This is a genomic window from Salipaludibacillus aurantiacus, assembly GCF_900111295.1.
In the GTDB taxonomy this organism is placed as follows: domain Bacteria; phylum Bacillota; class Bacilli; order Bacillales; family Salisediminibacteriaceae; genus Salipaludibacillus; species Salipaludibacillus aurantiacus.
The window spans coordinates 230414-344521 of sequence record NZ_FOGT01000004.1 but is presented as its reverse complement, the minus strand read 5'-3'; the positions used below and the strand labels follow the sequence as shown (position 1 = coordinate 344521).

The 114108-nt window shown below is 42.4% G+C and carries 117 protein-coding genes and 1 riboswitch (2 of these 118 only partly in view); of the genes, 37 read left to right on the top strand and 80 right to left on the bottom strand.

The window, feature by feature from the left end; genetic code table 11:
* Positions 1-81, bottom strand: partial view of a nucleotidyltransferase-like protein gene (locus BMW59_RS07090; protein ID WP_093049388.1) — the beginning only. It extends 798 nt beyond the left edge of the window; only the first 81 of its 879 coding nucleotides appear in the window; it begins with the start codon at positions 79-81; its stop codon lies beyond the left edge, outside the window.
* Positions 82-310: 229 nt separating this feature from the next.
* On the opposite strand from BMW59_RS07090, the gene BMW59_RS07085 reads away from it, so the two are divergent.
* The gene (locus tag BMW59_RS07085; protein ID WP_093049385.1) at positions 311-670 is read left to right on the top strand and encodes a YgzB family protein; all 360 of its coding nucleotides are present in this window, start codon (positions 311-313) and stop codon (positions 668-670) included.
* 95 nt (positions 671-765) lie between these two features.
* Here BMW59_RS07085 and perR read toward each other — a convergent pair whose 3' ends face one another.
* The 4 genes from perR to BMW59_RS07065 form a co-directional block, all read right to left on the bottom strand.
* Positions 766-1203 carry a peroxide-responsive transcriptional repressor PerR gene (gene perR, locus BMW59_RS07080; protein ID WP_093049382.1) on the bottom strand — a complete coding sequence of 146 codons (438 nt, stop codon included), beginning with the start codon at positions 1201-1203 and terminating at the stop codon, positions 766-768.
* A 203-nt stretch (positions 1204-1406) separates the two neighbouring features.
* On the bottom strand, positions 1407-1703 hold the full coding sequence (locus tag BMW59_RS07075) for a cyclic-di-AMP receptor (RefSeq protein ID WP_093049379.1): 297 nt from the start codon (positions 1701-1703) through the stop codon (positions 1407-1409).
* Between the two features lie 18 nt (positions 1704-1721).
* Complete coding sequence (locus tag BMW59_RS07070; RefSeq protein WP_093049376.1) at positions 1722-2672, bottom strand: D-2-hydroxyacid dehydrogenase; 951 nt, start codon at positions 2670-2672, stop codon at positions 1722-1724.
* Between the two features lie 207 nt (positions 2673-2879).
* Positions 2880-3320, bottom strand: a complete 441-nt coding sequence (locus tag BMW59_RS07065; protein WP_093049372.1) for a hypothetical protein — start codon at positions 3318-3320, stop codon at positions 2880-2882.
* A gap of 170 nt (positions 3321-3490) precedes the next feature.
* Between BMW59_RS07065 and BMW59_RS07060 the strand changes: the two genes are divergently transcribed.
* Genes BMW59_RS07060 through BMW59_RS07045 form a run of 4 tightly spaced genes read left to right on the top strand, consistent with a single transcriptional unit; the run spans position 3491 to position 6631 of the window.
* Complete coding sequence (locus BMW59_RS07060; protein ID WP_093049369.1) at positions 3491-4231, top strand: hypothetical protein; 741 nt, start codon at positions 3491-3493, stop codon at positions 4229-4231.
* Positions 4232-5014 carry a hypothetical protein gene (locus tag BMW59_RS07055; RefSeq protein ID WP_093049366.1) on the top strand — a complete coding sequence of 261 codons (783 nt, stop codon included), beginning with the start codon at positions 4232-4234 and terminating at the stop codon, positions 5012-5014.
* The gene (locus BMW59_RS07050; protein ID WP_143051207.1) at positions 5004-5822 is read left to right on the top strand and encodes a hypothetical protein; all 819 of its coding nucleotides are present in this window, start codon (positions 5004-5006) and stop codon (positions 5820-5822) included. The genes BMW59_RS07055 and BMW59_RS07050 overlap by 11 nt, the downstream gene beginning before the upstream one ends.
* 17 nt (positions 5823-5839) lie before the next feature.
* Positions 5840-6631 carry a hypothetical protein gene (locus BMW59_RS07045; protein ID WP_093049360.1) on the top strand — a complete coding sequence of 264 codons (792 nt, stop codon included), beginning with the start codon at positions 5840-5842 and terminating at the stop codon, positions 6629-6631.
* A 198-nt stretch (positions 6632-6829) separates the two neighbouring features.
* On the opposite strand, the gene bcp is transcribed toward BMW59_RS07045, so the two are convergent.
* A complete protein-coding gene (gene bcp, locus BMW59_RS07040; RefSeq protein ID WP_093049356.1) occupies positions 6830-7300 on the bottom strand; it encodes a thioredoxin-dependent thiol peroxidase in 471 nt (156 codons plus the stop codon).
* A 54-nt stretch (positions 7301-7354) separates the two neighbouring features.
* Positions 7355-7795 carry a potassium channel family protein gene (locus tag BMW59_RS07035; RefSeq protein ID WP_093049353.1) on the bottom strand — a complete coding sequence of 147 codons (441 nt, stop codon included), beginning with the start codon at positions 7793-7795 and terminating at the stop codon, positions 7355-7357.
* A 1096-nt stretch (positions 7796-8891) separates the two neighbouring features.
* Between BMW59_RS07035 and BMW59_RS07030 the strand changes: the two genes are divergently transcribed.
* The 3 genes from BMW59_RS07030 to BMW59_RS07020 all read left to right on the top strand — a co-directional run bounded on the left by BMW59_RS07030 (position 8892) and on the right by BMW59_RS07020 (position 16376).
* Positions 8892-10187 (top strand): glutamate-1-semialdehyde 2,1-aminomutase, encoded by a 1296-nt coding sequence (locus BMW59_RS07030; protein ID WP_093049350.1) that lies wholly within the window; start codon positions 8892-8894, stop codon positions 10185-10187.
* Between the two features lie 304 nt (positions 10188-10491).
* On the top strand, positions 10492-14991 hold the full coding sequence (locus BMW59_RS07025; protein WP_093049347.1) for a glutamate synthase-related protein: 4500 nt from the start codon (positions 10492-10494) through the stop codon (positions 14989-14991).
* Positions 14992-15293: 302 nt separating this feature from the next.
* On the top strand, positions 15294-16376 hold the full coding sequence (locus tag BMW59_RS07020; protein WP_093049344.1) for an FUSC family protein: 1083 nt from the start codon (positions 15294-15296) through the stop codon (positions 16374-16376).
* On the opposite strand, the gene BMW59_RS07015 is transcribed toward BMW59_RS07020, so the two are convergent.
* The 7 genes from BMW59_RS07015 to fabL form a co-directional block, all read right to left on the bottom strand.
* Entirely contained in the window at positions 16373-16639 is a 267-nt protein-coding gene (locus BMW59_RS07015) for a hypothetical protein (protein WP_093049341.1), read from the bottom strand. The genes BMW59_RS07020 and BMW59_RS07015 overlap by 4 nt on opposite strands.
* 36 nt (positions 16640-16675) lie before the next feature.
* Complete coding sequence (locus BMW59_RS07010; RefSeq protein ID WP_093049338.1) at positions 16676-16912, bottom strand: hypothetical protein; 237 nt, start codon at positions 16910-16912, stop codon at positions 16676-16678.
* A gap of 381 nt (positions 16913-17293) precedes the next feature.
* Complete coding sequence (locus BMW59_RS07005; protein WP_281244235.1) at positions 17294-19015, bottom strand: ABC transporter ATP-binding protein; 1722 nt, start codon at positions 19013-19015, stop codon at positions 17294-17296.
* Positions 19016-19190: 175 nt separating this feature from the next.
* Complete coding sequence (gene ntdP / locus BMW59_RS07000; protein WP_093049332.1) at positions 19191-19718, bottom strand: nucleoside tri-diphosphate phosphatase; 528 nt, start codon at positions 19716-19718, stop codon at positions 19191-19193.
* Positions 19719-19797: 79 nt separating this feature from the next.
* Positions 19798-20262 (bottom strand): DUF3939 domain-containing protein, encoded by a 465-nt coding sequence (locus BMW59_RS06995; RefSeq protein ID WP_093049329.1) that lies wholly within the window; start codon positions 20260-20262, stop codon positions 19798-19800.
* Positions 20263-20548: 286 nt separating this feature from the next.
* Positions 20549-20890 carry a gamma-type small acid-soluble spore protein gene (locus BMW59_RS06990; protein ID WP_093049326.1) on the bottom strand — a complete coding sequence of 114 codons (342 nt, stop codon included), beginning with the start codon at positions 20888-20890 and terminating at the stop codon, positions 20549-20551.
* Positions 20891-20960: 70 nt separating this feature from the next.
* Positions 20961-21722 (bottom strand): enoyl-[acyl-carrier-protein] reductase FabL, encoded by a 762-nt coding sequence (gene fabL, locus BMW59_RS06985; protein WP_093049323.1) that lies wholly within the window; start codon positions 21720-21722, stop codon positions 20961-20963.
* 111 nt (positions 21723-21833) lie between these two features.
* Here fabL and BMW59_RS06980 point away from each other — a divergent pair, with 111 nt between their 5' ends.
* Complete coding sequence (locus BMW59_RS06980; protein WP_093049320.1) at positions 21834-22058, top strand: cytosolic protein; 225 nt, start codon at positions 21834-21836, stop codon at positions 22056-22058.
* A gap of 4 nt (positions 22059-22062) precedes the next feature.
* Here BMW59_RS06980 and BMW59_RS06975 read toward each other — a convergent pair whose 3' ends face one another.
* From BMW59_RS06975 to mutY, 5 genes are all read right to left on the bottom strand, one after another.
* Complete coding sequence (locus tag BMW59_RS06975) at positions 22063-22593, bottom strand: chromate transporter (protein ID WP_093049317.1); 531 nt, start codon at positions 22591-22593, stop codon at positions 22063-22065.
* Complete coding sequence (locus tag BMW59_RS06970; protein ID WP_093049315.1) at positions 22590-23156, bottom strand: chromate transporter; 567 nt, start codon at positions 23154-23156, stop codon at positions 22590-22592. The genes BMW59_RS06975 and BMW59_RS06970 overlap by 4 nt, the downstream gene beginning before the upstream one ends.
* Positions 23157-23171: 15 nt before the next feature.
* Positions 23172-24785 (bottom strand): gamma-glutamyltransferase family protein, encoded by a 1614-nt coding sequence (locus BMW59_RS06965; RefSeq protein ID WP_093049312.1) that lies wholly within the window; start codon positions 24783-24785, stop codon positions 23172-23174.
* Positions 24786-25205: 420 nt separating this feature from the next.
* Positions 25206-25964, bottom strand: coding sequence for an SDR family NAD(P)-dependent oxidoreductase (locus BMW59_RS06960; protein WP_093049309.1), 759 nt, complete (start codon positions 25962-25964; stop codon positions 25206-25208).
* Complete coding sequence (gene mutY, locus BMW59_RS06955; protein ID WP_093049306.1) at positions 25961-27052, bottom strand: A/G-specific adenine glycosylase; 1092 nt, start codon at positions 27050-27052, stop codon at positions 25961-25963. Before mutY ends, BMW59_RS06960 begins: the two co-directional genes overlap by 4 nt.
* A gap of 126 nt (positions 27053-27178) precedes the next feature.
* Between mutY and BMW59_RS06950 the strand changes: the two genes are divergently transcribed.
* Positions 27179-28165 (top strand): metal-dependent hydrolase, encoded by a 987-nt coding sequence (locus tag BMW59_RS06950; protein ID WP_093049303.1) that lies wholly within the window; start codon positions 27179-27181, stop codon positions 28163-28165.
* Positions 28166-28224: 59 nt separating this feature from the next.
* On the opposite strand, the gene BMW59_RS06945 is transcribed toward BMW59_RS06950, so the two are convergent.
* On the bottom strand, positions 28225-28491 hold the full coding sequence (locus BMW59_RS06945) for a YfhJ family protein (protein WP_093049300.1): 267 nt from the start codon (positions 28489-28491) through the stop codon (positions 28225-28227).
* A 92-nt stretch (positions 28492-28583) separates the two neighbouring features.
* On the opposite strand from BMW59_RS06945, the gene sspK reads away from it, so the two are divergent.
* Both sspK and BMW59_RS06935 read left to right on the top strand, forming a co-directional pair.
* Positions 28584-28745, top strand: coding sequence for a small acid-soluble spore protein K (gene sspK / locus BMW59_RS06940; protein WP_093049297.1), 162 nt, complete (start codon positions 28584-28586; stop codon positions 28743-28745).
* Between the two features lie 26 nt (positions 28746-28771).
* Positions 28772-28933 (top strand): YpzG family protein, encoded by a 162-nt coding sequence (locus BMW59_RS06935; protein WP_093049293.1) that lies wholly within the window; start codon positions 28772-28774, stop codon positions 28931-28933.
* Between the two features lie 69 nt (positions 28934-29002).
* Here the strand turns inward: BMW59_RS06935 and BMW59_RS06930 are convergent, their stop codons facing one another.
* The 3 genes from BMW59_RS06930 to recX all read right to left on the bottom strand — a co-directional run bounded on the left by BMW59_RS06930 (position 29003) and on the right by recX (position 32130).
* A complete protein-coding gene (locus BMW59_RS06930; protein WP_093049290.1) occupies positions 29003-29320 on the bottom strand; it encodes a YfhH family protein in 318 nt (105 codons plus the stop codon).
* 176 nt (positions 29321-29496) lie between these two features.
* Positions 29497-31164, bottom strand: coding sequence for an L-lactate permease (locus BMW59_RS06925; RefSeq protein WP_093049287.1), 1668 nt, complete (start codon positions 31162-31164; stop codon positions 29497-29499).
* A 153-nt stretch (positions 31165-31317) separates the two neighbouring features.
* Complete coding sequence (recX, locus tag BMW59_RS06920) at positions 31318-32130, bottom strand: recombination regulator RecX (protein ID WP_093049284.1); 813 nt, start codon at positions 32128-32130, stop codon at positions 31318-31320.
* Between the two features lie 85 nt (positions 32131-32215).
* On the opposite strand from recX, the gene BMW59_RS06915 reads away from it, so the two are divergent.
* From BMW59_RS06915 to BMW59_RS06905, 5 genes are all read left to right on the top strand, one after another.
* The gene (locus BMW59_RS06915) at positions 32216-33121 is read left to right on the top strand and encodes a TIGR01777 family oxidoreductase (protein WP_093049281.1); all 906 of its coding nucleotides are present in this window, start codon (positions 32216-32218) and stop codon (positions 33119-33121) included.
* A gap of 67 nt (positions 33122-33188) precedes the next feature.
* Positions 33189-33317 carry a hypothetical protein gene (locus BMW59_RS22215; protein ID WP_281244233.1) on the top strand — a complete coding sequence of 43 codons (129 nt, stop codon included), beginning with the start codon at positions 33189-33191 and terminating at the stop codon, positions 33315-33317.
* A 44-nt stretch (positions 33318-33361) separates the two neighbouring features.
* Positions 33362-33517: a YfhD family protein gene (locus BMW59_RS21340; RefSeq protein WP_143051205.1), complete on the top strand. Its 156-nt coding sequence runs from the start codon at positions 33362-33364 to the stop codon at positions 33515-33517.
* A 149-nt stretch (positions 33518-33666) separates the two neighbouring features.
* Positions 33667-33873 (top strand): PLDc N-terminal domain-containing protein, encoded by a 207-nt coding sequence (locus BMW59_RS06910; protein WP_093049278.1) that lies wholly within the window; start codon positions 33667-33669, stop codon positions 33871-33873.
* Positions 33874-33960: 87 nt separating this feature from the next.
* Positions 33961-34842, top strand: a complete 882-nt coding sequence (locus BMW59_RS06905; protein ID WP_093049275.1) for a hypothetical protein — start codon at positions 33961-33963, stop codon at positions 34840-34842.
* A gap of 57 nt (positions 34843-34899) precedes the next feature.
* Here the strand turns inward: BMW59_RS06905 and treR are convergent, their stop codons facing one another.
* From treR to BMW59_RS22025, 4 genes are all read right to left on the bottom strand, one after another.
* The gene (treR, locus tag BMW59_RS06900) at positions 34900-35616 is read right to left on the bottom strand and encodes a trehalose operon repressor (RefSeq protein ID WP_093049271.1); all 717 of its coding nucleotides are present in this window, start codon (positions 35614-35616) and stop codon (positions 34900-34902) included.
* 22 nt (positions 35617-35638) lie between these two features.
* Complete coding sequence (gene treC, locus BMW59_RS06895; protein ID WP_281244232.1) at positions 35639-37333, bottom strand: alpha,alpha-phosphotrehalase; 1695 nt, start codon at positions 37331-37333, stop codon at positions 35639-35641.
* A gap of 319 nt (positions 37334-37652) precedes the next feature.
* Entirely contained in the window at positions 37653-38498 is an 846-nt protein-coding gene (locus tag BMW59_RS06890; RefSeq protein WP_093049267.1) for a FixH family protein, read from the bottom strand.
* A gap of 323 nt (positions 38499-38821) precedes the next feature.
* Positions 38822-38929, bottom strand: a complete 108-nt coding sequence (locus tag BMW59_RS22025; RefSeq protein WP_230896286.1) for a putative holin-like toxin — start codon at positions 38927-38929, stop codon at positions 38822-38824.
* A gap of 216 nt (positions 38930-39145) precedes the next feature.
* Between BMW59_RS22025 and BMW59_RS06885 the strand changes: the two genes are divergently transcribed.
* Positions 39146-39934 carry a hypothetical protein gene (locus BMW59_RS06885; RefSeq protein WP_093049264.1) on the top strand — a complete coding sequence of 263 codons (789 nt, stop codon included), beginning with the start codon at positions 39146-39148 and terminating at the stop codon, positions 39932-39934.
* 76 nt (positions 39935-40010) lie between these two features.
* Here BMW59_RS06885 and BMW59_RS06880 read toward each other — a convergent pair whose 3' ends face one another.
* Complete coding sequence (locus BMW59_RS06880; protein WP_093049261.1) at positions 40011-40817, bottom strand: alpha/beta fold hydrolase; 807 nt, start codon at positions 40815-40817, stop codon at positions 40011-40013.
* Between the two features lie 153 nt (positions 40818-40970).
* Here BMW59_RS06880 and BMW59_RS06875 point away from each other — a divergent pair, with 153 nt between their 5' ends.
* The 4 genes from BMW59_RS06875 to BMW59_RS06865 all read left to right on the top strand — a co-directional run bounded on the left by BMW59_RS06875 (position 40971) and on the right by BMW59_RS06865 (position 45866).
* A complete protein-coding gene (locus BMW59_RS06875; protein WP_093049258.1) occupies positions 40971-41738 on the top strand; it encodes a YqjF family protein in 768 nt (255 codons plus the stop codon).
* A gap of 209 nt (positions 41739-41947) precedes the next feature.
* Complete coding sequence (locus BMW59_RS21590) at positions 41948-42118, top strand: hypothetical protein (RefSeq protein WP_177174222.1); 171 nt, start codon at positions 41948-41950, stop codon at positions 42116-42118.
* 191 nt (positions 42119-42309) lie between these two features.
* Positions 42310-43824 (top strand): FAD-dependent oxidoreductase, encoded by a 1515-nt coding sequence (locus BMW59_RS06870; protein WP_245732979.1) that lies wholly within the window; start codon positions 42310-42312, stop codon positions 43822-43824.
* 596 nt (positions 43825-44420) lie between these two features.
* Complete coding sequence (locus tag BMW59_RS06865) at positions 44421-45866, top strand: DEAD/DEAH box helicase (protein ID WP_093049255.1); 1446 nt, start codon at positions 44421-44423, stop codon at positions 45864-45866.
* An 11-nt stretch (positions 45867-45877) separates the two neighbouring features.
* Here BMW59_RS06865 and BMW59_RS06860 read toward each other — a convergent pair whose 3' ends face one another.
* Positions 45878-47239 carry an MATE family efflux transporter gene (locus BMW59_RS06860; protein WP_093049252.1) on the bottom strand — a complete coding sequence of 454 codons (1362 nt, stop codon included), beginning with the start codon at positions 47237-47239 and terminating at the stop codon, positions 45878-45880.
* A gap of 375 nt (positions 47240-47614) precedes the next feature.
* On the opposite strand from BMW59_RS06860, the gene BMW59_RS06855 reads away from it, so the two are divergent.
* Entirely contained in the window at positions 47615-48037 is a 423-nt protein-coding gene (locus tag BMW59_RS06855; protein ID WP_093049249.1) for a CBS domain-containing protein, read from the top strand.
* A 283-nt stretch (positions 48038-48320) separates the two neighbouring features.
* On the opposite strand, the gene BMW59_RS06850 is transcribed toward BMW59_RS06855, so the two are convergent.
* From BMW59_RS06850 to BMW59_RS06825, 6 genes are all read right to left on the bottom strand, one after another.
* Entirely contained in the window at positions 48321-48497 is a 177-nt protein-coding gene (locus BMW59_RS06850) for a YjzC family protein (protein ID WP_093049246.1), read from the bottom strand.
* 85 nt (positions 48498-48582) lie between these two features.
* On the bottom strand, positions 48583-48972 hold the full coding sequence (locus BMW59_RS06845) for a glucose starvation-inducible protein B (RefSeq protein WP_281244231.1): 390 nt from the start codon (positions 48970-48972) through the stop codon (positions 48583-48585).
* A gap of 452 nt (positions 48973-49424) precedes the next feature.
* Positions 49425-50792 carry a TrkH family potassium uptake protein gene (locus BMW59_RS06840; protein WP_281244230.1) on the bottom strand — a complete coding sequence of 456 codons (1368 nt, stop codon included), beginning with the start codon at positions 50790-50792 and terminating at the stop codon, positions 49425-49427.
* Positions 50793-50839: 47 nt separating this feature from the next.
* A complete protein-coding gene (locus BMW59_RS06835) occupies positions 50840-51502 on the bottom strand; it encodes a potassium channel family protein (protein WP_093049239.1) in 663 nt (220 codons plus the stop codon).
* 60 nt (positions 51503-51562) lie between these two features.
* Positions 51563-51721, bottom strand: a riboswitch (cyclic di-AMP (ydaO/yuaA leader).
* Between the two features lie 170 nt (positions 51722-51891).
* Positions 51892-53304 carry a 23S rRNA (uracil(1939)-C(5))-methyltransferase RlmD gene (rlmD, locus tag BMW59_RS06830; RefSeq protein WP_093049236.1) on the bottom strand — a complete coding sequence of 471 codons (1413 nt, stop codon included), beginning with the start codon at positions 53302-53304 and terminating at the stop codon, positions 51892-51894.
* A 15-nt stretch (positions 53305-53319) separates the two neighbouring features.
* Positions 53320-54192, bottom strand: a complete 873-nt coding sequence (locus BMW59_RS06825) for a DNA-3-methyladenine glycosylase family protein (protein ID WP_093049233.1) — start codon at positions 54190-54192, stop codon at positions 53320-53322.
* Positions 54193-54320: 128 nt separating this feature from the next.
* Between BMW59_RS06825 and BMW59_RS06820 the strand changes: the two genes are divergently transcribed.
* Positions 54321-54686 carry a GAF domain-containing protein gene (locus tag BMW59_RS06820; protein WP_093049230.1) on the top strand — a complete coding sequence of 122 codons (366 nt, stop codon included), beginning with the start codon at positions 54321-54323 and terminating at the stop codon, positions 54684-54686.
* Positions 54687-54730: 44 nt separating this feature from the next.
* On the opposite strand, the gene pdaA is transcribed toward BMW59_RS06820, so the two are convergent.
* The 6 genes from pdaA to BMW59_RS06790 all read right to left on the bottom strand — a co-directional run bounded on the left by pdaA (position 54731) and on the right by BMW59_RS06790 (position 60796).
* Complete coding sequence (gene pdaA, locus BMW59_RS06815) at positions 54731-55525, bottom strand: delta-lactam-biosynthetic de-N-acetylase (RefSeq protein WP_093049227.1); 795 nt, start codon at positions 55523-55525, stop codon at positions 54731-54733.
* A gap of 240 nt (positions 55526-55765) precedes the next feature.
* On the bottom strand, positions 55766-56494 hold the full coding sequence (locus BMW59_RS06810; RefSeq protein ID WP_093049224.1) for a hypothetical protein: 729 nt from the start codon (positions 56492-56494) through the stop codon (positions 55766-55768).
* Between the two features lie 162 nt (positions 56495-56656).
* Positions 56657-58195: a fumarate hydratase gene (locus BMW59_RS06805; RefSeq protein WP_093049221.1), complete on the bottom strand. Its 1539-nt coding sequence runs from the start codon at positions 58193-58195 to the stop codon at positions 56657-56659.
* Between the two features lie 186 nt (positions 58196-58381).
* Entirely contained in the window at positions 58382-59023 is a 642-nt protein-coding gene (locus BMW59_RS06800) for a histidine phosphatase family protein (RefSeq protein ID WP_093049218.1), read from the bottom strand.
* A 458-nt stretch (positions 59024-59481) separates the two neighbouring features.
* Positions 59482-60387 (bottom strand): hypothetical protein, encoded by a 906-nt coding sequence (locus BMW59_RS06795; RefSeq protein ID WP_093049215.1) that lies wholly within the window; start codon positions 60385-60387, stop codon positions 59482-59484.
* 223 nt (positions 60388-60610) lie between these two features.
* The gene (locus tag BMW59_RS06790; protein ID WP_093049212.1) at positions 60611-60796 is read right to left on the bottom strand and encodes an SE1561 family protein; all 186 of its coding nucleotides are present in this window, start codon (positions 60794-60796) and stop codon (positions 60611-60613) included.
* Positions 60797-60990: 194 nt separating this feature from the next.
* Between BMW59_RS06790 and yfkAB the strand changes: the two genes are divergently transcribed.
* The gene (gene yfkAB / locus BMW59_RS06785; RefSeq protein ID WP_093049209.1) at positions 60991-62124 is read left to right on the top strand and encodes a radical SAM/CxCxxxxC motif protein YfkAB; all 1134 of its coding nucleotides are present in this window, start codon (positions 60991-60993) and stop codon (positions 62122-62124) included.
* A gap of 117 nt (positions 62125-62241) precedes the next feature.
* Here yfkAB and BMW59_RS06780 read toward each other — a convergent pair whose 3' ends face one another.
* From BMW59_RS06780 to BMW59_RS06710, 15 genes are all read right to left on the bottom strand, one after another.
* A complete protein-coding gene (locus BMW59_RS06780) occupies positions 62242-62733 on the bottom strand; it encodes a hypothetical protein (protein WP_143051204.1) in 492 nt (163 codons plus the stop codon).
* Between the two features lie 310 nt (positions 62734-63043).
* The gene (locus BMW59_RS06775) at positions 63044-63964 is read right to left on the bottom strand and encodes a C40 family peptidase (RefSeq protein WP_093049203.1); all 921 of its coding nucleotides are present in this window, start codon (positions 63962-63964) and stop codon (positions 63044-63046) included.
* Positions 63961-65058, bottom strand: coding sequence for a dipeptide epimerase (locus tag BMW59_RS06770; RefSeq protein WP_093049200.1), 1098 nt, complete (start codon positions 65056-65058; stop codon positions 63961-63963). Before BMW59_RS06770 ends, BMW59_RS06775 begins: the two co-directional genes overlap by 4 nt.
* Positions 65059-65076: 18 nt before the next feature.
* Entirely contained in the window at positions 65077-66051 is a 975-nt protein-coding gene (locus tag BMW59_RS06765) for an ABC transporter ATP-binding protein (RefSeq protein WP_093049197.1), read from the bottom strand.
* A 40-nt stretch (positions 66052-66091) separates the two neighbouring features.
* Positions 66092-66808, bottom strand: coding sequence for a gamma-glutamyl-gamma-aminobutyrate hydrolase family protein (locus BMW59_RS06760; RefSeq protein ID WP_093049194.1), 717 nt, complete (start codon positions 66806-66808; stop codon positions 66092-66094).
* Between the two features lie 36 nt (positions 66809-66844).
* A complete protein-coding gene (locus BMW59_RS06755) occupies positions 66845-67777 on the bottom strand; it encodes a S66 peptidase family protein (protein ID WP_093049451.1) in 933 nt (310 codons plus the stop codon).
* Between the two features lie 75 nt (positions 67778-67852).
* Positions 67853-69511, bottom strand: coding sequence for a peptide ABC transporter substrate-binding protein (locus BMW59_RS06750; RefSeq protein ID WP_245732978.1), 1659 nt, complete (start codon positions 69509-69511; stop codon positions 67853-67855).
* An 84-nt stretch (positions 69512-69595) separates the two neighbouring features.
* Complete coding sequence (locus tag BMW59_RS06745) at positions 69596-70588, bottom strand: ABC transporter ATP-binding protein (protein WP_093049191.1); 993 nt, start codon at positions 70586-70588, stop codon at positions 69596-69598.
* A gap of 3 nt (positions 70589-70591) precedes the next feature.
* On the bottom strand, positions 70592-71539 hold the full coding sequence (locus BMW59_RS06740) for an ABC transporter permease (RefSeq protein ID WP_093049189.1): 948 nt from the start codon (positions 71537-71539) through the stop codon (positions 70592-70594).
* A gap of 1 nt (position 71540) precedes the next feature.
* The gene (locus BMW59_RS06735) at positions 71541-72473 is read right to left on the bottom strand and encodes an ABC transporter permease (protein WP_093049186.1); all 933 of its coding nucleotides are present in this window, start codon (positions 72471-72473) and stop codon (positions 71541-71543) included.
* Positions 72474-72490: 17 nt separating this feature from the next.
* Positions 72491-73315: a M55 family metallopeptidase gene (locus BMW59_RS06730; protein ID WP_093049184.1), complete on the bottom strand. Its 825-nt coding sequence runs from the start codon at positions 73313-73315 to the stop codon at positions 72491-72493.
* Positions 73316-73748: 433 nt separating this feature from the next.
* Positions 73749-74564, bottom strand: a complete 816-nt coding sequence (locus BMW59_RS06725) for a YfkD famly protein (protein WP_425441257.1) — start codon at positions 74562-74564, stop codon at positions 73749-73751.
* 91 nt (positions 74565-74655) lie between these two features.
* Positions 74656-77340 (bottom strand): tetratricopeptide repeat protein, encoded by a 2685-nt coding sequence (locus BMW59_RS06720; protein WP_093049181.1) that lies wholly within the window; start codon positions 77338-77340, stop codon positions 74656-74658.
* 219 nt (positions 77341-77559) lie between these two features.
* A complete protein-coding gene (locus BMW59_RS06715) occupies positions 77560-78858 on the bottom strand; it encodes an MATE family efflux transporter (protein WP_093049442.1) in 1299 nt (432 codons plus the stop codon).
* A 153-nt stretch (positions 78859-79011) separates the two neighbouring features.
* Positions 79012-79392 carry an OsmC family protein gene (locus BMW59_RS06710; RefSeq protein WP_093049178.1) on the bottom strand — a complete coding sequence of 127 codons (381 nt, stop codon included), beginning with the start codon at positions 79390-79392 and terminating at the stop codon, positions 79012-79014.
* A 169-nt stretch (positions 79393-79561) separates the two neighbouring features.
* On the opposite strand from BMW59_RS06710, the gene BMW59_RS06705 reads away from it, so the two are divergent.
* Positions 79562-80779: an MFS transporter gene (locus BMW59_RS06705; protein WP_093049175.1), complete on the top strand. Its 1218-nt coding sequence runs from the start codon at positions 79562-79564 to the stop codon at positions 80777-80779.
* Positions 80780-80867: 88 nt separating this feature from the next.
* Here BMW59_RS06705 and BMW59_RS06700 read toward each other — a convergent pair whose 3' ends face one another.
* The 3 genes from BMW59_RS06700 to BMW59_RS06690 all read right to left on the bottom strand — a co-directional run bounded on the left by BMW59_RS06700 (position 80868) and on the right by BMW59_RS06690 (position 83447).
* Positions 80868-81662: a VLRF1 family aeRF1-type release factor gene (locus tag BMW59_RS06700; RefSeq protein ID WP_093049172.1), complete on the bottom strand. Its 795-nt coding sequence runs from the start codon at positions 81660-81662 to the stop codon at positions 80868-80870.
* A gap of 289 nt (positions 81663-81951) precedes the next feature.
* Positions 81952-82395, bottom strand: a complete 444-nt coding sequence (locus BMW59_RS06695; RefSeq protein ID WP_093049168.1) for a hypothetical protein — start codon at positions 82393-82395, stop codon at positions 81952-81954.
* Between the two features lie 80 nt (positions 82396-82475).
* Positions 82476-83447: an MBL fold metallo-hydrolase gene (locus tag BMW59_RS06690; protein WP_093049165.1), complete on the bottom strand. Its 972-nt coding sequence runs from the start codon at positions 83445-83447 to the stop codon at positions 82476-82478.
* Between the two features lie 348 nt (positions 83448-83795).
* On the opposite strand from BMW59_RS06690, the gene BMW59_RS06685 reads away from it, so the two are divergent.
* Positions 83796-83936, top strand: a complete 141-nt coding sequence (locus BMW59_RS06685; RefSeq protein ID WP_093049162.1) for an FbpB family small basic protein — start codon at positions 83796-83798, stop codon at positions 83934-83936.
* A gap of 166 nt (positions 83937-84102) precedes the next feature.
* On the opposite strand, the gene BMW59_RS06680 is transcribed toward BMW59_RS06685, so the two are convergent.
* Both BMW59_RS06680 and BMW59_RS06675 read right to left on the bottom strand, forming a co-directional pair.
* A complete protein-coding gene (locus tag BMW59_RS06680; RefSeq protein ID WP_093049159.1) occupies positions 84103-84432 on the bottom strand; it encodes an SCP2 sterol-binding domain-containing protein in 330 nt (109 codons plus the stop codon).
* 102 nt (positions 84433-84534) lie between these two features.
* On the bottom strand, positions 84535-85272 hold the full coding sequence (locus BMW59_RS06675) for a lysophospholipid acyltransferase family protein (RefSeq protein ID WP_093049156.1): 738 nt from the start codon (positions 85270-85272) through the stop codon (positions 84535-84537).
* A 264-nt stretch (positions 85273-85536) separates the two neighbouring features.
* Here BMW59_RS06675 and arsB point away from each other — a divergent pair, with 264 nt between their 5' ends.
* Positions 85537-86622: an ACR3 family arsenite efflux transporter gene (gene arsB, locus BMW59_RS06670; RefSeq protein ID WP_093049152.1), complete on the top strand. Its 1086-nt coding sequence runs from the start codon at positions 85537-85539 to the stop codon at positions 86620-86622.
* A 35-nt stretch (positions 86623-86657) separates the two neighbouring features.
* Positions 86658-87077: an arsenate reductase (thioredoxin) gene (gene arsC, locus BMW59_RS06665; protein ID WP_093049149.1), complete on the top strand. Its 420-nt coding sequence runs from the start codon at positions 86658-86660 to the stop codon at positions 87075-87077.
* Positions 87078-87173: 96 nt separating this feature from the next.
* Here the strand turns inward: arsC and arsA are convergent, their stop codons facing one another.
* Both arsA and BMW59_RS06655 read right to left on the bottom strand, forming a co-directional pair.
* Positions 87174-88940 (bottom strand): arsenical pump-driving ATPase, encoded by a 1767-nt coding sequence (gene arsA, locus BMW59_RS06660; RefSeq protein ID WP_093049146.1) that lies wholly within the window; start codon positions 88938-88940, stop codon positions 87174-87176.
* Between the two features lie 135 nt (positions 88941-89075).
* The gene (locus BMW59_RS06655; RefSeq protein WP_093049143.1) at positions 89076-90179 is read right to left on the bottom strand and encodes an NADH-quinone oxidoreductase subunit I; all 1104 of its coding nucleotides are present in this window, start codon (positions 90177-90179) and stop codon (positions 89076-89078) included.
* A 201-nt stretch (positions 90180-90380) separates the two neighbouring features.
* Here BMW59_RS06655 and BMW59_RS06650 point away from each other — a divergent pair, with 201 nt between their 5' ends.
* Complete coding sequence (locus BMW59_RS06650; RefSeq protein WP_093049140.1) at positions 90381-90653, top strand: acylphosphatase; 273 nt, start codon at positions 90381-90383, stop codon at positions 90651-90653.
* Positions 90654-91196: 543 nt separating this feature from the next.
* A complete protein-coding gene (locus BMW59_RS06645) occupies positions 91197-91706 on the top strand; it encodes a DoxX family protein (RefSeq protein ID WP_093049136.1) in 510 nt (169 codons plus the stop codon).
* Between the two features lie 54 nt (positions 91707-91760).
* Here the strand turns inward: BMW59_RS06645 and BMW59_RS06640 are convergent, their stop codons facing one another.
* Both BMW59_RS06640 and BMW59_RS06635 read right to left on the bottom strand, forming a co-directional pair.
* Positions 91761-93089 carry a lysine N(6)-hydroxylase/L-ornithine N(5)-oxygenase family protein gene (locus BMW59_RS06640; protein WP_093049133.1) on the bottom strand — a complete coding sequence of 443 codons (1329 nt, stop codon included), beginning with the start codon at positions 93087-93089 and terminating at the stop codon, positions 91761-91763.
* Positions 93090-93290: 201 nt separating this feature from the next.
* A complete protein-coding gene (locus BMW59_RS06635) occupies positions 93291-93539 on the bottom strand; it encodes a hypothetical protein (RefSeq protein ID WP_093049130.1) in 249 nt (82 codons plus the stop codon).
* 166 nt (positions 93540-93705) lie between these two features.
* On the opposite strand from BMW59_RS06635, the gene BMW59_RS06630 reads away from it, so the two are divergent.
* Both BMW59_RS06630 and BMW59_RS06625 read left to right on the top strand, forming a co-directional pair.
* Positions 93706-95121, top strand: a complete 1416-nt coding sequence (locus BMW59_RS06630; protein ID WP_093049127.1) for a cryptochrome/photolyase family protein — start codon at positions 93706-93708, stop codon at positions 95119-95121.
* Positions 95118-96338, top strand: a complete 1221-nt coding sequence (locus BMW59_RS06625; protein ID WP_093049124.1) for a GNAT family N-acetyltransferase — start codon at positions 95118-95120, stop codon at positions 96336-96338. Before BMW59_RS06630 ends, BMW59_RS06625 begins: the two co-directional genes overlap by 4 nt.
* Positions 96339-96428: 90 nt before the next feature.
* Here BMW59_RS06625 and BMW59_RS06620 read toward each other — a convergent pair whose 3' ends face one another.
* Both BMW59_RS06620 and BMW59_RS06615 read right to left on the bottom strand, forming a co-directional pair.
* Positions 96429-97802, bottom strand: coding sequence for an aldehyde dehydrogenase (locus BMW59_RS06620; RefSeq protein ID WP_093049121.1), 1374 nt, complete (start codon positions 97800-97802; stop codon positions 96429-96431).
* Positions 97803-97902: 100 nt separating this feature from the next.
* Positions 97903-98382, bottom strand: coding sequence for a site-2 protease family protein (locus BMW59_RS06615; RefSeq protein WP_093049118.1), 480 nt, complete (start codon positions 98380-98382; stop codon positions 97903-97905).
* A gap of 213 nt (positions 98383-98595) precedes the next feature.
* Here BMW59_RS06615 and BMW59_RS06610 point away from each other — a divergent pair, with 213 nt between their 5' ends.
* On the top strand, positions 98596-99204 hold the full coding sequence (locus tag BMW59_RS06610; RefSeq protein WP_093049115.1) for a small multi-drug export protein: 609 nt from the start codon (positions 98596-98598) through the stop codon (positions 99202-99204).
* 308 nt (positions 99205-99512) lie between these two features.
* Here BMW59_RS06610 and BMW59_RS06605 read toward each other — a convergent pair whose 3' ends face one another.
* Positions 99513-100619 carry an alanine racemase gene (locus tag BMW59_RS06605; protein WP_093049112.1) on the bottom strand — a complete coding sequence of 369 codons (1107 nt, stop codon included), beginning with the start codon at positions 100617-100619 and terminating at the stop codon, positions 99513-99515.
* Positions 100620-100727: 108 nt separating this feature from the next.
* Here BMW59_RS06605 and BMW59_RS06600 point away from each other — a divergent pair, with 108 nt between their 5' ends.
* The gene (locus tag BMW59_RS06600; RefSeq protein ID WP_093049109.1) at positions 100728-101702 is read left to right on the top strand and encodes a sensor domain-containing diguanylate cyclase; all 975 of its coding nucleotides are present in this window, start codon (positions 100728-100730) and stop codon (positions 101700-101702) included.
* Positions 101703-102087: 385 nt separating this feature from the next.
* Here the strand turns inward: BMW59_RS06600 and BMW59_RS06590 are convergent, their stop codons facing one another.
* The 3 genes from BMW59_RS06590 to BMW59_RS06580 all read right to left on the bottom strand — a co-directional run bounded on the left by BMW59_RS06590 (position 102088) and on the right by BMW59_RS06580 (position 104888).
* Positions 102088-102414, bottom strand: a complete 327-nt coding sequence (locus BMW59_RS06590; protein WP_093049103.1) for a nucleoside triphosphate pyrophosphohydrolase — start codon at positions 102412-102414, stop codon at positions 102088-102090.
* A 544-nt stretch (positions 102415-102958) separates the two neighbouring features.
* Positions 102959-103594, bottom strand: coding sequence for an MOSC domain-containing protein (locus BMW59_RS06585; RefSeq protein ID WP_093049100.1), 636 nt, complete (start codon positions 103592-103594; stop codon positions 102959-102961).
* 121 nt (positions 103595-103715) lie between these two features.
* Entirely contained in the window at positions 103716-104888 is a 1173-nt protein-coding gene (locus tag BMW59_RS06580) for an acyl-CoA dehydrogenase family protein (RefSeq protein ID WP_177174221.1), read from the bottom strand.
* A gap of 248 nt (positions 104889-105136) precedes the next feature.
* Between BMW59_RS06580 and mreBH the strand changes: the two genes are divergently transcribed.
* A complete protein-coding gene (gene mreBH / locus BMW59_RS06575) occupies positions 105137-106147 on the top strand; it encodes a rod-share determining protein MreBH (RefSeq protein ID WP_093049097.1) in 1011 nt (336 codons plus the stop codon).
* Between the two features lie 188 nt (positions 106148-106335).
* Here the strand turns inward: mreBH and BMW59_RS06570 are convergent, their stop codons facing one another.
* The 9 genes from BMW59_RS06570 to BMW59_RS06535 form a co-directional block, all read right to left on the bottom strand.
* Entirely contained in the window at positions 106336-106914 is a 579-nt protein-coding gene (locus tag BMW59_RS06570) for a class I SAM-dependent methyltransferase (protein ID WP_093049094.1), read from the bottom strand.
* A 13-nt stretch (positions 106915-106927) separates the two neighbouring features.
* The gene (locus BMW59_RS06565) at positions 106928-107500 is read right to left on the bottom strand and encodes a carbonic anhydrase (protein WP_093049091.1); all 573 of its coding nucleotides are present in this window, start codon (positions 107498-107500) and stop codon (positions 106928-106930) included.
* 4 nt (positions 107501-107504) lie between these two features.
* Positions 107505-109175, bottom strand: a complete 1671-nt coding sequence (locus BMW59_RS06560; protein WP_093049088.1) for a SulP family inorganic anion transporter — start codon at positions 109173-109175, stop codon at positions 107505-107507.
* A gap of 98 nt (positions 109176-109273) precedes the next feature.
* Positions 109274-109501, bottom strand: coding sequence for a sulfurtransferase TusA family protein (locus tag BMW59_RS06555; protein WP_093049085.1), 228 nt, complete (start codon positions 109499-109501; stop codon positions 109274-109276).
* A gap of 62 nt (positions 109502-109563) precedes the next feature.
* Positions 109564-110694, bottom strand: a complete 1131-nt coding sequence (locus tag BMW59_RS06550; protein WP_093049082.1) for an MBL fold metallo-hydrolase — start codon at positions 110692-110694, stop codon at positions 109564-109566.
* Between the two features lie 18 nt (positions 110695-110712).
* Positions 110713-111279 carry a sulfurtransferase TusA family protein gene (locus tag BMW59_RS06545; protein WP_093049079.1) on the bottom strand — a complete coding sequence of 189 codons (567 nt, stop codon included), beginning with the start codon at positions 111277-111279 and terminating at the stop codon, positions 110713-110715.
* A 436-nt stretch (positions 111280-111715) separates the two neighbouring features.
* Positions 111716-111853 carry a lmo0937 family membrane protein gene (locus tag BMW59_RS21335; RefSeq protein ID WP_143051203.1) on the bottom strand — a complete coding sequence of 46 codons (138 nt, stop codon included), beginning with the start codon at positions 111851-111853 and terminating at the stop codon, positions 111716-111718.
* A gap of 132 nt (positions 111854-111985) precedes the next feature.
* Positions 111986-112312: a thioredoxin family protein gene (locus BMW59_RS06540; RefSeq protein ID WP_093049076.1), complete on the bottom strand. Its 327-nt coding sequence runs from the start codon at positions 112310-112312 to the stop codon at positions 111986-111988.
* Positions 112313-112385: 73 nt separating this feature from the next.
* Positions 112386-113276: a diacylglycerol/lipid kinase family protein gene (locus tag BMW59_RS06535; protein ID WP_093049073.1), complete on the bottom strand. Its 891-nt coding sequence runs from the start codon at positions 113274-113276 to the stop codon at positions 112386-112388.
* A 421-nt stretch (positions 113277-113697) separates the two neighbouring features.
* Between BMW59_RS06535 and ytvI the strand changes: the two genes are divergently transcribed.
* Positions 113698-114108, top strand: partial view of a sporulation integral membrane protein YtvI gene (gene ytvI, locus BMW59_RS06530; RefSeq protein ID WP_093049070.1) — the beginning only. It continues 744 nt past the right edge of the window; the window shows 411 of its 1155 coding nt (coding positions 1-411); the start codon lies at positions 113698-113700; its stop codon lies beyond the right edge, outside the window.

Sequence of the window (114108 nt, the reverse complement as noted above, 5' to 3'; positions counted from 1 at the left end):
CCTTTTTTCTGTGAACAATATGCCTAACGTGTGTTTATCACTCGTGCGGTCCTGATATAATTGCCGTAATAGATCATCCATTCATTTAATCCTCCTCTTACCTCTTAAGTGGACTCATAGGAGTCACTGACCCACAAGGCCTTTCCGCTCAACCAACCCTTCTGTAAGCGGCAAACCTCTTTTCTTCTTTTCGACACCTTGCTTAAAATCCCTCTTTTATTATTAATAAACTTTCATTAAGTCATCGGTAATTGTTATCTATTCTCCGATTCACGATTGTGATATAATTTTTCCTCAGGAGGCGTTTAATATGGGTGTGAAATATTCTAATAAAATTAATAAAATCAGAACGTTTGCGCTGGTGCTGATATTTGCCGGGATCGTTATTATGTATTTAGGCTTATTCTTTCAAACGAGCCCAATTGCTATGACTTTATTTATGTTGCTGGGCTTTTTAGCAATCATCGCAAGTACAGTGATTTACTTCTGGATCGGAATGCTCTCTTCAAAGACAGTCCAGGTCCAATGCCCCGAATGCGGCAAATATACAAAAATGCTTGGCCGGGTCGATGCATGTATGTACTGCAATGAGCCGCTGACTCTGGACAAATCTCTCGAAGGCAAAGAATTTGATGAGAAATATAATCGTAAAAAAGGCAAAGGAGACTGAGTCCCTTTGCCTTTTAGTTTGGCATCCGTTTAGTAAAAAAATTCTTGAAAGCCCTCTAAAAAATAAAGCCGGAAGCTCAAAGCTCCAGGCTTAAATTAATGTTTCTTAATATTTTGGCAATCGGTACATGTGCCGTAGATCTCCATCCGGTGGTTAAATACATTAAATCCGGTTACATGCTCGGCAAGAGTTTCCACTTCATCCAGGCCTGGATAATGAAAGTCAACTATTTTACCGCACTCATCGCAAATCACATGGTAATGATCAGACGTATTACTGTCAAATCTGCTCGAAGAGTCCCCGTAAGTTAACTCCCTAACCAACCCGACTTCTTTAAACACACGAAGGTTGTTGTACACAGTCGCCACACTCATATTCGGAAACTTTCCTTCAAGTGCTTTGTAAATCTCATCCGCAGTCGGATGTGTACGGGCACTGAAAAGGAACTCCAAAATCGCATGACGTTGAGGTGTCATTCGAACTTTTGTATTTTTTAATGAATGCAAAGCCTCTTGAAGTCGTTGATTTTCCATTAATTTCACCTCTTCTGCTTGAAACTTACTGTCTGATTATTTCCTAGGATAATTATAAGCTATAAGTAAGCATTATTACTTTATAATATTTACAATCAGTATACCTAATACTCACAATTACTGTCAATAAAAACAACATATCTAATGTATTATGTTTAATTAATTGTCATACAAAATTCGCAACTTACCAAACCCTGTAAACTCTATTTTTGCTGAAAGAAAGGTAAGCTGTCTTTAACATCTATTAAAAATGACGTATACCGGCCAGCTGTTTCTTTAGACTTACCTTTTTTCTTTTCATATGCCAGGCAGATATCTTTCATAGTTTCCTGTAAATTTCTGATATCGTCTTCTGCTATTCCTATCAAAAAAGTCGTACTGCCCCGCTTCATAAAACCTCCGCTGCTGGCTAACTCTGTCATTCTGTAACTTTTACTTTTCAGACCTTCTTCCATTGCGTCGCGGTACCTGTTCTGAACTATGCAAATCATCAGTTTCATTATCTCGTCCCCTTCCGGCTAGTATCCTTTTTGCGGGTCAACCAGGTTGATATACTCGTTTTTAATTCCCCTGTACACTTTCAGGTTATGTTCGAAAATCTCCAGTGCCCGCGGCTGGTACTGAGGAGTAATAGCAGAGATATGCGGTGTTACCGTAATTCTTTTCTCACTCCAGAACGGATGGCCTTCAGGTAAAGGCTCTTCATTGAAAACATCGAGAACAGTGTGCTGAAATTCTTTTTCCTTTAAAGCCTTCAATAAATCTGTTTCATTAATTATGTTACCGCGCCCCATATTAATAAGGATGGCGTCCTCTTTCATCTGCTTAAATTCCTTTTCTGTAAATAACTGATCGGTTTCTTTTACTTTAGGAAGGACAGATACTATAAAATCGGCTTCTTTAAGAACAAGCGGTAATTGGTCAGACGTGACAATCCGGTCAACAGAATCCACTTGTTGTCCACTGCGGTTCAGGCCTATCACTGTCATATTGAATGCTTTCGCAAGCCGGGCTATTTCCCTCCCAATAGCCCCCGTCCCAAGTATTCCAAGTGTTTTGCCATGTAATTCGGTCAAACGGGGCGACCGGTCCCACGTGCCGGATTGTTCATTTTTTATAAGGGCTTTACTTTGTTTTGCGGTTTGAAGCATCATTGCTAACGCAAATTCCCCCATTGGAACTGCATGGATTCCTCTTGCACTGGTAACGGTAATCCCTCTCTTCCCGATCGCTTTCAATGGCATTTGATCAAGGCCGGCGGAAATAACCATAATCCATTTAAGGTTCCGAGCCGAGTCGATATGAGAGTCAGTTAAATCCTCCCCGTAAGTAATAAGTATGTCTGCTATTTTAAGATCTTCATTTGCTTCATTCATATGAGTATGAAAACGAAAATCGATGTCAGGATAAGTATGCTTTAAATGATGTCTCAGATCTCTGCGTATTTTAGCTGAAGTGACTACCATCATACGAGATTTTTCCTCCCCGCGTTCATTTATTACCTATTATATTAACACAGGCGATAAAGTGGGAACACTTCATGGCTCCTTGCAAATCGAAAAGACGGAGCTAAGCTCCGTCCCATTCTTGAGTCAGTCTGTAAGGAGGAACAGCCGACTTGCAATATAGTATTCAATACAGACAGTTATGATTAGATTTTTCCCCAGAAAACGGCATTAATTTATTAACACACGAAAATTAAAATGTTCTGTTTTTGTTTCCCCGCTCTCCCGCCAGTTCACGATAGCTGAAGCCTGGACGACGGTTCCTCCTTCTATCTGACCGCATGCCTCACATGCTTCTTCGTGCAGAAGGACACCATTAAAGTCTTCAAGTTCCAGGTCCTGATAAAAGAATCCGCCCACATCGGTTTCGGCAAAAAATTCAATGGCTGTGATTTCTTCACTAGTCATTTGCTCATTATTGGACTCAAACCTCAGTCCGGTTTCAGCACTGTCACTTCCTATATCATTTATAAAAAATGTCGCTGTCCAGTGACTTTCCGTTACTTCATCGCTTAATTCAGGCCGAAACGGTTCTTCGTAATCATCGCGCATGAAAAACATAACCCCTGCAACGATTAAACCAATTAAAATAAATGGCATTATCTGCTTCATTGCGTCCATCTCCCGTTCTTTTCGCTCATCCTTTTATAAGTTTACCAAAGGTTAATTGAAATTTGTTTTAATTTTTTTATATGAACGGTGTGATGGAATAATTAATGAAGAGGGCGATCCCCCCTTTCTCCCGCATACATGTTAAAATTTTACTAAGGAGGTGCAGTGAGGTGAAAATGTGGGTTTTGTTAGTAATTTTTATTTTATTGATGGGCTGCTCGCATGATGAGGAAGAAGTAGCGGATTTTTCCGGCCGTGTCACAGGTCCTCCCGATAAATATGATGTGCTCCTTGTTTTGAAGGAAGACACCCTCGGCGGTGAATCAGTTAAAAGCGATGTTAACAGGCACCTGCGGAGTGGTTATAAAGCGAACGCCTACAGGGTCCACCTCACTCCCTCGACAGAGATCAGTGATGCTGATGGCAGCACTATGACTGCCGGCGAAGTTGAGGAACTTCCGTATTTATTCCTTTCAAACCGGAAAGTCGCGATTCATACGAAGGAGCCTTGGGAAGAAGAATGGACTGGTCTGGATCGTTATTTACGGTACCAGCCACGTTTCCTCCCTGTTTATACAGCCGATAGAATCGAACTTTCCCCTTATACTTTGGACGATTTTATCACCTTTAATTCGCCTTTAAATGACTCAACCTTAAGTCTTTATACTTTTTATAAAAATGAAGAAGATTTAGCTTTTACCTCTGAGGCTAATGAAAAATTAAGAGAGCATTTAGGAGAAAGGGAGCGGATGACATGGGAAAGCTTTTACCTTCATTCCGGAAATCCGTTAGAAGAAGAGTTAGCGTTAGATCCAGTCACTCATTTAGTTCTCAGTCATGAAGGGAAAGAAATCATGTCAAATGACTGGCGGGAAGTCGCAGACTATTTAAAACACCGGGAGGATGAGTGAGTGATGAAAAAAACAGCGGTCGCCGGGGGGTTGCTTTTAATAGCCAGTCTGGCGGGATGCTCAGAAATGACTAATGAAGAAGAGTTTCAGGCTGATGTCAAAGGACAGGCCATCAACACTAATTTTCCGGATGGCTATTTCCACTTGTTTGTAAAAGATTCATTTTCTGACCATATCAGCTTCCAGAATATGAAAGAATTAGATAATGACTACGAAACAGAGATTTATTTAATTGCGCTGACTGAAAACACGGCTATCTATCATAGCAACTTTGAAAACCCCCAGTCTTATAAGAATCTGCCAGAAGATTCTTTGTACGTAGGCAATGAAATAGAAATTAATTTTGAAGAAGACTTTTCCCCTTCTATGCAAAAGAAAAGCACCGATTATGAGGACATATTCGCTCTGAATCCCGTCTATACTGCAAACGAAATTTTCATCCATAATATGACTCTGGCTGATGTTAAAAAGCTTCACAGCCCTGAAAAAGGAAAAGCAGCTATAACTGTGTTGGATAAAGAGCCCTATCCGGTCACATCAGAAGATCCGGTTATGAAGCAGATTAATGAGTTACGGGAAAAAAGAGAGTTAAATTTATCTGTAAGGGATTATTCCGTCAGCGGTATGTATCTTCATGAGTCATATTTTGATGTTGAAGAACTTGATTTCAGCCATGAACCCACTTACTTATTTACGACCGGTGACGGTGAAATAAAGACTACCGGTGACCAGGATGAAGCGGTAGAATGGCTTCGCGCTTTCGGCGAGAAAAATGATGGTTAACCCCCGGACAGTTTTTAAACCAGCTGCCGTTTTGCTTATATTGCTGTTAGCTGGAGGCTGTAACGGCGAAGAAGAAAATACGGAAGAATATTACGATATTCATGGAAGATACATGCACACATCTTCTATAGACGGGGCGTTCATGCTGTTTGCGGAAGACAACTTGTCAGGAAAGGTTTATAAATATATCCCAAGCCTTCCCTATGATCTTCCTGCAGACTATAAAGCAGAAGCTTACCGGATTCATATCAGTAAAGACACCATTTTTGCCGATGCTGAAACAGGTCAGGAAATGACTTATTCAGAAGTAACCTTTCCGTTCCACTGGCCAAACCAGAAAGTGTCTGTAAAAACAGCGGAAGAGTTTAAGCCCCGGATACAGGCATACGACCGGCATATATTCCATGAAACGAGGCTGCTGCCTGTTTATACAGCTGAAAAAATATTTTCCTATTCTTATACTAAGGCAGATTTCATTGACGTCCACTCCCCTTTAAATGAAGACCATTATATATTATTTTTATTTGACGACTCTTTTGACAGGGACTATTTAGGAATTTTAAACGAGTATGTCGCACATCATGAGGTGCGCCACGAGCTGTTTATAGATATCAGACACGGAAACCCCGGTTACTTTACTGACTTTTTAAACGTAAATGACCAGCCTGCCTACCTGATCCTTTCAAAGAAAGGGATGGAATTAAAAACCAGCCAGTGGAATGATATCCACGCTTTTTTTCAAAAACATACGGGCATGGGAATTCCCCGGGAAGGAGATATAGGCTGGCGCGAGCTATTAAACAACTGAAGGAGATCTGTTTAGTTATGAAACGGTTTATTTTAGTGCCATGGCTGTTAATGTTTTTAACTGCCGGCGCTTGCGGGGGAGTGGAAAATAATAACGAGAAAGTTCAAGTAATTGAAGGCCGGTATGCTTTCGGCAGCTACCCTGAGCTCGGCTTATTAATGTTTTTTGTGGAGGATACTTTTGCGGGAAAAGACTATACCTATTTGTACAATGAGCGGGATACAGACTTGAATGCCTATAAAACGGAAGCTTACCTGCTGAACGTAACAGATGAGACCCGATTTTTAGACGTTGCATCCGGCGAAGAAATCCATCCGGCAGAAGTCACCTATCCTTTCGAATACGCAAACCAGCGGATGAAAGTGGAAGTAGGAACTGAATTTGAGCGGAAGTGGACAGAGGCTTCCCGTCATATTTCTTTTCAACGCGCCCTTCTGCCAATTGTGGAAGCTGAAAAAATTTACATAGAACCTTACTCAAGCAGCGATTATATCAGTTTTATTAAACCGGAAGACAACCGCTTTATTTATTATGTAAAAGAGGAGTCGTATGACGAGGCTTATTGGCGCAGATTGATGCTCCTGTCAGAAAGCCTGCATAATGACAAAGACGTGTATTTAGATGTCCGCTATATGCCAAATGACCAGGTTATCGGTTATTTGGAGATAGACGAGCCTTTTGAATATGTCATTGTCTCTTCCGAAGGCGAATTAATGAGGAGTTCAGACAGAGAAACAGCTGAAACTTTTCTGGAAGCGGAACTGGGAGTGAAGTTTCCTGAAGAAGGCGCAGAAAATGACCAGTGGTGATTAGTTGAGGCGAAAGTATGTGACCGTCCCTACTCAAGCCGGAAATGGCTTTTTCAGCCGAAATGGTTTTTTTAATGTTCGGTCGTTTTTTTAAAAGCGGGGTAGATAAGGCGGGATGGACGGGAAGCAGGTCATGTAAGCATATAAAAAGCCGCCTGTCTTTGAACCAGGCGGCAGGCCGCTTCTAATCAGCTGTAATTATTGAGTGTTTTCGCGCAGGTATTCCAAAGCTTCTTCCACGTGCCCTTTCACCCGGACTTTTCGCCACTCATTCATTAATTTCCCATCTTTATCAATAACAAAAGTGGATCTCTCAATCCCCATATATTCTTTACCGAAGTTTTTCTTTAATTTCCATACACCAAACTCCTCAGCCAGCTCATTTTCCTCATCAGCGAGCAGTTCAAACGGAAGGTCATGCTTTTCAATAAATTTTTCGTGGCGCTTTACCGGGTCAGGACTAACTCCCAGAATCACGGCATCCAGTTCTTTAAAACTTTCATAATTGTCTCTGAAATCACATGCTTCGGTTGTACAGCCCGGCGTCATGTCTTTCGGATAAAAATAAAGAACCACATACTTCCCGCGGTAATCTGAAAGAGAAATTTCCTTCCCGCTGTTTGCTTTTAATGTTAGATCTGGTACCTGGTCTCCAATAGCAATGGTCATCATCCATCCTCCTTCATCGTTTGTCCTTATTATCATACCGGATTTTAATAAGAGCTACAAACGTTCCGGATATTTAGAGGGTCGTTCATCATGATGGAAAAATGTCGTGACCACAAAAGCCGCCGGCAGCAAATATCCGATCAGTGCCTGAATCATGGCGATCCACCGGCCGACTCCCTGGGGAATAATATCCCCATACCCTACTGTCAATAATGTCACCGCACTGAAATAAAGAACATCTTCAACTAAATGCAAAAATGAATCCGTGTGTAACCCATCGCTTTCTTTCAAAACGGGTACCCCGAGCAATTCGAGCGCTATATAAAGGACCCCAAAGCCCACCATCACATTTGCATAGACAAGAATAAGCACAATGAAATGCCGGATGGAAACCCGCCGGTGGCTAACTGGCTGTTTTTTAATAAGCAGATTCAGACTAATTCCTATTCCCATAAACGAAGCTGCAATAGCAGCAAGTATCAGGAGGCTCTCCATATCATCACCCCTGTTTGACTATATGAAAACAAAGAAGAAAATAGGACATGTTTGTACGGAGGGAGGTTCGAGGGGTTGGGATTGGGAGGGTGATTCGAGGTGGGTGCTAGTTGGGTGCTAGTTGGGTGCTAGTTGGGTGTTACTTGGGTGTTACTTGACTGCTACTCGTGCAGCACCTGCGTATCACCCACTCGCGTGCATACCAATTCTCTTCATTTCTTCCTAATACATTTGTTGGTGCTCCTGCGCCGCTTTAGCTTGCTCGTCACAGGTGTTAAGTGCTACATCCGTAGCACCTACCTCTCTGTTACTCTTTTTTAACTTCCTCATACTCCTGTTTCTTCTCGATACCTCCCTGATCCGTTTGTTGGTGCTACGCCGGTTGCACCTACCTCTCTGTTACTTTTTTCCAGCTTTCTTATACTCCCGTTTCCTCTTGATACCTTCCTGATCCGTTTGTTGGTGCTACGCCGGTTGCACCTACCTCTCTGTTACTCTTTTCCAACTTTCTTATACTCCCGTTTCCTCTTGATACCTTCCTGATCCGTTTGTTGGTGCTACGCCGGTTGCACCTACCTCTCTGTTACTCTTTTCCAACTTTCTTATACTCCCGTTTCCTCTTGATACCTTCCTGATCCGTTTGTTGGTGCTACACCCGTAGCACCTACCTCTCAGTTACTCTTTTTTAACTTTCTTATACTCCCGTTTCCTCTTGATACCTTCCTGATCCGTTTGTTGGTGCTACACCCGTAGCACCTACCTCTCAGTTACTCTTTTTTAACTTTCTTATACTCCCGTTTCCTCTTGATACCTTCCTGATCCGTTTGTTGGTGCTACACCCGTAGCACCAACCTCTCAGTTACTCTTTTTTAACTTTCTTATACTCCCGTTTCCTCTTGATACCTTCCTGATCCGTTTGTTGGTGCTACACCCGTAGCACCAACCTCTCAGTTACTCTTTTTAACTTTCTTATACTCCTGTTTCCTCTTGATTTCCACCTGATACATTTGTAGGTGCTACACCGGTAGCACCTACTTCTCTATTTCGTGTTACAATCACACGTGACATAACGAACATTTAGGGGAGGTACATAACTATGGCATTTGAAAGATCTGAACAGTTGTATCAAGAGGCTCAGGATGTCATTCTTGGCGGAGTTAACAGTCCGTCGCGGGCATATAAAGGTGTGGGTGGAGGCACACCTGTTTTTATGAAGAAAGCGAAGGGCGCATATTTTTGGGATGAAGACGGAAACCATTATATTGATTACCTGGCTGCCTACGGGCCGATCATCACCGGGCATGCCCATCCCCATATCACGAAGGCCATTCAGGAAGCGGCTGAAGACGGGGTTCTTTACGGCACGCCCACAGTTCATGAAAATACGTTTGCAGGAATGCTCAGAGAAGCTATTCCGTCTTTGGAGCGCGTAAGGTTTGTTAATTCGGGCACGGAAGCTGTCATGACTACGATTAGGGTGGCTAGAGCCTATACAGGGCGCGATAAGATTATTAAATTTGCCGGATGCTATCACGGCCATTCTGATCTGGTTCTTGTGGCAGCCGGATCAGGTCCGTCAACTACCGGCAATCCCGACTCTGCAGGGGTCACTGAAAGCATCGCGAAAGAAGTCATTACTGTTCCTTTTAACGATAGTGAGGCCTTTAAAGAAGCCTTGGATTATTGGGGAGACGATATAGCCGGCGTGCTGGTCGAACCGATTGTCGGAAACTTCGGGATTGTTGAGCCTAAGCCTGGTTTTCTTGAGGCGGTGAATGATCTTGCACATGAAGCCGGCGCGTTAGTGATCTATGATGAAGTAATCACCGCCTTCAGGTTCATGTATGGCGGAGCCCAGAACCTTTTAGGCGTCGAACCTGACCTTACCGCTCTCGGAAAAATAATCGGCGGGGGTCTTCCAATTGGAGCATACGGCGGAAAGCGGGCTATAATGGAAGAGGTTTCACCGCTCGGGCCTGCTTACCAGGCCGGCACGATGGCTGGGAATCCGGCTTCCATTAAAGCGGGAATCGCCTGTTTAGAAGTATTAAAGGAACCGAATGTTTATGAAAACTTGGACCAACTTGGCGAGCAATTGGAAGCAGGGATTAGAAATGCGGCGGATAAGCATAATATTCCTGTTACAGTCAACCGATTGAAAGGAGCTCTCACCATTTACTTTGATATTGACGAAGTTTCGAATTATGAAGATGCTGAAAACAGCAACGGCGAGATGTTCGCTTACTTCTTTAAAGAAATGTTAAAACGCGGCGTAAACCTTGCTCCATCAAAGTACGAAGCGTGGTTTCTGACAACAGCTCATACAAAAGAAGATGTTCGAAAAACATCAGAAATTGTCGACAAAGTATTTTCAAACTGGAATAATGCATAAATATACACTGTGTAAAAGAGTGGGATTTTATAATTCCGCTCTTTTTTCATGTACACCCTCTTGAAAACGCTTCCAAAAGCGTTTCCCTATATTTACCCCTACATTCCTACCTCTTAATAATTGAATAAATTATTCTTTATTTTGTATAATTAATTGATTTCATTTTAAAAAAGTGGTAAAGTAAGATATAATTCTGACAATTCTGAGATCCAGGCCTTTTGCTGTCTCAGCGTGTCAGATTATCTGTCAGAGGGCAGTTGATTTATTTTTACAGGAGGTGGAGGTCGACTTTTGACCGGCATTTATGAGGAAAGTATCCAAAAAAATCGAGCGCTTCCGCGGAGCGCTGCAAGAAGAGCACGACAGTTGCGGAATCGTATCATTTATCGAAAAAGAAAATATTCCGACTAAGAAAAACATCGACGACACGATTCAGGCACTTGTTAAAATGAATCACCGCGCAGGTTTTATTAATGAAGAAGGTGACGGTGTAGGCATTCATATCGACCTTCCGCGAGCTCTCTGGAAAAAGAAACTTGAGGAAGTCCAGGTGGATCCATCACTGGTTGACTCTCCTTCATTTGTTGTTGGCCATTTATTTATTGAAAAGACTAAGGACACAAGTAAATTTCAACAAGAAATGAAAGATCTTTTCAGAGCGAAAGGATTCAGCCTGATTTTTGAAAGTACAGATCAGACAGACCGTGAAGCACTTGGACCTATAGCTAAAAAAGCAGAGCCTCTGTTTTGGCAGGTCGCTTTAGTGGCGGAAAACATTGAAGACTCTAATACCCTCCGCTCCACTTTGTTTGACTTAACACTTGAATGCGAGAAAAACCTTGCTGTCCATGTTGCTTCTTTAAGCAGTGATAATGCCGTATATAAAGTAATGGGTGCAGGAGATGTGCTTCCTGAATACTATGCTGATCTTGCCGACCCGCTTGTTGCATCGGCAACCACTTTAGGGCACAACCGTTATTCTACGAATACGCTGTCTAATTTTTTCCGTGTCCAGCCATTCAGTGTGCTTGGCCATAACGGGGAAATTAATACGATTGCTAAACTCCGCGACGAAGCAAATATGGTGGGAGTGCCGCTTGTTGAAGGCGGAAGCGACTCTCAGGATTTAAACAGGGTTATAGATACGTTTACTTCCAGGCATAATCTCTCTTTATTTGAAACGATGGAAGTCATCTTTCCGCCGATTGTAAATGAAATTAAACATTATCCGGATCACCTGAAAGACCTTTACACTTATATCCGTGAAGCATGGGGCCATTTTGCACAGGGACCGGCAGGAATTATATCCCGTCACGGAAACGAAGCGGTTTTTAGTGTGGACTCTCTCGGCCTGCGTCCTGTCTGGATGCTCGAAACGGAAACGAGTTACATTTTTGCCTCAGAGCAAGGGCTTTTCACTTCAGACCAGTATATGTCTGAACCTAAACCTTTTGCTCCGGGTGAAAAAGTGGCTTTAAGCCGTAACGACCAGGGGACGATTGAGGTTTTATGGCATGATGAGCTTCAGGAAGAGGTTTACAGCAGGATGGCTGAAAAGCTGCCTGTGAAAAATGCCCGAAAGCGACTGGCCACAGAGTGGAATGAATCACCTGAAACTGTCCTTTTCCAGCAGAATGTTAAACCGACTGTTTATGCTGCTAACGGCTGGGACCGTGAACATATCCAGTTAATTGAGCAGATGGCTGAAAAAGGGGTAGAGCCGATCCGGTCACTCGGTCATGATGCTCCACTGGCTGCCATGCACCCGGGCCGTAAAAACGTCGCTGACTTTATTAAAGAAAGTGTAGCTGTTGTGACCAATCCGGCGATTGACAGAGACCGGGAAATGGAGCATTTCTCTACACGCGTTGTCATCGGCAGACGTCCGGGGCTTTTCCAGGAAGAAGATTTGAAGACAGTCACCCAGCTCGATTCTCCTATCGTAACAGAAGGAATCGCCGGGAAAGGCCTCCAAAAAGAGTTTAACCATCCTTCCTATGAAGGCATTCTCGAATACTATGAAACTAACAGTGAAGTTAAAAAGCTTCGCCTTGTCCGTTTTGAAGATGAAGAAGTTGACGAGGCATTAAAGCGTCTCACTGACGATGCCGCAGAAGCTATCGAGTCAGGGAAAACATTGATTGTGCTTGATGATTACGGCACCCACGAAGAGAACGCGTACTGGATCGATCCGCATTTAGCCGTCTCGGCAGTCGACCAGGGGCTGACCCTGAAAGAAATGCGGCGTGGCTGTTCATTAGTATTAAGATCCGGAAGTATCAGAACGCTTCATGATATAGCAGTTGTCTTCGGATTAGGCGCTGACCTTGTTAATCCATATATCATGTTTGCAACTGTCACTGAAGATAACGCTCAACCGGCTGTGAAGCTTTACAGTGCCTTAAATAAAGGCCTGGAAAAAATAATTTCGACTATCGGTATTCATGAGCTGCGCGGTTATGGCCGGCTGTTCTCGTCAATCGGCTTGAATGAAGAAATCGCTTCTCACTTAAATATCGTTAACTATCTGGCAAGTAAAGATGTCAGCTACAACTATACTCAAATGAAGGAAGACAGTCTTGCCCGTAAAGATGACTTCAATAGCGAAAAAGCAAGACCGGGAAAGACGTTCCATATCTTCCCGCGTATCTGGAAGTCTCTCGGTGACCTCGCTTCCGGGAAAATAGAGTATAAAGAATTCGGAGATAAAATAGCTGAGCAGGAAACTAAGAACCCGACTACTATCCGCCATTATACTGATTTAAAAACGGTGGATTCGGACGTAGAGCCAGACAAGGTTGATATCGGAGTAGCTAATCACGACCTGCCATTTATGATCAGTTCCATGTCTTTCGGATCTCAAAATGAAGTTGCTTTCAGGGCGTATGCGGAAGCAGCGGACCGTATGAATATGATCAGTTTCAACGGTGAAGGCGGCGAAATTAAAGATATGCTCGGCAAATATCCAAACACCCGCGGCCAGCAGATCGCTTCCGGGCGTTTCGGTGTCAACGTTGAGCTGTTGAATTCATCTAATTTGCTTGAAATTAAAATCGGACAGGGTGCCAAGCCGGGCGAAGGCGGACACCTTCCAGGTTCAAAAGTAACAGATAAAGTAGCAGCAGCACGAAATGCTACCACCGGTTCTGACTTGATCTCGCCATCTAACAACCATGATATTTACTCAATTGAAGATTTGGCGCAGATGATCACTGAAATTAAAACAGCAAACGACCAGGCTAAAGTAGCCGTAAAAGTCCCTATTGTACCTAACATCGGTACGATCGCTGTAGGTATTGCCAAAGCGGGCGCCGACTTTATTACTTTGAGCGGATTCGACGGCGGGACTGGAGCAGCCAGAGTTCATGCCCTTCAGCATGTTGGCCTTCCAGCGGAAATCGGTGTTAAAGCTGCTCACTTTGCCCTTCTTGAAGCAGGCCTTCGCCACAAAGTGGAAATCTGGGCAGACGGCGGTGTAAAAAGTGTACAGGACGCGATTAAACTAATGCTCTTAGGTGCCAACCGTATCGGATTTGGGACGCTTTCAATGATTGCAGTCGGCTGTACTGCCTGCCGCGGCTGTCACCTTGACACATGTCATGTCGGTATTGCCACTCAAATTGAATCAGAAGCCCAGGCAAAAGACCATGGCCTTCGCCGCTTTGTGCCGCGTGAGTACGATTTAGCGGTACAGGGTCTGATGACGATGTTCTCGGCCTTTGGAAAAGAGCTGAAGGCACTAACTGCTTCACTTGGCTTTAACCGTACGCAGGACATTGTCGGCCGTGCCGATCTGCTTGAGCAGACCCGCGGACATGACAATCTTGATTTAACCGATCTTCTTTCTACATTGCCTGAACAGGACCTCGCACCGTTTGAGCCTGCCAAAGCGATGGAAGAAGCAGAAGAACAGCAGCTTGCTGTAGCTGTAGGGGCGGAATTTGAGTACCTTGACGGCAATGTTTCAGAGCTTACGGCTTCGAGAGAGTTTGAGGCCGTAACAGCAGAACAGCGTATTCTTGGAAGCCGTGTCTCCTGTCACAGGGTACGCGGAAAACTGGATGGCTCTTACCGGACACTTCCTGAAATAGATCTGCGTTACACGAAAGGCTCTATTCTCGGTAATGGCCTTGGCGCTTATAACAGTGACGGCGTTAATATTCATATTACCGGCGGAGCCCAGGACGGCGTCGGAAAAACATCATTTGGCGGTTCCTTTAAAGTTTTTAAAACTAAAGGAGTCAATGGCCAGCTGATCAACGGATCTGTCGGTAAAGGAGCCGGTTACGGGGCACAAAAAGGAACGTTTATCATTCAGGGTGATGCCGATTCCCGTGCAGGTATCCGTCTTTCCGGAGCTGATATGATCTTTGGCGGACGGGTTAAAACTCCGCTTAAGCAAGGAAGGCAGTATAACACAGGCGTCCACGCAAATATAAAAGGATTTGCCTTCGAATATATGACCAACGGAAGAGGTCTTGTCATGGGCGATCCTGGCCCATGGATGTGCGCAGGTATGACCGGCGGTGCCGTTTACCTTCGCCACGATCCTGAAGCCGGACTTGATGAACAGACCTTAAACAGCCGAATTGCTAAAGGGGCTAAAGTTGCAATCGAGCCACTGTCAGAAACGGGGCTCAAAGATGTGACAGAACTTCTGACTGTTTATAAAAATGAGCTTGCTCAATTAAACCAGGCTGAAGAAGTGGCTTTAGTGGATAAATTATTAGAAAATCCTGCTGCTAACTTCAGACAAGTTACACCAGTGAAACAGCAGGCTGACCCGGCTGTCTCTACTGAATAACTGCTTTTGTATTCTTCGTTCTTATTAAAAGGATGATCTCTAAGTTTCCTTAGAAGATCATCCTTTTTTCTTAATTTCAGGCTGTGTGAGTATTTTATTAGAAAAGCTTGGCTGCGGTCAGGTAATGGGGGCAGTCTAAAATTTTTTATGCTACTTTAATCTGCCAAAAGAGTTAATCTTTCTTAAAGTATAAAAAAACAGTTTTACTTCTTGATGTTTGTGAAAAACAGGTGTATAGTACTTCCGTATATAAGATATTATTTTATTATTATAATTAACCAGAAAGAAAGGAATTTGAAATCATGAGGCTTGGAGCCCGTATTTTTAAAACTGGCGTCGCTGTCACTTTTGCGCTGTATGCCGCTATGTGGCTCGGTTTTGAAACGCCTGTCTACGGAGCGTTAGCTGCTTTTTTTGCTGTTCAGCCCTCCGTTCATAAAAGCCTTGTACTGATTTGGGATCAGGTGCAGGCTAATATTATCAGTGCTTTCCTGGCGATAGTGTTTGTCCTTGCATTCGGCCACCAGCCGTTTGTAGTAGGGGCTGTCGTCCTGCTTATTATCGCCATTCATATTAAGCTGAAAAAAGAATCAATCATCCCTTTAGCTGTCGTGACGGCCATTATTATAATGGGCAGCCCAACAAATGACTTTGTGAACTTCGCGGCTAACAGGTTTGTTCTGATTATGATTGGTGTATTTTCGGCCTTTATTGTAAATATGATCTTTCTGCCGCCCAAACACGAAAACATCCTCTACCATAAAGTCACCGATGCCAACGACCAGATCATTCAGTGGATCCGTCTGATTCTTCACCATGAAGTGGATTACCAGACCTTGAAACAGGATATGAAAAAAATCCGCGATTCTGTTTTAAAACTGGAAAATGTTTTTAACCTCTATAAAGAGGAAAGAAACTATTTCAGAAAAAGCGAATATTCGAGGATGCGTAAAGTCGTCCTATTCAGGCAAATGATCAGCAGCACGAAGAAAGCTAAAGATATACTGAAAAGCTTAAGTAAAAACGATAATGTGGTCAACCAGCTTCCCGACGAAATGGATCAGCTTCTTCAGCTCCAGCTGGATTATTTAACTAACTACCACGAGCGGATCCTGCTCAAATATGCCGGCAAGGTTAAACCGCAGTCGACCGAGGATTTTTACGATGAAGTTAATGAGGGAAAACATCAGCTCATTAATGTCTTCATGACCTATCACAATGATGATCAAATTACTACCGACGATTGGGTCCACTTCCTTCCTGTGATCGGCCTGATCATCGAATACAGCGAAGAGCTTGAACACCTGGACCGCCTTGTAGACGGCTTCTTCACCTATCACACCGAGGATAACGAAGTGAAAATCAGAGAACGCGAGATGTTTTAGGATATTTGGAAAGCGCCCCCGGCATTGTTTGATGCCGGGGGTGCTTTTGATGCTGGGGGGATTTTGATGCTGGAGTGGGGAGTTTTACGTTGGTTGGTGTTTCTGCGCCGCAGGTGGTGAGTACTCCTGCGCCGGTTTGCTTGCGTTTGCTCTCTTTTTCTTCCTGATCCATTTGTTGGTGCTACACCTGTTGCACCTACCTTCTTAATTACCTTTTTTGCTTCTTCTTGCTTGCGTTTGCTCTCTTTTTCTTCCTGATCCATTTGTTGGTGCTACACCTGTTGCACCTACCTTCTAATTTACCTTTTTTGCTTCTTCTTGCTTGCGTTTGCTCTCTTTTTCTTCCTGATCCATTTGTTGGTGCTACACGCGTTGCACCTACCTTCTAATTTACCTTTTTTGCTTCTTCTTGCTTGCGTTTGCTCTCTTTTTCTTCCTGATACATTTGTTGGTGCTACACGCGTTGCACCTACCTTCTTAATTACCTTTTTTGCTTCTTCTTGCTTGCGTTTCCTCTCTTTTTCTTCCTGATACATTTGTTGGTGCTCCTGCGCCGCTTCACTTGCTCGTCGCAGATAAAGATTGCTACACGCGTTGCACCTACCTTAACCTTTTCCTTCTTTCCGAATTACACTAGTGGGTGATACTTGACTGTTACTGCGGTGTCACCCACGTAGCACCCACTCTGAAACACTCTGCTTTCCTCATTTTTTCTCCTGTTTTCTCTGTGCCCCGCTGATGGGTGTTACTTGACTGTTACTGCGGTAGCACCCACGCAGCACCCACTTCCCCTTCCAGACTTCCTAATTACCCACTCGCCTTTCCCTCCCCTCTTCCCTTTTGCCCGTGCGCACCACACCCTCAGACTGCAGAATTCCCGCACAAAAAACCCCTTCATCATTGAAGGGGCTCACTTGTTAATTCAGCTGCTGGACTTGGAAGAGGTTGTAGTAAGCGCCTTGTTTTTTTATAAGTTCGTCGTGGCTGCCCATTTCAGCGAGTTCGCCATCATTTATGACGAGAATTTTATCGGCATGGGTGATTGTGGATAGCCTGTGGGCGACTATAAAAGTTGTTCTGTCTTCTGCCAGCTGGAAAAGAGATTGCTGGATAAGGCTTTCGCTTTCTAAGTCGAGCGAGCTCGTTGCTTCATCAAAGATGAGGATTTCAGGGCTTTTTAAGAATACACGCGCGATAGCCACACGCTGTTTTTGGCCGCCTGAGAGCTTGACGCCTCGTTCGCCAATATTTGTATGGTAGCCTTCCGGGAGGTCCTGAATAAAATGATGGGCATTTGCAGCACGGGCTGCGGCATAAACTTCTTCATCTGTGGCTTCCGGATTTCCCATCCGGATATTGAACATAACTGAATCACTGAAAATGATGTTGTCCTGAAAAACCATCCCTATTCTGTCACGTAAGGACCGTGCCTGGTACTCGCGTACATCTTTCCCGTCTATAAGAATACGGCCGCTGGTAACATCGTAAAACCTCGGAATCAGACTCATAATCGTACTTTTACCCCCGCCGCTTATTCCGACAATGGCTACGGTTTCTCCGCGTTCAACCCTGAAGTCCAGGTTTTTAAGGATAGTTTCGCCTTCATTGTAGCTGAAGCTTACATTGTCAAAAATGACCTCTCCTTGAGGGTATGAGTAGGGGACTGCCCCCTCTTTGTCTTTTATATCATATTCTTCATCTACAAGTTCAAACATTCTGTCCATCGAAGCGACAGACTGTGTCAGGGTGGTGGATGAATTAACCAGACGGCGCAGCGGATTGTAGAGCCGGTCCATGTATGTGACAAAAGCGACCATTGTTCCGATCGTCAGACCTGTTTGAATAACCATGGCACCTGCGACTCCAATAACGAGTACAGGAGCGATATCGGTGATGGTGTTCACCACAGCAAATGTTTTGGCGTTCCACTTCGTATGGTCTACAGCTTTTGTTAAAAAATTTCCATTTTGTTCATCAAATTGCTTTTGTTCATAATCTTCCAGAGCAAAACTCCGAATCACATTCATCCCATGGAGCCGTTCGTGCAAGTGTCCCTGAACCTCTGCAAGAGCCTGGGAACGCCTTCGTGTTAAATCACGTAATCGGCTGTAAAAATATTTTATGGCGAGACCGTAGAACGGGAGAAGGGAAACCGCAATTAAAGTCAGCCATACATCCATGGTCAGCATGATGATGATCGCAACGACAATCGTAAATAAATCAAGCCAGATGTTCATCATGCCGGTGATGATAAAATTCTTTGTTTGTTCAACGTCGTGGATGACTCTTGAAATAATTTCCCCGGATTTTCTGTTTGAATAAAACTTTAAACTTAATTTTTGCAAATGGTTAAAAAGCTGGTCACGGATATCATATAAAATCTTATTACCCGTCCATTGGGCGAAATATTGACGGTAGTATTCTATTGGAGGACGGAACACCACAAAAACGAAAAGGACAATCCCCATAAGCCAGTACAGCTGATTCAGCTGTTCATTAGCTGTCATTCCGTCAGCGCCAATGATATCATCTATAACATATTTTAGAATAAGCGGTATGATCAGTGGAATACCAAACTTTAACATCCCGATGATGACAGTAATAATAATTTCTTTCCAGTATGGTTTAACAAACTTCATATATCGTTTTATGCTGTCCAAAACTAACATCCCCTTGCTTAAGGCGGCGTGGAACGAGATAAACTCTGTTCTACTATTCCTCGCACTTCAGCTGTTTAAATTGCTTAAACAAAAAAGAGGCAGTCCTTCCTGTTTCCGGGACCGCTCTCTTACACTGATTTGCTGCCGCGCACATTTAACGGTGCTGTAAAAAACGTTCATACCAGTATTCGATGAAACCTGGCTCGAACGGGCCTTTCTGCTGACTGACCCACGATACAAGCTCATCGACAGTTCTTCGCAGTATAACTTCTACTGCGTCAGGGTAATTCATTTGTTTTTTATGTAAGGCAAACTCATCTTCATCCAGCAATTTATAAGTCATATCGGGAAACACTTTAATGTCCAGGTCGTAATCAATATATTTTAACGCTTCTGAATCATAAGTAAAGGGCGTGCCGAGGTTGCAATAATAGTAAATACCATCATTGCGGATCATGCCAATCACGTTAAACCAGTGATGAGCGGTAAAATAACAAATAGCCGGCTCTCTTGTTCTCCACTGCCGGCCATCGGATTCCTGCACTAAAATCCGGTCATTTCCGCCAATGACTTCCTGAGTCGTTCCCTTTAATATAATGGTTTCTTCCCAGACACGATGGAGTTGCCCATTATGTTTGTAACTTTGAACTTCAATGTTGCTGCCTACTTTAGGGAAATCCACAATGCTGCTCCTTTCTCTGTACTTTCAAATCCCACCGTATCAGGACAAAAAGTAATATAGCCTAACTGCTATTCTATAATTAATCAGTTTGCTTACGATGGGTGACCATCCGGTCATAACGGTCTAAATACAAATCGAAGGGAGGTTTTTCGATAAGATAATTTTGCAGCTTGAAATAGCTAATTTTTTTAGTGCGGTCTCCAGGTATCACAGGCTCTTCTCCTGTTTCCAGAAAATACTGGTCACAGGCGATCTGGCACTGATCAATATATTTTGGATAATCAGGTTCCTCAAAAATTTCAAAGGTTTCTTTAGACATATAAAAAGCCCTGTCCGGTTTTCCGCCAAGATATTTATGCAGAATTTCAAAATCAATTTCATGAGTATCCAATATGATACTGCGAAGAGATATTCCTGCTCCTAAGTCTTTAGTATAACGGCTCACCGCTGAGCGTACATCTTCCAAAGAGGCCGGTATGATTTTCACACTTTCTTCCTGTTCCGCCTTCAGCTTTTTCTCCTTCCGTTTACGTCCGAATTTCATTTTTTGCCTCCCTGCATGTTTAATAACCGGATGATAATTTCCAGACACTCGATTCACCGCCCAACAGGCGATTATTTCCTATCATATTTATTATACTATTGTTTGCAGTATTTTAAAATGAATAGAAACCCTTCAATTGCCTGACTTGCTTAATAAATCAGTTTTTTGCCTTCTTAGCGGATATATTTGGAAAATTAAGGTGACTTTAATATAAAAGGTGATTCGGCAGAACGGCAGGTCCACCTGAATCACCTTTTTTTAAATACTATAAAGCGTTTTTAAAAAATTAGCGTTGACGCTGCTGCTGTTGAGCACGCTGCTGAGACTGCTGGTTTTGCTGCCTTACCTGCTGAGCATCAGTTTCACTTGCAAACTCATAGCTCTGTCCCTGGGCAGACTGCTGATTTTGTTGTCTTACTTGTTGAGCATTTGTTCTGGAAGCGTTTTGCTGATTTTGCTGTTGCTGTTGTTGAATACCCTGCTGAGACTGCTGGTTTTGCTGTCTTACCTGCTGAGCATCAGTTTCACTTGCGAACTCACTGCTTCTTCCCTGAGCAGACTGCTGATTTTGCTGTCTTACTCGGGAGACGTTTGTTCTGGATTGGTTTTGCTGCTGGTTGTTTCTCATGTTTATCACCTCCACATGAGTTAATATAACCAGCCGAAAAAAGAATATCCTGAGCTCTATACTGTAATAATTACGTTAAAAGTGAAATTCCTCCATCTACAATTAAGGTCTGGCCACGGATCATACTGGCTTCTTCTGATAGTAAAAACACAGCCGCATTTGCTAAGTCTTTCGGTTCGACCATTTTTCCCGCAGGGGTCCGCCGGCTGGCATCTTCCAGTAATTCTTCGCGGTTTGGAAAATGCGTCAGGGCGTCGGTATCTACAGCTCCGCCTGATACAGCATTGACACGTATATTGTGAGGGGCAAGCTCCACAGCGAGATAGCGGGTCAGTGCTTCTACTGCCGCCTTCGATACTCCAACTGTTGTATAATTTGGCAAGTATCTCTCCGCTCCTAATGAACTCATGCTCACGATCGCTCCGCCTGATCCTTGATTTATCATTCGTTCTGCTGCCTTCTGCGAACAAAAGAGCATGGCTTTATTATTGATGTTCATCGTCCAGTCCCAATGGCTCTCTTCCACTTCCATTAGCGGGCGAAGCACCCCTGAAGCCGCATTATTGACGAGTATATCGAGCCTTCCGAATTCTTCGTCAATCTGCTGGAACATATCCTCTACTTTGTCTTTTTTTGCAATGTTAGCTTTTACAGTCAGAGCCTTTTGGCCGAGACTGCGGATTTCTTCTGCCGTTTCTTCTGCTTTCGTTCTGCTTCTCGCATAGTTTACGACTATATGGTACCCTTTCTCCGCAAGTTTTAATGCGATTTCTCTTCCTATTCCCCGGCTGCTCCCGGTAATGAGGGCTACTTTTTCTTTGTCTTTAGTCATTTATTCATGCTCTCCTTTTTAAATTGCTGGTTTCATTTCTGCGTATTGAATAAGTTCATTTTACAGTAGTTAAACTAAAAACGTAATAAACAAAACAGGAGGTGAAAAAAAATGTATGTAGGAAGAGATATGACAGAGCTCTTAATGGTGCCTAAAACTGACTGGACAGAAAAAGAGCTGGCTTATTTCCACCAGCTTTTTCAACAAATATCTCCTTATTTAAGTGTGGAGGGTGTGACGATTCACAGGGAAATTGTCACTGAAATTATGGATCGCGGCGGACTTCCGAAAATGGAAGCTGACTGGACAAGCGGCACACGCCTCCATTTTGATTGAGTGCTTAGCCGAGAAAGAGTGCGCCATATATTAATGCCCCTAATATGACAAAAGCAGGATGAACCTTTCTTTTTTCAAGTAAAATGTAGCTGGCCACGGTTAAAAAGACAGTCTGTATCCAGCCGTTATCCACATAAGATGTTTGAAGGAAACGAAAAGTCATTACACCGAGCAGTACAGCAATCGTGGGCCTTACCACAGCTGAGAGAAGCTTAACTTTCGGAGAGTCTTTAAACTTCAAGAGAATGCCAAGGAGAATAATCATTAAAATTAACGAGGGCGCTATAGTAGCAAACAAACCGACTGAAGCACCGAGAATGCCTGCCTGCTCAAATCCGATATATCCCGCCATTTTTGTTGCTATTGGGCCCGGGAGCGCGTTCCCAAGGGCTAAAACTTCTCCAAACTCTTCTACACTCATCCACCCGTACCTGTGTACGACTTCATACTCAATTAAAGGAATGGTTGCGGGGCCTCCTCCGTAACCGATAATGCCCGGGATGAAAAAAGCCAGAAATATTTCCCAATAGATCATCCATTATCACCTGCCTTTTCGTTATCTTCCGATTTCACAGGTTTGACTAGAACAAATATTATTAAAATACCAATTAAAATAGCGGGATGGAGTCCTGCCCATTGGATAAGAATGACAGAAGCGATAATAAGAAGAATAGCTGGAAGCCCTCCCAGATCGGACGTTGATTTCTGGACAAATCCCCATGTTAAAGCGCCCAGCATAACGGCAACTACAGGGAGTACGCCGTGTGTCATTCCCTGAACCCATGTCAGCTCTCTGAATGATGATAACGAAACAAGTAAAAAAATCATGAGTATGACAGTAGGAAGAACCGAAGCCACAATGGCGTTCAGCATCCCGGTGATCCCAGATACACGGTAACCTATGTAACCTGCCATTTTCGTGGCAATAGGGCCCGGGAGTGTATTTCCGATGGCTAGAATATCAGCAAATTCATCGTCGTTTAACCATCCATATTTTTCAACAGCCTCTCTTTGAACTAGAGGAATGGAAGATGGCCCTCCCCCGTACCCTAACAGGCCGACACGGAGAAAAGCCATAAAAATTTCAGCTTGTTTCATTTTGAAAACACCTTCCTAATAAACTGCAATAGCCCCGTCTGTACGAGCTTCTGTGCCGCCGCACAGAACGCCTGTCACAGGGTCGCGCCAAATAATCTGCCCGCGGCCAAAGCTGCCTGAGATATGAGTAAGCTTCACGTCATGTCCTCTTGCTTCAAGGGCATGAACAATATGGGCAGGAACACTTGGTTCAAGCAGAACCTGTTTATCCTTCATCCATTGCCAGCGGGGAGCGTCTAAAGCCGCCTGAGGGTTTAAGCCAAAGTCCACCGTATTCATAACCATTTGCAAATGCCCTTGCGGCTGCATAAATCCTCCCATTACTCCGAAAGGTCCCACGGCGTGATTTCCTTTTGTTAAAAATCCGGGGATAATGGTGTGGAACGGACGTTTCCCGGCTTCTAATGCGTTGTCGTGAGAAGGGTCAAGACTGAAATTGTGCCCCCGGTTCTGCAGGGAAATTCCTGTTTCGGGAACAACCAGACCGGATCCGAATCCCATATAATTACTCTGGATGAATGAGACCATATTCCCTTCGCCGTCTGCCGTTGACAAGTAAACTGTTCCGCTCGAAGAAGGATCACCTGCCTCGGGCTGAATCGCTTCCTCCCCAATCAGCTCCCGGCGTTTTTCTCCGTACGCGTCACTAAGTAAATCTTCTGTTTTACGGCTCATATACTCAGAGTCAGTAATATACTTTTCTCCATCTGCAAATGCTAGTTTGATCGCTTCAATTTGTTTATGGTACGTTTCCTCATTTTCTCTCACGCTAAACGTATCATTTTTAAGAGTATTTAAAGCCATTAAAGCTACAAGTCCCTGCCCGTTTGGAGGGATTTCCCACACATCATACCCGCGGTAATTCACGCTGACAGGGGTCACCCATTCAGGTTCATATTTCTCCAAGTCTTCTTTACGCAGGTACCCTCCGTATTTTTGGGAGAAGGTGTCTATCGCACCTGCCAGGTCGCCTTTATAAAAAGCTTTGGCATTTGTCTCGCCAATTGCCTGAAGAGTCTCAGCATGGCCGGGAGACTTCCATATTTCTCCCGCTTTAGGAGCCCTTCCGCCAGGTGCAAAGGTATCAAACCAGCTTTGGAACATGTCATGCTCCAAAATTTCCCCGAAATTTTTTGCTGCTTTCTCCCAATAGTAAGACAGTACCGGACTTAAAGGAAACCCTTCTTTTGCATAATTAACGGCCGGTGCCAGTGTTTCACTTAAAGGCAGCTTACCGAACTTTTGCGAGAGTTCAGCCCAGGCTGCAGGGGCCCCGGGCACTGTGACAGGTGTCCACCCGAATTTCGGAAGGTCTTCTATGCCCTGCTCTTTAAGTTTTTCTATAGAAATATTTTGAGGGGCCGGCCCGCTTGCATTAAGTCCGTGCAGTTTATTTTTCGTCCAAACGAGCGCAAAGGCGTCTCCTCCGATTCCGTTTGAAGTAGGTTCTACTACCGTGAGACACGCGGCTGTTGCAATGGCCGCATCAATGGCATTTCCGCCTTTTTTCATTATGTCTAGTCCCGCCTGGGCTGCGAGAGGCTGGGAGGTAGCCACCATCCCTTTTCGCCCATATGTAACCATGCGCTGTGATGAATAAGGATAATTTAAAGCATCTGATTGTGTCATATCAACAGTCTCCTTTATTTTTTCATCATCTTAACATATTTCGGGTGACGAAATGATAATTTATTTAATTTTTTTGAAAAAATAAGAGGGTTTTTTATTTGTTGAACAGGCTACTAAAGAGGCAGGGGAAAAAGAATAGTAGCCATTAAGAAATCCGAAGAAATATCTTAGATAATTCTTCGGATTCTAGTAACTTTTATAATTAAAGATGATTACCTTGGACTAAAAATAAAGCAGTGATTTCAGTCCGTCAGGTGACGCTTGCCCCAGGGGCTTGCCTTCAGCTGAATTCAACTCAGCCTGAAGCTTAGTTTAATTGGATCTTCAGACTGAGCTTAATCCCTCGGGCGTCGCTACCTTATGTGCTTCAGCCAAAGAAGCAAAATTCAAACTGTATTTAGTTTTGTTCTCTGTGCTCTTCTAAAAATTGGACTTGGACTGGCCGCCATCTACATTAAGCGTGGCACCAATCACCCATTTCGCCCGTTCAGAAGCGAGGAATACGACCACATCTGCCACTTCTTCCACTGTACCGAACCTTCCGGCAGGAATCTGATCCTCTACAAATTTCTCAATTTTTTCTGGGTCTTCGTCGAGTCTTCTTTGCCAATTGCCGGTTGGGTGTAAAATAGCTCCCGGGGCCACTCCGTTGACTCTGACCCCTTCCAAGGCTAGTTCGTCTGCGAGGGATTTTGTAAAACTGATCATGGCAGCTTTAGAACTGTTATAGGAAGGCTTGCCTCCTGATTCCCTTCCAAAGATCGAAGAAATATTTACAATAGCGCCATCATTGGCTTTTTTCATATATGGAGCGGCCAGCTGACTGAAGTGAACAGCTGAGAAATAATTAAGCTGCATAGCTTCATCAAACTGCTCCAGCGATGTTTCGAGGTTGCTGCCTCCACTGCTCCCTCCGACATTATTGATTAATATATCAATAGTGCCGAATGTATCTATAAACTCCTGAAAAACCCTGCTCCGCTCCTCTACGTTTGATAAATCCCCCTGAAATATTTCCACTTCAGAAAGTTCCTGTCTCGTTTTTTCAAGGTCTTTCTCACCGCGTGCCACCACTCCTACTTTTGCATTTTCAGCTGTGAATGCTTCGGCAATGCCTTTCCCAATTCCTTTCGAACCTCCTGTGACGAGGACTTTTTTTCCTTCCAGATTTAAATTCATTTGTACATCTCTCCTTTCGCCAGGGCGCCATCTATTATTTTCTGGTGTGAGACAGGAAAAGGATAATAATTAATGTCTTCCGTGGCCACAAATTGTTTTAACGCTGATTCTTCGTACAATTCAGCGTTATGTACTGACTTTACAAAACCTTTATACACTTCCATTTCCCACACCACGTGAGAGAAAACATGTTTAACTTCCTGAACATTCTCCTTTTCAAATTCCAGGGTAAGGCCTAATGATTCACCAAGACGTTTTAAATCAGACAGGTCGTCTGTTTCTGCTTCAATGTTAGGGAACTGCCAAAGTTTAGCCAGCAGGCCTGTATCAGGACGCCGCTCAATTAGTACTCTGTCATTTTCATCCTTCACTAATAGCACTTTCATCTTCATCTTTTTAGGCGGCTTCTTTTTTGACTTAACAGGCAGGAGGTCCTGTACCCCCTCTTTACGCGCGGAGCAGTGTTCATTGACAGGGCAGATAAGGCAAGCCGGATTCTTAGGGGTGCAGATGAGAGCCCCAAGTTCCATTAAGGCCTGGTTGAAATCTGAAGGACGATCTTTATCAATCAGTTCCATCGCTGTTTCTTCAAATATTTTCCTAGACGAGGCTTTAGCAATATCATCATAGATTGCCAAAAGACGGGAGGTGACACGCATCACATTTCCATCCACAGCAGGGGCAGGAATATTAAAAGCAATGGAAAGAATTGCACCGGCCGTATACGGCCCTACACCTTTAAGGCTTTTCACGTCTTTTTCCGAAGAAGGGACTTCTCCTCCGTAAGTGTTGTTCACTTCTTTCACTGCTGAATGAAGGTTTCTGGCACGTGAGTAATACCCTAAACCTTCCCATGCCTTTAAAACTGTTTCTTCGTCTGCTTCGGCCAGATCTTTTACGGTGGGAAATAAACTCATAAATCGTTGATAATACGGGATCACCGTATCGACCTGTGTCTGCTGAAGCATGATTTCAGACACCCAGATCTTATATGGATCGCGTTCCCGCCTCCAGGGCAAGTCCCGCTTATTTTCGTCATACCATTGCAGTAAATCCCGCTGAAAATCCTCAGGTTTAATCTTTCTCACAAAACATTCTCCTTTTAAACATATAAAAATGGGGTATCAATAAATATATAAGTTTTGATATGATCTCTTACAAATGATACTATAAAGCATTGAACTTTACATCTTATATACAGGGAGGAACAACTCATGGACACAGGAACCCATGTAGTCATGGGGATTGCTATAGGCGGATTAGCCACCTTGGATCCGGTTGTCTCAGGAAGCCCTCAAATGACGCAGGCGGCCATGGTTGGAATTCTGATCGGCTCCCAGGCTCCTGATTTTGATACAGTCCTGAAATTGCGTAATAACGCTTCATATATACGTCATCACCGCGGAGTGACTCACTCTATTCCATTTTGGTTTATATGGCCCACCCTCATCACCCTGTTTTTATATTGGCTGATGCCGGGCCTGAATTTAATGCATTTATGGGCATGGGTCTTTTTCGCTGTTTTCATACATGTTTTTGTTGATATATTCAATGCTTACGGCACAAAAGCATTTTCACCGTTTTATCCGAAATGGCTGGCTTTAGGTGTGATAAATATTTTCGACCCGTTTATATTTATCGCACATATCGCTGCTATTACCCTGTGGAGGTTCGGTACAGATCCTGGCTGGACATTTCTTGTAATGTACCTGATTATTGCCGGCTATTATGTATGGAGAATACACGCGCAGCGGCAGGTGTATTTAAAGGTAAGAGGATATCATCCGGATGCGACTCATATTTTTACATCGCCTACGTTCAAATGGAATCTATGGCACGTGGTTGTGAGGACCAATTCAAAAATGTATGTCGCTCAAAGCAGAAAAGGTAAAATTAACTATTTTGAAACATATCCGTTCGAGCCGATTCCTGATGATCCTGTAATCAATGCGGCAAGAAAGGATAAAAACCTTTCGTCTTTCCTTTCTTTCTCCCCGGCTTACCGCTGGGCCGTATCAATTGAGGAGCATGGTTATTCTGTCAAATTTGTAGATTTGCGCTACCGTAGTAAAGGGTATTATCCTTTCGTAGCTATTGTGCGTCTTGATGAGGACTTAAATCTGCTGAGCTCATATACCGGGTGGATATATAATACAGATACGCTCAAAAGAAAGCTGCAAGTGGCTGCAACCGAAAGCTAAAAAATAGACAAAGCTAAAAAGGTGCCAGTAAAATTATGATTTTACTGGCACCTTTTTTATTAATGGTAAAATTTCTTTTTATCAAACCATTCGCGGTATTTAGGCTTTTCAAGTAATATTTCATGAAGACGTGACCCATAGTTATCAATCCATTGAATGATTACTTTTTCCGTCACTTCTTTTCCTTTGTATTTCTGTCCTGCCTTCGCATAAGTCGCTTCGAAATCTTCCCATAATAATTCCACCCATGTTCTGGCTTCTGAATAAGACAATTGGTCGTTCTGTTCAAGAAGACGTGCAGTTAACCTTTCGTAGTAATCCTGCATGGCGATGGCCTCCTTTCAATAATTTTCTAAGCATGAAACCACTGTCAAACAGGAAACAGTATTAATATCCCCATCATAAGGAGGTTATGATTTTGCGCAACAATAACCGGAGTTTACCGCACCGTATTTCTTTAAGCAAAGATAAAAGGGAAATGGCCCGCTTTGCCTCAAAACGTCCTGACGGTTCTATTAAAGACCATCCTCAGGAACGGATGAGAGCAGGCGGAGAACACCGGGATGACACCCTTCATTAGATAACCATTTAAGGAGGCTTTATTAAATGGCCAATAATCAGGGCAACAAAGATAAGAAACCTTTTTATCGTGATCCATTTCAGTCACCCCGTGCAAACCCTAAAAAGGCTTTTCACCAGGTAAACGGTGAGACCGAACAGAGTCTGCACAATCAAATACTGGAAGTTGAAATGCGCAAAAGAACGTAACTTCTTTGCTTAGGAGATGAGCAGTTAATGCTCATCTCCTTTATTATCTGTTTTAAAAGATGGCTCACATTATTTTATGCGAGTTCCTAAAACTGATATAGGCACAGCCTCCTGCTTACTGCTTCCGTTTCTGTGCCCCCAGGCGAAAATACCGTTTAAATAATCGATATCAAAAAATTCATTAACACTTTCTTTTAATTCATATCTTTCTCCTGGCCTGAAGTCAGCCGGATCCATTAAATAAGCCTGAGCCATAAGCATTTTTCGTTCATGAACCGCAAATTCATTTATCATACCCATCTGTTCTGCCTTCTGGGCTTTAACTTTCAACTCGGCCACTTCCTGCTGAAGCTCAGCAGGTGACATTTGGCTGTATCTCTCCCCCATAAATCATACTCCTTCATATCACATCATTGTTAGTTACATTATAAAGTCTTTACCAGCAATTTCAAAGAAAAGAGGCCGAGATACAATTTCCAGTAAATGAGGGGTCAGACCCCCCATTTAATGGAAAAAGAGTCATACTCCCATTTATTAGAAGTATGACCCCGTGTTTGTAATCGTTATATGATACTTAGCAGCAGGCCGATAAGCCCTGCGAACAGCGAATAATAAAGCATTGGAAGAATAGTCATTCTGATGATCGTTCCTTCCTTTCCAACGAGCCCTACGACAGCGGCGGCTGCTACAACATTCAGGACACAAATCATGTTACCAGCATTTGACCCCATAACCTGCAGAGATAGAATTAAAGTTGGATCTGCTCCGATCTGATCTGCGACACTCGTCTGGAATAAACTGAACATCATATTACTGAAGGTAGCACTGCCGGAAATAAATGATCCTAACGCTCCAATTATCGGAGCCATTATCGGCCAGCCGCTACCCATTAACTGAGACGCTGTATTGGCGAGTTCTACCGGCATGCTTTCGAGTCCGCTGCCATTTTCACCTGAATTAATAAAAATTCTTACCATTGGAACAGCAGTGAATAACGTAATGGCGGTACCAACTACAGCTTTACCCGACCTTCCAAAAGACAGCTTCATCTGTTTCACATTCATTTTATGAACAAAAGCGGTGATAATCACGACAAGGATGAACACAAAGCCTGGAATATAGAAAGGTTCTAATTCTTCGCTGATGCCTGTTCCGAGTATGTCTGTCCACCCAACTGATATATTCTGAAGAATTTCTCTGAAAGGCAGAGCTTCCAGCCGCGTCAGCACAAGAATTAAACCTACTAGCAGATACGGTACCCACGCTCGTACAAGAGAAAGTTTGGCTTTGCTCTGTGCCTCATCAGCTTTGGCAGTGATACTGCCAATCCAGGAATCAAGCCAGTCTTTTTCTTCCGGGAACTGCCATGTTTCTTTCGGAATAAGAAAACCTCTCTTGGCAGCAGGAACGACGATAGCAAGTCCAATTAAACCACCGAAGATTGACGGAAACTCAGGTCCAAGGTAAGTCGCTACAATTAGAGCCGGCACGGTAAAACTGAACCCTGCAAATAAAGCGAATTTCCAGATGGCGAGACCTTCCTTCCAGGAACGGTTAGCACCAAAGAAGCGAGTCAATATAGCAACAATAATGAGCGGCATTAGTGAACCGACAAATATATCAATTTGCATTATCTGAGAGGCAATGTCCTGAAGAAAATCTCTCATACCGCCGCTCGCATCCACATAAGGCTGGGCAATAGAACTTACAGCTGTCCCTTCACGCAGCCCCTGATCGACACCTACTATAGTAGGTGTCCCAACAGCCCCGAAGGATACGGGAGAACTGTCTGCGATAAGTGCAAGGGATACGGCTGCAAGTGCAGGGAACCCCAGAGCGACCAGAAGTGGAGCCGCAATAGCAGCCGGAGTACCAAAGCCTGCCGCCCCTTCAATAAACGCTCCAAAAAGCCATGCGATAATGATCACCTGTACCCTGCGGTCTGCAGAGACTCCCATAAAGCTTGTCCGAATCGTATCAATCGCGCCGGAAAGCTTTAGAGTATTAAGTAAAAGAATGGCGCCAAAAACGATATACAAAATAGAAAGACCTATAATAATACCTTCAATCGTTGATGCCGCAATAATGATAAGCGGTACCTGCCAGTAAACAACAGCTAATAGAGCCGTCGCCAGCAGGCTGATCGTCATAGCTTTTACAGCTGTCATTTTTAATACCACGAGAAAAAGCATAACTGCGATAATTGGTGTTAATGCAACGAATGTACTCATAATAATTATCCTTCTCCTAACAACACACTGAATTTAACATATCTTACACCGTTATCTTATCACTGTGACCACTGTTATAAAGGAATAAATATAACAATTTTGTATCCGTTTTTAAAGCCCTTTCAAAACCATTTTCCTTGTTTGCTCCTATTATTATCCTTCTTCTTTCTTTAATTCAAACCAGCGGTCAATCAGCTCTGCAGTAAACCCTCGTGTAAACAAATACTGCTTAACTTTCTGGTCTCTTTCCCAGGCGTCTTTTTTCACATGTTTTCTCCAGGCTTTCTCAGCATGTTTTACAAGCCCTTCCCATTCTGCCTCCGGGTCTGTTTCAAGCTCAGCTTCTGCTACTGCTTTACTTGCCACAGATTGTGGATAGCCGCGCTGTATGACAAATTGCATCAGTTTTTGCTGTTTCTTTTTCGCTCCTTCTTTTTTATAAGAACTTTGTTTTTTTTCAACCATTTTAATGGCATGATCAAGCTGGGTTTCTTCAGGGTATTCCTTCATTGCTCTATCAATATGATGCTGGGACACACCTTTCTGGTAAAGTTCCTGCTCAATAAGTAAGGGACCTTTTTTGGCTGTATCCCTCTTCGTCCTGACAAAAGCCTCAGCAAAACGAATATCATCAATAAACTGAAGTTCACGAAGCCTGTCGATAATGTTGGCTATATCTTCCTCAGTCAGTTCCTGATCCCTTAAATAACGAGTGATTTCACCTTCTGAACGCATTCTGTAAGAGAGATAATTTAACGCTTTCTGCATCGCTTTGTCTACATCATCTTTTTCCTTAAGCCGTTCAATATCTTCCTCTGACAATTCTTTTCCTTTTAATAAATGTTCATTCACGAGCAAATCTTCTGATACAGAAAAAGCGTATTCCTCTCCCTCTTCTCTTTTTAAATAAATGTGAAACCTGCCTTTTTTCTTTTTAGCAGCAGTTATTTTACTTATAATGGGCATATCCTTCTCCTCTTTCCAAAAAAGTTTGATTTTAATCGATACAAGGAAATAATATATAGTACATTTAAAACAGGAGGCGGTATAAATGAAAGTATCTATAGCCGGCGGCTCCGGATTAATTGGCCAGGCAGTTACAAAAGAGCTTCTTTCTGAAGGCCACCAGGTCGTGATATTAACAAGGAATAAATCAAACAAAAAAGAAAGTAACGGCATTTCCTACGTTGAATGGCTTAAGGAAGACGCCTTTCCGGAAAAAGAATTAGAAGGCGTTGACGCTATGATAAACCTTGCAGGCGAAAACCTCAACAGCGGAAGGTGGACGTCTGATAAGAAAAAAGAAATTCTGGAAAGCCGTATCGACGCTACAAGAGAGACCGTTCGAATTATGGAAAATCTGGAGCAAAAACCGTCTGTATTAATTAACGGCTCTGCTGTAGGCTTTTATGACTCCTCTTATTCAAAAACCTACACTGAGCAGGACCGGGAGGCAGGTGACGGATTCCTGGCAGACGTGGTAAAGCAATGGGAAGAAGAAGCCTTAAAAGCCCCTTCCGATGTCAGAGTCGTCTTCACGCGTTTCGGTATTGTCCTTTCGGCGGAAGAAGGCGCACTGAAAAAAATGCTTCCCCCTTTTAAAATGGGAGCAGGCGGAAAGCTCGGTACCGGAGAACAGTGGATGTCATGGATTCATATAGAAGATGTGGCTAAAGCTTTAGCTTATTGTATAACTAATAAAGAGATTAAAGGACCTGTTAACTTTACAGCTCCTAACCCCGAAAAAATGAAAAACTTCGGAAAATCATTAGCAGATGTTTTAAACAGGCCGTTCTGGGCACCTGTTCCAAGTACGGTGCTGCACATTGTACTTGGAGAGATGAGCATGCTTGTTTTGGAAGGCCAAAGAGTTCTCCCTAAGAAGCTTCAGGAGAACGGCTATACTTTCACATATCCTCACCTCAAAGAGGCGCTGAATGACCTTTTGAAAAAATAAACTTATACGCATAGCCTTCTCCTCTCCGGGAAAAATATTTTAAACGATATAAAAGGAGGAAGGCTGTATGGGTTATAAAAACAACAGAGATAAAGAAGAAAGCCAGCGCAGTATGCCGAAAGCTCTTCAAATGTCATGTCAATCTCCTTTTAAAGCAGCAGACAAGGAGTTTAGAAAGGCAAAAACCAACCTTTAAAATACAGCAGGAAATCTCCCACACTTCTAAGGAAAGGATTGGTTATGATGAGAAACCGTCATGAGAAAAACAATCAAGTGACTATCAAGCAGGAAAATAAAGACGTTGAATACAATAAAGAAATGGCTGATATTGAAGACCGTGAAGCTGTCGCAAGGGCAGAAGCAGCAGCGCAGCGCGTAGATAAAGAAAATATTTAACTGGCTGAACCCTCATCCACATTTTACCTGATGAGGGTTTTTATGTTACAAGCCTTAAAATACCATTTTAAAAATTTCCTTTTAACCTACACAAACAAAGGAAAGACCGTTATGATTAAGAGAGAGATTAATTTAAAGGAGTTTGGCGGATGGTCGAAATCGGCGGTTTTTTAATGCTTATTCTCTTATTTGGTTTAGGAGTCTTCCTCTTAAATATTTTTACTAGTATTTGGGCTTACCGGGATTCTTTGAGAAAAGGAAACAGCAAAGAATTCAGTATTGTCGTGTTAATAGGAACATTATTCTTTCCCGTCATTGGACTTATTATTTACCTCATTATTCGTCATGACACTTAGATTTTTTTTTAAGTCTGGAAAAGACTTCATCCCTCTTTTCGGAACATGGACAAATTAGATTTTTTTAGAAAGGAACGGTGAAGTAATATGCCAGTATTACCCCAAAGTTTTTTAGGAAAGAAAGTGTATTTAGATGGTGGTGAAAAACGCTACTATGTTTTAAAGTACGAGGAGAGCCGGGGAAAACGGAAAATTCACGCATTGTTATTTGACCGTGAAGCGCCGGTCATCTTTGCTGTTCTGGACCACAACGGTACCTTCCTTGATTCGTTTTATCTCTCGAACAAAACCACCGCTGAATCTGCTAAAGCTATGGAAGAGTACAAGAAAATTTCTGAACGGAAAAAACAGCATAAAGTCACACAGGACGATTTAAAGGATGCACTGAAACCTGAAGACGAAGCGAAGATGAAAAATGAAAACATTTTAAAACATCTGGTTGATGAACATCTTGAAGACATTAAGCACTTATGGCCTTCCCGTCTTATCGCCCTTCAAAATGCGGACGGCAAATCAGATGATTCACTCATTCTTACTACTCTTAAGGAAGCCATAGAACAGGCAAATGCATTAAAAGCTTTTAAGTTCCTTCTTAAACACCGGATGGATTCATTTATTCCGCTGCTTGCTAAAAATATTCAGGATTATCCCCAGTTAACTGAGGACGTCGCAGACTATTACTTAAGCTACGACCGTGCCCGCATAGTTGAACAGTTTCTTTATAAAGCGGCTGCATATGCAGACATTGAAGATCCTGATCAGATTGAAAAGCTGCTGGAACAAGCCCAGAAAATAGATCATGTGTATTATTCTTCTGTCTTCCGCCACACTCTTATCAGGCTGCTGAAACGTGTAAAGGCAGAAACAGACAGTTCTACTAAAGACTGGCTTAATAAAACAATTAACAACCCGTCTTTAAGAAAAGACATTGTGCAAATTTTAAAAAACAAAGTTGTACCTGCCAAATAAAGAGACAACGAAAGCCGCTTACAGAGTCATATGACTGCTCTGAAGCGGCTTTTACATTTATCCATGGGTCCGCCTGGCAAAGTCAACGAATTTAAACTTATCCGGCCGGTGGCGGGACTCAGTATATTGAAAAAGACTGGCATCATCAAAGTACACAAAGTTTTTCACTACTACAATATTGGTGAACCCTTCCAAGTGAAGGAGCCGTCTGTCTTCTTCAGTCGGTTCGACTACCACAATTTCTTTTTTAGCAAAACTGATAGTCATTCCGAGCTCGTTTTCAATATATTCATAAATCGAATTCTCACAAATCTCTTTTGTCAGCTTCTCTACATACGTCTGGTTAAAGTAATCTTTGTCGAGAATGATTCTCTCTCCGTCTATTTCCCTTACCCGGTAAGTTTTCCATACCTTCCCGCCCTTACTTATACCAAGGGTCCGGCTGATCGTTTCGTCGGGGGTAATCAGTTCAAGCTCCTCAACATGTGTCCTGTGCCTCTCGCCAATTCTCCCTGCAAGCTCTTTAAAACTGACAAGGCCTGAAATTGGAAAATCGAATTTTTTTGCATCAAGGACAATCGATCCCTTCCCCTGAACTTTTTGGATAAACCCGTTTTGGGAAAGAAGGTTTAACGCTTTGCGGATTGTTTCGCGCGACGTATCATAGTCTTTCATCAAATCATGTTCGGAAGGCAATTTTGATTGGGCAGGATAAACTCCCTCCCTGATATTATCTGCAATTTCCCGGTATATTTGTAAATATTTATTTTGCATGGGCATCACCAATTTTAGTTTATCATGCTTTCTTCAAATGATAAACAAGGGACTCATAAGGCCGCAGTGTCAGTGTATTGCTTAACTGGCTGCTGTCTTCATAATTGGAAAGAACAAGTTCAGCCTTATAATCGCCCAGGTCCAGATGTTCAGGAGCATTGAATTCCGCTTCTCCGTCATAAAAGTGGTTAATAACGACAAGCTTTTCATCCCCGTAATGACGGACATACGCAAACAGTCGGTCATCATCTTCAAGAATCAGCTGATAATCACCATAAGTGATGATGTCCAGATCTTTTCTAAGCTGAATCAGCTTTTTATAATGAAAAAAGATTGAATCATCATCTTTCAAGGCATTTTCAGCGTTTATTTCAGGGTAATTGGAGGCAACTGGAATCCACGGCTGACCGTTAGTAAAACCGCCGTTCTTCTCATCACTCCATTGAACTGGTGTCCTGGAATTATCCCTGGATTTCTCCTGTATGACTTGAAGAATCTCCTGGTCGGGAATGCCTTCCCTCTTTTTAGACTCGTAAAGGTTTAGCGTTTCAACGTCACGGTAATCATCGATGGATGGAAATTTAGGATTGGTCATCCCGAACTCTTCACCCTGGTAAATATAAGGCGTCCCCTGCATCATATGAATGGTGGTAGCCAGCATCTTCGCTGATTCCCTATGATAGCGTCCGTCATTTCCATAGCGCGACACGACTCGGGGCTGGTCATGATTACACCAGAACAAAGCATTCCAGCCGCCTCCTCTATGCATTTCAGTCTGCCATTTCGAAAGAATATCTTTGAGCGCCTGAAAGTCGAAATCAGCCACAGCCCATTTTTCTCCGTTCGGATAATCCACTTTTAAATGGTGGAAATTGAACGTCATGCTTAACTCATTTCTGTCCGGACGCGTATATTTAATACAATGGTCAATTGTCGTTGAACTCATTTCCCCTACCGTCATCACATCATAATGTGAAAAAACTTCTTTATTCATTTCCTGCATAAACTCATGAACCCGGGGACCGTCTGTATAGAACTTTCTTCCATCTCCAGGCGCGACACTTCCGTCATCATTTGGGAATCGCTGGTCTTTTGAAATAAGGTTGATGACATCCAGCCGGAAACCATCCACTCCTTTTTTAAACCAGTAGTGCATCATATCGTACACATCTCTTCGCACGTTTTCATTTTCCCAATTGAGGTCTGCCTGTGTGACATCAAATAAATGCAGATAATACTGGCCTGTTTTCTCATCATATTTCCAGGCGTTTCCGCCAAATTTGGACTGCCAGTTCGTCGGTTCCTCTCCGTTTACCGGATCTTTCCAAATATAATAATCCCGGTATGAATTTTCTTTAGATTGAGCCGATTCTTTAAACCAGGCATGCTCTGTGGACGTATGGTTCACCACAATATCCATAATAATTTTAAGGCCTCGTTCGTGGGCCTCTTCAAGAAGCTGGTCAAAATCTTCCATCGTACCGTATTCTTCGTGGATACTGTAGTAATCGCTGATGTCGTAGCCGTTATCCCGCTGAGGCGATTGATAAACAGGCGTCAGCCATAGAACATCTACGCCTAAGCCTTTTAAATAGTCCAGTTTATTAATAATTCCTTGAAGATCTCCTACACCATTGCCAGTCGTATCATTAAAACTTTTAGGATAAATCTGGTAGACGGCAGACTTTCTCCACCATTCATTCATTTGTTCACTCATTAAGAATCCCTCCGGTTAAACGTTTTCAGAAATTTATAGGCTTATTATAACTTGTATATACAAGATAGTAAAGTGAGTGCAGCTTTTTTACATATCGGCTCCAAAAATAAAAAGGTATTTGTCTGATTCCCGGGAATAACAACTTTTAACCGGAACAGCACAGAAATGTTATTATAAAACTTTACTTAATATGCCGGTTCACTTTCGGCGAAGACCTACACCACAGGCATACAGTTAATGCCAGCGAAATTAAAAGCCCCTCATTTCAGATCTGAAATGTGAGGGGCTTGCTGGCCTTTCGGGAGAATGACTTAATCCTCTACTCAACGTCTGCCATAAATTGAATGTGTTCATGAATCTCATCATCTTCAAGATGGACCATCACGTGATACTCTCCAGGTTCATCAAAGGAATGGTTCACCTCATAAATACCTTCTTCAGTTTCCTCAGCTTCAAACCATTCCCTGCGCTCATCTCCATGCGTCCAAATTTCAAACTGAACCTCCCCGCCGCTCCAAGTACTTTCTTCCCACTCTGCTTCTATACGTAAGGAGGTTTCTTCACCTGCCTGTATCGGCTGTTCAGTTTTCCAGTCAACTGACATAGCTTCGTGAAGTTGCCCATCGTCGTGTCTGCCGTCTTCATGGTTATGCCCATGATCGTTTTCTTCATTTGTGTGCCCGTGGTTATGATCTCCATTATTTTCCTGGACCTCGTTATTTCCGTCTTCTTTCCGAGGCTCGGCATCGCCCACCACGATTTCTCCAACCGGCATCACATGCATGCCTCGTGCGGTGACATGAGGCTGAACCATATAAACCTCTTCCTCGGTGAATTCATAAGTGACCTCATACCTTCCTTCCTCACCAGGATAATCTGCTTCAATCATATCACTGTCACTTTTCTGTCCGTCAATCCATACTTCAAAAATGACTTCGCTGGCATCGTCTACTTTTTCATCGCCTTGAGTCACCAGAGCTTCAAGAGAGACTTCATCGCCGGGATCCGCTGTGTCCGGAATAATCAGCTCCACTTCAAGCTGTTCAGTATTGATATCGTTCACACTGACAGGCCCATTGTTTTCACTCTCTGTCTCTGACTGGCCGCAAGCTGCCAAAATGAATGATAAACTAATTATAAAAGCGGTAAACCATACATTTTTCATAACTTTCCCACCCCACAATTTATACTTTATCCTTTAAAGATAGTATTAATATGTTCAAAGTGATCATACCTAATTTTAAAAAGAAATACTATATTATGAACCAAACTTCACCTACATTTCACAACGTCTGCGGGTATTGAGAGCTTTATAACCCGATTGCCATAAAAGCTGTGTTTAATGTATAATAACAGTAACATGAGATATGCTGAAAAGACCGGGCGCGGCAACGCCCGGCCTGAGCAACCATATGCCGCGTCAACAGCGGCTGACCAACATTTTCAAGTGCTATTGGAAATAGTCACCTTTGTTTGGCTGCAGGGTGGCTATTTCTTTTTGTGCATATAGACGACAATGGTTACGAATAATGTGAGGACCGCAATCAGCACGAGACTGAACTGCGAAATTAGACTTAATGCTTCGTATGACGTCATAAGCCTCACCCCCTTTCTTAGAGGGCTCAGCCGCCACCTTGCTTTATATAGTTGCATTACCTATTATAGCAAACGTACGTTCGTATTTCTATAAAACTATGTTCACAAATTTAAATTTAGGAATATAATCCATTGTTTTCCTAGAATTTAATGGCTAGTGACAGAGCCAATATAAATAGAACAGTATATCCTTTATAACAGGAAAGGTGAGTCAGCATGGAAAAATCTGTCTACACAGTGCGGAAGCGGGCACGAAAGTTTAAAAAACTATTTGAAAAAATATCAGTTAATACGCTGCCGTGGGAAATAAACGGCACGTTTTACTTCTTAATAAGTTATTTAAAATTTTCTAATTTACAAGGAATGGCAGTTCTTTCTGATAATAAAAAAGAGGAAGCAGAAAGTGATGCCAGGAAGGCTCACAAACCTCTTTTTCAATTTTACAGGCTGATGAATCATATCCATGTCACAGGAAAAGTAAGGGTCTCTATAAATGATGATTTTTTTACAGCTCCTTTAGCTTTATCTGAACAAGTATATTCAGAAGCTCTTGAAGAAGGCCACGCTCTGATTCAGTCACTTTATGATAAACAGACGTACTTTAAAAACCTGTACGCTGATTTCTTCGCTAAATTAGCTGAACTTCAGAAGAAAGGCCAGCCATTGACAGAAGAAGAGCTTGAATTAGCCATCCATACAAGTGCGAGCCTGGAAGTGCTCCATTATGAAATTATGAGAGAAACAGCTGAGAATACAGACTGCCTGAATCAGTGGGTCAAAGCGATGAAAGAAGAAGAACTGTGGGATAAACTTAAACAGAACCATCGGGTGTTCTATTTTCAGCTCCTTCAGAACGAGGAAAATATGCGCCACGAACTTGAGAACCTGCCTGTGGTCAAACACAAAAATCCTGAAAAAATGCTTAAACTTACGAAAGATAAATACAGAAATTTTAAAGATGATATTAGAAAACAGGAACTTAAAGACCTGCGCTACCCCTACTAATCTCTTTCCGGCAGTGACGTCTGTCTGGTTCTCTGCCGGAAAGCTCCTCCTGCTTAAACCCTTCAGCCTCTTATGTTTATTCAGGGACTTCTCCGCTAAAAGGTAAAGTTCTACCTTCAAAAAACTTCCTAATGATAGTTAAACAGCGTTTCTCCTCTTCAATGATAATGTGATGCCCTGAGTTTTTGAATAAAACAAATTGAGCTTCTGGTAAAAGTGCTGCTGTTTCTTCACCGTCTGAAGGAGGGTTTATTCCATCATGCTTCCCTGAACAAACAAGTGTTTTGACAGTGATGTCAGAAAGCCTCTGCCTTAAATCAAATCCCCGCAGAGCTTCTGCGGCAGCGGACGACTGGCACCGGGTTAATTTTGAAGAGCCGGCAAGGCACATAAGCTTTAATTTTTTAACAAAAGAGGTGTCTGGTGAAAAGGCTGCTTTTCTCAAGACAAGGTACCGCTGTAAAGGAGAAGCTGTGAGGGCGTTCAGCCCTTGTTCATTTAACAGCCTTTCCACCGAAGACATATCCCCTTTTATTTTAGGGGCAATCAGAACCATTTTTTCAAAACGGTCAGGGTGGATAGCGGCTGCATTCATAGTTATATAGCTTCCCATCGAAAAACCAACAGCTTTTACTTTTTCATACCCAAAATAATCAACCAGTCCGATGAGATCCTTAGCATGGTCCTCAAGTGAATAGACCGCCGGCTTTTCGCTTCTCCCGTGGCCGCGGCAATCGTACGCTATCACTCTGTATTTGTCCATAAGGCCCTTAGCAAGCGTAGCCATTCCTTCTAAAGACCCTCCCAGCCCGTGCAATAGAATGACCGGCTCCCCCTCCCCGTAAAATTTTAAATTCAGCCGTACACCATTTACACGTATCACTAACCTGTTCCCTCCTTGTGTATAGTCGTTTTGTTAATCTCTTCCTGCGTTAAATATTATAGTAAGAAGATAGGCAATAAAAGATAAAATCTGTTTTTAACCTGATAAAAAGGGGCAAAGAACAGAAAACACAGTTGTTAGGAGGAAGCGGCAATGAGAAAAAGAAAATGGCCCTGGATAGCCAGACAAGTTTGGGACAATTTGCTCTTCATGCACTGGCCTGTGCCTTACGAGGCTTTAAGACCTTATGTTCCTCCCCCGTTTGAGATTGAAACATACGATGGGCAAGCCTGGGTCAGCGTTGTGCTGTTTGAAGCAAATGGAAACGGCCCGAGAGGCATGCCAGGCCAAATCCCTTTCAGTTCGTTTCTTGAGCTGAATGTAAGAACATACGTTAATTTTAATGATGAGCCGGGAGTATATTTTTTCTCACTTGATGCCGACAGCCCCGTAGCTGTCCGGGGGGCAAGAACGGTCTTTTCTTTACCTTATATTAAAGCGGATATGACATTTGAAAACAATAAAGAGTGGCGGTATTTTGAAAGCCGGCGGACTCACGGAGGTTATCCGGAAGCACGCTTATCGGTAAAGTACCGCCCGCTCTCTGAAAAACGTTATTACGCCGAAAGAGGTTCTCTTACAGAATGGCTTGTTGAGAGATACTGTTTATGGACGTTGAAAGGAAACAATATTTATAAAGGGCCGATTTACCACACGCCGTGGGATTTACAGAAAGCTGAAGCAGACTGGAAAATGAAAGAACTAACTGACTTCACAGACCCTTCCGCGTTTAAAAAAGAGCCCCTCATTCAATTTTGTAAAACTAAAAAAGTGAGGTTTTATCCCTTTGAAAAATATGGAGTCGCTGAAACAGACTTTGATGAATTAAGAAATTTAAAATACAGATCCCTAAACAGATAGGCGCTTTATATATTTCTGTCCCACTTATTTAATCTGCTGACCCACACTTGGTTAAAGAATCTCGACAATTGCGGTCAGCATACCCCGTCAAAAATAATAAGGAGGGCCGCGGGGGTTGATAATTCTGTAACAAAACACCCTCACAGGATGTTTAACTGAACGGCTATAGGAGGAATGGGAGTAATAAACCACATGCAGGAGGGATAGATATGGCAGACAACAAGAAATTTGAAAAGGGCAACAGTGATTCACCAGAGCAGAAATTCAAAGAAAAAGACCCTAAGCGGGATTTAGACCCTCAACGTGAAGTAGCAGATAAAGAAAAAAATAAAGATAATACCGAGAAGAACCCTGATGACTTTGAGGGAAAGAATGATTAAGCTCACCTCAGTTTTTTCACTATTCCTTTAAGGGAAGACGGAGTGAAAGGGACTGAATTTACCTATTCAGTCCCTTTTCTATGATTAAATCATGGAAATAAGAAGCAGTTAATGCGGAGGCCTCCGAATGCTTTTCATTAGCATGTTGTGGATTTGCATTATACTGCCATACTTAAAAAGGAGGTTACACATTGAATACTTTTCAATCTGACACCAAATCTCTGTGGAGAGATTTAGAAATGGACAGTTTCCCCGCCCTCTCTGAAAATATGAATGCAGATGTCACCGTTATCGGTTCAGGAATTACAGGAATTACTGCCGCTTACTCTCTTGTTAAACAAGGTTATAAAGTGGTTATGATAGAAGCCGGCAGACTCATCGAGGGAACTACAGGCCATACGACGGCTAAAATTACATCCCAGCACGGAGTAAATTATGATTACTTTATTGATACGTTTGGCGAAGATAACGCTAAACGTTACTATGAGGCGAACGAGGAAGCTTTAAAGTTTATTGAAAGTGTGATTAAAGAACATAATATTTCCTGTGATTTCTCCCGTCAGGACGCTTATATTTACAGCACCACTGATAAGGGGGATGAAACATTACAGAAAGAGGCAAAAGCGTATGAAACACTTGGGATAGACGGAGGCCTCACCGACAGCATTCCGCTCCCCTTCCCTGTAACTTCTGCTCTTAAAATGAACGGCCAGGCACATTTCCATCCTGTGAAATACTTATTGCCCCTGGTAGCTTATCTAAAAGAGAACAACACGCCTATCTTTGAAAATACAAGGGCAGTCGACATAATTAAAGGGGAGCAGCCAAAGGTCCTCACTGAGAGCGGCCACTCTGTTACATCGAAGTATGTGGTAATGGCTACTCATTATCCGTTTAAAGACTTTGAGCGAGGTTTTTTTGCCAGGCAGCATATTGAACGTTCTTATTCAATTGCCGTTAAAACAACTGACATTCCTGAGGGGATGTATATTAATGCGGAAGAACCGAAACGTTCGATAAGGTACACAATGAATGAAGATGGTGAAAAGCTTCTCATTATCGGAGGCGAAGGGCATCCAACCGGCCAGCACGAAAACCCGCTTGAGAGCTATAACACCCTTTACTCTTATGCTGAAGAGCATTTTGGGGTCTCAGACGTTCCTTACCGCTGGTCTTCCCAGGATATTATGACGCTTGATATGATGCCTTATATTGGACCTGTCAACGACAAAGATACAAATATATTTATGGCAACCGGGTTCGCTAAATGGGGGATGACAAATGGAACGGCAGCCTCCCTAATAATTTCTGACTTAATCAGCGGCAACGAGAACCGGTATGCTGACCTGTTCACTCCGGACAGATTTCATCCGGGAGAAGATACAAAAAATGCCTTAAAAGAAAATGCAACGGTAGGAAAAGAATTTTTCAAAGGCAAGTTTAACAGAAAAGACGCTGAACTTGACGAACTTGGCCGCGGAGAAGGAGCCCTTGTCCAGGCTGATAAAGAAAAAGCCGGAGCCTACAAAGATCTGGATGGCAACCTGAACCTGGTGAAACCGACCTGTACTCATATGGGATGCGACCTTGCTTGGAACAATGCTGAAAGATCCTGGGACTGCCCTTGCCACGGTTCACGATTTGAACCAGACGGATCGGTAATTGAAGGGCCTGCAACTAAACCTCTCGAAAAATTAGATGATTAAAACCTTAAACTGGCACAAAAGAATAGGAACTATTAAAGGGAACCGAACAAATCTTGCGATATATTTGTTCGGTTTTTCGCTTTTATACTTAATTTAAAAAGAATAAGGGCAGTGATTTCAGAACAGGAGCTGTTCAATCATTTAAAATTGAATTTAATCAGCGGAATATTGTCTCTATCGGCGAAAATAGAGGTCCAATCGGCGAATATCCCTCTTCTATCAGTAACTTTGAATCATTATTATCTGACTCTCTCTTTAAAAAACAAATTCCCTACATTCTTTACAAAAATGCTCCACTCATAAATTAGCTTTCTTTATGTCACTATTACTGGTAAATTTAACGAGCAGGTTTTTTCAAAGACTCTGTTATAGATAAATGTTGATTTTTTAATAAACACTCGCTTGCCGCGGGCAAGGCTTCAGCTAATCGGGGAAAAACACCCCGATGGATCTTCAGCTCTTGCTTTTCCCGCAGGCGTCTCGTTTTTTCAAAATCAACAATAAATATTAATAGAGCATTTCAAAAAGAGTTAATGATTTAAAACCTACTTCGGAAATAATAAAGAACAAAATATAAAGTAAAATGAGGGTTAATCATGAATACAGATACTTTTAATAAATTTGGATTAAGTGAAGAGATTAAACGGGCGCTGAAAGATTTAAATTATCAGCACCCTACCGAGGTTCAGGAAAAAGTCATCCCTTCCGCTCTGAAGAAGAAAGATCTTGTAGTCAAATCTCAAACAGGCAGCGGAAAAACAGCCTCTTTCGGCATACCGGTCTGTGAACTGGCGGAATGGGAAGAAAATAAACCACAGGCGCTGATTCTGACACCGACCCGGGAACTTGCTGTTCAAATAAAAGAAGATATAACGAATATCGGCAGGTTTAAACGTATCAAGGCTACGGTTCTCATCGGACAACAACCGCTCAAAAATCAACAGCTGGAACTAAAGCAAAAAACACATGTCGTCATCGGGACTCCGGGAAGAGTTTATGACCATATACTGAAAGGGACTCTTCTTCTCGACAATATAAAATTCACAGTAATTGATGAAGCGGACGAAATGCTTAACATGGGATTTATTGACCAGGTTGAATCAATTATAAAAGAATTGCCTCAAAACAGAGTAACCTCCCTTTATTCAGCAACGATCCCTGAAGATGTTGAAGAGCTTACCCGGAAGTATATGAACAATCCAATTGAAATTGCAGCAAAAGAAACCGGTGAAACCATGGAGCATATTGCCCATTCATTTATCGAAGTGACTAATGAAAATAAGTTGTCTATGTTAAAAAATATCTCTATTGTTGAAAACCCTGACAGCTGCATTGTTTTCTGCAACACTCAGGAAAGAGTGGATGACGTGCTGAGCTTTTTGAATCAATCGGGGTATTCATGCGAAAAAATCCACGGCGGTATGACCCAGGGAGACCGTTTTTCTGTAATGAATGAATTTAAACGGGGAGAATTCCGCTACTTAATTGCCACTAATGTGGCAGCCAGAGGAATCGATATAGAAGACATTTCTCTTGTGATTAATTATGACATGCCTTATGAAAAAGAGAGTTATGTGCACCGCACAGGACGCACCGGCCGAGCAGGTAAAAAAGGTAAAGCAGTCACTTTTTATACGGAAGAAGAATCCCCTGGTATAGGTGAAATTGAACGTTTTACAGGCTTATCTATAAATACAGCTTGCCCTCCTTCTGAAGCAGAAGTGACTAAACACAGACAAGCCTTTGCAGCTAAAATGAGTAAACAGGCGCCCCTCAAAAAAGACAAAAGTGCTCAGCTGAACGAAAACATCACTAAACTGTATTTTAACGGCGGGAAGCAAAAGAAGCTGAGACCTGTCGATTTCGTTGGTACTCTTACAAATATTCAGGGCATTTCAGCTGACGATATTGGAATAATAAGCATTCAGGAGCGTATGACTTATATTGATATTCTGAACGGAAAAGGCCCGGCAGTTTTGCAGGAGATGAAAAACAGAACCGTTAAAGGGAAAAAATTAAAGGTTCATATAGCAAGAAAGTAACAGGCAGACACCTACCTGTTACTCTGCAATTCAATACGCCGCTGAATAATTTGCAGCCGGACGAAAAATCCGATGGCCGCACAGGTCAGACCTAAAGTGATCCCCACCCAAAGTCCGAATGGGCCTAGTGCGGTAAATGCGGCTAAATAATAGCCTGCGGGTATGCCAATGACCCAGTAAGAAGTAAAGGCGGTTATAAAAGGAACTTTCACGTCTTTATATCCTCTCAGCACCCCTTGGAGGCCGGATTGGGCGGCATCGGACAGCTGATAGACAATGGCAATAATAAAGAAATGCCCTGCCATAACAACCACATCGCGGTCTTCAGTATACAAATATGCAATTTCCTCTCGGAAGAAGTAGAGAAAAACCGCACCGACAGCTAAAAATCCGATACCTCCTAATACCCCAAGGCGTCCGTATTGTTTAGCCGACTGCAGTCTCCCTCCCCCTACAGAAAAACCGACTACAATGGTCAATGCCATGGAGATGCTTAATGGAATCATAAAAATCAGTGAGGTAAAACTCAGGGCGATCTGGTGGGCAGCAATCGTTACCGTTGTAAACATCACCCCCATGAGTAACGTCACAACTGAAAAGATGCTCGACTCAAAAAAGATCGAGAGGCCGATCGGTATACCTATAGATAATTGTTCTTTCCATTTAACCCATGATGGTTTCATCCAGGTCTTAAAAAGACGGAAATGCCTGATAGCCGGCACTTTAAATGTCATCCAGGCGCTGAAGAAGAGGATAATCCAGTACGTGGCTGCTGTGGCATAACCCGCCCCGATTCCACCCAGAGCTGGAAGACCAAAGTTACCGAAAATAAAACCGTAGTTTAATAGAATATTAAAAGGCACTGCAGCTATAATTATTAGCATCGTGATGCGCGTGAATCCCTGCCCGTCAAAGAAATTCCTCAGCACGCTTGCCAGGAACAGAGGAATAATTCCAAAGGCTAACCCGACTAAGTAACCGAATGAAATATGGTTAACCTCCGGTGTTAAATTCATTATCGATAAGAGAGGCTGAAGAAACAGCACTCCGCCCATTACGACTAAAAAAGCAAGGACCATAGCTAAATACATCGCCTGGGTAACGGATTCAGTAATTTTATCGCTTCTGCCGCTCCCGACGAGATGGGCGACGATCGTGGTGACGGCTAACAGGATGCCATTAATTCCAGTAAAAACAGGCATCCATAAACTGGATCCAATTGCGACCCCAGCTAAGTCGTCTGTTCCCACTCTTCCGGACATCATCGTATCTACCAGATTCATCGCAAACAAACTAACCTGTGTGACCATGATTGGCCATAATATTTTTAAAAATAACTGTACTTTTTCTTGTCTCGTATTCACATGTTCCATTTCATTTCACCCGTATTAATTATTTCTATCTTTTTTGGCTCTGTTCCCTGCAGGCTGTTAAAAGTTTAACACTCCCGTTCTGGAATTCAGCAAAACCTGCTAAAAAAATGAGATTGAATCTATCATACCATCCAACCTGATAATTTTCTCATAGTTAGAAAATCATTCAGTACGTTTCTCGTAAATAAATAAACTTTTTCTGTGTGAGGCTCTTATAAAAAACTGTAGCTGACTTATGTGTAACCTCTATTTTATATGAGATTAACCTGGTTGAAACCCGGAAAAAATGTTTGTAATATTAACCAATTTTTAGTTTGACTCCTTATCTGTATGGTAAAAGAAGAATATACACTTTTAAGAAAGGGTGATTTGTGAATGGCACAATTGAAAGAGTATATGACTTCAAACGTGGAGTACTGCAACTCTTACGATAACCTGGCTACTATGGCAAAAAAAATGAAAGAAGAAGATGTCGGATTCATTCCGGTAGTAGACAACGATAAATGTTCCGGTGTTGTAACAGACAGAGATATTGTAGTTAAAGGATTAGCTAAAGGCTCTCCTGAACATGTGAAAGCCCAGGATATAATGACCGAAAACATCGTCACCGGCCACCCGGACATGGATGTCGAGGAAGCTGCCAAAATCATGCAGGATCACCGGATTAAAAGACTGTTAGTGCTGGAAAACGACAATATTAAAGGTGTCGTCACTCTCGGCGACTTAGGCGTAGAGAATGCTGAACAAACTGCCGGAAATATTATAAGCGAAATTTCCAAAGGTGAAGGGAACAACTAATAAAAGCTATTAGATTTTAGAAGGAGAACGCGGGAAATCCGCTTTCTCCTTTTTTATGTCTCTTATAGTCACACTTTGTACCGCTGCAGGCTGTTCTTAATCTTTTTCGTTTGTCACTAAAACCAGTATGGGTGTAAGATTACGGAGCGCGACTTATTAACGATTAAAAGATATGTATCTTCAAAGTACTCCGGTACACTTATCAGAGGTTTTTGCCACAGACACAAATCAAAGTCCCCCTTGATAAACCTCAAGGGGGACCAGTTTATATAAATTATTTAGCTTAAGCTTTTACCCAATAGGCCGCCTCATTTTCTCCCGGAGAAGGCGGGAATTGGTCACCTTCACTTAAATTAATTTCTGAATTATCCGTACTGGAGTTGCCGTTTACAAGCTGGTCAACTTTATAGTTTCCGCTCTCTGGCGCTTTTTCGCCAGTTTTATATTGTTCGTTTGCCATCTCTAAGCACCTCCGTTATAATGATGGTGGTAGTTTGTTTGCCAGAACAAACTATCGGTTTAATTCTCTTATGCGGTCGTAATGATTAATTGCTTGAACCATTTCCAGAGTTACGGCCGCCTTTTTTTCCAATCTTTTCATAGTGCTCTTCGCCATATTTCTCGCTTGTTGTTTCTCCGCCTTTTTGACCGATGTTCTGATAGTGCTTCTGGCCATGCTCTTCGCTGGTAGTTTCTCCACCTTTTTGGCCGATATCCTTATAGAAGTTATTGTCTTGATCTTTGCTTGTCGTTTCTCCGCCCTTTTGGCCAATGTTTTCGAAATGTTCCTGGTCATATTTTTCGCTGGTGGTTTCGCCACCTTTTTGACCGATGTTTTCGAAATGCTCTTGATCGTATTTTCTGCTGGTTTCTTCTCCGCCTTTGCGTCCTGCTTCTTCTCTGCTCATATTTCCTTGATTTTGATTGTTAGCCAATTTGAAAACCTCCTTAAATTTTGATGTTACATTACTACATATTCCAACTTGTCCTTCTCTTTAAACCGAGTTTTTCTTAAACCTCCTTTTTTGTAAGTTTTTAGTTATTCTTTTAATAGATTTGTAACACTAAAAGAGGATTTCGAACCATGAAAGTAATAAAAATAAATCAAACTGGAATTTTTTAGGATGATATTCCCTGGCGTCTATTTCCTGGAATCACAGGCTTTTTCTTATTTCATTTTTTCCACACCCTTCTTAATCCCTATAAAAGTAAATTTAGAACAAAATTATAATAAGGCGCAGGTCTTAAAATACTATTATCTATAAAAAAAGAACCCAAGACAGCAAAATAATTTCTGCCTGGGTTATTCTTGTTTATTCCTGCTTCTTTTAATAAGGGTAATTCAGGCCATAATTAGTCTTTCGTATTAAGATATTTACCCACCACATTATCCAATGATGACTCTCTCCTTTGGATAATGGAATGGTTCCACAGCAGTCGTCCCTCGAATCAGGAATAAAAATGAGAAAATACCTATCCTTCCAATAAACATTAACATGATAATAATTAATTTACCCGCTGTACTCAATTCCGAGGTGATCCCCATGGATAAGCCTGTAGTACCGAATGCTGAACTGACCTCGTATACCACTGCCATAAGAGGGAAAGACTCTAAATGAGTTAATAAAATAATTGCTGAGCCCCAAAGCATAATAGCAACTGATACGACGATAAAAGACTTTGTAATGTCTTCCATGTGCAGTTCTCGTCCGAACAGTTTTACAGACTGCCGGCCTCGGGCGAATGAAATTATAGCCAAAACAGCAATTGCAAAAGTTGTGGTTCTGATTCCACCCCCTACACTGCTGGGAGAAGCCCCTATAAACATTAATGCACTTTGGACCATTTGCGTGGCTTCTGTAAACTCACTGACATCCATTGTAGCAAGCCCGCCATTCCTGGTAGTCACTGATTGGAATAAGGCATAAAAAACAGTTTCATGCCAAGTTTTACCGGCAAAGAAATGATTTTTATCAAATACATAAATAAGCACCGTACCAATAAAAGCCAAAGAAAAAAAAGTAATCGTTGTAATTTTAGTGAATAATGAAAAACGGAATTTTTCATTTTTTGGCTTTGTAAGCATTTCTTTTACTTCTATTAAAACAGGAAAGCCGATAGCCCCGAATATTAACAAAAGTATATTTATTGTCTGAACAAAATAGTCATTAGCAAAAGGTTCCAAAGATTCGCCTGTTATATCAAAACCGGCATTAGTTGCAGCGCTCACTGAACCAAAAAAACCTTGAATAAATGCCTCATGCCAGGTAGGAAAATAATTTAGAAAATATATACCAAGAATGACTGTCCCAATAGCCTCGATAATCAAAAACAGTGTCAGTATTTGAAGCATTAACCTGACTAAGCCGGAAAAAGCGCTTCTGTTGTGATCAATCATCATAAGCTGTCTATCTCTAAAACTAATTTTTTTTCCTAAAATGACCCAGATAAACGTTCCTAAAGTCATTATACCTATCCCGCCAAATTGCAGAATAAACGCTAAGATGAAGACACCAGGCCCGCTGAAAGTCTCAGCTGTATTCACGACTGTTAACCCTGTGACGCTTACTGCACTGACTGAAGTAAATAATAAATCAATAAATGTCCAGGTTACACCCGGTTTTAAAGCAATTGGCAGACTTAATAAAATGCATGAAATAAGAACTGCACCAGCATAAAACAACACAATTATTTGAACTGAGGATAATTTAACGGATTTATTTTCTCCAGCGTTTAACATATAACATACCTTCATTCGTCAAAGAATTTGTTAATTAAAAATATGGCCTCCGGATTTGTATATTACATCGCTTCATTTTCAAACCGTTTAATATCTTTATTATGTCCGATAACAATGAGAAGTTCTCCTGCTGTTATCTGATAGTCAGGTTCTGGAGAGACATTAATCTCGTCACCGCTCTTTATGGCTAAAACAGTAATACCATACCGGCCCCTAATGTCCAATTCAATCAATGTTTTCCCATCCAGTTTTTGAACCGCTATTAATTCCACAATACTGTAATCTAATGATAATTCTATAAAATCTATCACGTTTTCATCAGATAATTGCTGTGCTATTCTTCTTCCCATATCGCTCTCAGGGTGGATGACTCTGTCAGCCCCGATTTTTTCAAGTACCTTCTGGTGGTAATTGTTCTTTGCTTTTACCCATATATTATTTACTCCAATTTCTTTTAATAAAAGAGTAGTCAAAATACTTGCTTGAAGGTTGTCTCCAATCGCCACCACTGCTACATCGAAGTTTCGTATACCAAGTGACATTAAAGTCGGCTCATCAGTCGAGTCGGCAACTACTGCATGTGTTGCTATTTTAGAATAGTCACTGACTTTTTGTTCATCCATATCCATAGCGAGCACTTCATTACCCTGTTGTATTAATTCTTTACATACGCTGCCGCCAAAACGGCCCAGCCCAATAACAACAAACTGTTTTTTTTGATTCATTGCTTCCATCCCCTTTTCACACAAAAAAAAGACTCTTCTAAAAAAGGTCTTTAATTAAAAACCTTCTCTCTTGAAACGCTTACGAAGTTAGCTGTCGGATTAGGAGTTGAGAGCACCCCTTCTAATTAGATTCACCCCAAGACAAACAAGTCATACCCCTGTTTGCCACTTTTGGTTCCCCCGCTTTGTTCCACAAAACAAATTCAGCGATTTAAGGTTAGTATGTAATTATAAAAGTAATTTACTCCTCTCTTTCTTTTTTGTCAATGTATATTTTTCAACCTTTTAAATATAAAAATAAGAGTGACCTCATGGAGCCACTCCTAGGAAAAAATAACCAACAGATTATTTTAACATACCTATAAATTATTAAATGAGCAGAATTAAATTTATTGATTACTTTTTAAGACCAGCTGTGCCACGCACTCCACCTGGGCCGTTTGAGGAAACATGTCCACGGGCTGAAGGCTTTTAAGTTTATAGCCTCCTTTAGAGAGTTCTTTTACATTTTTCGCCAACGTTGACGGATTACATGAGACATACACAATCCGCTCAGGCTTTGTTCTAAGCAGCGTGTCGATGAGTGAGGCGTCAAGCCCGGTACGAGGCGGATCCACAATGACCACATCCGCTTTCCATCCTTGCTTTTCCCATTTCGGAAGCCATGTTTCCGCCTTTCCCGTTTCATACGTGGCATGATCAATCCCGTGGTTTGTTGCGTTTTTACGAGCATCTGAAATGGACTCTTGTATGATATCCATTCCGCGGAGCTCTTTCGCTTTGTCTGCTACCCAGAGACCGATTGTACCAACACCGCAGTATGCGTCAACTACATTCTCTTTTCCGCTTAATTGTGCGGCTTTCTTTACTTCATCGTAAAGTTTTTCTGTCTGAACAGGATTCAGCTGGAAAAATGCCCTGGCAGACAGATGAAAAGTAAAGTCGCCCAGTTTTTCTTCAAGTTTTTCTTTTCCGTACAGGACGAACGTTTCGTCACCGAAAACGAGCGATGTTTTTTCCGGGTTAACATTTTGAATGACTGAAGTGACATCCGGGAGCCTCCGTTTAAGCTCCTCTAAAAATAATTCCTTCCGGGGGAATTCTTTTTCTTTTGTGACTAAAGCAAGCTGCCATTCACCTGTTTTGAATCCTATCCTGGTAACAATTGTGCGTAAAAATCCTTTATGTTTTTTTTCATTATAAACGGGGATTTTCAAATCCTGGACGATTTGTTTGACTGTCCGGGTAACCTTATTCGTCTGCGGGTGCTGGACGATACATTCCGGTATGTCAATCAGCTTATGGCTGTTGGTGCTGTAAAGCCCGGCAATCACCTTACCGTTGTGCAGCCCGGTTTGCATCTGGCTTTTATTTCTGTAGTACCACGGGTCTTCCATTCCAATAGTATCCTTGAAGTCAATTTTATCAAGATTAATAGACGTGTACCTTTCGAATGCCTGGCGAACGACATCTTTTTTTTCACGAAGCTGGGCGCTGTAGCTCACGTGCTGAAGCTGGCAGCCGCCGCATTCATTATAGACAGCGCACGGCGGAGTCTGCCGTTCTTCAGATTTCCGCCTCACTTTTACAATTTTAGCTGTCGCGAATTGATGGGAGACTTTTACTGCTTCACATACAACTTCTTCCCCTGGCCAGGCGCCGGGAACAAACACGACTTGACGCTTAAAGAACCCTACTCCTTCGCCGTCGATTCCCATTCGTTTGATTGTCACAGGGAAACGCTGGCCTTTTTTAATTTTCAGTTCAGTTTTCGGCCCGCCGGCCTTCTTCCGTTCTTTCACTCGTTACACCTCAATTTATGTTTCAATACTTTCCCACAAGTAAAGTGTCGCATATGTTCTATATGGTTTCCATTCCTTTGACTTTTCAAGCATCACCGCATGTGTGGGTTTCGCTTCCCAATTGTAATACTTTTTCATGGCATTTTGAATGCCAATATCCTGGACCGGAAAAAGATCCATCCTGCCTAATCCGAACATAAGGAAATTTTCTGCTGTCCAGGGGCCAATACCGCGGATTTTTACAAGCGATTTAATAACCTCTTCATCCGGCATTAAAGCCACTTCTTCCAAGTTAAGGTTCCCTTCTGCAAGAAGTTTAGATGTATCTATCACATATTCGGCTTTTCGCTGGCTGAACTGTAATTCCTTCAGTTGATCCGGATGAAGCCGGCTGACAGTTTCAGGTGTCGGATAAAACCATACGCCGTCTTCATCAAAACCGAAAGTTTTTACAAATCGTGATGAAAGTGTAAAAGCAAATGCCATGTTTAATTGCTGATGAATAATGAGTTTCATTAAACAGCCGTAAAGTTGAAAGTCGCAGACAAAAGGTGTTCCGCGAAACTGGTCAAACAGCCTGTTTAATTCTTTATCTCTGAAAAAATCGGCTATTTCCTCCAATGGAATATGCCAGTGGAAAAGGTGAGACAGCTGGTCAACGATTTCGTCAGCAGTCACTGAAGAGTGGGTTCCTGCCTTTATATGAAAACACGGCTCTTCAAAGGTGCCAGTCTGCTTCATATGAGCAACCACCGGATAACCTTTTATCCAGAGGGGGATGCGTATTTCTTCATTCTGCATATCTATGTGTAATAAAGGGTCCATTGACAGCCTTTTTAATGCCTGGCTAAAATTGTATGGACCACTAGGCCTAATCTTCTTATCCATTGGGACACCGCCTTTCTTCCCTTCAAATCATATCATATTTCATAGGTTTCCTTAACTTGGAATGCCTCTCCCTGCTTTGTGTCTGTTAAAATAGCAGTGAACTTGATATTCAGTAAGGAGAGATTGACATGTCTATTGCTACAGATATTGCTTCCTTGAAAATTATGTCCAAAGTATATAAGAGAAAAGAACTTCCTGAGGTTTTGCAAACGACTGCGGAATCATTAAAAGAGGATGTGCCCTATATTGACTGGGTCGGAATTTACTACTTTGAAAGACAGGAAGAAATGCGCCTTGTGGCAGCATCTAACCTGGAAGACCATCTTGAATGGGAAGCAAACGGGGAATTAAAATTTCCTTTAAAAAACTCTTCAAACGAAGCCGTTGGAATTATGGTCGTACGAAGCAAAGAAGCCATCGCTTTTGACGTAACCGATGTTTCAACATTGGAAACAATTGCTCAGGCGTTAGGCGAACTAAGCCTTGCCCATTAAAATTGGAAAGAGCTGGGGGGTCTGTCCCCCCAGCTCTTTCCAGTTTATTGAAAGAATTCTTCCTGCTTCAGCCGCCACTCATCCAGGCTTTTGAATGTATATCCCTCAGCTTTTAAATCGTCAATAACTTTCGGTAAAGCTTTGGCATTATCGCTTGAAACACTGTGAAGCAGCATCACAGCTCCCGGGTGTACCCGTTTCATGATTTTTTCATAAGCGTAGTCTGCTCCTTTTTGTTTGTCCGTTTCCCAGTCTTTGTATGCGAGTGACCAAAATACATTCACATATCCCATTTCTGCTGTTTTGGCTAGAGTACGCTCACTAAAGGTGCCTCTTGGCGGGCGAAGGTACATCATATCTGTCCGTCCTGTCGCTTTTTCATATTCTTCTTCAAGTGACCGGATTTCCCTTTCCAGCCGCTCGTCTGAAACTGCCGGCAGACTCGGATGATGGTAAGAGTGATTTCCAATCGTATGCCCTTCATTCACCATTCGGTCAATGAGATCTGATTCTTCTTTTAAATAGTGGCCTGTAATAAAAAAAGCTGCCGGAACCTCTTTTTCTTTCAATACATCTAAAATCTCACCTGTATATCCGTTCTCGTACCCGTTATCAAACGTTAAATACAGCTCTTTTTCTCTTGTATCCCCGATATAAAGACCGCCGTATTTCTCAATTAACTCCTCATAAAGCGGTTCAGTTGTTGCCGGCTGGTTATTTTGTGCAGGGTTAAAGCTCCAGTTATGCTCTTTATTGCTTAACGCTTCAGCACTCGCTGTATCTTGAGGAAATAAACTTACACAAATCACTAATAATAATGTTAAAGTCACTTGTTTCATGAACGATGCCCTCGCTTTCTTTTACTTAAAGTTATTTTTTGTACAAATAACTTTTTCATACATACAAATCAGCGAGAGCGGAAAACATTTATTCATAACTATATTTATCTTTTTCTTTTAAGAGGACTCTTAATAAGAACTGGCAATGGAAGCACAAAAAAAGGGCTTCAAAAGTTAAACTTTTGAACCCCTCTTTTCATGCTGGCAGTTTGGTTATTAAAAACGCATGGTTAAACCTGTTTACTCTCCATAATTTCTAATGTAATCATACATTTTATCGATATCGCTATCATTTCCATAAGCTTCAGTGACTCCCCAGATACGCCGCTCGTCTTTTTCCCCGTCACCATTAACATAAATATCAAGGTCATGAATAATTCGGTGTGCATACCGGAGGGCCATCCTGTCCTCTGTTTCATAGCTGGAGCCCATCATATAAAAGTTTTGTAAATTTCTTATATCATATAAAGCTCTCGACTCTGCGAGTAAATCTTCCTGAAGAGCAGATAACCGGTCATGAAAAGCATCAGTGTCAAAATACTTATCATTTCTTAAGCTGTGAAAGTTAATTACTTCAACTTTCCCGAATCCAACAAGGTTGTTCATTATTTCATGAAGCTCACCGATTATTTCCTTTGCTTCTTCTTTTTTTCCTTCCTTGTAGTTAATCGCATCCTCATGTTCACTCCGATCAATATAAAAATACGTATCGGACATAAAGAATATACGTTCAGCCCCGCTCCCCTCATTGTTTTCAGAGCTTGTCCCGTTCGAACTCTCCTGATCCCCTGAATTATTATCATTATCCTTTTTATTTTCCTCTGTCGCTCTATCACTTTCCATTTCGGCATTTTCAGCTGCTTCCTTATCCTCGGAACTTGCCAATTGAGGAAACTCCACAATACTGTAAATCAGCGCTGTGACAATAAGCAACACTGCTGGAATGGCATAAAGCATGATCTTCTTCATTGCTTGTTCATCCCCTCCCCTGTTTACCTCTTGTTAAAAGATTACCTGAGATTAAGAGGCAAAACAAGGTTAAAAATACATTTTTTACTAAATATAACTGGTGGAAAACTTGCATTAATAAATAAAAGGACCCGCCTGTCTCAGCGAATCCTTGTGTGAGTATTAAACAAATACTTTTTCTTTATATTGGGAAAGCCGCTCAAGTGACGTTTTATCTACATCTTTATGAAGGCTGTTTCCATGGGCATCCATGGTCACGATCGCTGCAAAACCTTCCACCTTTAAGTGCCACATCGCTTCAGGGATGCCAAATTCCATGAGGTCGACTCCTTCAACGCTTTTTATACAGTCAGCATAATACTGGGCTGCTCCGCCTATGGCGTTTAAGTAAACACCTCCGTGCTCCTCAAGCGCTTGAAGAGTTTTTGGTCCCATACCGCCTTTACCGATTACTGCTCTTATCCCGAATTTTTTCATAATGTCTCCCTGGTAAGGCTCTTCTCGAATACTTGTCGTAGGCCCGGCAGCTTTTACAGACCAGTTTCCAGCTTCGTCTTTCAGCATGACAGGTCCGCAGTGGTAAATAATTTGGCCGTCCAAATCTATCGGCGCCTCATTTTCCATTAAATGGTGGTGGATGGCGTCTCTGCCGGTATGAAGCATTCCATTTATAATGACGACATCGCCCACTTTTAATTCCCTTATTTGCTCTTCAGTGACAGGAGCTTCCAATACAACTTCTTTCGCTTCATTCTTATCCTCCTGAGACTCAGGCGCTTCCTCAGGCTGGAAAGTCACTTTTTCACCATCTTTGTAAAGCCAGGACTGGATCGCTCCTGTTTCAGCATTCAGGTGTACGCCAAGACGCCTGAACGCCCAGCAGTTATAAGCGACAGAGACGAAAAAACTGGCTGGAAGACGATTAGAAGAGCCGATTTTACAGCCGAGAAGAGTTGCTTCTCCGCCGAAACCCATGGTTCCAATCCCCAATGTATTAGCTTTTTCCATAATATACTCTTCCAGTTCGGCAAGTCTTTCATTTCCATTAAGATCATCCACGTCTCTGAAAAGCTGCTCTTTTGCAAGCTGATAACTGGAAATGCGGTCGCCGCCAATGCCTACTCCTAAAAACCCTGCGCTGCATCCCTGGCCCTGAGCCTGGTAAACAGAGTGAAGAATACATTTTCTTATGCCGTCCAAGTCCCGTCCGGCGCGGCCCAGCCCTTCAATTTCTGCCGGCAGGCTGTATTGAATATTTTTATTTTCACACCCTCCGCCTTTCATAATCAGACGGATATCTATGTAGTCTTTTTCCCATTGTTCAAAGTGAATAATTGGTGTTCCAGGCCCAATGTTGTCTCCACTGTTTTCACCTGTAAGAGAATCAACAGAGTTTGGCCGCAGCTTGCCGTCTTTTGTTGCCAGTCTGACTGCTTCATAGATGTCTTTTTTCATTTCAACCTGATTTACATTGACTGGAACTTTCACTTCAAATGTAAGCATCCCTGTATCCTGGCAGATTGGAGAGACGTTTGTATCTGCCATTTCAATATTATCCGTTATAGTAGCAAGCGAGAGTGCTGCCCGAGTCCCCTCATTCTCTTTTTCTTTAGCTTTCTGAATAGCCCTTCTGACGTCATGAGGCAAGTTGGTCGATGTTTCCACGATTAATTCATACATACTTTTGCGAAGATTTTCCATTCGGTTGACACTCCTTCAATTTTTTGAATCTTCTCTATTATACTACGAAAGCCTTTACATTTGAGTGTCCGGGTAAAAATTCTGGTATTTTCATTTGCATCATAGTCAGTTTCTATTATAGACCGCTCCTTTTTTTCAAAAATAAAAAGCCCTGCATCTCAGGCAGAGCTTACTGGCTAACACTGTTTAATAGAGAACCGTTGATGATTTAGAATTCCCTTCTTTTTCGAGATGATCTGTCCGGTTAGTAAAATGAAGCTGAGGCGGGCCATCGTTATCAAGCACTGCTTTAGTGATTCCCGTATTTCCTATCACAAATGGCCTTTGAAGCGAATGCCAGTTTTCCCCTGCAATAAGGTACATAAGCATAATACTGATAAATCCTCCATGAGACACGACAGCCACCGTTTTATTTTCATAGGCAGCGTTAAGCTGTTCTATCACATAACCGCACCGAAGGGTAATCTTATCGACAGTCTCTGTCCCTTTAATCCCGGAAGTAAGAAGGGCATCTGCCTTTAATTCAGGAAATTCTTCATACATCTGCTTTCGGGTTTTCCCCTCAAGCGGGCCCAGGCCTACTTCCCTGATCATTTCCCACGGCTGGGGAGTTAACGGATGATGCTTAGCAATCGCCTCCGCTGTCACCCGTGCTCTTTGCAAATCACTTGTATAAATAGCATCCAGATGGACGCTGGACATCCATTCTCCTGCAAGAGAGGCTTGTTTTTCTCCTAATTCAGACAGCGGAAACTCTGCATGCCCCTGAATGATCCCTTGAAGATTAGCTTCCGACTGACCGTGCCGGATAAAATACACTGTAACCATAAGTTTTATTTCCTCCTCTTACCTTCAGCCAACAACATTTATACACACTTAATATTATCTGATTTAATTATATAAATTTCAAGATTAAGGACGTTTACAAAAACTGGGCGGCTGCCCGACGCTTCAATCTGGCAAGTAAATATTAGGCTCTGTTAAAGCACAATGACCTGACAGTGCAATGCAGGATAAAGATAACTCACTCTGATAAGAGCACAAGGCGGCGACACCAGAATGATGAAACGCAGGCCGAAAATCCATTCTGGCGACGGTTATATTAGTTGAGGGCAAACCCTTAGGCAAGCGTCCGCCGGTAAGCGATTCTCAGAAATTAAATTAAAAATATCCAAATCTGAAAAAAGATATAGGGGGCCGTCCCCCAGATATGGGGTCTGACCCCCCAGTTAGATTCATTTTAAAAGAGTGTTTCCGCGGCGGAAACACTCTTACAGTTTAATATATTATTCGTTGCCTTCGCCTTCTGCCTCTTCTTCTTCAACTTCTTCCTCAGACAAATCAGCAGTTGTTCCTTCCGGTCCGTAAGAAAGAGCCATTGCTATGGCGGTCGCTTCAAATTCTTCGTCTACCTCTGACGGGAATTGAATAGTGACAATATAACGTCCTTCTTCTACCACTTCGTAGAAATTATACTGTTTGTAATCATTCCCTCTGACAGCTTCCGACCATTGTCCTGGCTGGCTGGCATCACCTTCAACTTCAAAATAGAAATGAAAAGGAGTTGCCTCATCATCTTCAACTTTATAGGCGTTAAAGTTTTCCACATGGCCTGCATTTTCTATAACTGAAGATTCGAGCGTCATCGTACGGTCCACATCAACGTCCTGTACCATGATCTCATCTCCATTGTAGCTGAATGCTTCATGCACCGTGAAAGTCAGCCCGTACATCTCGTGGCTTTCATCTTCGACTGTGAAATCAGCTTTAATCTGATTGCCAAGCTCTTCGTAGTCTGCTTCCATTCCCTCTAAAATCTTAACTTCTTTACCGAAATCTGTTTCATACACTTCCGCTGTGCGGCTGTACTCTTCTCCATCCATTTCAAAAACAAGCTCATTTTCATCAGCATCCTGGTCGACAGTAACAGGAAGTTCGGCGGTTTCAGCATCTCCGTCTTCCTCAACAGAAGCATTGTCTTCAATACTTTCGTCATTATTGTTTTCAGCATTCATATTGTTATCTTCTTCGTTGTTATTAACCTCATTGTTGTTGTTTTCTTCCACGTTATTGTTTTCATTATTAGTGTTGTTCCCATTTAAATTATTATTTCCGTTATCTTCATTTCCGCCACAAGCTGCCAGAGCAAGTGAAAGAGCTCCGAAGATAAACACCTTAGAAATAGCTCTCATTTTTTCTACCCCTTTCATATTTTGAAAATATTATCCTATTGGATTATAACAGTTTATTACTCTATAATTAAGCATTTATAATGTTTCTGAATTTTTTTAACTATCTTAAAATATAAAAACCCCTGTCCTGCATATATTTCGAGCCCCAAAATAAAAATATAAAAAATTATGTATTTTAGTGAAATGTAAAAAAATGGGGGACACCCCCCCCATTTTTTGTATATTATTCGCCTTGCTGCCTGTATTGCTGACATTGTTTTTCAAGGTCATCAAGCATTGCTATAATCCGGTCGATGTCTTCAATTCCTGTTTTTTCAGGATCTAGTGAATCTAATATCTCCACGAGATTTTCCATCCGTTGATGAAGGGCATCTAATTTCGTCTGTTTGCCAGGTTCCACATCTGCCATGTCGGTACTCCTCTCTCTAGTTCTTTTATAATTTAATATAATGTCCAGAACATATTGTAACAGATTCAACATCAAGGTCAATCGCCAGTCCCGGTCCGTTTTTTGTTTCACCTGTTCCTATTTTCCATGAAGTCATGTAATATTATTAACCGGCTGGTTTTTTTGCGGAACCGCTAAAAGGAGTGTTTAACACAATGAATCTTTCAAAAGAAAAAATTAGGCCTTCATATGACCCATGGGAGGCTTATCTTGATATAAAAGAATATGGGAAACCCCAGTTAACAAATATTGAATTTACGACAACTAATTTATGTAATATGCGCTGTGAACACTGTGCAGTCGGGTATTCCTTACAGACAAAAGACCCTGACCCTCTTCCTCTCCAGTTGTTTATTGATAAACTTGATGAAATACCCCGGCTGAGAGCGTTAAGCATTACAGGCGGAGAGCCGATGCTGTCTATGAAGTCAGTAAAAGAGTATGTCGTCCCTCTCCTGAAATACGCTCATGAACGTGGGGCCAGGACTCAGATAAACTCTAATCTCACTATGCCGCTGGAACGGTATAAGCTGATTGTGCCTTATCTCGATGTTTTACACATCTCCCACAATTACGGCAATATAAATGATTTTACAGAAATAGGCTTTGCTGTTATGGACAGAAAACCGAACGAAAAACAGCGCCAGGCTTATTTTAATACTATGATAGAAAACAGCAAAATTCTCTCAAGGGAAGGTGTCATCATTTCAGCAGAAACAATGCTCAACAAACGAACCTTGCCCCATCTGGAAAAGATTCATGACCAAATTGTGGAAATGGGTTGCCAACGCCACGAAGTGCACCCGATGTATCCAAGTAATTTTGCTTCAAACCTGTCTGTTGCGAGTTTAGATGAAATCAGGGAAGGGATTCACAGGCTGCTGGACTACCGAAATAAAGACATGTGGATGCTGTTTGGAACGCTGCCCTTTTATCCTTGCAATGATAACCAAAAAGATGTGGAATTGCTTTCCTGTCTTTACAGCACTGAAAATGTCTCCGTGAGAAATGACCCTGACGGCAGGTCAAGGTTAAACGTCAATATTTTTGATGGAAGTATTCATGTAACTGACTTCACCGATGCCGGCTCTCTCGGAACTTTACACGACCAGTCCCTGACAGACGCGTTTGAAAAATGGCAGCAGACAGACCTTGCTAAAACAGTTGACTGCCACTGTCCTGCAGCTGAGTGCCTCGGTCCTAACCTCCTTGTAAAAGATGCCTACTATAAAGGGGCTGACTTTAAAAAGCGGTCAGCAAAAGTAGATGTAAATGGCGAGTTAATTTAAGAGTTATTCAAAAATGGAGAAAGTTATTTTGCATAATCTTTCTACCACCTTAAATTTAACTCTATGACCTAAAATAACCCCCCTGGCGCAGGGGGGTTAAACTATATTTTAATGTGATTATCCAAGCAAGTCATTTATTGAATCAAGCACAGGATCCAGTACATCTTGAACTACGCCTGATAAGAATCCGTCGCCATCAAGCAGTCCAGCTACAGCACTGAGTAAATTTCCTAGAAGGTTACCAGGACCCGGAACTGCAGAAAGGTCTAATTCAATTTGAGACAGATCTAATTCAAGGCCGAGTAAGTCAAGAAAAAGTGGACCTAGATCCAAAAACAGTATGTTTGTTCCTTCACCATTCTCTGTATTTCCTTCTTCAGCCGTGCCAAAGCCATTCGTAGTCACGTCGTCTCCAGTCACGTTTGCTGGAACATCAGTGAATGACTCACGAACATTTGTATGTTCTCCAGCCGCATCAGTTGCTTTTCCTCTAATATCACCGCTCGCCACTAATCCTTCTTCTTCATCATAATTTAATTCTGTAATGCTAAGCATTCCATTGAAAGTCCCGCCATCTTCAAGATCACCATCAACCTTAATGTTATCCAAAAATTTTACTCCCGTTGTTTGAGCTCCCGCAAAAGGGGCTGTGAGTAACGAAGCAATTAACACCAACACTAAAGCAAATGACAATTTTCTAAAATTCATAAAAAATCTCTCCTTTTAAAAATATTTACCAGCAAACTAACCGGATGTTTGTCCGTTTCCTTTAGTGAACCAGATAAAACATAATTTGAGAAATTCATCAAAATTATGTAAATGTATCTAGATTTATCGTCATTTCACTCAGTTGTTACTATTATAAGGTTCGGAAAGTAACACAAAGCCCTTGAAAGTGTCACCTTTCAAGGGCTTCTTACTACCAGAACCGCCTGGCAGAATGATAGTTTTTTCCGTATTTCGTTTCTGCAATTGGAACTGCTTCTATGGCTTTTCCAGCGCTCGGCGCATGAATCATTTTACCGTCTCCGTAATACATGCCTACGTGATAAACGTTCCCTTTCCCTTCATCTTTTGCAAAGTAAATGAGATCGCCCGGCAGCAAACCTTTCCGTTCCACTGGTGTTCCGCTCTTTTCCTGATCTGAGGCATCTCTTGGTATCGTGATGCCCCAGGCACGGTGAAGAGTATACACAAATCCTGAGCAGTCAAATCCAAAGCCGCTCATCCCGCCCCATAAATATGGAAGTCCTTGGAATTTTTCACCGCTTCTAACGAGGTCTTGGCCTGAAGGATGCGGAAACCCTTTCAGGCTGCTGTAAACCTCCACATCTCTCTTTTTCAGAGTCAACGTGCCATCCGGAGTGAAAACAGTCACTTTTCCGTCGGATTCTCCCTTATCCTCCTTTAAAGGAAGCCTTGTCTGGTAACTGACTTCTAAATACTTTTCTTCTCCTTTATAAAGCCAGGCGGAAGGAGCTGTAACGACCGCAAAAGGCCTCTCCCCCTCCGGCATACCGGAGTCCTCATAAAGTACTGCCTGCTGTTTCGGCAGCCAGCCTGGATAACCCTTTTCCAATTTGGAGCTTGGCTGCTCATTTATATACACATGGAGCCACTCATCTTTTTCTTCAATTAAGGTCACTGTCTGTCCGTAAAGGGCCTGGGTCTGTACGATGTTATCATCGGTCAGCTGCCTCCGTTCGTCTGTCGTCATGCCTTCCAGCCATCCGGACAGATCAACCGGATAGCTCAGCGCTTTTTGATCTATGTTTCTCGGCTTCTCAGGTGACGTCCAGACGGTAGCCACCGGCACCCGCACAATATAGTGTGTGGTCATTCAAACATCTCCTCACATACCCCTGCTCCTGTTATTCCAAGACCTGGTTCATTCTGAAGAATAATTTTATTTTTCTCGTAGGTCATACCGCCTTTTATAATGTCTTCTTTAAGCATCAGGGGAGAATCAAAATCAAATCGGGTAATATTCTTCTTGCTGGCAGCAAAATGCGCAGCCGCAGATATACCAAGCCGTGTTTCTATCATACTGCCGGTCATACACTCCATACCTGCCATTTCTGCAAGCCGGTTAATCAGCTCTGCTTTATAAATTCCTCCCGTTTTCATTAGTTTTATGTTTATGAGATCAGCACAGCGCCTGTTAATTACTTCAAGAGCGTCAGCTGGCGAAAAGACACTTTCATCAGCCATGATCGGTGTTCCTGTATTGTCAGTCACCGTTTTCAGCCCTTCCAGGTCTGAAGCTCTGACAGGCTGTTCAATTAATTCTATGTTCAGGTTCATATCTTCCATTTTTCTAATGGAGCGGACAGCTTCCTTGGCATTCCATCCCTGGTTGGCATCAAGCCGGATTTTTATCTCACTTCCGACGCGCCGGCGGATCTCACAGATTCTTTCTACATCTTTTTCAATGTTATTTTTTCCTACCTTAACTTTTAACACTGTGAACCCGTCATTCACAAACTGAACAGCGTCTTCCCCCATTTCCTCAGAGGAATTGACACTTACTGTGTAATCTGTTTCGATCTCCTTCCGGTATCCTCCGAGATACTGATAAAGGGGAACGTCCATTTTTTTAGCCAGCAGGTCATATACGGCCATGTCTACAGCGGCTTTCGCACTCGTATTGCCGACAGTGGCTCTGTGAAGCGTATTGAACACAGATTCGAAATTTAAGACGTTCATACCGGTAAGAGCCGGTCGAAAGACATAATGAATTGCCGATTCAATACTTTCCATGCTTTCTCCTGTAATAACTACAGTAGGAGGCGCCTCGCCAAAGCCAGTGAGACCATTGTCGCAACGGACAGTCACAACGATTGCTTCAGCTGTTTCCAGCGTGCGTAAAGCTGTTTTGAACGGTTTTTTCAGCGGGACGGCGATCCGTTTCTTTTCAATTTCTTCAATTACCATTTATTTCACTCCCCTGACTCATTCTTTATGCAAATTCGGATCATACAGATGACAGGCTACAAAATGGTTAGGCCTAGCTTCCAGCCATTCCGGGTTTTTAACGGCACACGTCTCCATGGCTTCCGGGCACCTTGTTCTGAAAGGGCACCCGCTTGGCGGGGAAATAGGGCTCGGTACGTCTCCGCTCAAAATGATCCTCTCTCTCGATTCTTCTATGTCAGGATCTGGCAGCGGAATGGAAGAAAGCAGCGCTTTTGTATAAGGATGAAGCGGCTCAGCATACAAATCTTCACTGTCGGCAAGCTCCATCATCGCTCCAAGGTACATGACCCCGATCCTGTCGCTTATATGTTTGACCATGGATAAATCATGAGCAATGAACAAGTATGTCAACCCATGTTCCTTCTGCAGTTCTTTAAGCAGATTAACGACTTGTGCCTGGATAGAAACGTCCAGTGCCGAGATAGGCTCGTCCGCGATGATAAACTCAGGATCAACCGCAAGGGCTCTGGCGATGCCAATACGCTGTCTTTGTCCCCCGCTGAATTCATGCGGAAATCTTGTGGCATGCTCTTTATTCAAGCCAACTGTTTCCAGAAGCTCAAACACTCTTTCCCTGCGCTTTTCCCCTTTGTAAATTCCGTGTATATCCATCCCTTCAGCGATAATATCTTCCACTTTCATCCGGGGGTTTAAAGAGGCGTAAGGATCCTGAAAGATCATTTGCATTTTCCGGTTAAAATCTTTTATTTTTTTTCCGCTAATTTTATGTACATTTTCGCCGTTGAAAAACACTTCTCCCTCTGTCGCCTCGTACAGCCGGATAATTGTCCGGCCTGTGGTGGATTTTCCGCATCCGGATTCCCCCACAAGGCCCAACGTTTCACCTTCATACACATCAAAAGAAATATCGTTTACTGCTTTAAGTACTTTCCCCCTGCCTACGGCAAAATGTTTCTTTAAATTTTTAACCTCAACTAATTTATTTGGCATGCTTTATTACCTCCACCATTTCTTCACTGCTTTCTTCCACTCATTTTTCTGATTGTTTACTTGCTTCCACAAAAGCTGAGAATAATTGAACTGAAGGAAGATCTCCTTTTTCTGTCATACATTCCGGGTGCCATTGAACGCCTATTACAAACGTGTGCGCGGTGCTCTCAAACGCTTCAATGACCCGGTCGCTTGACACGGCAGTTACGCGAAAACCGTCCGCCATTTTCCGTAAGGCCTGATGGTGAAAACTGTTAACTTTAAATTTCCTGCGTTTGGTAATTGTATATAAAAGACTGTCCTGTTCGACTTCGACGACATGCGAGGCGTGAGAACGCGGGGCCCGCTGCGTATGCTGAAGCAGCTCCCGGTCTGTCTGGCTGTAAATATCCTGATACATATCTCCCCCGGCAGCAATATTTAATATCTGGCATCCTCTGCACACAGCCAGTACAGGTTTGTTACTATCCAGACAGCGCTTTAGTAAAGCTGTTTCAAATGTATCCCTGTCCGGATGAATCAGCCCGAGTTCAGGGTGAGGTTCCTCCCCGAACAAGGTAGGGTCAATATCTCCCCCTCCTGTCACCAGCACCCCGTCCAATGACTCTGCCAGCTCATTAATTTCTTCAGGATCAGTCAAATTAGGAAGGACAATCGGAATGCCGCCGGCCCGCGTGACAGACTTAATATTATCGTACGATGTCTGGAGAGTGCGGTCATCGGTATATGAAGACGTTACCCCAATAATAGGTTTCATGTTTTCCACCTTCTGCCTTTATCAAGTTTTATCAGTTTAAGAGAAAGGGTTTTCAATCATAACTGTTTTAGCATATGTATTCATGCGGCTTTTTGCCCCTGCGGGAAATAGAAAATTAGGCGTGCAGTGCCCTGCTTTAAAACCTGATAACACGGGTTTTCCAGCTGGAACGATATAATGTTCGAACAGCTCTTTTAATGAAAAAGACGGTTTTCTTTTTTTCGGCCTGCAGTCATTGAAATCACAAAGCAAGATCCCCCTGGCATCTTTAAATTTCCCAGCCAGTTTCAACTGGTTAAGCATCCGGTCAATCTGATAGGGCTCTTCCTCTGTTTCTTCAATAAAAAGTAAGGCACCTTTTGTATCTATTTCATAAGGCGTCCCAAGTGAGTTTACAAGGAGTGTCAGGTTCCCTCCAACAAGCCAGCCGTCAGCCACTCCTTCCACGAGCGCCTCGAGCCGTCCTGCTGCTTCCGTATACGTCAGCTTTCCAGGATGCTTTAAAAAACGCAAATGCTCTTCAGTTAACGGGTGCAAGGCTTCGTCATGACCGAGGTCTGAACTGAGCATCGGCCCGTGAAAAGTTAAAAGTCCAGCCTCCTGCCGAATGGCGGTATGCAAAAAGGTCACATCGCTGTATCCCCAAAAAACTTTCGGATTAGCCCGTATCAGTTCGTAATTCAGCAATGGAGCAATTCGGGGTGCGCCATATCCGCCGCAGGAGCAAACAACAGCGTCGATCGTTTTATCCTGAAACAAATCATTAATCTCAGCTGCGCGTTCTTTATCCGTGCCTGCTAAATATCCGTAATTGCGGCCAAGGGCATCTCCAAATCGAACAGTAAACCCCATACTTTCAAGCCTTTTCCCTGCTTTTAACGACTTCTCCTTATCAGGTATACCTGCTGGAGAGGCGACTCCAATGACAGAGCCTTCTTTTAGTTTTTTCGGCTTAATGAGCTCGTTCATTCCATCACTTCCCATCTTAAAACTTAAAGGAATGTCACCCCAGTACCGGCTGATACTGGGGTGACCGTGTTGCATTTATTGCAGGTCTGCCCATTTAAACTCGACAAAACCTACCGGGTGTCTCACCACGTCTGTCACTTCTGGTTTTTCGAGGAATGTGCTGTTGTAGTAATAAAGCGGAACAATCGCATAATCTTCCACAAATACTCGTTCAGCTTCCGCCATCAGTTCAAACCGCGTTTCAGGATCGGGCTCAGACAAAGCTTCGGAGACAAGCTGATCGTACTCTTCATTAGACCATCCCGTCCTGTTCATAGGATTGCCGGTCGTAAAGTTATCAAGGTAATTCATCGGGTCGTTATACCCGCCAAGGAAAGATGATCGGGAATATTGAAGTTCCAGATCTCTCTGGGCGTCAAGAAAAACTGCCCATTCCTGATTTTCCAATGTGACTTCTACACCTAAGTTTTGCTGAAGCATTTCCTGTACAGCCTGCGCCACCGTATGGTGGGTATCGTCCGTATTGTAACTTAACGTCACTTCAGGAAGAGTATCATAACCTTCTTCTTCCATTCCCTGTTCAAGAAGCTGCTGGGCTTCATCAGGATCAAATTCGTGCAGGTCGCCCGCATGTTCACGATAAGTTCCGCCAGCAGGATGAGCGAAGTCATCAAAGATATATCCTGTCATAACCGGCTGGTTTTCCTGAGTAATATAGTCAACAATTTCCTGGGCGTTAATCGCTTTTGCGAAAGCTGCTCTGATATTTCTGTTATGAAACGGCTCTTCCTCTACGTTAAACCGCTGGAACTCAATACCGGAACGCGGGTAGACAGCCGTTTCAGGCCCGTCAATTAACTCTCCGGCCATCTCGGATGGAATATCTGTTATATGCACTTCATCATTTTGATAAAGCTGGTAAGCTGTATTGGAATCTTCAACCATGACGTATTCAACCCCATCAAGGTTTACTGTATCAGCATCCCAGTAATCTTCATTTTTCGTAACGAATAAGTATTCATCATTTTCCCATTCGCTGACGACAAAAGGTCCGTTGCCCACAAATGTATCCGGGCTGTTTGCCCAGTCTTCGTTCTCTTCAACTGTTTCTTTATGCACCGGGAAAAGCTGTGGCATAGCCACAATCGATTCAAAGAAGTCTACCGGGTTTTCAAGTGTCACTTCCAATGTTTTTTCATCCAAAGCTTCTACCATCATATCGTCTTCAGAGCCTTCGCCTTCGTTAAATGCTTCAGCGCCGGCAATCCAGTAGGAATGGTGGGCGGCAGGTGAGGCGGTTTCGGGATCAGCCAGACGCTTAAAGGAGTATTCAAAGTCTTCTGCTGTAACCGGCTCCCCGTTACTCCAGTAAGCATCTTCACGAAGATAAAAAGTGTATACCAAACCATCATCCGAGACGTCCCACTCTTCAGCCATCGCCGGTTCAGGAACCGGCTCATCTTTTTCTAAACGGGTCAAACCTTCCATCACATTGTTTAAAATGCTGTAGGAATACTCGTCATTCCCGATAGGCGGATCGAGAGAAGTCGGCTCCTCGCTATTGTTGAAAATAAGAATTTTATCTCCGTCACTGGAAGCTTCCTGGTTGTTTCCGGTCTCAGCATCGTTTCCCTCGTTGTTTCCTGAGGCATTTTCATTTCCTCCACAGCCTGCTGCAAGCATCGAAGCGGCAAGCGCTCCCGTAAATAATAGTTTCGTATTCAGCTTTTTCACTATGTTTCCCCCTTGTAAAATAGTATTAAGTATTAAATGGCCGCCGTACGAGCTCACCCCCCTTAATAGAATCAGCCCCCCTGTTTAAAAAGGCTTTTCCGCCCTTTCATCCTGAAGCCAGCATTTCGTAAAATGCCGGTCGCTTAAATGGGTAACAGCCGGATCGTACGCCCGGCAGACTTCCATGGCATACTTGCACCTGCTGGTAAAAGCACATCCTTCAGGCGGAGAAAATAAATCCGGAGGTGTTCCCGCAATAGGGATGAGCGGCTGGGAACGGTCGCCGTCCAGCCGGGGAACCGAGGTCAGCAGCCCTCTTGTATAGGGATGCTGCGGCTTGTAAAAAATTTCTTTTACTGTTCCGGATTCTACGATTTCGCCTGCATACATCACATTGATCCTGTCAGCTATCTGTGCGACTACCCCTAAGTCATGGGTAATTATAATAATTGCCACACCTGTTTTTTCTTGAATTTCTTTAAACAGATCAATAATCTGGGCTTGTATGGTTACATCCAGAGCGGTTGTCGGTTCATCCGCTATTAACAGCGATGGTTTGCACATAAGCGCCATGGCAATCATGATCCTCTGCCTCATTCCCCCGCTGAACTGGTGAGGATATAGTTTCAGCCGTTCTTGAGGATTGGCTATTCCTACTAAATTAAGCAGCTCGACAGCTTTTTTTTCAGCCTCGGATTTACTGATATTTTCATGAGTTAAAATACCTTCAGTAAGCTGGTCTCCTACTGTTAAAGTCGGATTAAGGCTTGTCATTGGATCCTGAAAAATCATGCCAATTTGTTTACCTCTTACTGATCTCATCTGTTTATCTGATAAAGCCGCTAAATCTTTCCCGTTCAGATGGATGCTTCCATGTTTTATCCGTCCGGGCGGCTCAGGAACCAGTCTCATAATACTTTGGGCTGTGACACTTTTTCCGCAGCCTGATTCCCCTACTATAGCGACGGTCTCTCCCGGAGCCACAGCAAAACTGACCCCGCGCACAGCCTGGACTTCTCCTCCTTGTGTAGAAAACGAAACTGCCAAATCATTTATTTCCAACAATGTCTCTGACATGATCTACCTCCTCATCTTCGGGTCAAGGGCATCTCTTAACCCGTCTCCAAATACATTAAAAGCCAGCATAGTCAGCGAGATAAAGAAGGCCGGGAAAAACAACCGCCACCAGTAGCCGGTGTTCAATACGCCTAAAGCGTCGTTAGCCATCGATCCCCAGCTTGCAACCGGGGCAGAGACACCTAAGCCTAAAAAGCTTAAAAAAGCTTCCGCAAAAATGGCCCCGGGAACAGTTAATGTCATAGAGACAATGACAGGCCCCATGGTATTAGGCAGGAGATGTTTTCTGATGATCCGCGATGTACTTGCGCCCAGCACCTTTGAAGCCAGCACATATTCATTTGTTTTAAGCTGAAGCACCTGTCCGCGCACAATCCTTGCCATCCCTATCCATCCGGTAAGTGTTAAAGCGACAATGATTGTGAACAAGCCAGGCCCCATAATTACCATCAGCAGGATGACAACGAGTAAGTAAGGCAGACCATATAATACATCCACAATTCTCATAAGGATATTATCGACCCGACCGCCTTTATAGCCGGAGATTCCACCGTAAAGCACCCCGATGACAAACTCTATAAGGGCCGCTGCAAAACCGATAAATAAAGAAATTCTCGCTCCGTACCACGTTCTGGTGAACATATCTCTTCCTAAGTTATCTGTTCCGAACCAATGTTCAGCCGAAGGCCCGGCGTTCTGGTTGCTCAAAGTCTGTTCAGAGTATGTATAAGGCGTTAACATCGGCCCTATAATCGCCATAATTGTTAAAAAAACAATAATTATTAAACCTGACACAGCTAATTTATTTTTTAACAGCCTCTGCCAAGCATCTTTCCAATATCCGACACTCGGGCGGACAATGGCATCATGCTCAGCTGACTTATTATTTAAAGGGGCAAACAAACTGTCATCCACAGGGGATTTAGTCGCCCGTTCCTGAGTTGCCGGCATGTTAGTCCTCCTTTGAGTGCAGTTTGATTCTTGGATCTATTAACCCGTATAAAATATCCACAATAAACATCATAACGACAAGGATCGTACTGTAAATAACGGTTGTCGCCATAATCATAGGATAATCCCTGTTACTGATGCTGTTTACAAAATACTGGCCGATGCCCGGAATGGCAAAAATCCGTTCGACCACAAAACTTCCTGTCAACACGGCAGCTGTCAAAGCTCCCATAATCGTTACAACTGGAAGCAGAGCATTTCTTAGAGCATGTTTTACAACGATTTTCATTGTTGACAGGCCCTTTGCTTTAGCGGTTTTTATATAATCCTGTGTAAGGACTTCCAGCATATTGGACCGTGTCAGTCTGGCAATAATCGCCATCGGTCCGGAAGCAAGTGCAATAGCCGGAAGAATGACATGCCTGTATGTTCCCCACCTTGCAATAGGAAAGAATTCCACATTAACGGCTATGTAATTGATAAACAGCATGGACTGAATGAAGTTAGGGATTGAAATACCTATCACTGCGAGAATCATAGTTAAATAATCTATCATTTTGTTATGCTTTAACGCTGCAAATACGCCTAACACCACCCCCGAAATAACAGAGAAAAATAAGGTGGCCAGACCTAACTGAAGCGAAGCGGGAAAACCGCTTTCTATCATGTCATTTACAGTCCGTGACCTGGAAGTCATCGAAGGGCCAAAATCAAAGGTCACTACATTTTTCAAATAAGTCACATATTGCATAGCTAACGGCTGGTCGAGATTATAATAGGCTGCCAGATTGGCACTTGCTGCATCAGAGCTTCCCACATCTGCCACGTCCAGAGGATCACCCGGAATAGCGTGCATCAGGAAGAATGTCAGTGTAATAATAATCCACACCGTAAGCACCATCCACGCAAAACGTTTAAGTATGTATTTCAGCAAAAACCGTCTCTCCTTCCTTAAGAAAACGATGTTCTGACAGCTAATTCTGTCATCACCAGCATCGCCTGATAGGCCTCCAGAATATCTTTTGCTTTAAAAGAGACAGATGTCGTCCCTTCCTCTAAAGTGGTGCCGGGCATTAAATTCGCCCATTCTGCTTCCCCGTAATTCGTAAATTCAATGGTTAAAACAGGATTTTTCGGAGGTGCCAACGGCTTTATTTTTGACCGCTTATGTATCGCTTCTATTGTTTTGTCCGTCAGTATTTCAGCTGTTTTTGCAGGTGTAAAACATAATGCCGCCGATCTGGATTGCTGTTCCTTGACGACAGCAGTTGTGACACCAGGTATCAGCTCTTCTGCTTCTGAGGCTGCGGCATCGTCTCCGGAGACTAAGAGGACAGGCACGCCGTAAAAGCCTGCGACATACGCATTAAGCCCCAGCTCGCCGACTTCTTTTCCGTTAATAAACATGCTTTTCACTCCCGAGGTCATCGTATGGCTCATGACCCCCTTTTGAGAAGCACAGGCATGGTAGCCGAGAAATATAGCGCCGTCAAAACTGTGATCCAGTCCCTGTACCATTGAATAAGGTTTGACATCTCCTGAAATAAGCTTAGCCTCTTTATGTAACTCTTCAATTAATAAATTAGTCATTTTAGAATGGCTGTCGTTTACTATTATTTCTTTACAGCCTGACTGAAAAGCAGCCGAAATGACCCTGTTAGCTTCAGCCGTCATTAATTGTTGTCCACGGTAATAGTTGCGTTCGCCTGGGTGAACAAACGTTAAGTCGACTAGCCCTGTTATCCCCTCCATATCTATGGACGTATAAACTTTCATTTTGGCCCCCTTTCCTTTCCTATCCAATCTTTAGAAAAACTTGCCATAATTATATCAAAATACAGTTGAGTTCACAAAGAATTTTTAGAATTTTCCCCATATTTTAAAAGTCAACCCTTTTGTTACATTTATTGACATTAAGATTTAAGTTTAAAGGAAATGCGACTAATTAAATACCATATAATTACATATATTCCATTTTAAAAGAACTATATTAGTAAATTATTTACAGGGAGACTTTTTAGCAGTAATGATTGCTGATTTCGAAATATAAACTAGAAGTCTGCGGTAAAGAAGGCACAGCGAAGTTTCCGCACGGGCGAGGTGGCAATACCCCTAAAATTCCTGGACTGATTGGAAAAAGGAAAAAAAAGCAATACACTGCTGCTGAAAGCGCAATGTATTGCTTTTACAATCCTTCTTCAGGAGCTTTTTATGAACGGGGGGCCTTGGCTGATTCCAGCCGTAAGTTAACGTAATCCTGAATAGGAATCCATGCTCCTATCCCCTGCTGGGTCACATTTTTTATTTCTAAAGAAGGTTTATCCCCTTTTATCTTCAAATATACTTCACCATAGGTCACTTTACCTTTTTCGTTCACAGCTGATGCATAAGTATCCAGATAACCCATAGTCTGGGGAGCTACGTTATATACTCTTTCTGTCTGAGTTCCAAATCCGATAATAGTGGAAAAACTTAATGGCATCTTTGTTTTTTCTTCAGCTTTTAATCTCATCATGTTTTTCACCATCTCGCTGTCCTTTATTTCTGCAGTGAGGCCGCCTTTAATTCGTTTTTGCTGCTGCTGGCTGTATTGAATCTTTTTCTGATCCTGACCGCCTCTGTTATCTACCATATTCGTATTAATTTTTTCGTAATCCCAGTTTAACACGGTATCATCCGACTCGTAGGAAAGCGGCCATTGGCCAAGATAGATGGAAACATTCATCCCTAACGCGAGCTTAGACCCTTTAATCGTTGACTCATTTAACATCTTAATCAATTCCGGGTTTTCAATGGTGACTTCTGTTGATTCAAAGAGCTGTTCAGTTAACGTGCTGGGCTGAAGCCTCGGCAAATCCTGTGCAGGATTAGGGTAAGTGTTTTCCTTAGCTATACTCATTACAGACTGGGGAATGTCAGACGTTTTAGCACCGTCCTCTTCTTCTGCAAAAACAGATATAGTCCCTGAAAGCATTCCTGTTACACAGACGAAAAAAATAATTACGGATATTAAAATCTTTTTCACGAAGGTGATACCTCCTTCTAACGTTAGTCTTGGTGGTTAGTTTATCTAAAAAAACAAAAAAATATCCCCGTTATTGAACGGGGATTAAAATTTATTGGTTCTGAGGCACCAGCGCCATCATTTCGCATTGTAAAAGTCTGGTTTCAAATAATTTTATTGGATCATAAAAGGCAGCGGGATTATCTCTCATCAGCTGCAATTCTTCTTCAGCTTTGTTGATCTGTTCTTCAGACTGGCTTATGCCATCATCCAATTGCTGAATAGGCTCCTCAAAACACATTTTCATATCCGATTTCAGCGACTTTTCAAAGAGATCAAATTCAAAAAAAACTTTTTCTATAACCGTATCAGTTATTTCCTCAAAGCTGTCATTTTCAATGGCTTTCCGGTACTGGTTGTAGAGCATTTGCTTGTTTTGCTGGAAGTTCCCGAACAGTTTACCCGCACTTTTTAATAAAAACTGGGATGGTTTCATTCGGTTCATTATATTTATATCTTCCACGTCAATTCTGTTAAGCATCCTGTTCAGGTCTCTTTTCCAGTCTGTGAGCAGCTGGAAATCGCAGGCCAAAGCCACTCGTTTTTCGCCATACATGTTGTTAAAAGTCTCATTTACTTCATCCAGGTAAGCTTGCGTTTTTGAAATATCTTCACGGGATTTCTGAATCCAGGTGTTCAGCGAGGACTGAAATTCAGGTATCATTGTATGATTTAAATAGTCATTGATTTTGTTATTCATTAACGTATTTAACTCATCCTGTATATTCCTGAAGTCGCTGTCTTCCTCAATTTCATCCGCAGTATCCTGAAGAAGGGGCGGAATATCTTCCTGTACTTTTCTTTTCATTTTTTCTTTAAGGTCATGGTAGGATTTCTTAAAAGCCTCACTTCTGTCCGTCTCTGCTTTTTCTACGTTTTTCTTATAGTGAGTGTATTTCGTACGGGCTTCTTTATGGAAAGCCACTGTTTCTTTATAAACACTTTCTTTTGTTTCCCTCTGGTTTTTCAAATGGCCAAGCAGAGTGCGGATAACATGAAGAAGCCTTGTCACTTTCCTGTTATCATTAATAGTCATATTCATTAAATAATGATTGCGGATAAAGTCTGCTACATTCTTGCCGTTCATAAATGGTTTTACTATTAGGACTTGTGATGAAGGGAACAGGTTGGCCAGACTGTTTTTTATATCTTCACTGTCAGTATCTGTTCCTTCTGATTCACTTATAATAAAGTGGACAGGTATGCCTGGCTGCCGGTTCGAAAACTCACTTAATGCCTTATATTCTTGATCAGTGACCGGCCTTGAGCCGTCCACCACATATAAAACGCCGTCTGACGTTAAAGTAAAATCAAAAGCATTCCCGTTTTCAGGTTCTTTATGATAAGGGGCAGTAATAATCGAACTATCCATCTGGTTCAGCAGATGGGAAGGCCAGTTTAACTCCACCAGGGCGTCAGGCGGCAAATGAGCGATATCCTCCACCAGCGTTGATCCCGTTTCCGTGATTTCCATCATTTCAGGCTGTTCCGCTCCATGATTCATATACACGGTCAAGGATTCCCCTTTAAAGAGCTCTTCACCTAAAAGTTTGTTTAAAACGGCTGTATTTTCTTTTTGCGATTTACCCGTAATACACAAATGCTTCTTATTCAGATTCCACATTTGTGAAAGCAGCCATTTGTTTTTGTTTCCTATTTTTATGTCATTTCCTTCTGTCCATTGAAGGACTGTCTGGAGTAAGGCAGTAAGTTCTTCCACATTTTGTGCTGAAGGGTACTCGCTGACCAGAAGACGTTCTGCGTCCTCAAGCGTATTCCGGTTAAACGTATCCGGAAAGAGTTCGTTCCAGGCCAGTACCGCACTAGCGGCGTACAGAGGCCCGGCAGCCTTTGAAATTTTCATCCAGTTGACCAGTAAGGAAGGAACGACAGGTTTGAGATCATTAATTAAATAATCTCCGTCCATCAAAGCGAGGTAGCTGTCATAGTGCAGCCGGGATAAATCACTCCAGTCCTCTTCTTCCGATACCTCAACCTGGCGCAGCAGATCGTTTATGGTCGCTAGCCACGCAAGATTTGATGAGGTATGCTGGTAGCTTTCCCATAAGGATTTCGTTAAGTTTGAGAATATGTTCTGGTCCAGTCTGGAAAGAGGCAGAAGAACCTGAGTAAAGTATTCCGGTGTAAAATCTTTTGTATATCCTTTATTAGCATAAGTGGTCAGAACAGTGAACCAGTGAGACGATTCTGTCCGGACAGCTTCCTTTACAGCCAGCTCCACAGCTTTTCCCCAATCCTGCTCTTCTTCATAGAAAGTCCTTGCGATTTCAGTTACATTAGGATAGTCCGGGTCAACCGCCAGTGCTTTCTTAATATACTGGTGAACTTTGTCTTTATTATTCTTATCAGCATATAAAGCTAAAAGCTGTAAGGAGACCTCTATTGAAAGAACCGTGCTTTCTGTCTGAATAGAAGTATAAGTATTTTCGGCTTCATTGAGCCAGCCTAACTCGTAATATGCATCTCCAATATTCTTTTTCGCCCACGGCGCCAGTTCATTTTTTACGAGGCCCCATTTATAGACCGCTGATTCCATATCCCGGTGATGGTAATAAACTTCCCCTTGAGCAAACCTGACAGACGACAGATCAGTCGTTTCGTCCATCTGTTCTTCATAAAAAGCATGACCTAAAGCTTTAACAGGGGACTGCTGATGCTCTTCATCCACAATAGTCCTGAAATATGTCTTATTTATCATATGTTCTTCAATCATCATGCTTTATTCCTCCCGTAAACATTTAATGTTCAGATAAATCCAAACACCTGCACGAACAGGCATTAATCCATACCCTTATCTTATTTTAAAAGTGCCATTTATGCTATACTTATCCAGCTTAATTTCGACATATCAGCATATAATTCGTTTCTTTGTGCGTTTTTCAGTCCATTAACCAGGAAAAATAATTGGAATTTAATGGGGGGTCTGACCCCTTTACTAATCCAGCACTTTAATTTCTCTCCACTTGCCGAATTTATAGTAGGCGGCAGCCAGTAAGCTGCTGATAAACAATGAAGCCGCCATACCCGCACCTATGCCCCGTTCTCCGAGCCATAACGCACCTAAATACGTCAGGGGGAACCGGAGCACCCAGAATGATAAGACATTCAGTACAAACACTTGAAACATGGCTCCAGCTGCTCTCACGACACCATTTAAAACAAAATTAATGCCTAAAAAAGTATAGAAAAAAGCTACGGTCTGAATATACGTTGTGCCGAACGCGACAGTTTCAGGTTCCTGCACGAACATAGCTATAGCATATTCAGCACTTATAAAAACAATTGCGCTAATCGTTAACGACACAGTCCCAATAAGGATCAGTCCATTTTTAGAAATTTCTCCGACTCTTTCCCATTTCCCTGCTCCAATATTTTGTCCGGCCATACTGTTAATCGCTGAACCGAGAGTTAACGCTGGGAGCATAATTAAACTTTCCAGACGCTGCGCCGCACCGAACCCTGCCACTACTTCTTCCCCGAAGTTTGTCACTACCGTCATAATAGCCAGCACTCCGCCTGAAATTACCATCATTGAGAGCCCAGACGGTAGCCCCAGTTTAAAAATCTTTTTAAGCTGGGCCACAGAAGGTAAAAAAGGGACAGAAAACGGCACGCCTGCTTTAGAAACAGAGTAGATGAGCCCGTATATAAAAGCGGTCCCCTGTGAGACAATCGTAGCATACGCAGCCCCTGCTATCCCTAAATCAAACACAGAAATAAAAAGAGGATCCAGCACCGTATTTAAAATGACAGCCAGAAGAACAAAACGCACTGGCGTTTTACTGTCCCCCAAAGCCCTTAATACAGTCGCTATAAAATTATATCCAAATAAAAAAATAATCCCGATAAAATTAATACGTAAGTATAAGGTAGCAAGCGGAAGCATCTCATCCGGCGTCCCCATCCATTGGAGAATATAACCGGATATAAAAAAACCAGCTATACCTAATAGCACGGTCATTGTTCCTAAAATAACTACAAAGGCATTTAACGATTTTTTAAGCCCTTCATCATCGGCTGCGCCTTTATGCTGGGATAAAATAGTCAATGCTGCAGTGTTTATGCCGATTATAAACGATAAAATCGTAAAAATGACCGTCCCCGAAACTGCAATGGCACCAAGGGCGTTAGCTCCAAGGAGATTACCTACCCATAGAGAGTCAATGAGCTGGTAGGACGTCTGCAGTATATTGGTCAGAAAAATAGGAGAAGAGAACAGGATCATCTTTTTCATAATACTGCCTTCAGTAAAATCATATTGCCGGGTACTCAAGGCGGCATCCCCCCTTTTGCCTGAGCCGTTTCTTTCTCATAGTGTGAAAAAAGGAAGGGTGCCCCTTCCTTAATCGTAAGTTATTGCGGTTTTAAATATTGCTTTTCAGACCGATTACTTTAATTCAAATGTTTCAGTTATTTCGACGGAATCCGCAACAGTTTGAGCCATTGGGCAGTTTTTGCTGGCAAGGTGGACCGCCTTTTCCACTTTACTTTCCGTCAGGTTTTCTCCATGGATTACGTAATGGAGTGTAATATGTGTCAGCCGGTTAGCCCGCTCAGGGTCCCGTTTCACGTCAGCTTCCACCTGGATATCTTTTACGCTCATCCGCTGTTTTTCAAGGACCTTTCTAAGGACTGAACCGCTGCAGACAGCGATTGAGCTGACCATCAGCTGAAAAGGACGGAAGCCTTTCTCCTCATTTCCTGAAACGACAAGCTTTCCATATTCAAATTCTGTTTCAAAGGCATCATCAGTGTAGGTGAATTTCATCAAAACATCCTTTCATTTACTATTTCCCGTGCTTACTATTGTACTTTTTTATGAAACTCACGTCACGTTATAGGGTTTTATTTTCCTTGCACATTTATAAAAACCAATTACAATTAAATTTGGATATAAATCCAACTCATATATTTTAGTACGGGGAGCGATTATGCTCATGACCACAAAATTATCTACGGAACAAACGAAAAATAATCCCGTCTACCGTTACTGGGTACTGGTAGGCATGGTTTTAATTGCAGGCTTTTCGCAAGGAATGCTGCTGCCTGTTCTGGCTGTCATGCTTGAAGGCTCCGGAGTGTCTTCTTCTGCCAACGGCTTAAACGCGGCAGCCCTCTACATAGGAATTATATTAATCTCTCCATTTATTGAGAAGCCTGTCAGAAAATACGGCTATAAACCCGTTATTATAGTGGGCCTGGTTTTAGTCTGTTTTTCTTTACTGCTCTTTCCTTTATGGCAGGCATTCTGGTTCTGGTTTGCCTTAAGAATGGTAGTAGGCATAGCAGACAATTTAATACATTTTTCCACTCAGGTGTGGATAAGTACGACAAGCTCGAGGAAAAACCGCGGCCGGCAGCTGTCTTTATATGGCCTCGCGTTTGGAATGGGCTTTGGACTGGGACCAATGATGACAAGACTGCTGGAAATAAATGATTATCTGCCGTTTGTTATAGCCTCAGCTGCCAGTGTGATCGCCTGGGTGTTTATGCTTTTCCTTAAAAATGAGTGGCCTGCCAGAGATTTTGAAACAGGTTCACAGCTTAATACATTTATCCGCTATAAGAAAGTTTTAAAACTGGCCTGGTTTGCCCTTCTTCCCGGTTTTTTCTTTGGGTATATGGAGGCTTCCCTGCATGGCAATTACCCGGTATATGCCCTTCGTATGGGTATTGATATTCAGTTTGTGACTGTTTTACTGCTTCCCGGTTTTGTATTCGGAAGCCTGATTACGCAGCTGCCTTTAGGTATTTTAAGTGATAAACTAGGACGGAACAAAGTCCTGCTTGGCCTCATTTCCACAGGCCTTGTCATTTTTTTCAGTATGTCTTTTGCTGAACACATCCCCTGGCTTTTATTCACTTTATTTGTTATTGCCGGTATGCTTCTCGGCTCTCTTTTCTCACTCGGTATCGCCTACTTGGCAGACCTGGTCCCGGCAAACCTTCTGCCTACAGGCAATGTGATGACTGCCGTACTTTTTGCTGTCGGAAGCATGACCGGTCCGGTAGTCGGCGGCATTCTGATTGAAGTCGTTGGAGAAGGCGCCATCTATTACTCTCTTAGCGCCATGCTCGCCGCCATGCTGGCAGCCGGCCTCATTTTCCAGGCACAGCTCAAAAGACAGGCCCGAGCCGACAGACAGGCCGCATAAAACCCAACAACTGGGGGGGCAGACCCCCCAGTTATTTACAATCAAAAACCCCGATGAGAGAAAGATCTCATCATCGGGGCAAGTGTTATTATTTAAATACTTCCTCAAGTACTTTAGATGCTTCCGCATTATTTAAGTTCTTCGAAATGGACTCTGCAGGTTTAGTCCTGAGGCTGCTTTCCAGCGAACGGATATTTTCCGTTTCACCTACAAGGTAAATTTCCTGCCAGTCCCAGTCTTTCTTCAGTCTTTCAATGTTTCCGGCCATTTTTTTATAGAACCGGTTGCGGTTCTCAGCAAACCGCTGATCAATCTTGTCTACGTGGCTTGCACCTGAAGCCGTTCTGTCTGAAGAAGCAAGTCCTTCTTTAAAGGTCCACTCTTCACTTCCCGGATCAAATTCATACGTTCTTTCATCATGGATTTCTCCAAGTGACGTATCAAGCACTCTTACTTCATCCAGATTTGGAAGGACCACGCCTGAACGCGGATAATGTTTCTGAATCTCTTCAAGCTGATCAAGAACAGGGCCTTCCTCCCAATGGAAACTAGTTTCCACCGGCACTTGCAAGTAGTGTACGTTAAACAGATCTTCTTTTTCTGACGCAAAGATCACAACGCTTTTTTGGAAGTTTGTTCTGTTGGACTGAATCTCATCGTCCACTTTCTTCTTAAGCTTTTTATAACTTTTAATTTCACTTTCGTCTCCAGAAGCATCTAAATACTCCTGAATCCGTTTTAAACCGTTCTTCAGTCTGATTTGCCACTCGCCTTTTTGCTGGTCCTGGTTGGCAGGGTCAGTGTTTAAATATACGGTTAACACACATTTTTCATCGGAACATTTAAAATCTTTTAATTTTTGAACTTCATCTAATAATGCCATGTGTTGTCATTCCTCCTTACGATCGCTTGTATAATTCTGTAGCCGAATCAGAGACAATTAAAACTTCTTTTCTTTAAAAATAGAAAATATATGCAGGAAGTATTTGATTAAGCTGCTAAAAAAGAACGACCGCGCTTATGACAGGTCCCGCAGGGCGTACTGCTCAACGGGTAAAAAGATAAGCTGTTTTCTTGCCCCCTCACCAGGTCTACCGCCAATCCCCGCCAAAACCCTTCTAAAAACATGAAAAAAACCCCTTTTAAAAAAAGAGGCTTTCCATACTAAACAGTTATTCTTCAAGTTTCTTTTGCCCGGTATCAGGAGGCAGAAGTGCCTCAGGGTCAGGGTCCATTGTAGTCTCAGCTTCAATAGTTTCCCTTTCTTCAAACTTACTCTTAAGCCCTTTAATTTCTTCTGTCGAGTCCTGTACAGCTTCAAGTAAATCAAATACATGTGCTTTTAGACTCTTCGACGTCTCCACCAGTTTTTCAACATCATCTGAGGCTGAATCTACAATGGCAGAAATCTTATCGCCAGATGAACGAAGTTGCTGAACAACCGTATCGCGATTTTCATTGATTACCTGAAACCAGTGTTTTGTCTGCGAAGAGGCAGTGCTTACAAAGTCTGTTACTCCCTCACGTGTTTTTTTGTTTGATGCGACAAAAATAGACCCTGCTATTACACTTAGAACCGATCCGCTGATAACCCATTTCTTCGTCTGTTTTTCCATTTTTCGTGCCTCCATTCAAATGTTGGTTTCCCTGTCTCTTATTATCTTACCAACAAAGGGAAACCTCAAACAAACGTTTTCTAAGCTTTCATGTAATAAATTTCCCCTTCACTCCTTTCCGCTTTGACTTCTCCCCGTTCTTCAAGTAAATCCAAATGTCCTAATGTCTCTGAAAAAGTAAGAGCTGTCTGCTTCCTGTAAATTTCAGGATACATTTTTTGACATAAGCTAAATACCTGAATAGGGTCTTCTCCCATTTTGCGTTTGAAGACCTGTGCTTTTTTATCCATTGCGTGGATGCGTTCTTCAATTAATTCTTTCGGTTTCCTGATCATGCTGCCGTGGCCTGAAAAAATTAAAGAGGCGTTTATGCATTTTTTGAGAGCCTCGCGGTATTGCAATAAGGTTTTCGGCCGTTCCGTTTCGTTAAAGTAAGGGGCTTCTATAATTGCATTGGAAGAAATATGTTCGATAAGGTGGTCACCCGCGACCATCGTCCCGTCTTTTTCTCTAATAAGTGACAGATGGCTCTGGGCATGCCCCGGTGTTTCCAATACCCGCCATCCCGGCAGACCGTCGATTAAATCACCTTCTTCTAAAATAAAGTCAACAGAGGCCGGAGATGTAAAGTCCATATAATAGTTTTGAGAGCGGTCCATCTCCCTTACCCAGGACTCAGGCACCCCATGTTCCCTGTAAAACCTGTAAAAAAATTGTCTTGTTCTGGAGTAGAACTGTTCATCTTTTTCCAGCCAAGGCTTTAATTTTAGATGCCCTGCTATTTTAGCGTTAGGAAGAAACTCTCCGATCAGCCCGACATGGTCGGGATGGTGATGGGTAAGTACGACAAGTTCAATATCTTTAAAACTGAGATTTAATTCTGCCAGTGAATTTTCCATCTGCTCCCTGGCTTCTGCAGTCTTAGGACCTGTATCCACTAATGTCAACGCATCTCCCTTTATTAAATAAGTATTGACGGGGCCTACTAAAAACGGAGTTGGAATCGTTATTTGATAAATTTCTTTAGAACGCTGAATCATTGTCGTTTTCATACTATCCTCCTGTTTTTGTTAAATTACGATCACAGTGACCGATATAATGAATGGGCGCTCATTCAATTATTACTTATTTTACCTTATTAAAATGACATATCAAATCATAAGTAACCCTTGCCCTATATCTCCTGTGAAAAACGCGGTGCTTAAGTTCTTGGAAAAAGCATAGCGAGGTCTCTATATATGCGTTTGTTAAGAAATGTTAAGGGTATTAAGAGATAAATAGACTTTTTACAACAAATTTATCCAAAGTTCGCAAAATTGTAACAGTTTTCACATATTTCTATAACGTTTTTTATTTATAATGAAATAGAAAGAAAATTTCGATTAAAAGGATGATCACAAATGAGAAAACGTTTCCACAAAAGTTTTGAAGAATTAGTTAAAGAGAATAAACAGGAAATTATGCAAGATCAGAAAGCTATTATTCAAATTGAAAAAAAGATCGATGAGAAATATAATAGCAGGGATCTTCAAAAAGCTTGAAAGACACTGAGCTTTTTATCCATGGCAGCCAAAGACTGCTTGCTCCCTGACATGTTCCCTGCCGGCGTGTGTTCCTGCAGATTTCATGCTTACAAGTTAAAAACCTCATACCTTCTTTAAAAAAAGCTGACCCTGCAGAATAAAAGGATCAGCTTTTTGTATGCAGTTACTGATATTTTTTAATTAACGTTTGAAATTTTAACGCGTGGCCCAAGTCTCCATGAACTTTCAGCTTACCGCTCATATAGGCCATAGTAGGATTTAAATCATCATGTGCCAGTTTTATAAAATTTTTATCACTCATCTCCAGAGTCAGACGGGGCTCCCATTCAATATTTTCTTTATACTCTGCCCTTTGGTTTTCAACCTTCAGCTGGTACTTTCCTTCTTCCTCACCAGATAAGTTAAACTGATAGACATACGTTAAGCCTTCAATGTGCCTGGGATCCTCATTCATTTTGGAAGTTAACTCCTCAAAAGTACTTTTTACTGACATTTTCTACACCCCCTTAAAAATGATTGAATGTTCATTCATTTATTTATTATACAATAGTTTTACGATTTTAGGTAAAAGAAAAAACCCTCTAAACAGAGGATTTTACAAAGCCACAGTCTTTTCACTCATGTGACCAGCTATCTGAGCACGTGTTAAATCAGCTAATTCCTGGTCAGACACGGCTGGATCCTGCTGATGTATACGGATAGGTTCCGAGATGGTCACAGTGACATCGGCCGGAGTAATTTTGTTTTTGTTGGCCTCCATCATATTATATGACCCTTCTATGGTCACTGGAAGTATAGCAACCTTTGACCTCGTGGCCAGTTTAAAGCTTCCTTTTTTAAATTCTCCAACAGGCCCGCCTTTACTTCTGGTTCCTTCCGGAAACACCACAAGATTTCTGCCTTTCCTCAAGGCGTCAGCGCCATCCAGTATAGATTTAACTGCCTGTCTCCGGTTTTTCCGATCCATAAAAATACATCCCATATAAGTCATCCATGAACTGATCATAGGTATTTTTTTCACTTCTACCTTAGAAATAAATCCAATATTTAAACCAAGATTACCGAGGAGCACAGGAATATCGAAATTTCCCTGATGATTACTTACGATCAGGACAGGTTCATCGTCCGGTATCCATTCCTGCCCTCTCACATGAACCCTTCCGCCTGCCAGTTTCACTAATCTTCTAGCCCAATTTGACGATTTTTTATATATAAAAGCATCCAGTTCGACTGTTTTCCCTCTATTTTTAAGGTATCTTGCTTTCAGTAAAGCAGGTGAAATGACTAGTAAATAAATAAAAAAATAAATAAACCATATTCCTGTTCTAAGCATGCTGATCATCCATTTCTGTCCATTTATATTTTTATATTATAGCAGAAAACGAAGACACCCGATGACTGCATTCTTTCGATACTGTGAAAATTATTAATTGATTTATAAAGTTTTTATATTACCGTTGACTTATATAAACGAATGGTTATATAATGAGCTGTGAATTAACCTGTCATTTTAAAGGAGCCAGGCCGCCTTCATATTAATTGATAAAGAAGCCTGAAAACAATCTTACATAATTCAGCCACAGGGAGGAGTGCCACTATGACTAAAGAACCTTTAGAAGATGATGGAAAAGGCATAGGTTTTTTTGAAAGATATCTCACTGTATGGGTTATTCTTTGTATCATAGCCGGAGTAGCCGTCGGACAGTTTTTGCCTGCTGTACCTGAAACATTAAGCAGATTTGAATATGCCCAGGTTTCTATTCCAGTTGCCATTTTGATCTGGTTAATGATTTATCCAATGATGGCCCAGATTGATTTTTCCAGTATCGTAAATGCGGGAAAAAAACCAAAAGGTTTGATTGTGACACTAGCAGTAAACTGGTTAATAAAGCCTTTTACCATGTTTTTCATCGCCTGGCTTTTCTTCACCGTTATTTTTTCACCTTTTATTCCAGCAGATCTTGCGTCCCAATACATTGCAGGAGCCGTTTTACTTGGGGCTGCGCCATGTACTGCTATGGTTTTCGTATGGAGTTACTTAACAAGAGGGAACGCTGGATACACGTTAGTGCAAGTATCCGTGAATGATATCATTTTGATTTTTGCCTACGGGCCGATTGTCATGCTTTTACTCCGCATTAATAATATTGTTGTTCCTTTTGATACGATTTTCTTATCAATCGTTTTATTCATTATCATTCCGCTGGCGGCCGGCTATATTTCCCGTGTAGTTCTTATTAAACGTAAAGGCCTGGACTGGTTTGAAAATGTGTTCTTAAAAAGCGCCGGAAAATTTACGATAGCCGGGTTATTACTAACCTTAATCATTATTTTTTCCTTCCAGGGAGATGTGATTTTAAATAACCCATTTCATATCGGACTGATTGCTGTTCCGCTTATTATCCAAACGTTATTTATTTTTGTTATCGCCTATGTTTGGGCTCAGAAATGGAAAATTGAGCACAGTGTAGCTGCGCCGGCAGCGATGATTGGCACAAGTAATTTCTTTGAGCTTGCCGTAGCCGTGGCCATTGCATTATTTGGGCTAAACTCGGGCGCTACGCTCGTCACCGTCGTCGGCGTACTTGTGGAAGTTCCGCTCATGCTGTTCTTAGTAAGGATAGCAAATAAAACGAGACACTGGTTCCCTGAAACCAGGCTCGTAAAAGTAAAAGGGCACTAATTAAATTTAATTTCATAAACAAAGGAGTTTTAATGATGTCAAAACCCGTTATTTATTTTTTATGCACAGGCAACTCATGCAGAAGCCAGATGGCCGAAGCTTTCGGAAAGCACTACCTGCAGGACAAATATGAAGTGTATTCGGCTGGAATTGAAGCCCATGGTGTGAATCCTAAAGCGGTAAAAGCTATGAAAGAGGCCGGAATAGATATAACTGGCCAAACCTCCGATACTATTGATCCTGATTTGCTGCAAAAAGCACACCTGGTCGTTACATTATGTGGCCATGCTAATGATGTTTGTCCAGCAACACCGCCTGATAAAGAACGTGTACACTGGGGGTTTGATGACCCGGCTAAAGCCGAAGGAACAGACGAAGAGAAATGGGCAGTATTTCAGCGCGTTCGGGACGAAATAGGTGACCGGATTAAAACCTTTGCAGAAACTGGAAAATAATTCACTCTTGTGTAAGGGGTTGTCCCAAAAGTCTAACTTTTGAGGCAACCCCTTTTTTTGATTAAGTGTGCAATTAATTATTTTCCGGACAGCCTTTTAGTGGTTAACCAACTTTTTTAATGATTCCAGACCTGTTGTTTCTCCTGCCTGCCATGGCACAATAGCTGTCTTTTCGGATAATTTGCTTTTAACTTTTTCTATCCACTGCTGTTCTGCGAAAGATCGGCCTTTCAGCACCGGGTCTGTTGTCCCTGCAGCCTGGAAACTCTGGTTAATGATCCACCATGCCGGCTCAATCCCTGCACGGCGCAGGTCTTCCTGCAGACGGTCCGCTTCAAATACCGGGGTGGCTTCCGGAAGAGAAATAAGTGAAACAACTGTCTGCTCAGGATCACGGAGACGAGGCAGCAGTTTTTTTACAGAGTCAGGCATATCACCTGAACTCCGCTCTACTTCACGGTAATATGACTCAGCCGCGTCAAGGAGAAGCAGTGTATGGCCTGTAGGCGCGGTATCAATGACTACAAAGGCATCTTCCGCCTTGTCGACAACCTCCGCAAATGCCCTGAAGACAGCAATTTCTTCTGTACAGGGCGACTCCAGATCTTCTTTAATATAGGTCAGTTCATCTTCTGTGAGATCCCCGCTGACATTTGAAAGCACATGCTTTTTATAATTTTCAACTTCGGTTTTCGGATCAACTTTGCTGACTTGCAGGGTACCTTCATACGTCTCCTGGTTTAACACATGTGTTAAATGAGCTGCAGGGTCAGTCGTTGTCAAGTGAACGTTACAGCCTCGTTCAGCGAGCTCTGCTGCAACTGCTGCGGCGATCGTTGTCTTGCCGACACCGCCCTTACCCATCGTCATGAATACGCCCCGGCTCCGTTCAGCCAGGTCGTCTACTACTGCTTTAACCGGTGGAAGATCATGGGCAGCCTGATCAGCAGGTAATTCATTTTCAAAAGACACGTCTGAATCAAAAAACTTTCTTAAAGCCTGAAGTCCTGTTAAGTTAAAAGGAACGAGCGGCATGTAATACGTCTGCATCTCCTGAAAAAAACCAGACATATTGTTAAGCGCTCCCTGCTGCTTTTTTTCAAGCATAACAGCAACCTCATCATCCGACTGACGGCTGAATACCCCGTTAATAATGAGGGTCTGATTAGTGACTCCAATCTCAGCCAATTCTTTGCCTGCACGCTCTGCTTCATCCAATGAGCCTGCATCAGGCCTTGCTACTAAGACGAGAATGGTTTCCTCACTATTTGATAATGCCTCAACTGTTTCGGCATACAGCCCTTTTTTCTTTTCAAGGCCAGTAAGCGGGCCAAGACAGGAGGCGCCGTGTTCATTATCTTCCAAAAAGTCAGTCCACGCGGCCGGGAGCTGGAGAAGCCTGAGCGTATGGCCTGTAGGTGCTGTATCAAAAATGATATGGTCGAACGCCTCAGTCGTTTCACGGTTGGCCAGAAGATTAGTAAATTCGTCAAAAGCTGCTATTTCTACGGTGCATGCTCCGGAAAGTTGTTCTTCCATATTTTTTAAAGCTGATTCCGGAAGCTTGCCTCTGTATGGCCCGATCATTTTTTCCCGGTACTGTCTTGCAGCTTCTTCGGGATCCAGGTTCGCCGCATACAAATTCGGTACCGAACTGACAGGAGATGGATCATTTTTCAATTCCATCCCAAATACATCCTGCAGATTGGATGCGGGGTCTGTGCTGACAATCAATACTTTTTTGCCCTGATCAGCTAAAGAAACAGCTGTGGCACAGGCAGTTGATGTTTTACCGACACCGCCTTTTCCCGTAAAAAATAAATGCCGGGTCGTCGAAATATCACTTGGGGAAAGTCTTTTCATAGGAAATACTCCTTTTAATAACTGAATTATTTTGATTACATAACGACTCCATTATATTATTATTTGGTTATATAATCAAATTGATATGTATTTTTAAAAAATAAAAAGTCCGGCTTTGCCAGCCGGACTTTCCTATTACCAGTCAGAAAGAAGAGACCCCCTTTTATCTTTTCTCCTCTGACACTCTTCACACAATGCCTCTTCCGTGTGTTTCGAAGATCCGCATTTTGGACATTCATTTAATAGCATCGTTTTTAGTGTCGTTTTGTTTAATAGATCTGATAATTGATTTACAGGATGTTTTTGAATGGACGGGCAGGCCTTTTCACAAATATCGCAATTTACGCACCGGCCCGCTTCAAACTCAAGCGCTTTTAAACTGTCTTTTTCAACTACTTTTAAGGCACCGGCAGGACAGAGACTCGAACAGGTTTGACAAATGTTACAGTCTCCTTTTACATTTATTCCGGTAAGGTTAAGCTTGTCAGAGAGCGTTTTTGAATTTGCCATATTCATTTTTAGAAGTTCCTGATGTTTTTTTAGATACGCGATCGTATATTGCCTTTTTTGGGTTGGAGCGATTTTCTCTTTTAAATCTATGACTTCTTTATAAGAGTCAAGGATTAAATCTCCAATTTGGCTTTTTGTCTGCTGGGAAGTCATCTTGAATAACTCTCTGCGGTTATAGGTTCTGTTGGCGCCGCTCTTCTCTTCCTTATTAGTGACTAAAGGGACCTTCGGTGATTCCGTATGTTCATTCCACTCGGCAAGCCATTTTAACCCTTCTTCAGGCTCCCATGCTGCCTCACAGTTTTTGCATTGCTTATAGTCGCAGTATACTTCACACTTTTTCTCATAAAGTGCGCTGATCATTAAATGCTCAGGAGACAGGGACTTTAAACAGGGGAAGGTCACATCCTCTTCATCGTTTGAACTTTGAATTGTACAAGCAAATGTTACTGCTTCTTTTTGTGAGATTCTGTTATCATATTTGTCCATCATTTCTGCTTCAAAATATAAGGCTTCTGTTGGGCATGTGTGTACACATTGCCCGCAGCTGCGGCAACGGTCCTCTTCCATCTCAACTTTTCCATTTACAAGTGATAATGCGCCATAAGGACAGACTTTTATACATTTATCACAGTCACTGAATTTATATCGATTTCGCAAACATTTTTTTTCGTTAATGCGGAGAGAGGACCTCTCCTTAACCCGCTTATACAGAAATTGTCGCCACATACCCTCACCCCCCTGAGTCTTAAACAGTCATTGCTTATATTTATTATAACTTTTATAAAACCATAGTAACTGCTGGAGATTTGAATATATTTTGGAGTTTTTAATAAACGAACGTGAATCGTTTATTAATATAAAGGTGTGAGAGACTTTAGCTTAGGGAAAAAAGAAAATAAAATCACGTGTTTAGAGGAGGCAGTTAAGATGAAAAGATTTCATATCATTGCAGAAGGAAGAGTCCAAGGTGTCGGATTCCGCTATCAGGCACAATTAAATGCCCAGGAACGAAACCTTACCGGCTGGGTCAAAAACAAACTGGATGGCACTGTGGAAATGGAAGTTCAGGGGAATGAGGATGAGATTGAGTCGTTTATGTCCTCTCTTAAAAATCTCCGTTTTCCGGTGAAAATCGAAAACCTTCAGACTGAAGAAATTGAAACAGCAGAAAACGAAAAGGAATTTTCCGTTAAAGGATAAGTTCAATTTTAAAACTTTTACAGTTACAGAAATTATCAGATCACCTGTTTAGGGGTACAGGGCGGCTCCTCATGCTGGCCATGGCACCTATAAGCTGGTGATCTTTGTTTCGGTTTTTGGGGCGGGTACACGCTGGCAAGTAGGACCTGTCTTTAAGCGGGCCTTGGCTTCTGGACTTCTCCCCTCCCGCCATGGGGGTTAAACAGTTTAGTATCCGCATGCTCGATCACAATACCACTTTCTTTTGAGATCGACATACTCCCCGCCGCATCCCCAAATTTTATTAATAATCCCCAAACCTTTCTTTAAAAGGAATAATATGTTTTACTTTTCACAATTTCGCCATCCCTTTGAAACGGGATCGTCACTTTTATACCCTTCAATGTATGAAAAACCACTGTATACTCTAATTAAGTTAGTTAGTAGCCACTAACACATATCCAAAGAATTTATAACTTAATTAAGTATCAGAGCGTAAGAGGGGAATTGTTCACACTGTGGACAGGGGGAAATTTAATATATTAAAGGAAAGAGGGATTTATTATGTTTATGGATTTTATCAGGAATAACAAGATTGCTGCAGGAGTACTCACTTTTCTTCGCCTTTACATCGGATGGCAATGGATGACAGCGGGCTGGGGGAAAATTACCGGTCCTGAGGGTTTTGATGCAAGCGGGTATTTAACAGGGGTGGTCAATAACGAAGCTGTCATTGAAACGTATCCGACGTACCACGCGTTTATTGAAAGTTTTGCCCTGCCAAACGCAGGCGTGTTCAGTTTCATGGTCGCTTGGGGTGAATTTCTTGTAGGTTTAGGTTTAATTTTAGGAATATTAACTACAGCTGCTGCCTTTTTCGGAATTATGATGAACTTTGCATTTATGTTTGCCGGCACAGTTTCTTCTAATCCATTCTTAGTATTGTTAACTATTTTCATTTTAGTGGCTGGGCACAACGCCGGAAGATTTGGCGGAGACTATTTTGTGATTCCTTACCTTCGTGCTAAACTGTTTAAAAACAGAGAGCAGATACCAGTGAATCAGACAGCTTAACACAATCCTTTAGAAAAAGCAGATCCTTTACGGATCTGCTTTTTCTGTGTAATGTCAGCCCCTCTTATCCTCCAGCTGGCCTATGCCGAAGTTCTGGAACACTGTGTTATCCGGCTCCTGGTAAACTTCCCTGCCTGCAATCCGGTTGATTACAGTCATATTCCTCTGAACCGATAAAGCAAGGTTGGTGGCGCCGGCCCCGTGGGAGTGTTCCAGATTTGTCAGTGTAAAAATATGATGAGAACGATCTTTTTTAAATTGAAGCCTGTAATCCCTTGTAACCGCATAACGCTTGCTGTCTTCCCACTCAATCAGATCGTTAAATTTAGTAAGCCAGTCGGGGATATCCGGTTTATAGCCGGTGGCCAGAATAATTTTATCCGCCTGAATTGTGAAAGTCTGCTCCTGCTGGGTCTGATAACAGGTAATTTGGTACCCTTTTTCTTCCTGTTTAATATCCTTCAATTGAGTGTTAGCCTGAATAGCGGCCGCCGGGTCATTCGTATGGACAGACCGGTGATACAACAGATCATAAATATCGTGAAGCGTACTTTCTTCTACTCCATTTCTGAGCTGCGATAAATTCGGCAGTTCGCTTTTTCTTTTTTCGTAAGAGAGACTGTGGAAGTAATCAATATAATCAGGAGAAAAGACTTCCTGACCTAACTTTCCTGCTTCTAACTGAAAAAAACCTGGTGAGCGTGTCAGCCAGTATAGAAAAGGTTTTCCGCGCTCCTGTTTCTGCAGCTGTTCCAGGAAAACTTCAGCTGCACTCTGCCCGGAGCCTGCTATAACTATAGCGTCTGCTTTTTCGTATTCTTCTTTATAATACTGATACTGGCTTGTATGGAGAACGTCTTCAGAAGGAAATTGGTCAAATCCGGCAGGGATGGCCGGTTTCGTCCCCGTACCTAACACGATATGTTTAGCAAAAAAACGTTCAGTGACTTTTGTTTCGCGGTTTTCTACAACCACTTCATAAAATGGATTGTCTTCGTCGGGGTGATCAATCACATCTGTTACTTTTGTTCCGAACTGGCAAGAGGAAAGCTGGCTGGCCACCCATTGGGCATAATCATTATACTCCCTGCGCGGGATATCAAACCGGTTAAAAAAATAAAATGTAAACAGCCGGTTATGCCGGTGCAGGTAATTTACAAAACTGAACCGGCTCGTAGGGTCTGCAAAAGTCACTAAATCCGCCAGGAAAGGTACCTGCAGATCTGCTCCTTCGATCAGCATGCCCGGATGCCAGTTAAATGTGGGAGTTTCATCAAAAAAAATTGCTTTAACGTCATCAATATCTTCTAACAGGGCTGCCATTCCTAAGTTAAACGGCCCTATTCCAATACCAATCAGATCGTAGGGGTTTGTCTGCTGCATTGTCTTCTCCTCACTTTCGGATTTACCCTTTATCATTTATTCCCTCAGCCAATGTGTTTTTAAACAAAAAAAAGAAAAGGGGGGAGACCCTTTTCCAAATAGGAGGTTTGAATCTGGTACACCTCCATCTATTTAAAAAAATGGAGATATAGCTATATGAAAATACTCATCTGTTAAAAAACAGTCGAGCAAAATAACCGTTTATTCACACGCTGGATTACGCGGTATTTTAGTAATAGAAATATCATTAATCATTCGGGTGCTTCTTTTGATGATACAAACGAAATTCACTGTCCAAATATAAGAAGGAATTTCCTGATCCTCTTTTTCAAACATCATGGCCTCAAATTCATCCCCTACTAATTCTTCAAATGTTTCCTGAGTATAAGTTTCGGTATCAGTAGAAAATGAGTGCCATTCACAGTATAGTTTTCTTGTTGTTGTTTTCATTTCTATCACAACCCCTTTCGTTAATCTCATTCTATCATGCCAAAAAAGGGAAATGTTTGTGAAATGTTGAACATATTTTGACCGTTTTTAAATCGCTTTCACTAAAACAGTTTTCTTTCATTTCTTTTTTAGTTTAGGCTATGATAGAACGAGAGGTGACTAACTTATGAAACCTGTTTATGCAGTCTGGCTGCGGAATGACTTCCGCATCAACGACAACCCGGCTATTCAGAAAGCCGTAGAAGTTGCCGCATCCGACGGCGGCCGAATCGTCATGTTTTTCCATCTTCATCCTGAATTTCTTCGGGACATAGACCTGCAATACGATTATTTTTTCCAGACTCTTCATCAGTTCAGAAATGACTGCCAGAGTAAAGGAATTAAAGTGGAGCTGCTTAAAGGTCCTGTCCAGGAAGCATTTCACACACTTGTAAGCTCTTATCCTGAGTTAAAGGCTGTCTTCTGCCTTGAAGACTACACGCCATTTGGCCGGACAAGAGATGAGGAAGTCATCCGCTTCCTTTTAAAATATAACGTCCAGCTTTTTCCTCTTGAAGGAAGCCATATTATACATCCAGAAAAAATCAAAAAAAGTGACGGCACGCCTTATCAGGTATTTACGCCTTATTTCAGGAACTGGAACAGGCATATAAAACCGTCTTTAGCTAACAGCCGTATAGATGACCTTAAGGAGTATTATGTGGATCCTAAAGAGGGCAAAACGTCCGCTGATAACTATTTTGAAAACGAACTTCTTCCCCGGTGTAAAAAAAGCTGGGGCAGCTTAGGAGAAAAAGCAGCAGTCAACCGCCTGGAAACATTTGTCGAGGAGAGGCTTACACATTATCACGATAACCGCGACCGGCCTGATTATTTTGGAACAAGCACACTCTCCCCATTTATTAAAACCGGTGCTCTGTCTGTCAGAATGGTTTACCATTCGGTTTCCAGCAGAATTGATGAGGCTGGCAAGGGGGCAGAAACCTTTTTGAAAGAGCTTGCCTGGCGGGATTTCTATGCTATGATTTACTATTTTTATCCTGAAACAAAAAATCAGGAGTACCAGGAAAAATACAGAAATATATTCTGGAACAGAGATGAGGAGCTGTTTACTAAATGGAAAGACGGAAACACCGGCTTTCCTATCGTCGACGCCGGAATGCGCCAGCTTAATCAGACCGGCTGGATGCATAACCGGCTGCGGATGATCACTGCTTCCTTTTTAACAAAAGATTATTTAATCGACTGGCGCCTTGGGGAAGAATACTTTTCCCGGAAGCTGATCGACTATGATGAAGCATCCAATGTAGGCGGCTGGCAGTGGGCGGCCTCGGTCGGTACAGATGCCGTGCCTTATTTCCGGGTATTTAACCCTGCCAGACAATCTGTTCGCTTCGACCCATACGGAAGCTTTATTAAAGAATTTGTCCCGGAATTAACAGAAGTACCTGAGAAATACATTCATACCCCTGAGAAGATGACAAGTGAAGAGGCAGAAATCACTTACCCGGAACCTACGGTGGACCATGCTGTCCAGAGAAAAAAAGCCATTGCGCTGTTTAAAGGAGTTGAAGAAGAGTGACGATCAGGAAACTGAAACAATCTGAGATCGAATACAGTATCCGTATGTCTGAATTTGCATTCCAGTACCATATGACCGATGAGGAACGCCAGGAAAGACTTGAAACTGTCAACCCAGATGAAACGTGGGTTATTGAAGAAAACGGAGAAATCATATCCAAGGCCTCAATTATACCTTTAGAAGTCTACATAAACGGAAAAGCCTTCAACATGGGCGGGGTTTCCGGTGTGGTGACATGGCCGGAGCACCGCCGCGGAGGCCTGGTCAGCCGGCTGATGAACCATTGTTTAAAAGAAATGAAACAGAAGGGGCAGACAATCTCCTTTCTTTACCCATTCAGTATTCCTTTTTACCGCAAATACGGCTGGGAACTTTTTGCTGATTCTGCTCTTCTTACTTTAACAAGAGAACAGCTTCCTAAATGCCAGCCTTGGAGAGGATTTGTGAGAAGAATTGATAAAGATCCGGCTCTCGTCGGCGCTGTGTACGAGAAATGGGCCTCACAATACAGCGGCGCCCTCCGGAGAAGTGAAAAATGGTGGAAGCAGTCCGTTTTTAAAAGGAAAAAAGGAACTGTCGCGGCTTATTATAATGAATCGGGTCATATCACAGGCTATCTCATCTATGAAATAAAAGACCGTAAAATGACGATCCATGAGCTTATTTGGTTAGATGCGGATACCCGGAGAGGGTTATGGAATTTTATTTCCAACCATGACTCGATGGCAGACACCATCAGTATCAAAGCCGCGGCGCATGACCGTCTGCCCTTCCTTTTGGAAGATCCGAAAATAAAACGGGAAGTGTCATCTTATTTTATGGCCCGGATTGTAGACGTTAAAGAATTTCTGGCCTTATTTCCTTTCGAAAACGAGGAAACAGCATCACCTGTGATTCTGCATGTAGAGGATAAGATATGTAAGTGGAATGAAGGAACTTATATTATAAAACCGGCAGGTGACGATGGCAGAAATCAAGTCGACTTTTTCCCATTACAACCTGAAAATGAAAAGAACAGGAAAACAGGCGCCAGCTGCCAGCATCCGCCAAAGAAGGGTTTAAAACTCTCTGTTCAGGCGCTGACTGCCGTGTTATTTGGTACTCAGTCTGTTCAGACACTTATAGAAGAAGAGTGGATTGCAGGCGACGATAAGTCCGCGGAACTGCTGGCCAGGCGTATCCCCCGGCAAAAACCTTTTATCTATGATTTCTTTTAAAATTTATGGTGATTAAAAAAATAACAGAGCCTTAATTATAGAAAGCAGCACAGGGGAAAATTCCCAGTGCTGCTTTTCTGGCTGCTTATATTATTCCCACATTTTCCTTAATGTTTTCATAGAAGCCTGTGACTGGCTGTAGCGGATAGGTAAATCAAAAGCTGTAGTCTGCTTTAAGATGCTTTTCTCATGTGTAAACGTATCAAAACTGTTTTTACCGTGATAAGACCCCATTCCGCTTTCGCCTACCCCGCCAAACGGAAGATAAGGTGTCGCTAAATGCATAATGGTATCATTAACACACCCGCCTCCGAAAGAGAGGTTGCCGAGAATCATTCCTTCATTCTCTTTACTTTCCGTAAACAGGTAGAGAGCTAGCGGATTAGGCCGCTGGCGAACGATATCTACTATTTCATAATCATGTTTATAAAACATGATTGGCAGGATGGGACCGAATATTTCTTCTGCCATGACTGCATCATCCATCGTCACATCCATCATAATTGTTGGTTCAACAAAACGGTTCTCCCGGTCATAATCTCCCCCGTAAAAAACCTTCTCTTTATCAATCAGAGACACCAAACGGTCTACGTGCTGTTCATTAATGATTTGAGGATAAGACTTATGACTTCGAGCTTCTTCGTCATACCACTTTTTTGTATAGTGTACGAGCTGTTTAAGGAATTTTCTGCGCCTTTTTTCAGGAACCAGAACATAGTCCGGGGCTACACAAGTCTGGCCCGCATTGATAAATTTCCCCCATACAATCCGCTTGGCGGCAAGCTTCAGGTTAGCGTCTTCCATGACGATCGCGGGACTTTTCCCGCCTAATTCCAGTGTGACCGGAGTGAGATGCTTTGAAGCGGCTTCCATAACTTTTTTCCCGACCTCCGTGCTTCCCGTAAAAAAGATATAATCAACGTTTTCATCCAGAAGGGCTTTAGAGACTTCCGCATCCCCTTCCACAACGGCGATATATTCTTCAGGGAAGGTGGCGGCAACCAGATCCCGGATGACTGAACTCGTATGAGGGGTAAATTCGGACGGTTTTAATATAGCTGTATTCCCTGACCCGATCGCACCGATTAATGGAGCGATGCAGAGTTGAAACGGGTAATTCCAAGGTGAGATGATGAGCGTAACACCGTAAGGCTCTTTGTATATGTAGCTTTTACCGCCTACATGCGACAAAGGAGTCTTAGCTTTACGCGGCTCTGCCCAGTAATCCATATTTTTAAGCATATCTTTTAATTCACTGTATAAAAAACCGATTTCAGTAAGAAATGCTTCGTGTTCCCCTTTATTTAAATCTTTTTTAACAGCTTTTAATATGTCCCTCTCCCGCTTTTTAATAGCTTCTTTAAGTTTAGTCAACTGTTCTTTTCTAAAAGAAAGACTTTTAGTTTCCCCGCTGTAAAAAAATTGTTTCTGTTTATGAACCAATGATTGAATAGCATCTTTCATTGCTGTTCCCCCCTTGTATGATAAAACTATCTCTCTGTAATCATTATATTCCCTTTATAGTCTGTCGTTAAGCGTCCCTGAAAAGTTACAAAGTTTACCTTTATTTAATCGGGCCTTTTTCAGTGCCGTACCGGATGACGTCAATAAATGCTTTTCCGTCACTGGGCTGCCCTTCTCCGAATTCAACAGGTAAAAGTGAGAAAAATACAAAATAAAGAGAAAAATAGCCAAACTGATAGAAAAATAAGTCTGCCGGCAGTATGTCCAGATGAATCAACGTATTGACGATAACAACGGACAGGATATTAAAAAAAGCGCCGCTGAGATAAATAATGGCATGTGTCCATCTGTTATTAATATCTAATTTTTCAAGCTGGGTCCAGGCATCCAGAAAATACACTCTTCTAATTTCGAAATCTCCTCTTTTGAACAATAATTTCCCGCGCCCGAATACAAACTTCATTTTCCCGCCAAATAAGTAGGTGCTCACAAAATGCCCGGATTCGTGAATAAAAGCGACAATAGGTAATATTATTCCGAGAGAAATCACAAAGGTAGGAATATCTGACCATCCGAACATTTCCTAACTAACCTCCCGTCAATTTCAGTTATCTACCGGATATTTACCACTTTAGGCATCGTATCAAACCCTCGCAAAACCAGTTTCATTGCAACGTTGAGAACCGGAGTGCTAGAATAATGACTTACCTAAAAAAACACCGCCTGCCTGTGGATCCCACTTTGGTGAGAAAAAGGAAGGCAGCAGTTTTGAGAAAGGGGTTCAAGAAAGCTTATGGTCGAACTTTTGTGGCAATATTTTTTAATTTTTATAATGGCGGCTACCCCTTGGCTTGAAATTCTTATTGTTATCCCGATTGGAATAGGAATGGGTCTGGACCCATTCTGGGTCGGCTTTATCTCGTTCGCAGGAAATTTCCTGCCGATATTGCTCATCATCTATTCCTTAAAATGGTTTCAGCGGACTAAGTGGTATAAACAATGGAAGGCCAGGCGCCGGAGGAAAAAAGAGCAGAAAGAACTTAAAAAACGTGAAGAGAGGGCTGTGACGGAAAACCAGGACCAGGAAGCAGCAGGTCATTCGGATCAGCCGGATACGCGGGATATCCGGGATGTGAGGCATGCGCCCCGTCCTCCAAAAAAAGCGAGACGAACTCGAAAAGAACAGGCAGCTTCCATTTTTCATAAATACGGCCTTCCCGGTTTAGCGATTCTTGGTCCAGCAGTGACAGGGATCCACTTAGCTGCAGTCATTGCTCTTTCCTTAAAAGCCGACCAGCATAAAACAACCGCATGGATGGGAGGCAGTCTTGTCGTCTGGACAATTATTCTGACTGCAGCCAGCTACTACGGCATCGATTGGGTGACCAACCTCTTCTCATAAGGAAATAACTGGGGGTCCAATAAATGGGGGGGCTGTCCCCCCATTTATTGGGATTTTCCATCTGGGCAGCCGCTCTGTTAAAGCTCAATGGCGCAAAGTGAATTGATAGTGAAGGACAAAAGGCGGCGACGCCCGAGGGGTTAAAGCTGAAGATCCAATTCAACGAAGCTTAAGGCTGAGTTGAATTTAGCTGAAGACAAGCCCCTGGGCAAACGTCCGACTGGCGGACTGAAATGACTGCTGTTAAAAAACATCTAAATAGATTTTCACGTATTGTAACTTAATACATATGGGAGGCGGCTCACCAGTTATTGGGATTTTCCCCTTCCGTCGATTGGCAAGGGCTCAATTTCTCCATTTTCTTTAAGCATCATATAGGAATCATACAAGTTGACTGCCGTACAGGCATGGTTAGGGATAAACTGAATTTTGTCCCCTAAGGCAAGATCCTGAAATAAGTGCATGTTTTCATCTGTTAAATCCGCAATTCCATGTTCCTCGGAAAGCCGGGTGATCGTCAGTAATTTATTGGAGAGCGCCTCCCCAAACCCGACCACTCCTTCCTTTCCGTGCGCCCCTTTTTCAGTTGTAAATGCTTTACTTCCTCCATCAAAAACAAGCCTGCAGTCTCTTTTAGAGACAAGCTGCGTCAGAATAGTGACAGCTGCTTCGTCTTTCTTTGCAACATTCAGGCTCATTTGCATACGATCAAAAAAGACGGCATTTCCAGGTCTTACTTCAGTCATCCCCTCATAAGAGGCCCCTTTTTCAAAAGTTGGCGTTGAGCCGATACTTCTGTTCTGAATTTCTATACCATGTTCCTCACAAAGCAGGGCAGATTCTACAACACTTTGTGCTTCCTCTTCCGCAATTTTCTCCAGTTCCTTCCGGGAGGCAGCTCCGTAGGAATGGCCTGCGTGAGTGAATAATCCGGTTAATTTTAACCCTTTCATCACTCTCACGTCTTTTGCCAGCTGCAACGTTTCCCTGCCAGGCTGAGTGCCACACCGGTTAAGCCCGGAATTCACTTTCAGCCAAACCTCTATCATATGGCCATCCGCAGCTCTGTTCATAATTTCTGCCTGCTCTTTACTGTCAATTGTAAAAATAAGGCGGGCCGATTTTTGATACGGAAATAACTTCTTGATTTTCTCACTCTCTACTAACGGGTGGGCGATTAAAATATCTTTTATCCCCGCCTCCAACAGCAGTTCTGCTTCTGACACTTTTGCCACCGTTATGCCTGCAGCTCCGGCCATTATTTGTTTATTCGCTATAAAAGAGGATTTATGTGTTTTAAAATGCGGTCTGACGCTGACTCTGTGTTTCTCCCCCACAGCAGCCATTCTGCGGATATTGCGATTCAGCTTTGCTTCATCGAGAAGGATGGCCGGAGTTTGAATTGTTTCATACATGTGTAAAAACCTCCTAGGTTTTAATAGTAAAAAAGTAGTTAATTAACCAGATAATCTGATATAATAAAAGGAAATATTAAACAATAGAGACTTTCAGGAGGGGCAAAAGTGCTTACATCTACTCTTTTAATTAGTTTGGGCTTCGCAGCAGGGGCTTCCGCAGTTTTTCTGCTGCTAAAAACATGTATCCGCAAAAAAAACCATTATATTAAGCAGGCTGAACAATCAAAAGATGATGTTATTGATTTGGTGGAACATTCTAAAGATATTATTTATTATCTAAGGACAGTTCCCACAATTGAGTATATTTACCTAAGTCCTTCTGTCAATAAAGTTCTCGGGTGGGATATTATCCAGCATTATGAAAACCCTGAAGAAATTTATGCGCTCATACATCCTGAAGATTACCCTGTTCTGTTAAATAAAATCAACGGAAAAGCGGACTATAACCGTCCTCTCCTGCAAAGGTGGAAGCATAGTGAAGGGAATTACATATGGTTTGAGGAAACAGCTCGGCCTGTTTATGAAAACGGAGAATTTGTTGGAGTCCAGGGCATCTTAAGGAACATTACTGAGAAAGTTACTCTTCAAAAAAAGCTGGAATACCAGTCCCTTCATGATGAATTAACCGGTTTACTGAACCGGAACGCTTTTAAGTCCAAGATGAATCAGCTTAATAATTCAAGTCATTTGCCGGCTGGCTTAATTATATGTGACATGAATAACCTTAAAATAACAAACGACACATATGGTCATCACTCAGGGGACCAATTAATCCAGTCGGCAGCCGCCTATCTGAAAAATCACTTTAATAACAGAAACAGCACATTATTCCGTATTGGCGGAGATGAGTTTGCCATTATTGTGACTGATCTCTCCCATCCTGAGTTTCTCTCAAAGTGTCAGCATTTTGAAAGCCGCCTGGCACACCAAAACAGCTCTCAAGCTATATCGCTCGCTTTTGGATCGGCCTACAGTGAGGCACCTAAAGGACAAATGGAGGACTTGTTCAAATCTGCTGACCTGGCCATGTACGAACAGAAAAAGGCTGTCAAACGAAAGAGCACTGCTGTTAGAAATTGATGTCCCCTGGAGGTCCTCACCACCTCCGGGTAAAACGATTCACACCGAGCACGGGTGCCCAGGGGAGGCTTCGAAACGCTAACCCCCTCCTCGATAAGGAGCTCTCCTCTGGGAAGACCTGTGCTCCTCGAGAACCTGTCCTCTATGAGGAAATAAGTTGGGAGATGAAGGGGCTACAACAAAGTTTAGCGGCGCCTGTTGAACTGCCTGCTGCTTAGCTGCAATTAAAAAAGGAAACTTTTCTCTTAAACTGTTAAAAAGTAAGCCTTATCTGTGTTTCGCAGCTGGTTCTGCGATTGTGTGAAACTCTGGATGTCATGCTTCCATAGCGGAGCTCTTCCATAGCGAAGAAGCTTTTGGACCTGAAGCCGCATTTCACTCTTTCTTAATCATCCCCCACTGTTTCCAGAAACCATCCTTCATGGAAAGCTCCACGTCTCTCGGATTTATCAGCCCGGATCGCCTCCAGCTCTTTCCTGGAATAACCATGCCGTTCAGCCAAACAATAAATAAGCTCAAGCAAATCTGCAAGTTCTTCTATCGCCTGTTCAGCATTCTGAGCTTCCACATACTCTTTCATTTCTTCCTTTAATTTATGCTTTGCCTCTCTAATAAACTCTTCCCCTTCAATCCTTCTATACGCAAGTTTCTCGCCGTTCATTTGAATAATTTCAGGTATTCTGTCTCTGACAAGTTTGTGATATGACGGCATTTCAGCACACTCTCCCCACTTAAAAGATTTTACGGACTGTTCCTATGCTTTTAGAAATTCACGAAAAAATCCAAAAATCCTGCCGAAAAATTCCAAACTCTATAATTTCCAATAAATGGGGGGTCTGACCCCTTTGCTCACTATCGAAAAAAACCGGTCGCCTTGGCACGTTCTTGTGCGCAGGCGACCGGTTAATACTTATTTTAAAAGTCGATAGGGCTCTTATTACGGGATTTTACTTTATAATTAGGGGAATGGGCCCTGTAATCGGAGCATTTACTTTATAAATATGGGATTCTGCCTTATAAGCGAACGGCTTTCTACCTTATAATTGTGGAACTCTACCGTATAAGCAGACGACTCTACCGTATAAATGTGCGACTCTACCGTATAAGCAGACGACTCTACCGTATAAATGTGCAACTCTACCGTATAACAATTTTCGACATTTTTCGCCCGACTTGAGCTTGAGCTCAAGCCCGCGGCCCAGGTCCGTTTCCATGCCCAAGCCCGAGCCCGCTCCCATTCCTATTCCTATCCCCGTTTATTCTCTCATCATATCTTTCCATGAAGCTGCTAATTCCGGGACCGAGATGACTTCCTGAATCAGTGATTCATCATACTGATGTTCATAATAGACGTTATTAACGCGGGCTACAGAAATTTCCGAGTAACGTTTAATGAGTTGAAGAGGGGTGCTTTCTGAAACCATCCCTTCTTTCATCACTCGAAAATAAAAGCCGGTTTTCCCTGTTTCCGCGACGCGTTTCGGCAGCTCTTCTGATTCCAGCCGTTTGGCGAGTTTATGGCAAGGTTTCCGTGGCTGTGAAACTTGTACCTGGGCTTCTCCCCACTGAAACAGGTCACCAATACAAACTGCTTCCTCTATCAGCCCTTTGACTGTCAGATTTTCTCCAAAAGCGCCAGGAAGCAATTTTTTGCCTAATTCTTCTTCCCAAAATGGATAATGGTCAAAAGGATAAACACATATGGCTTTATCCGGGCCTCCGTGATTTTTCTGATCAGCCTGCTGGTCCCCTTCTAACTGTTCTTTGGAAAGGAATATCTCTGAATCTACTGGTTCTTTAACGATAGCTGTTTCTACAGATTTGCCTAAACCGTTCAGGGTCTTCGGTGTTCCTACGTTCAGTGAGATAATATTTGCTTTCAACCTTTTCATAACATACACCTCCAAAGACTTTAGAAAGAGCTGCTAACTGGTAAACTGGTTATATTCATATCGTAAGTGTAGCGATTTGTATTGTCTACAAAAATTTTACACTATTTTCGTTTTTGTGACTTTAGAGTCGGGCATTAAATGCCTGATTAGCCAAAATCATCATCGTAATGTCATCTGAAGGGGGATTATGGAGACCAGCGCGTACATCACGGTAATGCTGTTCAAAAGAACTGCTGCGGTGTAAGCTGTGCCCTCCTGCAATTCTCATGCTTAGGTCCACCACTTTAATTGCGGCATTGGTGCACACTGTTTTCACTGAAGCTAATTCCGCTCCCATTTCACCCCTTAACGAAGGATAGTGATCCCATATTTCAGCTATGTGGTACATAAAATGCCGTGCTTTCATTAATTCAAGATCCATTTCAGCAGTTTTTCTGCGCACTTCCGGCACTTCACTAATTGCATGGTTTAAACTGTTAGGCTGGTAGTTTTTTGCAAACTCAACTGCTTCATCCCTCGCAGCGATCGCAATTCCTAAATAACAAGCCGGGATGTGGAGAAGCCATCCTTGCGGGCTTTTACCATGGCCCGGCTCTTTGACAGACTTCAGTGCCTCTTTTTCCAGCTGAACATTATCGAGAATTAGGTCATCACTTCTTGTGGCTCTCATACCCAGGACATCCCAAGTCTCTTTAAGACTCACTCCCGAAACGTCCCGCGGAATCAAAAATTCCCCTGTTCTGCCTTCTTCTTCAATGTAAGCTGTAATAATAAAATAATCCAAGGCTGGCGCTAACGACGTAAACGTTTTGTGTCCTTTTATCTCCCATGCTCCGTCTCTAAGAACCGCTGAAGTCTCAGGAACCCCTCCACGGACCGGGCTTCCTGTCGCTTTCTCAGAAGCAGCGCTGTTAATAAGAATCCCATTCTCAACTGTTTCACGGCAAACTTTCTCAAAGTCGGTTTTTTGCCACTTTTGGGTATCACGGAGTTGCATAATCGTTCCATTATGCCAGCCAATAGAAAGAGCTGTAGCCGCATCCCCCTGGGCGAGCGTTTCCTGAACCAGTAAAAACTCATAGAGGGACGCTTCTTCCCCTCCAAACATTTCTGGAACAGTTATAGCGGCCAGCCCTGAGGTTATTAACTCTTTCATATTTTCAAAAGGGAACTCGGCTTTTTTGTCATACGTGTCCCGCCTTTTTTGAAAACCGGGAACTAACGCTTCCGCTCTTTTCAAAAATTTCAGCTGTCTGTCATTCTTTATCAGTTTTTTTGTCATAAATTCTGCCATATCCAAAACTCCTTCCGACAACGCTGCCCTTTTCATCAAATTATAAAGAAAAATACCAAATGATAAAATCATTTTTATTTTTTTAAACACTTTTATAATTTTTCACGACTGTTTTCCTCATTTTTCCCGGGAAATAAATTTTTCACATATTTTCACACTATTTTTCTTTAAAATTACCCCTAAAAAATTGGCAAAGCGATAGAATGATTATGTAGTCATACTAAAAGCGATACGGGAGGAATTTAATTATGTTTTCATCTGTTCAAATTGGAATAGATTTAGGAACTGCTAACTTACTGGTTTATACCAAAAATAAAGGTATGATTATAAACGAACCATCGGTAGTAGCTATTGATCTGCAGACAAACCAGGTTTTGGCCGTCGGAGAGGACGCTAAAAAAATGGTTGGAAAAACACCTGAAAATATTGTGGCAATCAGGCCATTAAAAGATGGTGTTATTGCTGATTACCAGGTGACTACTGATATGCTTAAACATATTATGAGAAAAGCTTCAAAAAAACTTGGCGCCCCTTTAAGAAAGCCGAGTGTTGTCGTATGTACTCCTTCCGGATCAACGTCAGTTGAAAGAAGAGCTATTTCTGATGCTGTGAAACAGTGCGGGGCAAGAGAAGTCCAATTAATCGAAGAGCCTGTTGCAGCGGCAATAGGAGCTGACTTGCCAGTTGAAGAACCGATCGCTAACGTGATTGTGGACATCGGTGGAGGAACGACTGAAGTCGCCATTATTTCTTTCGGAGGCGTTGTGTCATGCAACTCCATTAGAGTCGGCGGCGACCAGCTGGATGATGACATCACTCATTTTGTCCGTAAGAAATACAACTTAATGATCGGCCAGCGTACAGCAGAAAATATTAAAATAGAAGTTGGATACGCTCTAGTCGAGCATGCTGAATTGAAAATGGATATCCGTGGACGTGATTTAGTGAGCGGCCTTCCGAAAACTATTGAAATTTCCTCTTATGAAATTCAGGGAGCAATTAAAGATTCACTACTGTCTGTCCTTGAAGCGATCAGAGCGACCCTTGAGGACTGCCCGCCGGAATTAAGCGGAGACATCGTAGACAGAGGTGTTATTTTAACAGGAGGCGGCGCCCTTCTTAACGGAGTGCAAGAATGGTTATCCAATGAAATTGTAGTTCCTGTTCATATCGCTCCAAGCCCATTAGAATCAGTCGCTATCGGGACGGGCCGCTCTTTAAAAATGATGCAGAGAATTCAAAGTTCCAAGGCTAAATAAAGTAACGGAGTGCATGTCAGGTATACCTGTTGGCCGTCCGCAATACCCTTACCGCATTCACTGCCGTGAGAAACAACGAAGCAAGCCATGCCTATACTTTTCAACAAAAAATCTGTTGCAGGTTAAAACCCGCAACAGATTTTTTAAGTGCCCGGATACAGATGCCTTGTCAAAGGCACAGGGAACCTTTACTCAGAACTTTTTGTTGAGAAAAAAATGACATAAACCTCTTCTTTTTCAACAAGTTCATCGATAATAATGCCTGAGCTTTTCATTTCATTAATAAGTATTTCCGGATCAAGCCTCTCATGGAGAGGCGGTCCTGATTCCCCTTCTACTCTAGCCCACTCCACAATGGCCCCTTTGGATCCGTCTTTCATAATACGGTTCATTTCATTGAAGGCTTTCCGGCGGTCCCCCACTTCATGAATAACAAAAGCGGCAATTGAGGCTTCTGCTGTTCCATCTTCAAGTGGTATATCCTCGAGATCTGATTCAATTAAGCCGATGTTACCGGCACCCTTTTCTTCTGCCCGGACTCCCAGAAGACCGAGCATTTCAGGTTCGACATCGACTGCATAAACCTCCCCTGATGTCCGCTTCGCTAAGGGCAGGGTAAAAAATCCGTTTCCTGCTCCAAGATCCATCACATGAGCTCCAGACGGCAGCTTAAGTTTGTCTGCTACCCAGTCCGGATCGATTAAAGATGTCCTGTTTGGATCTAATAATTTATCCGCTTTTTCCGGATTAAAACGGTGTCCAGCCATATCTATCCCTCTTTTACAAATTGTTGTCGTCAGGGTCAATCCATTCCAGTTCTCCTGAATCTAAGTGGAACAATAACCCTATAACCGGTACACCTTCGCCTTTCCGCTGATATACCGGATGATTTTTAACGTTAATAATCTGTTGTCTGACATTATGTTCCTCAAGCTCAGCCGGTGTTGGGGCCTCGTTGCTTTTATCGTACTCGTCCAGTGTTGCTTTCACATGCTTTAACCAGCCGTCGAGTGATTCATGCTGAACCCCGGAACTAGCTGCAAGGATTCCTCCACAGTTCGTATGGCCGAGAATAATAATATAATTGACGCCTAATACATCAAGAGCATAATGCAGGCTTGCCCGGAAACTGTCGTCTTCTTCGGTTACCTGATTAGCAATATTACGGTGCGTAAACATCTCTCCCAAAGGCATGCCTGTAATTGTAGAAGGACATGTACGGGAGTCACAGCATGAGAGCACAAAGAAAGAAGGCTGCTGTCCTTCCCCCAGTTTTTTAAAAAAGTCCGGGTCTTCTGCTTTCATCTTTTTCATAAATTGATTATGGGACACTTCAAGACTTCTGATTTCCATCAACTCACCTCATATTTTTGCTGTCTTTTAAAGCGGCATCAATGGTGTGATATTGAATTGTTTCACCATACTTTTCTATCCAGCCTGCTTTTCTAAATAAGTCTCTCACAGGTCCCTTCACTTGTGCAAGGTAAACTTTTATACCCTCAGCACTGTGGTTATCTATCCATTGTTCCAAATCATCCATAGCTACACCGTCTATATCATTAACTGAGGAAAAATCAAGGATGACTGTTTTCAGACCTTTTTTCCCGTAGATGAATTTAGAAAGCTGCTCTTCTATATAAGAAATATTTGCAAAATAGATAGAAGCGTCTATCCTGACAATTAATGTGTCTTCTCTTGTTTCAGCTTCGGGGAAACGATTGATATTACGGAATATATTATCTTTTTCCAAATAGCCAAGCTCAGCCATATGAGGTTTACCGCTCCTGTAAACAAAAACAAGAATAGAGAAAATCACACCTGTCGCTATTCCCGCTTCTATTCCGATCGCGAGAGTTGATGAGAAAGTAACCAGTAAGGAAACCGCATCAATCCGTTTAATATGCCATAAATGAAAGGCTTCTTTCACGTCTATTAAGCCGTACACTGCTACAACAATAATGGCGCCTAGCACGGCTTGTGGCAGATAATAAAAAAGTGATGTAAAGAATAATAGAGTCAGAATAATAAGCACAGCTGTAATAATCGAAGACAGCCCTGTTCTTGCTCCTGCATCATAGTTAACGGCTGATCTGGAAAAACCGCCTGTCACAGGAAACCCTGAAAAGAAGCTTGTTCCTATGTTTGCCACACCGAGGCCATTTAACTCTTTATTGGCATCAATTGGATACTTTTCTTTTGCGGAAATAACTTTAGCCATCGCATACGACTCAACAAACCCAATAATGGCGATAGTCAATGCTATCGGCAACAGAGAGTTTATGGCGCTGATTTCAAAAGCCGGCATAGAAAAGCCAGGAAGCCCGCCCGGCACGTCTTCCACAATGTTTACTCCCGCTTCATCAAGCTGGAAAAACCCGGTAACCGCAATCATCGAAACGACAACAACTAAAGCTCCCGGTATCTTTTTAATTTTTTTCTTAAAAATAATCAGCAGTAAAATACTTGAAATCCCGATTGCCAACGTGGGCAGATGGACTTCATTTATTCGGCTGAACACTTCAGCAATAATCAAAAACACATTTTCAGAAGCTTCAATATCAACTCCGATTATATGTTTCAGCTGGCTCATCCCAATAATAATGGCAGCTGCCGAAGTAAAACCGCTTATGACGGCATGGGAAATAAATTTACTGACAGCCCCAAGTTTGAACACACCCATTAAGAGCTGGATCACACCCACCATAAGAGCTAACAGAAAGACAAGTGAAATATATTCATCACTGCCCGGTTCGGCCAGTCCGGAGACGCCTGTAAATATGAGTAATGAGACCATGGCTACAGGACCGACTGAAAGCTGCCGTGATGTGCCGAACAACGCATATAAGAGTAAGGGGATAGTTGAGGCATAGAGCCCCATGACAGGCGGCAGCCCTGCAAGCATGGCATAGGCCATCCCCTGTGGGATAAGCATAATGGCTACAATTAAACCAGCGGTTATATCTCCTTTAGAATCTTCTTTTAAGTCATAGCTTTTCATCCAATCAAGGAAAGGGAACCAGCGGTTCATAAAGGCCTTCCTCCTTTCACATTTATTTTTTCAGTTCTTACATTAAAAAGGCCTGACACCTGTACGCGGTGCAGGCCTTACTTACTCTCTTTCTCTTTTTACGCTTTTTTAATCCAGAATTTCAGGACGTTGTCTTCCTGGTCTTCTTTGATAAGCTCATTCCCGCTTGATTTCGCCCACGCAGGTATATCAGATTTAGCTCCTTTATCAGTTGCAAGCACTTCAAGAATATCACCTGATTGAAGCTGGTCCATTTCCTTTTTAACTTTCACTACCGGCATTGGGCAAGCAAGACCCTTTGCATCTAAAACTTTAGTACTTTCCATTATTAATTTCCCCTTTCAATTCTTTATTTAATCTTATAGTTTAGTTTTCTTACACCAATTAGTTAGGAAACCGCACAACGGTTCGGGCCAATTTCCATTTCCGTTTCCTCTTCAGAGTCCGGAGTTACTTTCCCCATATTTGTCTGGCGAATTTCCTTGTAGGAGTTTGGCTGCGGCGGAAGGTTCTCTGTTACCATCTTACGGAACTCATTGTCATCCTCCACTTGCAGCCCTTCATTCTCTTCATACAAGTCCTCAAGACGGGCTTCTACACGTCCCTGCTCATCAAGCTCTTTAAGTTTGCCAAAGTGGGCAGGAAGAACGAGTAAATCCTGGTTCATCTTCTTATATCGGACATATAAAGATTCTCTTAAATCGCCAACCCAGTCTTCAGCCAGTCCTGCCAGGTCGGGGCGGCCGATCGAATCAAGGAATAAAATATCTCCTGTAAACAAGTAAGTGTCATTGACAACCAGTGACGTACTGCCAATGGTATGCCCAGGTGTATATACTGCTTTAACTTTTACCTTATCCGGCCCAAATGTAATTTCCTTCCCGTCTTCTAACGGTTCAAAATTAAATGTCACTTCCTCTGCATCTTTTGGAGGCAGATAATAAGTCCCGCCTGTTTTTTCTGCCAGACGACGACCTCCTGAAATATGATCCGCATGTAAATGCGTATCAAACATGTGAAGGACTTTTACGCCTAGTTTTTCAGCAAAGGCTTCATACTGGTCAGTTAATCTAAGCGGATCAACCATTGCCCCTTCGTCGCCGGAAACGATCATATAGGAAAGACACCCTTTTCCAAGACGGACAAACTGATATACAGAGCCGCCTCCTTCAAGGTCGCCAAGTTTTACAGGCTCCAGGTGTTCACTCCAAGTCTTCATTCCGCCTTCAAGATAATAAAAATCCCTTCCAGTCGCTTCTGACAGTTCCTCTGCGACAAACTGAGAAGACCCTTCTTTCGCACAGACGACTAAAACCTCTTTATTTTCAGGTAATTCTTTCACGAGATCTTCGACGCCGTCGAGCAAATCAAAATACGGTCTGTTAATTGATGTGATATTTTCTCCTTCAATTTTCCAGTCGTCATAAGCATCGTTATTTCTTACATCGACAATAAACAAGTCATCTTTATTAATTACTTTTTTTGCAACTTCTCCTGCTTTCATCGCTTTAATCGCCATTATTAATCTCCTCCTGGTTTATTTGTTTTCTGTCGGACCGTCCCATTGGGACATGCCGGGTTTTACATTAAATACTTTGTCAAATCCGTTTTCTGCCAGCTGCTGTGCCGCCATATTACTTCGGTTGCCCGTTCGGCAAATAACATGGATTTCGCTCTCCTTATCAATTTCACCCATGCGCTCTTCCAGGTCTCCTAATGGGATGGAAACCGCACCAGGAACATGTGAGAAGACATATTCTGCGGGCTCCCGTACATCAAGGACAGTGATACTTTCATCATCAAGCTTGTTTATCAGTTCCTCGTTGCTGGTTACATGCGGGAACTCTTCAATTTCTGATGTTTCACTTGGATCCGATTTGCGCAAGTAATGATAAAGAACATCTCCTTCTTCTTTAGATCCCAGGTACTGATGGCCTGTATTTTTAGCCCATCCTTTCATGTCAGCAAGTGACCCACGGTCTGTCGCTTCCACAAGCAGGACCTCTCCCGGTTCAATTTGATCCATTGTCTTTTTTGTCTTCACTACCGGCATCGGGCACGCTAGTCCTTTCGCGTCCAAAACTTTATTCACTTTAATACTCATAAAATTTCCTCCTTGTATGATTAGTCGATTTACAAACAACTTATACCTTATGGGGTATAAATAAAAGTAAAAAAATATAGCTGTTTTCTAATTAGTGTATCTGTTTATTATCATTACCCCTATAGGTATATTAATAAACATTCACAGAATTGTCAAGAAGAAGATCCAAAATATTTTTGATTTATGTTTAATTACTTTAAATACAGGCCGTATCTTTATATTTTTAGCTGAGTTGATCTACTTAATAGATAGGGTGGAGGGTAACCCGCTGTGGATTATGATTTTCTCATTGTTTAAAGACTAAATGTAAACCTCCTTGTTTATATGTTAATTTGGGGTCTGACTGCCTCGCTGTTCACACAGGCATAAAATCTGCTTTTAATCATGCCAACAGAAAAATGTCCCCTAAAGGCGCATACCTTTAGAGGACATTGATCTATCTGCCGCGGATCATATTAACGATAAAGACAACTAACGCAATTACCAGCAGCAGGTGAATTAGCCCGCCTGCTATATCAATTGCAAATCCTATTATCCAAAATAAAAGTAAAATACCTATAATAGTCCAGATCAAATTAATTCCCTCCTAGTTTTTAAGTTGACAACTTTATCATTTTCTACAGTTGGTAAATTGTTGTCTTATAGTTCTATTTCCTATCCCACTTGACTTTAAACACGGAGAGAATATTGTAAGAAAACTGAAATATTATGTCTTCCAAAAGTCAATATGTTTATTCAAGTCGTCAAAAGGGATAAACCGGGATGCCCGCCAATGCTCTTTATTATTTATAAATAACAGGATAGTGGGAGAGGTAAATGTAAGAAATTCACCTGAAATTTCGGGTGCATCTTCCAGCTTTGCTTTGATCACCGGAACGGAGTTATCTTTTATAGCTCCGTCTTTTATTTGATTTTCAATCGCGTCACAAACTGAACAGTTTTCTGATTTAATTAGAAGAATCACTATTTCTTCCCTGCTGAGACGGTCTTTTATCTGACCGATTGTTTGAACGTTTTCCATATGAGGTGCCATTCTCCTTTCCTTCTGCCCGGGAAAAACTATCTCAATCTGATGGCTTTTTCCTGGTACCTAGATCTAAGCTTTCTTACTTTCCGCCGCAAATAAACTCAAGAGGAGTCTCTATTATTCCGCACTTTAAAGGAGAACGCAGGTAAACTTCTCCGTCGGTATCTGCCTTTTTATCTTCAGGTAAAGCAATATGCACGTCAGACGTTTCCTTTAAAATAAGATTATTATTTTCAGTTTCTTTACTGAATGGTGTTTTTCTTTGGATCCATTCGATAAATAAAGAAAGTCCTCCTTCTTTTACGACGACGAGATTTAATTGTCTGTCTGAGAGAGAGATTCCTTCAAAAGGAAGTTCCCGGGTTCCTATATATTTTCCGTTCAAGAGGGCGATCATAACGGCTTCACCTTCCAGTTCTTCGTCAGGAAGTCTTATCTTATAATGAAAAGGTTCCGTTTCGTTTACTGTTTTCATGGCGCTCATAAGATAACTGAATGATCCGACCCATTCCTTCATTTCTTTATTTATATTTTCAGATGTATCGGTAATTAAGCCAATTCCGGCAAAATTTATAAAGGTTCTGTCGTTTGCATACCCTATATCTATTTTCTTCGTGACTCCATTGACTGCTGAACCGGCTGCTTCAGCAATATTAGCAGGTAAGTCTAAGGATCTCGCAAAATCATTACACGTCCCGGAAGGAAGAACAGATATGACAGGAGGGTTACTTAAATGAACTAATCCGTTCACACAATCGTGAACCGTGCCGTCCCCGCCCATGATACACAGCAGATCAGCTTCTTCTCCTCTTTCCCTGCATATTTTTTCTAAATCTCCGGGGTTTTTCCCTTTTATAATAATTAATTCATCCACGATTTTGGAGATAATGCCAGCGGCAACTCCTAAATTTTTATGGACATCCTCCTGGCCTGCTTTGTCGTTATAAAGCAGCATCCCTTTTTTATACATTTCTTCCACTCCCGTTTTATTGACCTCTTGATTGATGCTTTACCCTTATTTTTAATATCTCAAGCAATATGGCAGCGGCCTGTTATATCCAATATATTACATTAAGGAGTTCGTTTATGGTAGAATTGGTCCGTTAATAAATACAGGATTTACCGCTCCTTTTTTTAAAGCTTTGCAAGACGGAGCGCCTCTATTTCGCATCCAAATGGTTTTGCCTAATATGATTCTTTCAGAAAGCCTTTCACATGGCTGCCGCCTTTATCCAACGTTTTATTTCTCTAACACGTGGTACCGTATAAAGAAGTCTTTTTAGAAAAAATGTTTACGTTTGGTATAATCTGCTATGATAATAATAATATAAGGGCTGGACTAAACAACATATGTCTAATATACGCCGCTTAGAAGAATTGGAGGAGAGCCCATGACTAAAAGGCACGGCTGGATTTTTGCCAGGTTAATCCTCGTTTCAGTTACCGCAATTGCAGCCATGTGGCTTATCGGATGGCTTTTTACTATTTCATATCCATTCTGGATTGCAGCCGCGCTTGTGTGGATGTTTTATCCACTCATCCGGTTTTTAAGAGAGAAGATCAGGCTGCCTAACGCTTTATCTGTCGTGGCTGCTCTGCTTCTGGGGTTAAGTGCACTAATTGGAGGTATAACCGGAATTGTATTCCTGATTATTTTCGGTATCCGGAGAATTTCAGATTTTGTACCCGCATGGATTCAGACAACGGCTGTTCAAATGCAGGATTTCTTCAACGAGTCTATCTTCCCTATGTGGCAAACCGTGACCGGGGCTATGGATGCTCTGACTCCCGAACAGCAGGCC

Excerpts from the sequence above, each read along its gene's own strand:
- BMW59_RS07085 (WP_093049385.1), top strand. The coding sequence starts at position 311 with ATGGGTGTGAAATATTCTAATAAAATTAATAAAATCAGAACGTTTGCG.
- perR (WP_093049382.1), bottom strand. The coding sequence starts at position 1,203 with ATGGAAAATCAACGACTTCAAGAGGCTTTGCATTCATTAAAAAATACA.
- BMW59_RS07075 (WP_093049379.1), bottom strand. The coding sequence starts at position 1,703 with ATGAAACTGATGATTTGCATAGTTCAGAACAGGTACCGCGACGCAATG.
- BMW59_RS07070 (WP_093049376.1), bottom strand. The coding sequence starts at position 2,672 with ATGATGGTAGTCACTTCAGCTAAAATACGCAGAGATCTGAGACATCAT.
- BMW59_RS07065 (WP_093049372.1), bottom strand. The coding sequence starts at position 3,320 with ATGAAGCAGATAATGCCATTTATTTTAATTGGTTTAATCGTTGCAGGG.
- BMW59_RS07050 (WP_143051207.1), top strand. The coding sequence starts at position 5,004 with ATGATGGTTAACCCCCGGACAGTTTTTAAACCAGCTGCCGTTTTGCTT.
- BMW59_RS07045 (WP_093049360.1), top strand. The coding sequence starts at position 5,840 with ATGAAACGGTTTATTTTAGTGCCATGGCTGTTAATGTTTTTAACTGCC.
- bcp (WP_093049356.1), bottom strand. The coding sequence starts at position 7,300 with ATGACCATTGCTATTGGAGACCAGGTACCAGATCTAACATTAAAAGCA.
- BMW59_RS07035 (WP_093049353.1), bottom strand. The coding sequence starts at position 7,795 with ATGGAGAGCCTCCTGATACTTGCTGCTATTGCAGCTTCGTTTATGGGA.
- BMW59_RS07030 (WP_093049350.1), top strand. The coding sequence starts at position 8,892 with ATGGCATTTGAAAGATCTGAACAGTTGTATCAAGAGGCTCAGGATGTC.
- BMW59_RS07025 (WP_093049347.1), top strand. The coding sequence starts at position 10,492 with ATGAGGAAAGTATCCAAAAAAATCGAGCGCTTCCGCGGAGCGCTGCAA.
- BMW59_RS07020 (WP_093049344.1), top strand. The coding sequence starts at position 15,294 with ATGAGGCTTGGAGCCCGTATTTTTAAAACTGGCGTCGCTGTCACTTTT.
- BMW59_RS07015 (WP_093049341.1), bottom strand. The coding sequence starts at position 16,639 with ATGGATCAGGAAGAAAAAGAGAGCAAACGCAAGCAAGAAGAAGCAAAA.
- BMW59_RS07010 (WP_093049338.1), bottom strand. The coding sequence starts at position 16,912 with ATGTATCAGGAAGAAAAAGAGAGGAAACGCAAGCAAGAAGAAGCAAAA.
- BMW59_RS07005 (WP_281244235.1), bottom strand. The coding sequence starts at position 19,015 with ATGAAGTTTGTTAAACCATACTGGAAAGAAATTATTATTACTGTCATC.
- BMW59_RS06995 (WP_093049329.1), bottom strand. The coding sequence starts at position 20,262 with ATGAAATTCGGACGTAAACGGAAGGAGAAAAAGCTGAAGGCGGAACAG.
- BMW59_RS06990 (WP_093049326.1), bottom strand. The coding sequence starts at position 20,890 with ATGAGAAACAACCAGCAGCAAAACCAATCCAGAACAAACGTCTCCCGA.
- fabL (WP_093049323.1), bottom strand. The coding sequence starts at position 21,722 with ATGACTAAAGACAAAGAAAAAGTAGCCCTCATTACCGGGAGCAGCCGG.
- BMW59_RS06980 (WP_093049320.1), top strand. The coding sequence starts at position 21,834 with ATGTATGTAGGAAGAGATATGACAGAGCTCTTAATGGTGCCTAAAACT.
- BMW59_RS06975 (WP_093049317.1), bottom strand. The coding sequence starts at position 22,593 with ATGATCTATTGGGAAATATTTCTGGCTTTTTTCATCCCGGGCATTATC.
- BMW59_RS06970 (WP_093049315.1), bottom strand. The coding sequence starts at position 23,156 with ATGAAACAAGCTGAAATTTTTATGGCTTTTCTCCGTGTCGGCCTGTTA.
- BMW59_RS06965 (WP_093049312.1), bottom strand. The coding sequence starts at position 24,785 with ATGACACAATCAGATGCTTTAAATTATCCTTATTCATCACAGCGCATG.
- BMW59_RS06960 (WP_093049309.1), bottom strand. The coding sequence starts at position 25,964 with ATGAATTTAAATCTGGAAGGAAAAAAAGTCCTCGTCACAGGAGGTTCG.
- BMW59_RS06950 (WP_093049303.1), top strand. The coding sequence starts at position 27,179 with ATGGACACAGGAACCCATGTAGTCATGGGGATTGCTATAGGCGGATTA.
- BMW59_RS06945 (WP_093049300.1), bottom strand. The coding sequence starts at position 28,491 with ATGCAGGATTACTACGAAAGGTTAACTGCACGTCTTCTTGAACAGAAC.
- BMW59_RS06935 (WP_093049293.1), top strand. The coding sequence starts at position 28,772 with ATGGCCAATAATCAGGGCAACAAAGATAAGAAACCTTTTTATCGTGAT.
- BMW59_RS06930 (WP_093049290.1), bottom strand. The coding sequence starts at position 29,320 with ATGGGGGAGAGATACAGCCAAATGTCACCTGCTGAGCTTCAGCAGGAA.
- BMW59_RS06925 (WP_093049287.1), bottom strand. The coding sequence starts at position 31,164 with ATGAGTACATTCGTTGCATTAACACCAATTATCGCAGTTATGCTTTTT.
- recX (WP_093049284.1), bottom strand. The coding sequence starts at position 32,130 with ATGCCCATTATAAGTAAAATAACTGCTGCTAAAAAGAAAAAAGGCAGG.
- BMW59_RS06915 (WP_093049281.1), top strand. The coding sequence starts at position 32,216 with ATGAAAGTATCTATAGCCGGCGGCTCCGGATTAATTGGCCAGGCAGTT.
- BMW59_RS22215 (WP_281244233.1), top strand. The coding sequence starts at position 33,189 with ATGGGTTATAAAAACAACAGAGATAAAGAAGAAAGCCAGCGCAGTATG.
- BMW59_RS21340 (WP_143051205.1), top strand. The coding sequence starts at position 33,362 with ATGATGAGAAACCGTCATGAGAAAAACAATCAAGTGACTATCAAGCAG.
- BMW59_RS06910 (WP_093049278.1), top strand. The coding sequence starts at position 33,667 with ATGGTCGAAATCGGCGGTTTTTTAATGCTTATTCTCTTATTTGGTTTA.
- BMW59_RS06905 (WP_093049275.1), top strand. The coding sequence starts at position 33,961 with ATGCCAGTATTACCCCAAAGTTTTTTAGGAAAGAAAGTGTATTTAGAT.
- treR (WP_093049271.1), bottom strand. The coding sequence starts at position 35,616 with ATGCAAAATAAATATTTACAAATATACCGGGAAATTGCAGATAATATC.
- treC (WP_281244232.1), bottom strand. The coding sequence starts at position 37,333 with ATGAGTGAACAAATGAATGAATGGTGGAGAAAGTCTGCCGTCTACCAG.
- BMW59_RS06890 (WP_093049267.1), bottom strand. The coding sequence starts at position 38,498 with ATGAAAAATGTATGGTTTACCGCTTTTATAATTAGTTTATCATTCATT.
- BMW59_RS22025 (WP_230896286.1), bottom strand. The coding sequence starts at position 38,929 with ATGACGTCATACGAAGCATTAAGTCTAATTTCGCAGTTCAGTCTCGTG.
- BMW59_RS06885 (WP_093049264.1), top strand. The coding sequence starts at position 39,146 with ATGGAAAAATCTGTCTACACAGTGCGGAAGCGGGCACGAAAGTTTAAA.
- BMW59_RS06875 (WP_093049258.1), top strand. The coding sequence starts at position 40,971 with ATGAGAAAAAGAAAATGGCCCTGGATAGCCAGACAAGTTTGGGACAAT.
- BMW59_RS21590 (WP_177174222.1), top strand. The coding sequence starts at position 41,948 with ATGGCAGACAACAAGAAATTTGAAAAGGGCAACAGTGATTCACCAGAG.
- BMW59_RS06865 (WP_093049255.1), top strand. The coding sequence starts at position 44,421 with ATGAATACAGATACTTTTAATAAATTTGGATTAAGTGAAGAGATTAAA.
- BMW59_RS06860 (WP_093049252.1), bottom strand. The coding sequence starts at position 47,239 with ATGGAACATGTGAATACGAGACAAGAAAAAGTACAGTTATTTTTAAAA.
- BMW59_RS06855 (WP_093049249.1), top strand. The coding sequence starts at position 47,615 with ATGGCACAATTGAAAGAGTATATGACTTCAAACGTGGAGTACTGCAAC.
- BMW59_RS06850 (WP_093049246.1), bottom strand. The coding sequence starts at position 48,497 with ATGGCAAACGAACAATATAAAACTGGCGAAAAAGCGCCAGAGAGCGGA.
- BMW59_RS06840 (WP_281244230.1), bottom strand. The coding sequence starts at position 50,792 with ATGAAGGTATGTTATATGTTAAACGCTGGAGAAAATAAATCCGTTAAA.
- BMW59_RS06835 (WP_093049239.1), bottom strand. The coding sequence starts at position 51,502 with ATGAATCAAAAAAAACAGTTTGTTGTTATTGGGCTGGGCCGTTTTGGC.
- BMW59_RS06825 (WP_093049233.1), bottom strand. The coding sequence starts at position 54,192 with ATGGATAAGAAGATTAGGCCTAGTGGTCCATACAATTTTAGCCAGGCA.
- BMW59_RS06820 (WP_093049230.1), top strand. The coding sequence starts at position 54,321 with ATGTCTATTGCTACAGATATTGCTTCCTTGAAAATTATGTCCAAAGTA.
- pdaA (WP_093049227.1), bottom strand. The coding sequence starts at position 55,525 with ATGAAACAAGTGACTTTAACATTATTATTAGTGATTTGTGTAAGTTTA.
- BMW59_RS06810 (WP_093049224.1), bottom strand. The coding sequence starts at position 56,494 with ATGAAGAAGATCATGCTTTATGCCATTCCAGCAGTGTTGCTTATTGTC.
- BMW59_RS06805 (WP_093049221.1), bottom strand. The coding sequence starts at position 58,195 with ATGGAAAATCTTCGCAAAAGTATGTATGAATTAATCGTGGAAACATCG.
- BMW59_RS06800 (WP_093049218.1), bottom strand. The coding sequence starts at position 59,023 with ATGGTTACAGTGTATTTTATCCGGCACGGTCAGTCGGAAGCTAATCTT.
- BMW59_RS06795 (WP_093049215.1), bottom strand. The coding sequence starts at position 60,387 with ATGAGAGCTATTTCTAAGGTGTTTATCTTCGGAGCTCTTTCACTTGCT.
- BMW59_RS06790 (WP_093049212.1), bottom strand. The coding sequence starts at position 60,796 with ATGGCAGATGTGGAACCTGGCAAACAGACGAAATTAGATGCCCTTCAT.
- yfkAB (WP_093049209.1), top strand. The coding sequence starts at position 60,991 with ATGAATCTTTCAAAAGAAAAAATTAGGCCTTCATATGACCCATGGGAG.
- BMW59_RS06775 (WP_093049203.1), bottom strand. The coding sequence starts at position 63,964 with ATGACCACACACTATATTGTGCGGGTGCCGGTGGCTACCGTCTGGACG.
- BMW59_RS06770 (WP_093049200.1), bottom strand. The coding sequence starts at position 65,058 with ATGGTAATTGAAGAAATTGAAAAGAAACGGATCGCCGTCCCGCTGAAA.
- BMW59_RS06765 (WP_093049197.1), bottom strand. The coding sequence starts at position 66,051 with ATGCCAAATAAATTAGTTGAGGTTAAAAATTTAAAGAAACATTTTGCC.
- BMW59_RS06760 (WP_093049194.1), bottom strand. The coding sequence starts at position 66,808 with ATGAAACCTATTATTGGGGTAACGTCTTCATATACCGATGACCGCACT.
- BMW59_RS06755 (WP_093049451.1), bottom strand. The coding sequence starts at position 67,777 with ATGAACGAGCTCATTAAGCCGAAAAAACTAAAAGAAGGCTCTGTCATT.
- BMW59_RS06745 (WP_093049191.1), bottom strand. The coding sequence starts at position 70,588 with ATGTCAGAGACATTGTTGGAAATAAATGATTTGGCAGTTTCGTTTTCT.
- BMW59_RS06740 (WP_093049189.1), bottom strand. The coding sequence starts at position 71,539 with ATGCCGGCAACTCAGGAACGGGCGACTAAATCCCCTGTGGATGACAGT.
- BMW59_RS06730 (WP_093049184.1), bottom strand. The coding sequence starts at position 73,315 with ATGAAAGTTTATACGTCCATAGATATGGAGGGGATAACAGGGCTAGTC.
- BMW59_RS06720 (WP_093049181.1), bottom strand. The coding sequence starts at position 77,340 with ATGATGATTGAAGAACATATGATAAATAAGACATATTTCAGGACTATT.
- BMW59_RS06715 (WP_093049442.1), bottom strand. The coding sequence starts at position 78,858 with ATGAAAAAGATGATCCTGTTCTCTTCTCCTATTTTTCTGACCAATATA.
- BMW59_RS06710 (WP_093049178.1), bottom strand. The coding sequence starts at position 79,392 with ATGAAATTCACCTACACTGATGATGCCTTTGAAACAGAATTTGAATAT.
- BMW59_RS06705 (WP_093049175.1), top strand. The coding sequence starts at position 79,562 with ATGACCACAAAATTATCTACGGAACAAACGAAAAATAATCCCGTCTAC.
- BMW59_RS06700 (WP_093049172.1), bottom strand. The coding sequence starts at position 81,662 with ATGGCATTATTAGATGAAGTTCAAAAATTAAAAGATTTTAAATGTTCC.
- BMW59_RS06695 (WP_093049168.1), bottom strand. The coding sequence starts at position 82,395 with ATGGAAAAACAGACGAAGAAATGGGTTATCAGCGGATCGGTTCTAAGT.
- BMW59_RS06690 (WP_093049165.1), bottom strand. The coding sequence starts at position 83,447 with ATGAAAACGACAATGATTCAGCGTTCTAAAGAAATTTATCAAATAACG.
- BMW59_RS06685 (WP_093049162.1), top strand. The coding sequence starts at position 83,796 with ATGAGAAAACGTTTCCACAAAAGTTTTGAAGAATTAGTTAAAGAGAAT.
- BMW59_RS06680 (WP_093049159.1), bottom strand. The coding sequence starts at position 84,432 with ATGTCAGTAAAAAGTACTTTTGAGGAGTTAACTTCCAAAATGAATGAG.
- BMW59_RS06675 (WP_093049156.1), bottom strand. The coding sequence starts at position 85,272 with ATGCTTAGAACAGGAATATGGTTTATTTATTTTTTTATTTATTTACTA.
- arsB (WP_093049152.1), top strand. The coding sequence starts at position 85,537 with ATGACTAAAGAACCTTTAGAAGATGATGGAAAAGGCATAGGTTTTTTT.
- arsC (WP_093049149.1), top strand. The coding sequence starts at position 86,658 with ATGTCAAAACCCGTTATTTATTTTTTATGCACAGGCAACTCATGCAGA.
- arsA (WP_093049146.1), bottom strand. The coding sequence starts at position 88,940 with ATGAAAAGACTTTCCCCAAGTGATATTTCGACGACCCGGCATTTATTT.
- BMW59_RS06655 (WP_093049143.1), bottom strand. The coding sequence starts at position 90,179 with ATGTGGCGACAATTTCTGTATAAGCGGGTTAAGGAGAGGTCCTCTCTC.
- BMW59_RS06650 (WP_093049140.1), top strand. The coding sequence starts at position 90,381 with ATGAAAAGATTTCATATCATTGCAGAAGGAAGAGTCCAAGGTGTCGGA.
- BMW59_RS06645 (WP_093049136.1), top strand. The coding sequence starts at position 91,197 with ATGTTTATGGATTTTATCAGGAATAACAAGATTGCTGCAGGAGTACTC.
- BMW59_RS06640 (WP_093049133.1), bottom strand. The coding sequence starts at position 93,089 with ATGCAGCAGACAAACCCCTACGATCTGATTGGTATTGGAATAGGGCCG.
- BMW59_RS06635 (WP_093049130.1), bottom strand. The coding sequence starts at position 93,539 with ATGAAAACAACAACAAGAAAACTATACTGTGAATGGCACTCATTTTCT.
- BMW59_RS06630 (WP_093049127.1), top strand. The coding sequence starts at position 93,706 with ATGAAACCTGTTTATGCAGTCTGGCTGCGGAATGACTTCCGCATCAAC.
- BMW59_RS06620 (WP_093049121.1), bottom strand. The coding sequence starts at position 97,802 with ATGAAAGATGCTATTCAATCATTGGTTCATAAACAGAAACAATTTTTT.
- BMW59_RS06615 (WP_093049118.1), bottom strand. The coding sequence starts at position 98,382 with ATGTTCGGATGGTCAGATATTCCTACCTTTGTGATTTCTCTCGGAATA.
- BMW59_RS06610 (WP_093049115.1), top strand. The coding sequence starts at position 98,596 with ATGGTCGAACTTTTGTGGCAATATTTTTTAATTTTTATAATGGCGGCT.
- BMW59_RS06605 (WP_093049112.1), bottom strand. The coding sequence starts at position 100,619 with ATGTATGAAACAATTCAAACTCCGGCCATCCTTCTCGATGAAGCAAAG.
- BMW59_RS06590 (WP_093049103.1), bottom strand. The coding sequence starts at position 102,414 with ATGCCGTCATATCACAAACTTGTCAGAGACAGAATACCTGAAATTATT.
- BMW59_RS06585 (WP_093049100.1), bottom strand. The coding sequence starts at position 103,594 with ATGAAAAGGTTGAAAGCAAATATTATCTCACTGAACGTAGGAACACCG.
- BMW59_RS06580 (WP_177174221.1), bottom strand. The coding sequence starts at position 104,888 with ATGGCAGAATTTATGACAAAAAAACTGATAAAGAATGACAGACAGCTG.
- mreBH (WP_093049097.1), top strand. The coding sequence starts at position 105,137 with ATGTTTTCATCTGTTCAAATTGGAATAGATTTAGGAACTGCTAACTTA.
- BMW59_RS06570 (WP_093049094.1), bottom strand. The coding sequence starts at position 106,914 with ATGGCTGGACACCGTTTTAATCCGGAAAAAGCGGATAAATTATTAGAT.
- BMW59_RS06565 (WP_093049091.1), bottom strand. The coding sequence starts at position 107,500 with ATGGAAATCAGAAGTCTTGAAGTGTCCCATAATCAATTTATGAAAAAG.
- BMW59_RS06560 (WP_093049088.1), bottom strand. The coding sequence starts at position 109,175 with ATGAACCGCTGGTTCCCTTTCCTTGATTGGATGAAAAGCTATGACTTA.
- BMW59_RS06555 (WP_093049085.1), bottom strand. The coding sequence starts at position 109,501 with ATGGAAAGTACTAAAGTTTTAGATGCAAAGGGTCTTGCTTGCCCAATG.
- BMW59_RS06550 (WP_093049082.1), bottom strand. The coding sequence starts at position 110,694 with ATGGCGATTAAAGCGATGAAAGCAGGAGAAGTTGCAAAAAAAGTAATT.
- BMW59_RS06545 (WP_093049079.1), bottom strand. The coding sequence starts at position 111,279 with ATGAGTATTAAAGTGAATAAAGTTTTGGACGCGAAAGGACTAGCGTGC.
- BMW59_RS06540 (WP_093049076.1), bottom strand. The coding sequence starts at position 112,312 with ATGGCACCTCATATGGAAAACGTTCAAACAATCGGTCAGATAAAAGAC.
- BMW59_RS06535 (WP_093049073.1), bottom strand. The coding sequence starts at position 113,276 with ATGTATAAAAAAGGGATGCTGCTTTATAACGACAAAGCAGGCCAGGAG.